The sequence below is a fragment of the Cellulosimicrobium cellulans genome (genome assembly GCF_006539945.1).
GTDB classification, from domain to species: Bacteria; Actinomycetota; Actinomycetes; order Actinomycetales; family Cellulomonadaceae; genus Cellulosimicrobium; species Cellulosimicrobium cellulans.
The window spans coordinates 1-104185 of sequence record NZ_BJNZ01000014.1; the positions used below are offsets into that span (position 1 = coordinate 1).

Sequence of the window (104185 nt, forward strand, 5' to 3'; positions counted from 1 at the left end):
CCTGGTCGCCCTCCAGCGCGGCTCGGGCTACCAGGCGCGCCTCGGCGTCCTCGGCGACGCGCTCGCCGCGGCCGGCGCCGACGGAGCGGTGTGCGCGACGGCGGTGGGCCCGGGCGCGGCGGTCGCCCTCGCGGACTCCACGGGCCAGGTCGCCCGCTACCGCGACCTCGCGGACGCGACGGCACCCGGCTCCGACGCGTTCGCGTGCCCCGTGACCGTCGTCGACGCGGGCGACGCGACCCCGCCGGTCGTCGACCCCGACCTCCCGGCGGACGAGCGCGCCACGCTGCGCAGCACCCTGCGCGCCGACCGCCTCACCGCGGTCGACGCGACCGTCGGCGCCGTGCTCGACGCGGCCCCGAGCGGCACGACCGTGCTCGTCGTGGACGTCGCCGGCACGCCCGGCACCCGACCCGCGCTCGGCACGACGCTCGTGCGCCCGTCGTCCGACGGCCCCGACCAGTCCCGCTACCTGACGAGCGCCGCCACCCGGACCGACGGCGTCGCGCGCGTGCTCGACGTCCCGGCGACGGTGCTCGATGCCGCGGGCGCCGCGACGCCGGCACGGATCCAGGACACACCGGTGGCATGGGGCTCGCCGCGCCCGGCCGACGCGACGTCGACCGCCGACGCCCTCGCCGACCTCACGACGCGCGACCACGTGCGCCGCGCCGTCTACACCGCGTTCGTCGACGTGCCGCTCTACGCGGGGCTCGTGATCGCCGGGCTGTGCCTCCTGCTCGCGCCGCGCGCCGCGCGCGCGACGGGCGACCGCGCGCGTGCCCGGTGGGCCCGGGCGGCGCACTGGGCCCGCGGGTCCGCGCTCGTCGTCGCCGCGGTGCCCACCGCCGCCTTCCTCGTGTCGCTCACGGGCTGGTGGCGGTTCGGGAACCAGACGCTCGCGATCGTCGTGTCCACGGTCCTCGCGACGGCAGCCGTCGCCGGCCTGGGCGCCCTCGCCCCACGCCGTCCGGTCTGGCTCGGCCCCGGCATCGTCGCAGGGCTCACGTTCGCCGTGCTCACGCTCGACGCGCTCGTCGGCACCCCGCTCAACCGGGCGAGCCCGCTCGGTTCGGCGCCCACGTTCGGCGCCCGGTTCTACGGGTTCGGGAACCCGACGTTCTCCGTGTACGCGGTCGCGGCGCTCGTCGTCGCCGCGGCGCTCGCGCAGTGGCTCGTCGCGCGCGGCCACCGGTACGCCGCCGCCGCGACGGTGGGCGTCATCGGTCTCGTGACGATGGTCGTGGACGTGTGGCCGACGCTCGGCGCCGACCTCGGCGGCGGTCTCGTCGTCGTGCCGGCGTTCGCCGTGCTGGGCCTCGCCGCCTCGGGCGCGCGCGTCACGTGGCGGCGCTTCCTGCTCGTCGCGGCGGCGGGCGTCGCGCTCGTCGCCGCCGTCGGCGTGCTCGACTGGCTGCGCCCGGCCGACGAGCGTTCGCACCTGGGCCGGTTCGTCGGGCAGGTGGTCGACGGGTCGGCGTGGGAGACGCTGCTCCGCAAGGCGGGCTACGCGGCGCGGTCCGTGCTGGGCGGGGTGCCGGTGTGGCTGACGATCGCCGTGCTCGTCGCGGCCGCGCTGCTGCTCTTCTGGCCCCGGCGCTTCACGCCGCAGTGGTTCGCGCGCACGGAGGCCGCGTGGCCGCTCGTGCGACCGACCCTGCTGGCGCTGTGGATCGTGGCCGTCGCGGGCTCGCTCGTCAACGACTTCGGCGTGCGGATCGCGCTCATCGCGCTCATCCCGGCCGTCCCGCTGCTCACCGTCGCCGCGCTCCACGCGGCCGACGACGGCGGCGGCACGGGCGAGAGCGCGGACGACGACCCGGACGACCGCTCCGGCGCGGAGGGCCCCGCGGCGCGGGTCGGGAGCACCACGTCCTGACGCAGGTCAGTCCCGCACGTCGGTCGCGACGTCGTGCAGGACGAAGGTCGCGAACCCCAGCTCGCGTCGGGCACCGTCCAGCCAGGCGTCACGATTCCCGCGCGCGGCGGCGAGCGCCTGGGCACGGTCCTCGGCCGTCGGGGCCTCCCGGACCGCCCAGTCGACGAGCGACCCCGCCCAGCTGAGCTGGTAGTCGTCCCACTCGGCCAGGGTGCTGACGTGCCCGAACGACGGCTCGAAGCCGTGCGCACGGACGGCCCGCACGAAGCCGGCGAGATCGGGATAGGCGTCGGCGGGGACGTCGAGCGCCGCGAGCGCCGAGTCCGACGGGGTGCCCTCCCAGATGCTGTCACCGACGAGCGCCTGGCCGCCGGGGCGCAGTCGCTGCCGGACGGCGCCCAGCGTGGCGTCCAGTCCCCCGAAGGCGTGGCTCGCGCCGACGCACAGCACGACGTCGAACGCCCCGTCGTCCCAGGTGGCGGCGTCCGCCTCGATCCACCGCACCCGGTCGCCCAGCCCTCGCTCGTCGGTGCGCCGTGCCGCCGAGGCCGGGAGCATGTGGTCGATCCCGACGCCGGTGGTCCCGGGGTGGGCGAGCAGCAGCTCCTGCAGCCACTCGCCCTCGCCGCACCCGAGATCGACGGCGCGGGCGCCGTCGGCCGGGCTCAGCCAGCCGACCAGCTCCCGCAGCCGCTCGGGCGCCACGGGCGCCCCGATCGGATGGCGCAGGTGGGCGATGTCGAAGATCTCGGACCGTTCCATCCCGCGACGCTACAGGCCGCCCACACCGCGCCGGTGCCGCCCTCCGGGCCGCACCACCGGGTGGCTCACGCGCGGAGCGCGCCCTCGGTGAGCACGAGCCCGCTGCCGCTCGCCGCGAGGTCGGCCATCGCGACGCTCCGGACCGCAGGGTCCTCGTACGTGTTCCAGTAGTAGGTCTGCGTGCGCGCGGAGAACAGGCCCGTGTAGACGGTCCTCTCGAACTCGCCGGACCCCATCGCCGCGCAGCCGTCCACCATCGCGACCTGCTGCAGCGTGTGGAAGGCGCGGCTCACGTTCTCCTCCTCGGTGCCCTTCGTCGGGTAGTGGGAGTTCACGTAGGCCGCGCGGACGAAGCGGGACGGCGAGTAGTAGTCGCCGGGGACGCCGCGCATGTGCGAGCCCGAGCCGAACGGGGCGAGGTGGGCCCGGCCCACGGGGGTGTCCTCGGGGAAGTCCGGCGAGACGTTGAGGTAGTTGCGCAGGTTCTCGTGGTGCCAGTCGAACCCCGGCTGGTTCGTGAGGACGTCGACGTCGTCGTCGAACACCTGCATGCCCGCGCTGGTGTACTCCACCACGATCGCGCGGCGCGCGTCGCCGATGATCCAGTGGAGCAGCGAGCTCGGGTACCTGTCGTTGATCGGACGGTCCACGATCGCGACGTCGCGCAGCGCGGCCTCGACCTCGTCGACCGTCGCGAACTGCGCGCACACCCACAGCGGGAGCTCGAACGCGGCCACGTTGACCGCGCCGTCGACCGGGCCGGAGGCGTACTCCGCGTACCCGGGGAAGTTGAGGCCCGCGACGGCGAGACCCGCGTCGTTGCCGCAGTCGAAGTACAGCGGGGTGTCGTCCTCGACGATCCCCATGCCGAGGACCGCGTGCTCGATCCCGCGCACCGCGCCGAACGGCGACCGGGGCGTGTAGCCCGTCGGGGTCAGCAGCACCTGCTGCCCGTAGCCCGTCGTCCAGTCGAGGTTGCGGGCGAGATAGAGGTTGCCGTCGTCGTCCGTGAACCTGATCCCTGTGCACATGGCGCTGCCCCCGTCGTCGTCGGTCCGGCTCGCGCGGCGAGCCGCCCGGGCACGCCGTCGTGCCCGCCCTCCCATGGTGCGTCCGTGCGGGCTCCGGGGCCACTGCCGGCCGGCCGGTCAGGGCTGGAGATACACCGAGACGTGGGCCTCGATCGCGCGCTCCGCACGGCCGGGGTCGCCCGAGCGGAGCGCGGCGAGCAGCTCACGGTGCTGCTCGACGACGGCGTGCGGGTCCTCGTGGTGCGGCGCGTCACGGACGAAGTACGCCCGGACGCGCGGCTGGATGAGCCGCCAGATCTGCAGCGACTGCGTGTGGCTCGCGGCGGCGATCACCGCCGCGTGGAACTCGAGGTCCAGGTCGGCGAGGCGACGGGCGTCGAGCGGGTCCGCCGCGCGCTCCATCGCCGCCACCGTGCGGTCGAGCGCGTCCAGGAGCGCGGGGTCCTGCGCGCGCGCCGCCGCGCGGAACGCGACCTTCTCGATGACGGTCCGCACCGGGACGAGGATCTCGGCGATCTCCTCCTGGGAGACGTCCACCACGACGGCGCCGCGGTAAGGGTGGGAGACGACGAGCCCTTCCTGCTCGAGCACCATGATCGCCTCCCGCACCGGGCCGCGGCTGATGCCGTAGGAGGCGGAGAGGTCACGCTCGACGAGGCGGTCCCCGGCGGCGAGGTCGCCGGAGGCGATGCGTTCGCGCAGGTGGCGCAGGACCCAGTCGCGCCGGGACTCGGGCGGCGATGCGGGCAGGACGGGCACGACGGCGACCCTCTCACTCGGAAGGGCTCCACCCTAATAGATGGCCGATGGTTGACCATCTACCATCGGCCCACCTAGAGTCACGGTCCACGGCACCGACGAGAGGACACCCATGAGGATCACCGCCATCACCGCCGCCGGCCTGCGCGGCGCCACCCCCGAGGGCGGCTGGCAGGAGGAGCTGCGCCAGGACGACGTCGTGCACACCCTCGTCGCCGTCCACACCGACGAGGGGCTCGTCGGCGTCGGCAGCGTGTTCACGACCGAGGACCTCGTGCGCGGCGCGCTCGACGTCCTGCGGCCCCTGCTCCTGGGCGCGAACGCGCTGGAGCCGGAGCGCACGAGCGAGCGGCTGCACCGCACGACGTTCTGGATGGGGCGCGGCGGGTCGATCACGCACGCGATCAGCGGCGTCGACACCGCGCTCTGGGACCTCCTCGGCCAGGCGACGGGACAGCCCGTCGGGCGCCTCCTCGGCGGGCGGTACCGCGAGCGGGTGCGCCCGTACGCCTCGCTGCTCATGGACCAGCCCGACGCGCTGCGCGACCACCTCACCGCGCTGCGCGCCGACGGGTGGACCGCCTTCAAGATCGGCTGGGGCCCCTTCGGCCGGGTCGACGAGCGGCTCGACGAGCGCATCGTCGCCGCGGCGCGCGACGCCGTCGGCCCCGACGCGATGCTCATGGTCGACGCCGGCGGCAGCGACAGCGCGTGGAGCCAGGGCTACAAGTGGGCCCTGCGCACCGCCCGCATGCTCGACGCGTACGGCGTCGCGTGGTTCGAGGAGCCGCTGCCGCCGGACGCGATCGAGGACTACACGCACCTGCGCCGGCGCTCGCCCGTGCCCATCTCGGGCGGTGAGGTGCTCACGCGCCGCCAGGCGTTCCAGCCGTGGATCGAGGGCGGCGCGCTCGACATCGTGCAGCCCGACGTCACGAAGGTCGGCGGGACGAGCGAGCTGCGGCGCATCGCGTGGTCCGCGCACGACCACGGCGTCAAGCTCGTGCCGCACGGGTGGAACACCGCCGTCGGGCTCGCCACCGACCTCCAGCTCGCCTCCGCCCTGCCGGACACGGACCTCGTCGAGTACGTCACCGGCTCGCCCTACATCGACGACCTGACGACCGACCGCTGGACGCTCGACGCGGACGGGATGCTCCCGATCCCGGACGGCCCCGGCCTCGGCATCACGCTCGACCGCGAGCGCCTCGCGCGCTACTGCGACGTCGACGCGCTGCTCGGGAGCGCGGCGTGAGCCCCCGGTCGCTCGTCGTGACGGGCGCGGCGTCGGGGATCGGTCGGGCGGTCGCCGTGGGCGCCGCCCGGGACGGCTGGTTCGTGCACGTGCTCGACCTCGACCCCGACGGCGCCGCGGGCACCGTGGACCTCGCCCGGGAGGCGGGCGGGGACGGGCGCGCGCACGTGCTCGACGTGACCGACGCTGCCGCGGTCGCGTCGGCGGTCGGGGCGGCCGCGGACGCCGGGCCGCCGCTGCGCGGGCTCTTCGCGGGCGCCGGTATCGACGTGGGCGGGGCGGCGCACGAGCTCGACCCGGCCACGTGGCGCCGCGTGCTCGACGTCAACGTGACGGGCACGTTCCTCGTCGTGCGCGAGGTGCTGCGCACGATGGTCGCCGACGGCGGCGGGAGCGTCGTGCTGTGCGGCTCGCCGGCCGCGACGGTCGGCTTCGCGGCCGGGGGCGCGACGGCGTACGGCGCCTCGAAGGGGGCGATCTCGTCCATGGTCCGCACGCTCGCGGTCGACTACGCGCGCCACGGCGTCCGGGTGAACGCGATCGTGCCCGGCCCGACGGAGACCCCGCTCATGTGGGCCAACGTGCCCGCCGACGAGGTGGACGCGACACGCGCGCAGATCGAGCGCGAGGTCCCGCTGGGCCGGCTCGCGCGGCCCGAGGAGATCGCCGAGCCCGTGCTCTGGCTGCTGTCGGACCGCTCGTCGTACACGACCGGGTCGCTCGTCGGGTGCGACGGCGGCGTCCTCGCCAAGTCGTCGATCAGCGTATGAGCGCGCCGGGCGCCCCGGCACGTCGCCCCCAGGTCGGGGCGACGTGCTGGGCGATCGGCGACGGCTGGATCCCGCCGTACGGCACGGGCGAGGACCCGACCCTCGCGAGCCACGAGAGCCTGTGCCTGCTCAACGCCGGTCCCGACGACGCGCGCGTCGAGATCCGGCTCTACTTCGCCGACCGCCCGCCGGCCGGCCCCTACGTCGTGGTGGTGCCCGCCGAGCGGGTGCGCCACGTGACGCTCAACGACCTCGACGACCCCGAGCCCGTGCCCCGCGGCACCGACTACTCGGCCGTCGTCGTCGCGTCGGCGCCCGTCGTCGTCCAGCACACGCGGCTCGACTCGCGGCAGGCCGCCAACGCCCTGTTCAGCACGATCGCCCATCCCGTCGACACCTTCCGAGAGGACCTCCGATGACGCAGACCTCCACCCCGACGACCTTCCGCCGGGGCACGCCGTGAACGCCGCGACGGGCCGCCTCGGCCACGGCGCCCTCACCCCGCTCGTCGTCGCGTCGACCGTCGGGGCGGCGCTGGGCGGGTTCATGTTCGGCTTCGACACGGCCGTGGTCAACGGCGCCGTCGACGCCCTCAAGGCCGAGCTCGGCGTCGGGAGCGCGCTCGTGGGCGTGATCGTCGCGAGCGCGCTCCTCGGCGCGGCGGTGGGCGCCTTCTCCGCGGGCACGATCGCGGACCGCTTCGGACGACGGCGCCTCATGATGGTCGCCGGGACCCTGTTCGTCACCACGTCGGTGCTGTGCGCCGTCGCGCACGACGGCCCGACCCTCGCGCTGTGGCGTTTCCTGGGGGGCGTGGGGGTGGGGATGGCGTCCGTCGTCGCGCCGCTCTACATCGCCGAGATCGCGCCCGCCCGGCTGCGCGGGCGGCTCGCGACGGCACAGCAGATGTCGATCGTCCTGGGCATCTTCGCCGCGCTCGTCTCGAACGCGTTACTCGTGCGCGCCGCGGGCGGGGCCGAGGCGGAGCTGGCCCTCGGCCTGCCCGCCTGGCGGTGGATGTTCCTGGTCGCGGTCGTGCCGTCGCTGGCGTACGTGGTCGCGGCGGTCCTGCTGCCCGAGTCGCCGCGGTACCTCGTGATGCGCGGCGACCGGGAGGGTGCCGCGCGCACGCTGCGCCGCCTCCACCGTGTTCCCGAGGGCGACGCGCTCCTGGGCGTCGCAACCATCGAGGGGACGCTCCACGAGGCGCGGCCGGCGTGGTCCCACCTGTTCTCCGGGCCGGGCCGCCTCAAGCCCATCGTCTGGCTGGGGATCGCGCTCGCCGCGCTCCAGGCGCTCGTGGGGATCGACGTCATCTTCTACTACTCGACGTCGCTCTGGGCGCAGGTGGGCTTCGGCGAGCAGCAGGCCTTCTGGCTCTCGGCCCTGACGTCGCTCGTCAACGTCGCGGCGACCGTCGTCGCGATCTTCCTCGTCGACCGCGTGGGGCGGCGTCGCCTGCTGCTCGTGGGGTCGGTGGGCATGACGGTCGCCCTGGCCGCCATGGCGACCGGGTTCGCCCAGGCGCGGCAGACCGCGGACGGCGTCGTGTTCGTCGACGCGTGGGGCGTCGTGACCCTGGTCGCGGCGAACGTCTTCGTCGTGGCCTTCGCCGTCTCGTGGGGTCCGGTGGTGTGGATCCTCGTCGGGGAGATGTTCCCCAACCTGATGCGCGCCCGCGCCGCCTCGCTCGCCGCCGCCGCGAACTGGGCGGCGGGCATCGCCGTCAACCTCACGTTCCCCTCGCTCCGGGACCTGTCGCTCCCCGGCAGCTACGCCCTCTACGCGGTGTTCGCGGCCGCGTCGTTCGTGCTCGTGCTCCGCGCGCTGCCCGAGACGGCGAACCGCCCGCTCGAGGAGATGCGGGAGGAGACGGCGTCGGGTGGACATCGATCACTTTAGGAGTGTTAAAGTGATTGCATGATCCAGAACTCCATCACCCCGGAGCAGGCCCGTCGTCAGCTCGGCCAGGCGGAGGAGGTCGCCGCCCAGGCCCACCGCGCGACCCGCTGGTACCCCTGGCTCAGCGTCGGGCACGCCGTCACCGCCCTCGCGTACACGATCGCGATCGACGTCCTCGACGCACCGTGGTGGCCTGCCACCACGGTGCTCGTGGTCGTCCTCGCCCTGCTGTGGTCCGCCGTCGCGCGGCACCACCGGACGGCGCCGCGGCACTGGGTGCGCGACATGGGCATCGCCCTGATCACCTGGGCGGTGCTGTACTTCGCGATGCTCGACCCGGCGCTCCAGCTCGTCGGCGCGGCGTCGCCGGCCTGGTGGGTCCTCGCCGGCGTCGTCGCCGCCTCCCCGTTCGCGGCGTGCGCGTTCGCGAGCGCACGCCGGTGAGCCACCCGCGCAAGGGCCTGGACGCGCTCATCCACTCGCCCGTGCGCTTCTCGATCCTCGCCGCCCTGGCGAACGTCGAGAGCGCGGACTTCCGCTTCCTGGCCGACCTGGTCGAGCTGAGCGACTCGTCCCTCTCCCAGGCCCTCACCGCCCTCTCCGACGCGGGTCTGGTGGAGATCCGCAAGGAGGCCGCCGGGCGCCGGACGCGCACGTGGGTCCGCATCAGCGACCGCGGGCTCGACGCGTTCCGGCAGCACGTGCGCACCCTCGAGCAGATCGCCCGCACCGGCGCGATCGAGCCGCGACCCGACCCGACCCCGAGAGACACCGCACCATGACGCCCACGTTCCGTCGAGCCACCGCCGCCGACGTCCCCGCCGCGGCCCGCACCCTCGCCGCCGCGTTCCACGACTACCCCTGGACCCGCTGGGCCGTCCCGGAGGACGGCTACCCGGCGCGCCTCGCCGCGCTCCAGGAGATCTACCTCGAGCACGCCCTCGCGCACGGGATCGTGGTCGTCCACGAGCCGGTGGACGCCGTCGTCGCGCTCATGCCGCCCGACGCCCCCGCACCCCCCGACGACGTCCAGGAACGGGTCGCCGCGCTGCACGGCCCGCGCCTGCAGGCCGTGGCAACTGCGGAGCTCCCGCCGCCCCGCCCGGACGCCTGGGTGCTCGCGACGGTGGGGGTCCTGCCGTCGCTCCAGGGCACCGGGCTCGGCACCGCGGTGTGCCGGGCGGCGCTGCGCGACCCCGCACTCGGGGACGCGCCCGTCGCGCTCGAGACCTCCGACGCGCGCAACGTCACCTTCTACGAGCGGCTGGGCTTCGTGCGCACCGCGACCACGCAGGTGCACGACGGCCCCGTCGTGCACGGCATGGTCCGCACGCGGACGCTCTGAGCCCCGCCGCCGAGCCGCCGCGCCGATCGGCCTGCCGTGCCGGGTCGCCCGGTGCGGCGGCCCCGCGTGGCTAGTGGTCGCCCGCGCGCACCCGGTCGACGGCGGAGCGCATCTTGCGCGCGTTCACGGCGAGCAGCACGTCCCGGTACTGGGCGGCGCGGTGGAGCTGGCCCTTGAGGTCGTTCGACGACGCGCGGTGGCGCAGGTCGCACGGCACCTCGACCGCGACGTACCCCTTGCGGAGCAGGTCGATCGTCATGCCGGTCTCCACGCCCCAGCCGCGCGCGAGCGGGGTCGCGGCCTCGAATGCCTCGCGCGTGAGGCAGCGCATGCCCGAGAGCGGCTGCGTCGGGGTCCACCCCGTGAGGGACTGGATCGCCCGGCGCGCGGCCCCGACCACGATCCCCCGGCCGCCCGCGCCCGGCTGCGGCGGGAGCAGGGCGATCGCGAGGTCGGCGAACCCGTCGAGCACCGGCGCGACGAGCGGCGCGGTGTTCACCGCGGTCTCCCCGAGGTCGCCGTCGATGAAGAGCAGGAGACGCGGGGGGCGGTCGGCGGCGTCGCGCATGGCGACGACGGCCGCGCCCGTCTCCATGGCTGCGGCCTTGCCGCGGTTGTGCGAGTGGCGCACGACGACGGCCCCCGCCTCGCGCGCGACGTGCTGGGTGTCGTCCTCGCTCCCGTCGTCCACGACGAGCACGAGGTCGACGTGCGGGATCGCCTTGGCCGCGCGGACCGTCGCGGCGATGCGCCGGGACTCGTCCTTCGCCGGGATGATCACGGCGACGCGCTGCCGCACCGCGCGGCCGGTGCGGCCGTCGCCGACCGTCGGCCGCGGCGTGCGTGCCCGCGTGCCGGACGCCGAGAGGTACGTCGGCGGCGGGGTGCTCGCCGAGCCCGCCGCGGCAGGTGCAGGTGCACCGCCCGTGTTGTTCCCCGACTCAGTCGACCGATGGTCCGCGTTCACGCCGTCCAGCCTAGTAGTGCAAAGAGTTGGCCGCAGAAGTGTCGTCGTTCCACCAGCAGATCCGCTCGGGATCTTCGCAGGACGACCGGGCTGCGTTCCCAGGTCCCCCGGATCCTACTCGACGCGACAGCCCGCCGACAGGGGCGTCGGCGGGCTGCTCGTCGAGCCGCAGGCCCACCGCGGGAGCGTCAGCGCAGGGTCACCTGGCGCGACACGATCCCCGCGCGCGCGCGGCGCTCGTTCGCGTCGAGCGGCTCCGTGACGGCGAGCGCCTCCGTGAGGAGCGCGTCGAGCTCCGCGACCGGGCCCTCGAGCTCGTCCGCCTCCGTCCCGCGCGCCAGCTCCCACACGGGGACGAGCACACCGCTCGACCGGAAGGCGCCGACGAACTTGCCGCCGGCGAGGCCCGACTCGCGCCGCGCGTGCAGGCGCGAGATCGCGTCGATGAGCGCGTCCTCGGGCTCCGGGCGGGCCCAGCGCAGGAACTCGCGCGACATGCGGCACCAGTACGCCGAGGGGACGGCGTCGAGCTTGACCGTGGGCACCATGGACTCGGCCGCCTGGTCGAGCGACGCGCGCAGGTCCGGCGTGATCTCCTCGGCCGGGTCGAGCCAGAACGCGAAGTCGTCGTGGACCGTGACGTCGAACGGGACCGAGAGGTCGAGGACGTCCTGGAGGCGCGGGCCGGCTTCGGGCAGCGCGCTCATCTCGATGGACGTGCCGGGCTCGGCGTCGATCGCCTCGAGCAGGGCGGCGGCGAGGTCGCGGCTCGTGTCGCCCGAGCCCGCGAGCGTCTGGACCGCGAGGAGGATCGCCCCGTCCTGACGGTGCAGCGCCGCCCAGCCGGCGGGCAGGACCGTGACGACGGTGACGTCGCGCGCGCCGTGCTCGGCGGTCGTGCGGGCGGTCGCGGTGGCCGAGGGCACGACCTCGCGCATCGCGACCCAGTCGGTCTCACCGGGAAGCCCCTCGAACGGGCGCAGCACGAAGTCGGGCGTGGAGTTCTTGGCCATGCGCGGCAGTCTACTGGCGCCCCGCCGGGCGGGTGCGGGGCCGCAGGCGGACGTCGGGCAGCGCGGGCGCGGGCAGGGGGCCGCCGTCGTACCCGACGACCACGCCGTAGCGCCCGTCGCGCGCACCGTCGGCGTACCGTGTGCCGCCGTGGTTCGGCCCCTCGCCGCCGGTGACCACGAGCTGCGCCTGCCAGTCCGCGCGGGCGCGGGCGACGTCGTCGTGCGACCGCCCGACGAAGTTCCACCACATGACGATGTCCTCGCCGAACGGCTCGCCGCCCACGAGCACGACCCGCGCGGGGCCGTCCGGCCCGGCCTCGACGGTGAGCGTCGCGCGGCCCGGCGCGACGTACCCGAGCGACGACGGCGGGACCTCGTCACCCTCCAGGCGCACCGCCCCGTCGTCCACGAGGAGGCCGTGCTCGAACGCCGGGTCGACGTCGAGCGTGACGCGCGCGCCGGCCTCCAGGTCCACCTGAGCCCCGACGAGCGGTGAGTACGTCGTCGCGGGCGAGCGCAGCTCCGCGCCGGCGACGCGCAGGCTCCCGAGGAAGACCTGGACCCGGGCGCCGGCGACCTCGGCGACCGGCAGGTCGGCGTGGTGCTCGAACGCGGGCGGGTCCGTCAACCGGTCACCCGGGAGCGCGACCCAGAGCTGGACCCCGTGCAGGACCGGCGGGCGGACGCCGCGCGGCGACTCCTCCGAGTGGGAGATGCCCCGGCCCGCGGTCATGAGGTTGAGCTCGCCCGGGCGGACCGTCTGGAGCGACCCCACCGCGTCCCGGTGCAGGATCTCGCCGGCGAAGAGCCACGTGACGGTCTGGAGGCCGGTGTGCGGGTGGGGCGGGACCTGCATGCCGTCGGTGCCGTCGCCGATCGCCGGCAGCGGGTCCGGACCGTAGTGGTCGAGGAAGCACCACGCGCCCACGAGCGAGCGCGCGCGCTGCGGGATCGTGCGCCGCACCCGCATGGCGCGCGTGCCCCCGAGCGGGACGTCGCGGTGCTCGAGGATCTCCACCGTCGGCGCCGCGTCGGCGCCCTCGCCCGGAGGGGTCCCCGCGGAGCAGACGCGCTCCTCGGGCCGGGTCTCGAGGTTGCTCATGGCACGAGCGTAGGCGTGGTGGGCGGACCCGGCCTACCGGCCCGCGGACGGGTCTTCGCGTCGCGGGACACCCGCGGGAGAATGGCAACGAGGCCCCTCGGAGCAGGATTCCGAGGGGCCTCGCCGTGTCCGCGCGACCCCGGGGCGGTCGGGCCGGTGGCCCGTCGGGGCGCCGCTCGCGACGTGGCGGCCCGGCGCCCCCGCGCCGGCCCGGATGCCCGGGCAGGCGTGCTGACGCCGATCGCGGTCGGCCTTCCGGGTCCGGTCGGAACCTGCGCCGTCGCGCGCAGCCCCGCAGCAGGGGGTCGCGGGTCGTCCACCGTTCTCCGGTCAGCCGTGCCCTGGCGTTCGCGCCGGGCCGTCGTGCGCTCCAGGCGGGGCCGCGAGACCCCTGCGTACTGCGTGCCGGAACACCGTCGTCCGTCTGCGCCCGTCCGGGCCGTTAGGCACGTTTGTAGTCCTCACCCGGGGGGCCTGCAAGAGTTCCCACGGGTGTCATTTGGCCGGTCGCGAAGGCCACAGGTTCGTCCACAGGCGGCTCCGCGCCATTCCCACGGAACCCACAACCCTGTGGATGAAATCTGTGGACAGTTCGCCCGGTGGACACGCCCGGTCCGGTCGGGGTGCGCGCCGGGTGCGCACGCGGCGGTCAGACCCAGAACTGCGTCGTCGGCGTCGCCGCCGGAGTGAGCCGCTCGTCGAGGTCGAGGTCCCGCACGACGAAGCCGCCGTCGTCCACGAGCGTCCCCGCGAGGCGCCCCTGGAGCATCGCCGCCAACCGCGCGACGAGCACCCGCGCCCGGGAGCGCGCGATGACGTGCAGCCCCGACGGCCGCTCGACCTCGAGCTCGTACGGGTCCTGCGGGACCCAGGTGACGCGGTAGGCGTGCGGGCCGTGCTCGCGCCAGTCGAGCGCGGCGAGGGCGAGCGGCACCTGCGGCACGCGCTGCGCCGCCAGCCGGACCGCGCCGTCGTAGGGCGTCTCGCCCGACAGCACGTACTCCGTGAGGCCGTCCGCGCGGGGGTGGACCGCGACGACGCGCGCGCTCGGGACCGTCGTGCGCAGAACGCCGAGCGCGTCGTCGGGCCCGAGGACCTGGGCGCTGTAGAGCGTGAGGTCGACCCCCGAGGCGGGGTCGGGCGTGAGCACCGTCCGGCCGTCCGCGACGACGGCGCCCCCGACGCGCCGCGCCGCCGCGACGGCCCAGCCCAGGACCTGGAGCTCGACGCCCTGGGGCAGCCCTGCCGCGAACACCCGCGCGAGACCGTCCCGGTCGTCGGAGAGCGGGGCCAGCGCGACGCGTGGGGCCGGGTCGTCGACGCGCAGCGCGAACGCCTCGGCGCTCCCGCCCGCGAGATCGAGCGCCTGCGTCTGCGGCGGCGTGAGCGGGAAGGGTCCGACGACGCGCGCGCCCTCGGCGAGCCGGAGCTCGCCCGGTGTCACCACGCCGTCGGGCACCACGCCCCGGAACCGCGCGCCGGCCATGGGCCGGGTCGCTCCTCCGCCGCCGGGCGGCGTCGTCCACGCCGCGTCGGCGAACCAGGCGCGCGCGAGGGTGTCCACGGGCGTACGAGCCGCACCGCGGGAACGAGGCACCGCGAGAAGGTGCGCTCCCGCGTGCGCGTCCGGCACGAGGCCGGCGACGGTGGCGTCCATGACCGGACCGTAGGGCGTCCGGAATGCCGGGATGTTACGCCCGTGTCACGGCCGTGCGTCTCCTGCCGCGCGCGTCCGGTCAGGCGCCGACGTCGTGCAGGTGGTGGACGACGTCGTGCACGAAGTACTGGCCGAGCGTGCGCACCGTGAACACGGACCCGTTCGAGCGCCGTCCGGGACGCTCCCACTGGTCCGGGACGAGCGCGTCGAAACGGCCCGCGACCCGGTCGCCCGCGATCGCGAGCTCGCGCGCGACGACCGCCGGGTCCTGGTGCGCGTAGTCCTCCTCGACGGCCGTCGCGTCCTGGTCCCAGTTCGCGAACTGCGGGTCGTCGCCCTCCACCATCGACTGGACGCGCACGTCGAACACGGAGAAGACGTCGCGCACGTGCGCGGCGTACTCGAGCACGGACCACGTCGTCGCGTCGGGACGGACGCGCACGTCCTCGCGGCCCAGCGCGGCGACGTAGCGCGGGACCGCGTCGCGCACCGCGGCCCCCACGCGGTCGGGCGTCACCTCGGCCGCCACGAACCCGCACTCCGGGCACGGGCGCTCCATGACCCACGTCCAGTCCTTGGTGTCCGCGGGGACGGGCGGGAAGTCCGGGTCCGGGGCGGTGGCGGGGACGCCGTCGGGCGACGCGGTGGTGTCCATGGCGGCAGTGTGCCAGACGGCGGAGCGCGCCCGGGAGGCCTCGGCGACGGGCCCGCGGCGGTCCGGAGGAGCCGATTAGCGTTCTGACACGACCTCCCTATGATGTCAGCATGCCCAAGATCATCGGAGGGTCCCTCCACGAGCACCGCGCCCAGACCCGGCAGAAGCTCTTCGCGGCGCTCTCGACCCTCATGATGGACCGCGGCTTCGACGCCATCTCCCTCGCCGACATCGCCGCCGCCGCGGGCGTCGGCCGGACGGCGGTGTACAACCACTTCCCCGACAAGGAGGCGCTGCTCCTCGGGTTCATCACCCATGAGACGGAGCAGTACGTGGGGACGCTCGAGCGCGCGCTGGAGGACGTGGACGACCCGGTCGAGCAGCTCCGCACCTACATCCGCCAGCAGGCCCAGCTCAAGCGCATCTTCCACCTGGCCCCGGGCCCGGACCTGCGCACCGTGCTGTCGCGCACGACGCGCCAGCGCCTGCGCGAGCATGCCGAGCTCGTCGAGACGATCCTGCGGCGCATCGTGGCGTCGGGCATCGAGGTCGGGGAGTTCCCCGAGCAGGACATCGACACCACCGTGCAGCTCGTCAACGCGTGCCTGTCCGGCCGGCTCGTCCCCGACGACCCGGCCGCGCGCGAGCAGGCGATCGAGGCGACCGAGGCGTTCGTGCTGCGCGCCGTCGGGGCCGACGCGTCGTCGCCCGCACTCGCGCGCTGACCCGGCCCGGTCGCGGGACCTTCTCCCGCGAGCAGAAGCGGCCCGGAGAGCACGAGGCCTGTGGCGACCGTCACCTAGCCTCGGGTGGTGCCGACCCTCCGCCGTCGCAGGCTCTCCGACGCCCCCGCCCGGGTGCGCGCCGGGCTCGGCGCGCCGTTCCGGAACGTCTTCACGGCGAACCTCAGCTCCAGCCTGGGCGACGGCATCGCGCGCGTCGCGTCGCCCCTGCTCGCCGCCCGGCTGACCGACGACCCGTTCCTCGTGTCCGGCATCGCCGCCGTCTCGCTCCTGCCCTGGCTGTTCTTCGCGATCCCCGCCGGGGTGCTGCTCGACCGCATCGACCGCCGGCACGCGCTCGCGCTCGCGAACGGCGCGCGCACGCTCCTCGCCCTCGGGCTCGTCGCCCTGGCCGCGACGGGCACGCTGACGATCTGGTGGCTGTACGCCGTCGTGTTCCTCTACGGCGCGCTGGAGACCGTGTACGACGGCGCGATCCGCGCGGTGCTGCCCTCGATCGTGCGACCCGCCGACCTCCCGCGCGCGAACTCGCGCATCGAGGCGGGCGAGATCACCGTCCAGAACTTCCTCTCCGCGCCCCTCACGTCGGCGCTTTTCGCGGTCGCCGTCGTCGTGCCGCTCGGCACCGGCGCCGCTGCCTACGCCGTCGCGGGGGCGCTCGCCCTGTTCCTGCCCGCCGTCGCCGCGGGCGAGCACCGGGCCACGTCCGCCGAGGGGGCCGAGCCCGCGCCACCCTGGTTCCGCCAGCTCGGCGACGGGTTCCGCTACCTGTGGGCGCACCCGACCCTGCGCCCGCTGTGGCTGCTCTCGATCGTCGTCGGGCTCTGCTTCTCCGCCGCGACCGCGACGATCGTGCTCTACGTCCTCGACGTGCTGGGCGTCCCCGAGGGCTGGTACGGGACGTTCCTGCTCGTCGGGGCGGCCGGTTCGCTCGTCGCGGCGGCGGTGGCGAACCCCGCCAAGGAGCGCTTCGGGACCGGCCCGACGATGGCCGTCGCGAACCTCGTCTCGACGGCCGTCCTCGTGCTCCTCGGGCTCGCCCCGCTCCTGCCCGGCTCCGGCACCGCGGTGGCCGCGGGCGCCGCCCTGTTCGCGGTGAGCTCCGGAGCCGTGACGGTGTGGAACGTGCTCGTCATGTCGCTGCGCCAGGCGATGATCCCCGGCCGCCTGCTCGGTCGCGTGCACGGCACCTGGCGGACGCTCCTGTGGGGGGTCATGCCGCTCGGGGCGTTCCTCGGCGGGCTCCTCGCCCGCGCGGACCTGCCGACGCCGCTCGTCGTCGGCGGCGGGCTGGGCAGCCTGGTCGCGCTGCTCGGCTTCCGGTTCCTCGCCGGGCTCCCGGACCCGGAGGACGTGGACCGGATCCCGGACAGAGGATAGGCAAGCCTCACCTGAGTGGGCTACAGTTCCTGACGCATCGTCATGACACTGCGTCAGGACGAGCGGACGACCCGACCCGACCCACCCGCAGGAGCCACCCGTGACTGCTCTCACCCACGACCTCGACCGCACCGACGAGACCGTGCCGCTGTCCCAGCGCCTGCGCGAGGGCACGCGCCCCGAGCACGAGCAGGCCGAGGGCTCCGGCTTCGTCGAGCGGCTCATGTCCGGGCAGCTCGACGTCGCCGCATACGCCGACCTCGCGGCGCAGCAGTGGGCCATCTACGGAGCGCTCGAGGACGCGAGCGCCGCGATGCGCGCCGACGCCCAGGGCTCGACGCTCGTCTTCGACGAGCTCACGCGCACCCCCGAGATCGAGAAGGACCTCACGTTCCTCGTCGGCGCCGACTGGGCCGAGCGCATCACCATCCACCCCGCGACCGAGCGCTACGTCGCGCGCCTGCGCGCGGTCGGCGCGTCGCTGCCCGCGTACGCCGCGCACGCGTACACGCGCTACCTCGGCGACCTCTCCGGCGGGCAGATCATCAAGCGCATGCTCGAGCGTCACTACGGGCTCTCCGGCGACGGCCTCGCGTTCTACACGTTCGTCGAGATCCCCAAGTCCAAGCCGTTCAAGGACGTCTACCGCGAGCGCCTCGACGGCCTCGTCCTCACCCCCGAGCAGCTCGACGAGACCGTCGCCGAGGCCAAGCACGCCTTCCGCCTCAACAGCGACCTCTTCGCCGACCTCGGCGCGGCCCACCGCTGACGCCGAGGTAGAGCCCTGGTCCGCCGAGGTAGAGGCAGGGTTCTTGTGGTCGACGGCGCACGGTCGGCCTGGACGGTCGGGCTCAGCCGGGCAGCTGCTCGCGGTAACGGCTCTGCTCGTCGCAAGGCATGAGGGGCGACCGGCGCGGTCGCGTGAGAGAGCGGTGACCACAGCTCTACCTCGGCCGACCAGGGCTCTACCTCGGCGGACCAGGGCTCTACCTCGGCCGACCAGGGCTCTACTTCGCGCGACCACGGCTCTCCCCCAGGGAGCCGGTTCTTCCTCGGGCGAGCGGGTTCGACTTGGGCTCTTCACGTGAGACGCGCAACTCGCGAGACGGTCGAGGCCGCCTTCAAGTCAGGTTAGGCTCGTCTTACTGGGGTGGACGACCCCGTCGGGTCATGCCCTTCCCCGCGCACCGCTCCCTGGAGGACTCCCTATGCCTCACGCCGCCCGTTCCGCGCTGCACCGCGGCTCGCCGACGAGCCGCTCGACGTCCCTCGCGGGTCCGTCGGGCACCACGCAGGGTCGGGCGCGGGGGACGGTGACGGCGCTGGTGGGGGTTGGCGCCGTCGTCGTGCTGGGGCTCGTCGCCGCGTGCGCGCCGCTCCCCTATGAGCCGCCCGCGACGCCGTCGGCGGAGGCGAGCCAGGACGCCGCACCCGTCGATGCGACGCCCGCGGAGACCGCCGACCAGACGAGGGGCGCGCCGGCGTGCACGACGCTCGAGGAGTCGCGGGTCGCCGGCGGCGGCTCCGACGTCGACCCGCCGTCGTTCCCCACCGGGCCGACGACGGCGACGTTCGCCGACGACGCGATCCACCCCATCGCGGACGCACCCGCCCCGCAGCTCCCGGTGACGGTCGAGTCGGTCGACGGGCGTCAGGTCGAGATCACCGACGTGAGCCGCATCATCCCCGTCGACCTGTACGGGACGCTGGGCGAGATCGTCTACAGCCTCGGCCTGGGCGACAACGTCGTGGGCCGCGACCTGCCGACCGGCTTCCCGGAGGCGGCGGACGTCCCCGTCGTCACGGGCGCGGGCCACGCGCTCGACGTCGAGGCGATCCTCGGGCTCGACCCGTCCGTGATCCTCACCGACGCGACGATCCTCACCGACGACGTGCGCGGCCAGCTCGAGAGCTCGGGCATCCCCGTCGTGTACCTCGACGAGGCGCGCACGCTCGACGGCGTCGACGACCGGATCCGCGCCGTCGCGACCGCGCTCGGCGTGCCCGAGCAGGGCGAGGCGCTCGTCGAGCGCACGGACCGGCAGATCTGCGCGGCGCTCGGGGCCGTCCCGCAGGACACCGGGACGCCGCGCGTCGCGTTCCTCTACCTGCGCGGGTCGAACATCAAGATGCTGTTCGGGCCCGGCTCGGGCGCCGACGACCTGATCCAGGAGATCGGCGGCGAGGACGCCGGGACCGCGATCGGCCTCACGCAGCAGTACGCGCCGGTCACGAGCGAGGCGATCATCAGCGCCGCGCCCGACGCCTACCTCGTCATGACCGACGGGCTCGAGTCGATGGGCGGCCTCGACGCGATGATGGCGATCCCGGGCCTCGCGCAGACGCCCGCGGGCGAGGCGCGCCGCGTCGTCGACATGGACGGCTCGCGCCTGCTCACGTTCGGCCCGCGCACCGGGTCCACGATCGCGTCGCTCGTCGAGGCCTTCTACGGCGTGCCCGCGCCGGAGCTCCCCGCATCGTGAGCGCGCCCGTCACCCGCCCCCTCGGCACGCCCGAGGACGCGCCGGTCCCCGCGGACGTGACCGCGCGCGACGACTCCCCCCGTTCGGGCGGCCGGCCCGCCCGGGTGGGTCCCGCCGTCCGGCAGCAACGTCGCCGGGCCGCGCGCTGGCTCATGGTCAACCTGGGCGTGGCGCTCGCGGTGCTCACGGTCGTGTCCGGCATGACGGGCCAGGTGCCCGTGTCGCCCGCGGAGGTGCTGGGCTCGCTCGCGCACCACGTCGGGCTCGACTGGGGGCCCATGCCGTCGCACCCGCAGGGCGAGAACGCGCTGTGGGTCGTGCGGTTCCCGCGCGTCGTCCTGGCGATCGTCGTGGGTGCCGCCCTCGCGTGCTCGGGCGCGCTCATGCAGGGCGTGTTCGGCAACCCGCTCGCCGAGCCGGGCGTCATCGGGGTGTCCTCCGGTGCAGCCGTGGGCGCGTGCGCGGTCATCGTCACCGCGGGAGCGCTCGTGCCGGGCACGTGGGTCGCCGGGGCGGCGTTCCTCGGCGGGCTGGTCACGACGTTCGTCGTCTACGCGCTCGCCCGCGCCGGGGGGCGCACCGAGGTCGTGACGCTCGTGCTCACCGGCATCGCGGTCAACGCGTTCGCGGGCGGGCTGCTCGCGTTCTTCACGTTCGTCGCCGACCCGGCCGCGCGCGAGCAGGTCGTGTTCTGGCAGCTCGGGTCGCTCGGCGGCGCCACGTGGGGCTCGGTCGCGATCGTCCTGCCGATCGCGGTCGTCGGCGTCACGGGCGCGATGCTCGTGCGCCGCAAGATGGACCTGCTCGCGCTCGGCGAGCGCGCCGCGCAGCATCTCGGCGTCGACGTCGAGCGGCTGCGCCAGCTCGTCATCGTGCTCGTCGCTCTGCTCGTCTCGGCGGGCGTCGCGTTCACGGGGATCATCGCGTTCGTCGGGCTCGTCGTGCCGCACCTCGTCCGCATGGTCTGCGGGCCGAGCCACCGGACGCTCATCCCCGCCTCCGTGCTGGGCGGCGCCGTCGTGCTGCTCGCCGCGGACCTCCTCGCGCGCAGCGCCGTCGCGAACGTCGAGCTGCCGCTCGGCATGATCACGTCGCTCGTCGGCGGGCCGTTCTTCTTCTACCTGCTGCGCCGCACGCGCTCGCGCCAGGGAGGCTGGGCATGAGCGACCTGCGCCACGAGGGCTCCTCGTTCCTCGGCTCGCTGCGCACCGCGGTCACCGGTGCCCGACGCCGGTCCCGCCTCCCCGGGCACGTCGCGCCCGGCGACGTGGTCACCGCCGCGCACGGCGTGTCCCTCACGCTCGGCGAGGCGCCGATCCTGCGCGACGTGTCCGTCGACGTCCGCGCGGGCGAGGTCCGCGCGCTGCTCGGCCCCAACGGGGCCGGGAAGTCGTCCCTGCTCGCCGTGCTCACGGGCGACCTGGTTCCCGAGGCCGGGGACGTCGTGGTCGACGGGCGACCGCTGCGCGCGTGGACGCCCACCGAGCTCGCGCTGCGCCGGTCCGTCATGCTCCAGCAGGTCTCGCTGAGCTTCCCGTTCACCGCCGTGGACGTCGTGCGCATGGGCCGCTCGCCGTGGCGGGGCACCCCGTTCGAGGACGAGGACGACGCCGCGGTCGCCGAGGCCCTGGCCGCGACCGACGTCGAGCACCTCGCCGACCGGCACTTCACCTCGCTCTCGGGCGGGGAGAAGGCGCGCGTCGCGCTGGCCCGGGTGCTCGCGCAACGCACCGCTCTCCTCATGCTCGACGAGCCGACCGCCGCGCTCGACCTCAAGCACCAGGAGCTCGTGCTCCAGCTCGCCCGGGCGCACGCCACCGCCGGTGGTGCCGTGGTCGTCGTCGTGCACGACCTCTCGCTCGCCGCTGCGTACGCCGACCAGGTCACCGTCCTCGCGGGCGGGCGCGTCGTCGCCGACGGGGGCCCTCGCGACGTCCTCACCGCCGAGCTGCTGAGCGGCGTCTACGACTACCCCGTCGAGGTCGTCGAGCACCCCGGCGGCGGTGCACCGATCGTCGTGCCGCGCCGCTGAGCGCGGACGGGAGCCGCACGACCGCCCACCGATGGGCTCACGGCCGACGCCTCCTCGTGCTCCATGTCCACATCGGGCGCATGGGTTCTCGCCGTGTCGTCCGCCGGCGAGGGCAGGCTTCTGCACGCCATGCGGGTCCGAGCGTGCGCCCGGCCTGCTGCCGCTCCACGCTCACGACACGAGCGTTCGCGGCGAGGACGTCTCGGATCGACCCGAGAGTCCCCGGATGGTCAGAGATTCTCGACAGATCGCGCCGCCTCATCGCCTGTCGTAGAAGCGACCGTTTTCCGTACACGGTGGCGACCGTCGCGACACGCCGACAGAACATGTCGCAGAACTAGTGTCGGGAAGCCCCGGTGTCGCCGAACGCGGCCCCGGGGTTGTCGCTACGGTCACCGCATGACGCACACCTACGGGTACGCCCGTGTCTCCACCACCGCACAGAACCTCGACGCCCAGGTCGACGCGCTCACGGGCGCCGGCGGCGTCGGCGAGCCCGACGTCATCGTGGAGAAGGCCTCCGGGCGCCGCGAGGACCGGCCCGAGCTCGACCGACTTCTCGCCGAACTGCGGGAGGGGGACACGCTCGTCGTCACCAAGCTCGACCGTGCTCAGCCGTTCGTGTGCTTGTTGATGGGTGCTGGGAACCAGCCTCCGGAAGTCACCGCCTGGTCGGAGACGTACATGCGCAGGTTGAGTGAGAACCCGGCACCCGGTGGTGTGGGTAGCCAGTTCGCCTGGGGCGCGCCGCCCGGAAGCTCGGGAGCGAGCCACAGGGAGAGTGAGCCGTCGTCGTTCGGCTCGAGCGGCATCCTGGAGGCGAGGCCGTAGCGGTTGAGGGCGTTGGGGACGACGCGGTAGTCCGGCACGGAGTAGAGGGTCAGGGACCAGAACCCGTCGACGACGTCGCCGGGTAGCGCGTGCGCAGGAAACCGGATCTCGTAGGCGGACGAACCGTCCAGCATGTTGCCGGCGGAGTCGGTCTGCCCGATGTAGTAGATGGCCTCTTCGGGCACGTTCGCCCACAGGCCCCCGTAGTCGATGACCGCACGGGCGAACACGTCGTCACCGAAACGCCCGACCGCGTAGGAGACGGACCAGCCGTCGCGGTGTGTGCCGAACTGCTGGGCGCCGGCGAAGAAGTGCGGGACGGCCTTGGTGCGAATCGTCTCGTCGACGCGTGCCCGACCACCCGGTTCGGAGGCGATGAGGTCCGCGATGCGCGCGACGGCGGCCTGGTGCCGCGGGGCGGACGGCATCGAGTCGGGATAGGTCGCGAGCACGCCGGCGGCCTCGGTGAAGATCTCCGCGCCCAACAGCTGGGCGTTGGTGAAGTCGGGCACCGGGTGCGCGGGCTCGACCCGGATCCCGTCCGGGGCGTGGATCCGAAACGCGCGCTGGAGGGCGACGGCCTGGTCCGGGGTGTCCTGGAGCTCGACCCGGGCCAGGACCTTGGCCTTGGCGGCGGGAAGCTCCACGCGCAGCGCACCGTCCGGGATCTCGGGGTCGGTGCCCTCAAGGACGAACGCCACCGTGCCGAACGGGTGCTCCGGGACGATGCGGTCGTTGATGTTCGCCACGACCTCGCCCCACCCGTCGAGCAGCTGGACGGTGAAGTACCGGCCTCGGGCATCGGGGACCTCCAGCAGGACGGCGTGCTCGCCGTCCACAGCGATCCAGGCCTCGAGGTAGGCGACATCCAGGTTCGGGTTCACGAACTCCGCCGACCCGACCGGGTTGTACTTGATGGTGTTGTACCCCAGGCCGTCCACCTCCACGTCCTGGTGCTCCTGGCGCAGCACCAGGAACCGGGCGAGCAGGTACTCGTAGGCGTCGACGAGCTCGTCGTCGGAGATCTCGGGCATGCCTGCACTGAACCACCGTCGCCACGAAGGCGCTTGGTGAACCGAGCCGAAGCACCGACCGGGTACGTCGTCTGGATGACGGGGAGAACCGGGCGCCAAGCCGCTGGGTATCCGGCCAACGGCGCGAGCGGGAGAGCGCGCGTACGAATGCCGACGGTGGCGAACAACGGACAGTGCCAGGTGCGCGTCCAGAAGTTTCGCTCGAGGAGCCAGCGCGCCCTGATCGACATAGGGGGCGTGGGGGTCAGTGCGGGCGAGGCTTCGCGCCGTCGGACGACCTCGGCGGTGTCAGGCAGGCCGAAGCTGCGGGACGGTCCACGAGCCGTCGAGCGCTTCGGCTCGAGGGCGGTAGAGGCGGACGAGGAAGTTCCACGGTTCGGGAACGGGGATGGTGTTCGGCTCGTCGCCAAGGTCGCCGGGCGGCGCGAACCGTACGGTGACCCCGCCGTCGGTGTCCGGGACGGCCGTGACGCTGTTGACGCTGTAGTGGCCCTGGGGGTTCGGCTCGAAGTAGCCCTTGGCGTTGTACACCGAGACGGACCAGAAGGCGTCGACCGGGACGTCTCTCAGTGTCAGCTCGTATCTTCCGGGCGGTACCTGCGGGTTGACGCCGACGTACGACGCCTCTGTCGTGGGTAGCCCGCCCCAGCCCGCCGCGGTCCCGATGAGGTGCTGCACGGGGTCGATCTCCTCCCGCGTGCCGAACATGCGGTCGTATCGGCGCAGGCCCGCGGCGAGCACGAGCAGCGCGTCACGGGTGGTGTCCAGGCTCGCTGCGTCGTACTCGGGGGAGACAAACGGATCCGCCGAACCGGCGGTGAGGCGCACGCCGTCCTGGATGGCGGCTACCGCGGCGAGGTCTGCGGGGTCGACCGGGTCGACGAGTGTTCGCACGGCCAGGGCGGCGTAGCGGGTTCCCACGGTCTCGGCGTCGAGCGGGTGCTCACCGGCCGTGTGCAGAACGTCCGCGACGAGGTGGTCGTTGTCGAGCACCATCGCGGACAGGTAGCGGCCCCCTGCGTCTGGAAGGGTGAGCGTGGCGCCTCCCGCGAGGTCTACGACGGCGAAGCTGTAGAGCGTGTCGCGGTTCATGCGCACGACCGTCTGCCGGTCGACTGACGCGGGCTCGCGGTTGTGCTGGAACCGGTTGACCCCACCCGCGTCTCGCTGCAGGTCCGTGAACATTCGATCGGTCTCGGCGCGAACGAACGTGCCGGCGTCGACGTGCTCAGCCATGAGTGACCTCCTCGGACGCTGGCCACCACGCAGACAAACGTCGCGTACCAGGTACGAGAAGCGAACCACCTTCCACCCAGGGCAGCGACCGGAGCCGGGCTCTCAGGTTTCTCCGCCGAAGCAAACGCCGCCGCGTCACCGCTGAGGCAGGTCTAGCGGCCCTCAAGGTCGTCGGGGTCGGGAGGTCCGCCAGCGGCGGGCTGCTTCACGACCGGCGTTCCCCGCGGCACGTGGCGCCGCCCCTCACGATGGGCGTTGTACGGGCGGCTCGCCATGTGGGCGGTGACCGGCGTCCTCAGGTACGCCAGGTCGGGTCGAAGTCGGGGTGCGCGGCGTAAGCGGTCGCGAGTGCTCGCAGGATGCGGTCACCGACGAATGCGACACCGCTCTCGGCGCGTTCGTTGGTGTCACGCTCGAGGTCAGCGGTCATGTCGTACCCGGTGGCCTCATAAGCAAGTGCGATGATGCGCCGTTTCACTGCGCAGTCGGTCAGCAACCTCGATCGTGACCACGGCGTCCACGGTCCGGAGTCGTCTTCCAGAGTCACGCACGCTGCTTCGTCCTCGTCGATCCGGGCGAGCAGGAACTCGGTCAGCGCCATCTCCCCATTCTCCACCCGCTGCTGCTCGACGGTCCCTCGTGGACGCTGCGAGCAACTCCTCGAGGAGTAGTGTCGAGGTGTGGTTGATCGCCGGATCGGCCCACGCGACGCCGATCGAGATGGCCCTCGCAAGCGGGGCGAGACCATTGCCCCGAACGAGGACACCTCAGGCGCGCGATGGGCCGACGACGGGGGTCATGAACCCGACCTGGAGGACGAACCGATCTCCTTGAGTGGGGCGCCTGGCGCCTCACCGACTGCCGCGACGGCAGCGGACGCGAGTCGGCCCCCCGGCTCCGAGCATCGGACGACGCCATGAGCACCACCACCCCCACCCCCACCTCCTTCGGGCGCGTCCAGGACAGCGCGCTGCAGCTGAGGGGGGTCCTGGACACCGCACTGCCGCGCGAGCTGGGTACGGAGTCCGAGCCCCAGCTGTACACCGTGACCGCTGTGTTCTCCCGCCGGGTGTCCGGTCCGGAGCAAGCGTTGCTCGAGCTCCCCGCCGTCACCGCGCTGCTCGCCGACCACGGATATCCGGGGATCGTGCTGCGGGTGGAGGACCGGCGCCTGCTCATCGAGAACACGAACCTCGCCATGCTCTCGGGTGGGCTGGCCCACGAGATCGCGACGGTTCTGCGCGACGTCGAAGAGACGATCACGAACGAGCGGACGCGCAAGGCCGACGAGCTGGCCGAGTGGCGTGCGGCCGAGGTGCTGCGCACGGCGAGCGTGAAGTCCGAGGCCGACCGTGTCCGCTTCGAGTGAGGCGCAACAGCCCCTGACGGTGACTGGCCGCGTACGACCTGCCACCCGTGCGACGGCTCGGGACTACTCGGTACTGGCGAAGATCGTGCGCGAGTCCGGCCTGCTGCGTCGGCGGTACGGCTACTACTGGACCCGGCTCGTCCTGACGGTCGCCGCGCTCGGCGCCGTCTGGGCGGGGATCGTCCTCGTGGGCGAATCCTGGTGGCAGCTCCTGCTGGCCGTGGTGCTCGCGCTCGTGCTCGCCCAGCTCGCGTTCCTGGGGCACGACAGCTCCCACCGGCAGGTGTTCCGGTCCCGGGCGTGGAACGACTGGATCGCGCGCCTCGTCGCGAACGCGCTCGTCGGGCTCAGTCACGCCTGGTGGACGACGAAGCACGACGCCCACCACGCCGCCCCGAACCAGGAGGGCCAGGACCCCGACATCTCGCCCGGAGTGATCGCGTTCACGCCCGCCGTCGTGGCGAGCCGCCACGGCTGGCGGGGGTGGCTGGGCCGCCGGCAGGGCTGGTACTTCTTCCCCCTGCTCGCCCTGGAGGGCCTCAACCTGCACGTCGCGAGCGTGCGCCGGGTGCTCGGCCGCCGGCCCGTGCCGCACCGTGGCGTGGAGGCCCCCGTCCTGCTCCTACGGCTCGCGCTCTACCTGGTGGCGCTGGTCCTCGTGCTCCCCCCGACCATCGCGGCGGCATTCCTGGCCGTGCAGCTCGCGGTCTTCGGCATCCTGCTCGGGGGCGCGTTCGCCCCGAACCACAAGGGCATGCCGATCGTCCCGGCGAGCGCGGACGTCGACTTCCTGCGCCGCCAGGTCCTCATGTCCCGCAACATCCGCGGCGGCCCGGTCGTCGACTTCTTCATGGGCGGCCTCAACCGCCAGGTCGAGCACCACCTGTTCCCGAGCATGCCGCGCCCGAACCTCAAGCGCGTCCAGCCGCTCGTGCGCGAGTACTGCTCCCAGCTCGGCGTGACCTACACCGAGGTCGGGTTCTTCACCTCCTACCGGATCGTCATCCAGTACCTCAACGACGTCCCCGGCCGCGCCCGCGAACCCTTCCCCTGCCCCGTGGCCGCAAGCCTCGGCCGCCCGTGACCTCGAGTCCACACACACAGGCGCACCCAGGTTCGCTCCCAGGTTGAAGGCGTACGATCGGGACATCCGCGGCGAACGTGCCCCGTCTGAGGTGCGCGGGCCCGGAACCGCAAGGAGGCCGTCATGGCCACCACCCCGCTCAGCGCCGCGACGAACGGACAGCCCACCGCCGCCCCCTCGGGCAGCCGCCCAGACTCGCGCGTGTCCCGCACGTCAGGCAACCCGACACGAACTCCCCGGACCCGCGCCGGAGCCACCTGGGTCGGCCTGTGCGTCGCCGCCCTCGTCCTGCTCGCCCTCATCGTGTTCATGCTCCAGAACACCCAGCTCGTCCTCGTCTCCTTCCTCGGCTGGCAAGGCTCGGTCCCGCTCGCCCTCGCCCTGCTCATCGCGGGGATCGGCGTCGGGATCGTCGCCCTCGTCGTCGGCACCCTCCGCATCCACCAGCTCCGCCGACGCCTCGCGCACCGTCAGTGACTCGACGGCGGACCTCGTGACCGACGACCGAGAAACCTCGCCACAACGCCCCGTCGACCTGGTCGGCGAGATCGACGCCTCCCAGCGCGCGATGGAAGACGCCGTCTCGGTCGTCGACCACGGTGCACCCGTCGACCTCGCCCGTTACGTTGCCGCGCGCGCCCGCCTCGACACGGCTGTCGCGGCGTGGAACCGCCGCGCCGCAACCACTCCGACATCACGTCCATGACCTCGAGCACGATGCACCGCCACCGGTGCGAGTCGCGCCGCGACTCGATGAGGTGAACACCCCTACCGACTCGTCCCGAGGCCGCCGGGCAGGACCTCGTAGCGGTCGGGGACGGCCGTGAACGACCCGCGACCGCCGGTGAGGGAGCGCAGGTCGAGGACGTAGCGGGTGAGCTCGGCCTCGGGGACGAGCGCGTCGACGCGGACGCGGCCGTCGGGCAGGGAGTCGGTCGCGGTGATGTGGCCGCGGCGTGCGGAGAGGTCTCCCATGACGTCGCCCTGCGCGTCGGACGGGACGGTCACGGACACCGCGGAGACGGGTTCGAGCACGACCGTCCCCGCCGCGGCGAGCGCCTCGCGCACGCCGACGCCCCCCGCGGTACGGAACGCCATGTCGGACGAGTCGACGGAGTGCGCCTTGCCGTCGAGGACCTCGACGCGCAGGTCGACGACCGGGTAGCCGTGGGGTCCGCCGCCCTCCATGGCCTCGCGCGCACCGCGCTCCACGGCCGGGAGGTACTGGCGCGGCACCGACCCGCCGACGACGGAGCTGACGAACTCGAACCCGTCCCCGCGCGGGAGCGGGGACACGCGGAGCTGCACGACGGCGAACTGCCCGTGCCCGCCCGACTGCTTCTTCACCTTGCCCTCGACCTCGACGGCGCGCGTGATGGTCTCGCGGTACGCGACCTGGACGGGCTCGGTCGTGACGCGCACGCCGAACGAGCGCTCGAGCCGCTCGACCGCGACCGCGAGGTGCGTGTCGCCGAGGCCGCCGAGCACGGCCTGCGAGCCGGTGAGGTCGACGTGCAGCGTCGGGTCCTCGGCGCGCAGGCGGGTCAGCGCGGAGGAGAGCTTGTCGTCGTCGGACTGCGACACGGGCCGCAGCGCGACGGCATACACCGGGGGCCGTTCGGGGAGGTCGCGCGCGGACACGGGCGTGCGCCGGGTCGCCAGCAGCGTCCCGGTCGAGGCGGCGGAGAGCTTCGCGACGGCGGCGACGTCACCCGCGACGACCCGGTCGACCGCGACGTGCTCGCGACCGCGCAGGCGGAACAGACCGTGCACGCGGTCCTCCGCGCCGGTCGCGGTGCTCACGAGGCGGTCGCCCGTCGCGACGGACCCCGAGAGCACCTTGAACACCGACACCTGGCCTACAAAGGGGTCGACCACCGTCCGGAAGACGTGCACGAGCGCGTCCCCGGCCGGGTCGGCCGCGACCTCCGTCGTCGCGCGCGCCGACGGGGAACCGTCGGCGCGGCCCGACCCCGCGCCGTCGGGCAGCGCGACGACGGCCGCCCGGTCCGCGGGCGACGGCCCGAGCTCGCACACGAGGTCGAGCACCCGGTCGACGCCGACGCCCGTCACCGCGGACGCGAGCAGCACCGGCACGGCCTCACCCGTGAGCACCTCGTGCGCGAGCGTGCGCTCGAGGTCCGGGGCTCCGGGCTCGTCGCCCGCGAGGTACGCCTCGAGCTGGTCGTCGTCGTGCGTGACGATCTCCTCCACGACCTCGTCGTGCAGCGCGTGCTCCTCGTCGCGCACGTCGGCGGGGACGTCCTCCTCATGGGTGCGCCCGTCGCCGTCGTACTCCCGCGCGCGCTCGGTGAGGACGTCGGCCACGCCGTGCAGCGACTGCTCCTCGCCGAGCGGGAGCTCGAGCGGCACGAACGGCGCGTCGAGCGCGCCGCGCAGCGCGGCGAGCACGGTGCGAAAGCTCGCCCGCGCGCGGTCCTCCTGGGAGACGACGACGAGGCGGGGGATCCCCGCCTCGTCGCAGCGTCGCCAGACCTCCTCCGTCCCGGACTGCACCCCGTCGACGGCGCTCACCACCACCACCGCGAGGTCGGCGACGGCGAGCGCCGCGTCCACGGAACCGGCGAAGTCCGGGGCGCCGGGGGTGTCGAGGAGGGTGACCTGGTACGTCGTGCCGTCGGGCGCCCGCCAGTCCAGGTGCGCGACGCCGAGGCTCACCGAGATGCCCCGGGCTACCTCCTCGGGCTCGTGGTCGCAGACGGTCGTGCCCTCGGCGACGGAGCCGGCCCGCGGGATCGCGCCTGCACGATGGAGGAACGCCTCCGCGAGCGTGGTCTTGCCCGAGCCGCTGTGGCCCACGAGGGCGACGTTGCGGGTCGTGGCCGGGCCGGTGGACGTCGACGTCGTGGCCATGGCTGCCTCCTGGCGGGTGGCGGGGCGCCGTGTCCCGCCAGGGTTCCAGGCTAGTGACGTCGCCGTGATCCCGCCCGGGCCGATGGTCCCGGGCGGGATCACGCGCGAGCGCGCGTCCCCTAGAGGTTGCGCTCGACGTAGACGCGCAGCGCGTCACGGACGAAGGTCGCGCCCTCGACGCCGCCGTAGTTGAGCGCGAACCGCGGGTCCTCGACGTACATCTCGCCGAGGCCGAGCAGGTAGCCCCGCAGCGGCCCGGGCTCGTGCGCGGGGTTGGCCGGCACGGTCTGCAACCACTCGACGTGGCGCTGCGCGAGCGCCTGCGCCTCGTCCGACGCCGGGTCGACGCCGGCCTGCGCCGCCGCCGTCCAGTCGCCGTTGAGGCGCTCGACGCGCTCCTTGAAGGCCGTCTTCTCCGCGTCGCTGAGGCCGCTCCACCAGGAGTGCCCGCGCGCGTACGCGTCCTTGCCCCAGCGGTCCTCGACCTCGTCCTTGTACTGCGTGTGGTCGAACCCGTCGAACATGTCGTCCGCCATGAGCTCGCCACCTCCTTCCATCGTGGTGATCGTCCGTTCGACCGACGCGATCTGCCGCGCCAGCCGCTGCCGCTCCGCCTGCAACCACTCGAGGTGGCCACGCAGGGCCCGCACCTGTGCCTCGCGCTCCGCGGTGCCCGACGGCGACCGGTCACCCCGGGTCCCGTCGAGCGCCTCCTGGATCGCGGGGAGCCCGAGACCGAGGTCACGCAGGAGCAGGATCCGCTGGAGCCGCACGAGCGCGTCCGCGTCGTAGTGGCGGTAGCCGTTGGACGCGACCCGGCTCGGGCGCAGCAGCCCCACCGCGTCGTAGTGGCGCAGGGTGCGGCTCGTGGTGCCGGCGAGTCGCGCGACCTCCTGGATGGACCAGTCGGCCGTGCGCTCGTTCGTCGTTCCTGCGGGGTGCATCTCCTGTTCCTCCCGTGCTCGCGATCTCTCGGTGGTCGCCTCGTGCGGCAACGAGAACCACGCTAGAAGTTGACGCTACGTCAAGGTCAACACGTGTGGCCCGGACGCGGCGTCCGGGCACGGCAGGGCGGGACCGACGGGCGTACCGTCGAGGGAGAGCGCCCGCGGAGGGGCGCGCGACGAGCACGGAGGCCGCCATGGCCACGACGGAGCAGGTTCGGCAGCACTACGCCGGGAAGGACCTCGCGGCCCGCCTCCTCGCCGCGGCGGGAGCCGGCGACGGACCGGTGACGGTCGACGCGCTCGCCCCGTACGACGAGCTCCACGCCGGGGGCGCGACGTCGACCGCCGCGCTCCTCGACCTCCTCGGCCTCGCGCCGGGCACCACCCTGCTCGACGTCGGCAGCGGGCTCGGCGGACCGGCGCGGCTCGCCGCGCACCGGCACGGCTGCCACGTCACCGGCGTGGACCTCAGCCCGGACTTCGTCGAGGCCGCGCGCGAGCTCACGGCGCGGACGGGGCTCGCCGACCTCGTCACGTTCGCGCTGGGCGACGGCGACCGGCTGCCCTGCGAGGACGCGTCGCACGACCGTGCGATGCTCGTCCACGTGGGCATGAACGTGCCCGACAAGGCGGCGCTCTTCACCGAGGTCCACCGCGTGCTGCGCCCCGGGAGCCCGTTCGGGCTCTTCGAGCAGATGCGGGTCGGGGCAGGGGACCTGCCCTTCCCGATGCCGTGGGCGGTCGACGCCGGGTCGTCGTTCGTCGAGACCCCGGACGACTACGGCCGCGTGCTGACGGCGGCCGGGTTCGACGTCCTGCGCGTCGAGGACCGGCGCGCGGCGCTCGCCGCCGGAGGAGGCCCTGGGCAGGACGGGCTCGTCGTCGTGTTCGGCCAGGAGTTCGTCACGCGGATCAGCAACAACGTCGCGGCGACGCGCGCCGGGCTCCTCGCGCCCGTCGTCGTGCTCGCGCGCGCCTGAGCACCGCCCCCCGCGGTCGCCGTGCTCTCGCGCGCCGGAGCGCCGGCCCCGCCGTCCGGGCCGGCGCTGGCCCGTCAGGCCGCGAGCGGCGCCCGGCGGAGCAGGACGGTCGCGAGCTCGGCCGGCGTCCCGACGACCGCTGTCGCCCCCGCCGCGGCCAGCTCGCCCGGGCGCGCGTAGCCCCACGCGACCCCGACGCACGGGACCCCGTGGGCCGCGGCGCCGAGGACGTCGTGCTCACGGTCGCCGACCATGACCACGCGCCGGGCCGCGTCGAGCGACGCGAGCGCGTGCGCGACGACGTCTCCCTTGGTGCTGCGCGAGCCGTCGAGCGTCGCGCCGAAGACGTCGTCGAGACCACGGTCGAGGTGCGCGCCGAGCCCGAAGTGCTCAACGATCCGCCGCGCCATCGGCTCCGGCTTCGACGTCGCGACGGCGAGACGCAGCCCGGCGCCGCGCAACGCCGTCAGGCACTCGGGGATGCCGGGGTAGACCGCGTTGTCGAGGAGGTTCCCCGCCACGTACACGTCGCGGTAGGCGGCGACGGCGTCGGCCACGAGGTCGACCGGCACGCCGTGCGCCGCGAACGACTCCCCGAGCGGAGGCCCGACGAAGCCGCGGAGCACCGGGTCGGCGGGGATCGGAAGCCGCAGGACGCCGTACGCGTGCCGCACCGACGCGAGGATGCCGGGGGCCGAGTCGGTGAGCGTGCCGTCGAGGTCGAGCAGGACGAGGTCGTCGCGCGCGCTCATCCGGCCGACGCCTCGTCACCGGCGGGGCCCGGCGCGCCGGGATCCTCAGGACCGCGACCGGCGGCTCCGGAGCCTCCGGGCGCCGTCGGCACGGTGCCGCGCCCGACGAGGAACCCGACCGCGCCGCCGACCAGCAGGGCGCCCGAGCCCGCGAGGAACGCCGAGCGCCCGGTCCCGAAGACGCCGGGCGGGACGAACACCGTGCCGGAGACGGGGGCGTACGCGAACCACCCGAACGACGCGGGGCGGCTCGCCACCCAGGACGCGGCGACGAGGAGCCCGACGCCGACCACGAGGAGCGCCGCGAGCACGACGGTCGAGACGCGCGGGCGGCGTGGAGGCGGGACGGGCGAGGGCTGCTCGGGGGCGGTCACGCCCGCCATCGTCCCGGCCCGCGGTGCCGAGGGCAACCGTCGACCCGACGATCCGTCGAGTACGTGAAAGAGCGGCGTCCGGGACCGCCGACCGCGACTCTCTCTCATGCACTGAGCGCCGTGGTGGCGGGGCGCTACTCGCCGACGGTCCCGTCGATCGCCTCGCGGAGCAGATCGGCGTGCCCGTTGTGCCGCGCGTACTCCTCGATCATGTGGACGAGGATCCAGCGCAGGTTCCAGTGCTCGCCCGTGTGCCGGTCGGGCCGTGCGCTGAGCCGGTCCAGGCCGCCGTCGGCGAGCGCGTCGTCGAGGATCGCGTCCGAGGCCGCGACGGCGCGGTCGAAGAGCATGCGCAGCGCCGCCGGGGAGTCGCCCGCGGCGGACGTCCAGTCCCAGTCGCGGTCGTCGGCCCAGTCGGCGGTGTCGAAGGGCGCCATGAGCGGCTCGTCGAGGAGCACCTGCGAGAACCACTGGGACTCGACGAACGCGAGGTGCTTGAGCAGCCCGCCGAGCGTCATGGACGACGGCCGGACACGGTGCGCGAGCTCGGCCGCGTCGAGGCCCGACGTCTTCCAGCGCAGCGTCTCGCGGTGGAAGTCGAGGAAGCCGCGCAACGTGTCGACCTCGTCGGCGCTGACGGGCGGGTCGGTGCGGTGGTCGGTCACGGCGTCACCCTAGCGGCGGCACGCCGGGAGCGCCCCGGTCGTCACCGCGCCGCTCGGCCGCCCACCTCCGCCTCCCAGACGAGCCACTTGCGCCGCACGGCCGCCTCGACGTCGACGCCCTGCGAGCGCGCGAGCAGCAGCAGGTGCGCCAGGACGTCGGCGACCTCGTCCGCGAGGGGCGAGGCTCCGCCGTCTGGCACCGCGGCCCCGTCAGGGGAACCCCCCGACGAGGCCGCGTCCCCGCGCGGGCGGGTGCGCCCCGTCGCGACGAGGAACGCCTGGGTGAGCTCCCCGACCTCCTCGGCGAGCTTGAGCATGAACCAGTCCGGGTCGCGCTCGACGGCGAACTTGCTCGCGTAGAGGGCGGAGACCGCCTCGACGCGCTCCGTGAGGTCATCGAGCGTGAGGGGCGCGTCGTCGTCCATCGCGCCAGTGAACCACCGCGCCCTCGGGGCTACCGCACCACGAGCGCGACGGCGAGCAGCAGCACCGTCGCGACGATCTCCCCGATCCCGACGGCCTTCGGGCTCAGCGGTCGTCCCGGCAGGACTGCGGCGCGCACCGTCGCCGCGGCGAGGAACGCCGTCGCCCACCACCACGAGGGGTCGTGCGCCACGGCGAGCGCCCCCGCCGCCACGGTGACCCCCGCGTGGTACGCGACCGAGGCGACGACGTACGAGCGCACGCCGCGCTCGCGGATCATCGTCTTGACGTAGAGCACCGTGCCGAACAGGTAGGCGAGCAGGAGCGCGGCGACGAGCCAGACCTCCGCGGGGACCACCAGCGCGGGGGTGCCAGGCTCCCTGCACGCGGCGTACGCGACGACCGTCATGAGCGACGCCGCGACGGTCATCGCGCCGCCCGCGGCGACGGACCGTTCCGTGCGCTGCGCCGACGCCCACAGGCCGAGCGCGAGGAACGGGAGGAACACGGGCGCCCAGAGCGCGAGCGCCGGGTCGAGCACGAGCACGAGCAGCCCGAGCGCCGCGGCGACCACGCCGTACGTGACCATCGGGCGCCGGTAGCGCGGTCGGCGACGCGACTTCAGCCAGAGCCCGGCCGCGAAGTAGGCGAGGTAGCCGACGAGCCACAGCGCACCGAGCGCGACGGTCACCGGCCGGAACCCGGCGTCCTGGATCCCCCGGACCGTCCCGACGACGAACGGCAGGAGCAGCATCGGCCACGCGCCGTGCTGGTTCGGCACCCAGCCGGGAGGACGTCGGGACACGCCCCGAGGCTAGCGGCGCGACGCACGGCCCCGACCGCGAGAAATCCCTGCCTCACCGGGTCGCAGGACCCGGCCCGACGGGACGAACGTCCCGACCTGTCCCGCGGTCGCCGCCACGCCGGGGATCGGCGTCGCACCCGACCGGCGGACTAGATATGGTGGCGCAGCCGTGATCCAGGCCCCACATGTTGGGGTGCGGTCCGTCTCGCAACCCCTGCGGGACGGAGACGAGAAATCGGTGGGCAGAGGGGACGAGCGATGACCACCATCGAGCTCGACCAGGCAGCACCGCGCAGCACGACCGCCACGCTGGAGGTCCTCAAGCGCGACGGCCGTCGGCGGCCGTTCGACGACGGCCGCATCCGCGCCGCCGTGACCAAGGCCTTCGCGGAGGTGCACGGCGACCTCACCGCGGCGCACCGGAGCCGCGTCGACGAGGTCGTGGGCCGTGTCGACGAGGAGATCGCCGCGCGGTTCGTCGGGGCGGTGAAGATCTACGAGATCCAGGGCGTCGTCGAGCACGTGCTGCTCGAGTCGCACGAGTACGACGTCGCGCGCGCCTACATCGACTACCGCGTGCAGCGCGACTTCGCGCGCAGCCGGGCGACGGACCTCAACCACTCGATCGTGCGGCTGCTGGACAAGGACTCCACGGTCGTCAACGAGAACGCGAACAAGGACAGCGAGGTCTTCAACACCCAGCGCGACCTCACGGCCGGGACCGTGGGCAAGGCGATCGGGCTGCGGATGCTCCCGCCGCACGTCGCCAACGCCCACCAGAAGGGCGACCTGCACTACCACGACCTCGACTACCACCCCTACGCACCCATGACGAACTGCTGCCTCATCGACTTCCGGTCGATGCTGGAGCACGGGTTCCGGATCGGGAACGCGCAGGTCGAGCCGCCCCGCTCGATCCAGACCGCGACGGCGCAGATCAGCCAGATCATCGCCAACGTGTCGTCCAGCCAGTACGGCGGGTGCTCGGTGAACCGCATCGACGAGCTCCTCGCTCCCTACGCCGAGCGCAACCTGGAGAAGCACCTCGCGGACGCGCGCCGTTGGATCGCCGACGAGTCCGCGCACGAGGAGTACGCGCGCGAGAAGACGCGCAAGGACATCTATGACGCGATGCAGTCGCTGGAGTACGAGATCAACACCCTGTTCACGTCGAACGGGCAGACGCCGTTCACGTCGGTCGGGTTCGGGCTCGGCACGGGCTGGCTGGAGCGTGAGATCCAGCGCGCGATCCTCCAGATCCGCATCCGCGGGCTCGGCAGCGAGGGCCGCACCGCGATCTTCCCCAAGCTCATCTTCACGCTGCGCCGCGGGTTGAACCTCGACCCCGGCGACCCCAACCACGACCTCAAGCAGCTCGCCGTCGAGTGCGCGACGAAGCGCATGTACCCCGACGTGCTGTCGTACGACAAGATCGTCGAGCTCACGGGCTCGTTCAAGGTGCCGATGGGCTGCCGGTCGTTCCTCCAGGGCTGGCAGGACGAGCACGGCCAGGACGTCTCCGAGGGCCGCATGAACCTGGGCGTCGTGACGCTCAACCTCCCGCGCATCGCGCTCGAGGCGGACGGCGACCTCGACACGTTCTGGCGCCTGCTCGACGAGCGCCTGGAGACCGTCCACGACGCGCTCGTGTTCCGGATCGAGCGCTGCAAGGAGGCGACGCCGGGCAACGCGCCGATCCTCTACGTGCACGGGGCGTTCGGGCAGCGGCTGGCCCCGGGCGACGACGTCGACCGCCTCTTCCGCGACGGCCGCGCCACGGTGTCGCTGGGGTACATCGGGCTCTACGAGGTGGCCGCCGCGTTCTACGGCGGCGCCTGGGAGCACGACCCGCAGGCCAAGGAGCTCACGCTCGACGTGCTGCGGTCCCTGCACGCGCACGCCGCCGGCTGGACGGCGCGCGCCGGGTACCGGATCAGCGTCTACGCCACGCCGAGCGAGAGCCTCACCGACAGGTTCTGCCGCCTCGACCGCGAGCGGTTCGGCGCGGTGCCGGACATCACCGACAAGGACTACTACACGAACAGCTTCCACTACGACGTCCGCAAGAACCCGACGCCGTTCGAGAAGCTCGACTTCGAGCAGGAGTACGCGCGGTACACGTCGGGCGGGTTCATCCACTACTGCGAGTACCCCGTGCTCCAGCAGAACCCGAGGGCGCTGGAGGCCGTGTGGGACTACGCGTACGACCGCGTGGGCTACCTCGGCACGAACACGCCCATCGACCGCTGCTACGCGTGCGGGTTCACGGGCGACTTCGACCCGACCGCGCGCGGCTTCGCGTGCCCGTCGTGCGGCAACGCCGACCCGCGCACGTGCGACGTCGTGAAGCGCACGTGCGGGTACCTCGGCAACCCGCAGCAGCGCCCCATGGTGCACGGCCGCCACGCGGAGATCTCCGCGCGCGTCAAGCACCTGGCGGACCCGGCGTCGGCGTGACCGTGGCGCGCACCCCCGGCCCCGGCTGGCGCTCGGACCGCCTCAGCCAGGGGTACGTCGCGGACTACAAGCCGTTCGTCATGGTCGACGGCGAGGGCGTGCGCTGCTCGCTGTACGTGAGCGGGTGCCTCTTCGCGTGCGAGGGCTGCTTCAACGAGGCCGCGTGGAGCTTCCGCTACGGGCGCCCGTACGACGACGCCCTGGAGGACCGCGTCCTCGCCGACCTCGCGCACCCCGCCGTGCAGGGCCTGTCCCTGCTCGGCGGGGAGCCGTTCCTCAACACGGGCGTGTGCCTGCGCCTCGTGCGCCGCCTGCGCGCGGAGCACGGCGACCGCAAGGACGTGTGGTGCTGGACGGGCTACACGCTGGAGGAGCTGCGGGACGGCACCGCGGACCAGCGCGCGCTGCTCGCCGAGGTCGACGTGCTCGTCGACGGCCGGTTCGAGCTCGCGCGCCGCGACCTGACCCTCGCGTTCCGCGGCAGCACGAACCAGCGCGTGCTCGACGCGCGCGCGTCGCTCGCGTCGGGCCGCGCCGTCCCCTGGACCCGGCCCCCCGTCCCGCTGTGGGCGTGAGATGGGCCCGGTTCTGCCGCGAGAACCAGGCCCATCTCACGCCCACAACAGGGCGGCGTCACCTCGCGATGCGTACCGGGACGGTGCGGAAGCCCGCGACGGGTGCGGTCTCGCGCTCGGCCGGGCGGGCGCCGTCGTGCACGACCGTCCCCGCGCGCAGGAGACGGCGGACGAGGACGCGCAGCTCGAGCGTCGCGAGCGGGCGGCCGGGGCACACGTGGGGGCCGGTCCCGTAGACGAGGTTGCGGTCGGCGTGGCCCTCCGGGTCGTACGCGGCGGGGTCGCCGAACGCGTCCGGGTCGCGGTTCGCCTCGCGCCAGTCGAGCACCACCTGCTCGCCCGCCGCGACGGGGCACCCGGCGACGACGGTGTCGCGCGTCGCGACGCGCCGGTTCGAGACGAACGGGTCGTCGAGGCGCAGGATCTCGTCGACCGCCGCGTCGAGCGCGGGGTCCGGGGCGTCGCGCAGGTGGTGCTGGTGCTCGGGGTGCTCGGCCAGCCAGTGCACGACGACGCCCGCGCACAGGGCGAGCGAGGACAGGTCGCCCCCGGTCCAGTTGCGCAGGATCGAGACGAGCTCCTCGTCGGTCCACGCCGGGCGGTCGTCGTCGCGCTGGGCGAGCAGGCGGGCGGTGACGTCCGAGCCCACGGTGCCGGGCGCGGGGTCGTGCCCCGGTCCGGTCGACGCCGGGCCGGACGTCGCGCCGGCGCGGCGCGCGTCGAGCAGGCCACGGACGATGCGGTCGAAGCGGGCCGCGACGCGGCCCGTCCACGCGCGGTCGCCGGAGCGCGTGGCGGCGCGGTTCTCCGCGACCCAGTCGAGCAGCTCTGGCTCCAGGTCCGCGGGCCATCCGAGCCACGCCGACTGCGCCCGCACGGCGTAGCGCGCGCCCAGCTCGACGGCGTCGAACGCGCCGCCCGCGACGTCGTCGACCAGGCCGGCGGCGAGGTCGTCGAGCACCGGTGCGAGCCAGGCGAGCTCGTCCGGGGCGAAGAACGGGTCGAGCAGACGGCGCGCCCGCGCGTGCGCCGCGCCGTCGAGGCCGTTGGGCACCTGGAGGTGGGCGGACGCCGCGCTGGAGAACAGCCCGGGGTCCTGCGCCGCCGCGACCACCTCGGCGTGCCGCCGCACGACGACCCTCCCCGCGCGGTCCCTCGTCCCCTGCACCGTCTCGGTGTCGCTCACCCTCGACCCTCCCGTCGCGTCGCCAGCCCCGGCTCGGGCCTCTGCGAGCGTACGACCGCCCGGGTCGCGCCTCGGGACGAACGCCTGCAGGACGGGCACGACGTCCGCCCGACCCGGGACGAACGTCCCTCCCGTGCTGTGGGCATGAAGGGGGCCCGGCTCTGCGGCGAGAACCGGGCCCACTTCATGCCCGCTGCGAGGCCGGGTGTCCTGTCAGACGGTCTTGCGCGTGCGGCGGATGCCGACCCACAGGCCGACGACGCACGTCACCGCCGCGGCGACGAAGCCCCACAGCACGTCCGTGCTCGCGAACGTCCCGGCGAGCAGCGCGCGCTCCGCGTCCACGATGTAGGTCAGCGGGTTGAACAGCGCCGCCGTGCGCATCCACGCCGGCCCGGCCTCGAGCGGCAGCATCATCCCGGACAGGATGAGGAGCGGGAAGAGCAACGACTGCTGCACGCCCCAGAACAGCCACTCGCGGTTCTTCGCGGCGAGCGCGAGCGCGATGGACAGCGCGCCGACGCCGATGCCGAACAGCCCGAGCAGCAGCAGCCCGACGAGCAGGTGCAGCGGGTAGAGCGTGAACCCGAACGGGACGCAGACCAGCGCGATGAGCAGGCCCTGCACGACGAGCGGCGCGAACTCCTTGAGCGAGCGGCCGACGAGGATCGCGGACCGGTCGAGCGGGGTCGCGAGCACGCGCTCGTAGGAGCCGGTCATCATCTCGTAGAGCAGGTTGGACCCGCTCATGGACGTGCCGAACAGCGAGATCATGACGATCACTCCGGGCACGAACCACTGGAGCGTCTCCGCCGTCGACCCGCCGCCGCCGGGCGCCCCGCCCCCGAACCCGCCGACCGCACCCGTGAGCAGCGGGCCGAACAGGCCGAGGAAGATCAGCGGCTGGAGCAGCGAGAAGATCAGCGTGAACGGGTCGCGCAGGACGAGCAGGATCTCGCGCGTGAAGACGGCCCAGGTGTCGGCGAGGAGCTTCGCGACCCCGGTCCGCAGGAACGCGTCGGTGCCGGGCGTCGTCCGGCTCGCCGGCGAGGAGAGGTCGGTGCGCGTGCTCATGCGGCCTCCTCTCGCAGGCTGCGCCCGGTGAGGTTGAGGAACACGTCGTCGAGGCTCGCCTGCTTGAGCTCGGCCGAGCGCACCGCGAGGCCGCCGACGCGCAGCGACTCGATCGCCTCGGGCAGCCGGTCCGCGCCGTGGGTCGTGGAGATCCGGACGGACACGACGCCGTCGGCGCCGCTCGTGGTCTCGACCTGGCCCACGTCCTCGGCGAGGGACGCGCGGACGCGGCCGACGACGTCGGGCACCACGCCCGACCGCTCGCCGGGGACGCCGCTCCCGCCCGCCGCGGGGGCCACCGCGAGCGTGATGACGTCGTCGGCGTGGCTGTGCTTGAGCGCGTCCGGAGTGGCGTCGGCGATGATCTCGCCGTGGTCGATGACGACGACGCGTTCTGCCATGGAGTCGGCCTCGTCGAGGTAGTGCGTGGTGAGCACGATCGTCATGCCGTACCGCTCGCGCATCGCGGCGATGTGCTCCCACAGGTTGGCGCGCGCGTGGGGGTCGAGGCCCGTCGTCGGCTCGTCGAGGAACAGCAGCGGCGGGTGGTTCATGAGCCCGAGCGCCACGTCGAGCCGGCGCCGCTGGCCGCCCGAGAGCGACTGCACGGTGCGCTTCTCGAGCCCGCCGAGGTCGAGGGCTGCGAGCAGGTCGGCGGCCCGCCGCGTGTACTCGCCGGGCGGGAGGCCGTAGAAGCGGCCCTGGTTGTGCAGCTCGTCGAGCACGCGGTAGGAGTACCCGCCGCCGTTGCCCTGCCCGATGAAGCCGATGCGGGATCGGACCCGGGCCGGGTCGCGCGCGACGTCGTAGCCGGCGACCTCCGCGGTCCCGGCGGTCGGTTCGAGGAGGCTCGTCAGCATCCTCAGGGTCGTGGACTTGCCGGCCCCGTTGGGGCCGAGGAAGGCGACGAGCTCGCCCTCACGGACGTCGACGTCGATGCCCTTGACGGCCTCGACGGTCTCTTTCTTGCGGTGGAAGGTCTTGGTCAGGCCACGGGCTCGGATCACCGGAGCCACCCTTTCGTACGCCGTACCGAAATTGAGGATCCACGTTAGCATACGGTGTACGGGAAGAGGCAAGCCTCTGCCCCGCCGAGGCTGTCGGGCGGGACGCGACCGAAGTCGGGGAGGATACGCACGTGACGACCGACCGCACCGACGAGCGCGACGGCGGCCTCGCGCCGTCGGGCACCCCGCAGACCTCGCCCGCGACCCCGGAGCCGGAGGAGCCGGGACGGCCGCGCGGCGTCGTCGCGGCCGCGGACGCCGGGGTCGCCTCCGCCGTGCAGGCCGCGGAGCACGCACGGGCCCAGTTCACCGAGGTCGTCCGCACCCCCGAGATCACGCGCCGCCTCGCGCTCCTGTGGGACCCGCCGGCCCCCGCGACCCGTGGCCGCAAGCCGCGGCTCACGCTCGACGACGTCGTGCGGGCGGGGATCGCCGTCGCGCAGGAGGGCGGCCTCGACGCGCTCTCGATGCGCCGCGTCGCGACCGAGCTCGGCGTCGGAGCGATGTCGCTGTACACGTACGTGCCGGGCCGCACCGAGCTCGTGGACCTCATGATCGACCGCGCGTACGCCGAGCTCGACCTGCCCGCCGCGGGAGCCCCGTGGCGGCCCGCGCTCGCGCAGTACGCGCACGAGCTGTGGAACCTCTACCTGCGCCACCCGTGGATCCTCCAGACCAACATGTGGCGCGCCCCGCTCGCGCCCCACGTGCTCGACGCCCAGGAGGCCGGGCTGCGGACCATCGTCGACACCGGTCTCTCCGAGCTCCAGGTCGTCGACACCCTCGGCCTCGTCGACAACTACGTCCAGGGCCTCGCGCGCGCCACGATCGCCGAGCGGACCGAGCGCGACGCGACCGGCGTCGGCAACGACGAGTACTGGACGACGCTCGGCAGCTTCTGGGAGGACTGGTTCGACGTCGAGCGCTACCCCGTCATGACGCGCGTCTACGTCGCGGGCGGGTTCGACGCCCCGCAGGGCCCGTTCGACGCGAGCCTCGACCGCCTGCTCGACGCCGTCGAGATGGCGATCGACCGCGCGAGCACCGGACCTGCCGAGTAGAACCTGACCGGACGGCGGTCCCGGCTGACGCGCGGACGTCACCCCTGGCAGGATCGACCCATGGATCCCCGCGCCGGCACGCCCGCCCAGCCCAGCGACCTGATCGACGTCGACGCCGTGGTCGGCGCCTACTACGACCTCGCCCCCGACGTGGACGACCCCGCGCAGAAGGTCGTGTTCGGCACGTCGGGCCACCGCGGGTCGAGCCTCGACCACGCGTTCAACGAGGCGCACATCATCGCGATCACGGCCGCGATCGTCGAGTACCGGCGCTCGCAGGGCACGGACGGCCCGCTGTTCATCGGCCGCGACACGCACGCGCTGTCGCTCCCGGCGTGGCAGACCGCGCTCGAGGTCCTCGTCGCCGCGGGCGTCCAGACGTACGTCGACGCGCGCGACTCGTTCACCCCGACCCCCGCCGTCTCGCAGTCGATCCTCCTGCACAACGAGGCGACGACGATCGACGGCGTCCGCACCACGGGACCGGGCCTCGCGGACGGGATCGTGGTCACGCCGTCGCACAACCCGCCGCGCGACGGCGGCTTCAAGTACAACCCGCCGCACGGCGGCCCCGCCGGGTCCGAGGCGACCGGCTGGATCGCGGACCGCGCGAACGAGATCCTGCGCACCGGCGTCGGCAGCGTGCCGCGCGTGCCGCTGACCCAGGCGCTCACGTCCGAGCACGTGCACAAGCACGACTTCCTCACCACGTACGTCGACGACCTGGCGAACGTCCTCGACCTCGACGTCATCCGGGACTCCGGCGTGCGCATCGGCGCCGACCCGCTGGGCGGCGCGTCGGTCGAGTACTGGGGCGAGATCGGCGAGCGGTACGGGCTCGACCTCACGGTCGTGAACCCGCAGGTCGACCCGCGCTGGGCGTTCATGACGCTCGACTGGGACGGCAAGATCCGTATGGACTGCTCGTCGCCGTACGCCATGGCGTCGCTCGTCGCAGGGATGACCGGCGACTCCGGCGACGCCGAGGGCGGCGCGCCGTTCGACGTCGCCACCGGGAACGACGCCGACTCCGACCGCCACGGGATCGTCACGCCCGACGCCGGGCTCATGAACCCCAACCACTACCTCGCCGTCGCGATCCAGTACCTCTACGGCGGCGCGCGCGAGGGCTGGCGCGACGACGCGGCGATCGGCAAGACGCTCGTGTCGTCCGCCCTCATCGACCGGGTCGCGGGCGGGCTGGGGCGCCGGCTCGTCGAGGTCCCCGTCGGGTTCAAGTGGTTCGTGCCCGGCCTGCTCGACGGCTCCGTCGGGTTCGGCGGCGAGGAGTCCGCCGGGGCGTCGTTCCTCCGCAAGGACGGCCGCGTCTGGTCGACGGACAAGGACGGCCTGCTCCTCGCGCTGCTCGCGTCGGAGATCATCGCGGCCACGGGCCGGACGCCGTCCGAGCACCACCGCGACCTCGTCGAGCGCTACGGCGAGTCCTGGTACGCGCGCGTCGACGCGCCCGCGACGCTCGAGGAGAAGGCCACGCTCGGCAAGCTCTCGCCCGAGCAGGTCACCGCGACCGAGCTCGCCGGCGAGCCGATCACCGCCAGGCTCACCCGTGCGCCCGGCAACGACGCACCGATCGGCGGGCTCAAGGTCACGACCGAGAACGCGTGGTTCGCGGCCCGGCCGTCGGGCACGGAGAACGTCTACAAGATCTACGCCGAGTCGTTCGTCTCGGCCGAGCACCTGACCCAGGTCCAGGCCGAGGCGAAGGACGTCGTCTCCGCCGCCCTCGGCGGCTGACCTCCCTGCCGAGGCAGAACCCTGGCGCTGACCAGGGTTCTGCCTCGGCGACCCGCGGTTCTCTCTCGGCGGACCAGGGTTCTCTCTCGGCGCGGTGGGCCCGCCGGCCCACCGCCTCACGCCACCGCCCTGACTCCCGCCGCGGCGCGGCGCGCGACGACCGTCCCGACGAGGGAGACGCCCGCGAACGTGAGCATGAGCAGCTGGGCGGACCGGACGAGGTCGGGTGCCCCGAGGTTCACGAGGACGCCGGCGAGGGTGGCGCTGAGCGCCGTCGCGATGAGGAAGACGGTGTTGACCGCGGCCGCGGCCTTGGCACCCTCCTCCTCGCCGACAGTGCTCCCCAGCGCGGCGACCGTCAGGTGCGGGAACCCGAGCCCGATCCCGGCTCCCGCGAGGAAGAGCGTCACGAACCAGAGGGCGATCACCATGCCCGACGGCCCGTCGTGGTGGAGCAGCCCGTACGCGGCGAGACCGAGCGCGACCACCAGCGGGCCCACCGTGATGAGGCCCCGCCGCGCCCGGACCGTCGTGGCGTTCGCGGTGACCATCTGGGTCACCGACCAGCCCAGCGAGAGGGCCGCCCCGAGCAGTCCCGCGACGAGCGGACCGAGTCCTCCGATCTCCTGCCCGAAGAGCGGGATGAACGCCTCGGTGCCGATGCCGAACGCGAGGACTGCGACGGTGAGGTAGACCCAGCGGAGCGAGGACCCGCGCGCGAACGTGACCTGGGGCAGGATCCCGCTGCGCCCGCTCCGCTCGTGACGGACGAACCACACGCCGAGCACGACCCCGACGACGAGCGCCGCCGCGGTCGCGACACCGGCGGGCACGACGCTCGCGACGCCCACCGCTGCGACGGCGCTCGCGAGCAGCACGAGCGACGCCCACGGCACCGACTCGCCGGAGCGGCTCCGGGCGGTGCGCGGCATCGAGCGGACCACGAGCACGCAGACGAGCGCCGCGACGACCGCGAGACTGACGAACGCGGCGCGCCAGGCGCCGACCTGCCCGAACCCGCCTCCCACGACCGGCCCGACGATGTTCCCGACGCCCCACATCGCCGAGACGAGAGCCGCAGCCCGGGCCCAGAGCCGCTCGGGCAGCGCCCGCTGGATCAGGGCGTACCCGAGTCCGGCGAGCAGTCCTCCGCCAAGCCCTTGGACGGTGCGGCCGAGCAGCAGGACGAGCATCGACGGGCTGGCCGCGCACAGCAGCGACCCGAGGGCGAACAGCCCGAGCGCGAGCAGGTACGCCCGGACCGCGCCCTGTTGCGTCAGCACCCTGCTGACGAGCATGGAGGTGACGACGGAGGCCAGCAGGAACGTCGTCATCGTCCAGGCGTAGAACTCGGCGCCGCCGATCTCGGCCACGATCGTCGGCAGGAGACTCGTCGTGAGGTAGACGTTGCTCGCCTCCAGCAGGACGCCGCCCGCGAGCACCGCCGCGACGGGGGCGTACCGCCCGCCCAGCAGCTCGCGCCACGTGCCTGCCGTCCCCGTGTCCTGCCGTTCCTGCTCGGTCTGGGTCATCTCGGGCCGTCCTCTCGCCACGTCCGGTCGGGGCGTACGCCCCCCTGCGGGCGCCCCGGTGGACGACCCGCCGCGACGCTAATACCTCGAGTAAACTTGAGGTCAAGGGAGGTATCCGTGTCGCTCGAACCCGACGATCTCCTCGCTGTCGGCGAGGTCGCGCACCGCACGGGCGTCGCCGTGTCAGCGCTGCACTACTACGAGCAGCTCGGCCTCATCGCCTCGACGCGCACGTCCGGCAACCAGCGCCGCTACCCCCGGCACATGCTCCGGCGCATCTCGCTCATCGTCGTCGCGAAACGGCTCGGCATCCCCCTCGCGGACGTCCAGGAGGTCTTCACCAGCCTCCCCCTGGACCACCCGCCGTCACAGCGCGACTGGAGGCGCGTGGCCAAGCTCTGGAACGACGAGCTCGAGCTGCGGCGCACCCAGATCGACCACCTGCAGCGCGAGCTGACCGGCTGCATCGGCTGCGGCTGCCTCTCGCTCAAGGCGTGCCGGCTGCTCAACCCCGAGGACGCCCTCGGGTCGGACGGCCCCGGCCCCCGGCGCATCTGAGCGGCGGGAACGCACCGTCCGGCGGCCGCCTCCTCACCCGCGCCGGCTGCGGGCGTCCCACGTCTCGGTCGCGACGCGCTGGGCGTCGCGGAGCGCGCGGGCCGGGTCGACGCCCTTGGGGCAGACCTGGGTGCACGCCCCGACCTGGATGCACGGCCAGGCGCCGAGCTCGGTGTCGAGGACGTCGGCGCGGTCGAGCTCGCCGGCGTCGCGCGAGTCCTCGTCCCACCGGCGTGCCGTCGCGACGACGGCCGGGCCGAGGAAGCCCGGCGCGACGTCGAGCTGCGGGCACGCCGCGTAGCAGAGCATGCAGTCGATGCACTCGGCGAAGCTCTTGAACGCGGCGAGCTCGCCCGGCGTCTGCCGGTGGCCCGACGCCGGCCCGTGCGCCCGCAGCGCGTCGTCACCGTCCGCCGTCGGCGGGTCGGCGACGACGTCGCCCACCTCGACCCCGGCCGCCGCCTCGGCCGCACGCGGCGGCGCGTCGACGAGCGGGAGCCGCGTCGCGCCGTCGGGCACGAGCCACGGCTGCACGGCGGCGAGCTTGCCGAGGAACGTGTCGGTGTCGACGACGAGGTCGCGGAGCACCTCGGCGTGCGCAAGCGGCTCGACGACGAGGCCGGACGTGCGGTAGCCGCGCACGAACGTCTCGCACCCGAGCACGGGGCGGCCGTTGACCATCACGCCGCAGCTGCCACAGACGGCCATCTTGCACGACCACCGGAACGTGAGCGTGGGGTCCGCGTGGTCCTTGACCCACTGGAGCGCGTCGAGCACCGAGGTGCGGTCGTCGTAGGGCACGTCGAACACGTCCCGCCGCCCGGTGTCCGCGCCGTCGGGCGAGGTCCGCGCGACCTCCAGCCGCACCGTCCGTGCCTCCACCGGCCGCTCCGCCTCGCTCACGAACCCGCTCCCTCGTCCGCCGAGAACGACATGAGGGTCGTTCTCGGGCTCTTTCCGGCCCTCATGTCGTGTTCGGCGCCCACGGGGACGTGCGCCACCTCGAGCGCGCCGGCAGTACCGAGCCGGACCTCCGAGTGTTGCGCCACCGGCTCGCGCTCCGGGAAGTCGAGGCGCTGGTGCGCTCCGCGCGACTCCTCGCGCGCGAGCGCGGCTGCCACCGCCGCGTGCGCGACGAGGAGGGTCGCGCCGAGCTCCACCGTGGTCGCCCAGTCGGTGTTGAGCACCGGGCTCGTGTCCGCGACGCGCACGTCGGCGTAGCGGGCGCGCAGGTCCTCGACCGTCGCGAGCGCCCGCCGCAGCCCGTCGGCGTCGCGGTAGATCCCGGCGTCCGCGTCGAGCACGCGGCCGAGCTCGGCGCGGATCGCCGCGGGCGGCTCCGTCCCGCGCCCGCGCATCGCGAGGTAGCCGTCCGCGATCTCGGCGGCGCGGTCGACGACCTCGCCGTCCACCGACGCGGGGCCGACGCCGGCCCCCGCACCCGCCGCGCCGCCGTCGACCCCAGGGTGTCCGGCCGCGCGCGACCACGCGAGCGCGGCCTCCCCCGCCGCGCGCCCGACGACGAGCGTCTCGACGAGCGAGTTGGACCCGAGCCGGTTGGCGCCGTGCAGGCCGGTGGAAGCGCACTCCCCCGCGGCGAACAGGCCGGCGATCGAGGTGGCTCCACGGGCGTCGGTGCGGATGCCGCCCATCGTGTAGTGCGCCGTCGGGCGGACGGGCACGGGCTCGGCCGCGGGGTCGACGTCCGCGAACTGCTTCGCGAGGCTCGTCACGAGCGGCAGCCGCTCGGCGAGCCGCTCCTTGCCGAGGTGCCGCAGGTCGAGCAGGACGACGCCGCCGTCGGGCGTGGGGATCGTGCGGCCGTCGCGGTCGGCGTGCCAGAACGCCTGCGACAGCCGGTCGCGCGGCCCGAGCTCCATGGTGCGCGGCACGGGCGCCCCGACCGGCGTCTCGGGCCCCAGCCCGTAGTCGGCGAGGTAGCGACGACCGTCGGCGTCGAGCAGCACGCCGCCCTCGCCGCGCGCCGCCTCGGTGAGCAGGATGCCGCTCCCGGGCAGGCCGGTCGGGTGGAACTGGAGGAACTCCAGGTCGCGCAGCGGCACGCCCGCACGCAGCGCCATCGCGGTGCCGTCGCCCGTGCAGATGCCGGCGTTGGTGCTCGTCCCCCACGCGCGCGCGGACCCGCCCGTCGCGAGGACCACCGCGGGCGCCTCGAGCAGCAACGGCTCGCCGCGGTGCTGGTCGTGCACGACGACGCCGCGCACCCGCGCGTCCGGCCCGCCCGCGTCGTCGACCACCAGGTCGAGCACGTGGTGCTCGTCGTACCGGCGGACCGGGCCGTCGGCGGCCGAGTGCCGCAGCGACGTCTGGAACAGGGTGTGGAGCAGGTGGAAGCCCGTCTTGTCTGCGGCGAACCACGTGCGCGCCCGGCTCATGCCGCCGAACCGGCGCACGGCCACCTCGCCCTCGTCGGTCCGCGACCACGGCAGCCCCCAGCGTTCGAGCCGGTACAGCTCGCCCGCCGCACGCTCGACCACGAACCGGACAGCGTCCTCCTCGCAGAGCCCGGCGCCGCCCGCGAGGGTGTCGGCGACGTGCTGCTCGAGCGAGTCGTCGTCGCCCACCACGCCCGCGGCCCCACCCTCCGCGGCGACGGTGTGCGACCGCATCGGGTACACCTTCGAGACGAGGGCGACGACGGGCGCGCGGCGGTCCTCCCGCGCCGCGGCCTCCGCGACCGCGAGCGCGGCACTGAGACCGGCCGCGCCACCGCCCACGACGACGACGTCGGCGCGCTCGACCCGCAGGGCGGTCACGCGCGACCCCACCGCGCGGCGTTCGCGGGACGAACGCGCAGGTCCGCGCGTGCGGGAGACATCGAGGAGAGGCGGTGCCGAGGCATAGGGGAAGGGTCCTCGCGCTCCGGCGGCAGCGCAACAGGCGAAGGTCCCGGACGTCCCCGCCGTCTCATGGGCACCGCTCCCCATCGATCCGCGGACTCGACTCTGGGTAAGGTCCGTGCGGCACCCCTCCCCGAAACACCGGAGCTCCTCATGCGTCCCGTCCGTTCCGCCGCCCGCCTGACCGTCGCCGCCGCGCTCGCGCTCGGCCTCACCGCGTGCACCATCAACGTCGGCGGTGACACGCCCGAGACGCCGACGCCGGACGAGACGTCCGCCGAGGAGACCGCGCCGGTCGAGGACGCCGAGGAGGTCGACGACGCCGCGGCCGAGGAGACCGGCGCGAGCGGCGAGCTGCCCGACTGGGCGAACCCCGTCACGAACCCGGGCGAGCAGATCTCGACCTTCAACGTCGGCGACGTCCGCATCGACGTCTACCAGGTGGGCGTCACGCAGGCGACCAAGGACGGCCTGTTCGTCGACCCGGAGAACAACCAGCCGATCATCGCCGAGGGCGACGACATCGTCTTCGTCAACTACGTCATCACGAACGAGGGCGCGCCGATCGACCTCGGCTCGAGCCTCGTGAGCATCGACGAGCGCTACGACGACTGGCCCTACATGCAGGGCATGGACACGATCGTCGACGACGCGCTGTACGAGGCGCAGGGCGTGCACGACGACGGCATGGCGCCCGGCGCGTACCGCGAGCCGACGGTCTACACGTTCGGCACCGGCCAGTCGTACTCGTACGCCACGAACTTCCGCTACCAGTCGGCTTCGCCCATCACGTTCGACGGCACGATCGTCCCGGTCGACGCCGAGGGCGAGCTGCTGCACGACGAGCGCATGGAGGGCGAGGGCACGGGCACCATCTCCTGACCCCTCGCGTCCCCTCACGGGTTCGCCGCCGTACGCGAGCGCCCTGGCCCCTCGGGACCGGGGCGCTCCGCCGTCTCACCGTGTCACCGGCCGACCTCGTGCGCCGCCGGCTGCCGGCTCACCGCCGCGTGAGGTCCTCGTAGTCCGGGTGGCGCTCGATGTAGGCGCGGATGAACGGGCACAGCGGCACGACGCGCTCTCCCGACGCGCGGACCTGGTCGAGCGCGCCCGCGGCGAGCGCCGAGCCGACGCCGTGGCCCTCGAACGCCGGGTCGACCTCGGTGTGCGTGAAGATCACCTTCCCGGGCTCGCGGACGTACGCGGCGAACCCGGCGACGACACCGTCGTCGGTGCGGGCCTCGAAGCGGTCGCCCTCGTCGGTGACGGTGACGGTCGTGGTGCGGGGTGCGGGGCTGTCGGTCATGGCGCCCATCGTCGCCGCCGCACGGCCGCCGGACAACCGGCGCGCCCGCGCCGGGCGCCGAGGCGAGACGGTCGTCACGTCCCGCCCAGAGCCGCGAATTCGCTACCGGGCGGACGACTTCCGGGTGCGACACTGAGACGGTGGTCCAGGATTTCCCGTCGCGCGCTGACGACCCCGAGAACCCCGAGCACCGGCGGGACGACCTGACGACCGACGGGACGACGTCGGGCACCCCCGCGGAGGCCGGGGCGACGCCCCGGAACCCCTACCGCGCCGTGCTCACGCTGCCCGGCGCCTGGCGGTTCTCCGCCGCGGCGCTCGTGGCGCGCCTGCCGATGTCGATGGTCGGCATCGGCACGATCCTCATGGTCCAGGGCATCTACGGCGAGTACGCGCTCGCGGGACGCGTCGCGGCCGCGCTCGTCGTGGCCCAGGCGGTCGTGTCGCCCCAGATCGCGCGCCTCGTGGACCGCACCGGGCAGCGCGTCGTCATGCTGCCGCTGCTCGCCGCCGCGACGCTCGGGCTCGGCGGGCTCATCCTCTGCGCCGTGCTCCGCGCGCCCGAGTGGACGCTCTACGTGTTCGCCGCGATCTCCGGCGCGACCCAGGGGTCGTACGGCTCGATGGTCCGCGCGCGCTGGACGCACATCGTGCCCGACGCGCGGCGCCTGCACACCGCCTACTCGCTCGAGTCCGCGCTCGACGAGCTCGTGTTCGTCGTGGGGCCGGTGCTCGCGACGGTGCTCGCCACGAGCGTGTCCCCCTCGGCCGGGCTGGTCGTTCCGCTCGTCGCGGCGGTCGTCGGCGGGCTGTGGTTCCTGTCGCAGCGCACGACCGAGCCACCGGTCGTCGTGCCCGAGGCCGGCGTGAAGCAGCGCTCCGCCATGCGGTCGACGGGCATGATCGTGCTCGCCGTGATCTTCGTGGCGATGGGCATCGTGTTCGGCGCGACCGACGTGTCGACCATCGCGTTCGCCGAGGAGCAGGGGCAGAAGGGCGCGGCCGGGCTGATCCTCGCCGTCTTCGCGACGGGCTCGCTCATCTCCGGGCTCGTCTACGGCGCGCGGCACTGGGTGTCGCCGCTGTGGCGCCGGTTCGTCATCGGGATCGTCGCGCTCGCCGCCGGCGTCTCGCTGTTCTTCTTCGTGACGTCGATCCCCGTCCTCGCCGCGGTGATGTTCGTGACCGGGTTCGCCATCGCGCCCACGCTCATCAACGGCAACAACCTCGTCCAGAACCTCGTCGCGCCGAACCAGCTCACCGAGGGGCTCGCGTGGGTCGGCACGTCGCTCGGCGTCGGGGTGTCGATCGGGTCGTCCGTCGCGGGGTCGCGCATCGACGCGGGCGGCGCGCACGCCGGGTTCGAGGTCGTCGTCGCGGCGGCGGCGCTCGCCGTCGTGCTCGTGCTCGTCGCTCTCCGGTCGCTGCGCCGCAGCGCCGACCGCGAGGACGTCACGGACGGCACGCCCGCCCACTGACGCGGGGTACCGCGAGACGGTCGACGTCGAGGCCCCCGAGGACGACGGACGGGACGGCTCGGCCTCAGATGATGCCGAGGTAGCTCTGCACGGCCCGCTCGAGCGCGTCCAGGTCGTCTCGAAGAAGGAAGTCGACCGGCTCCCCGACGACGTAGTCGGTGTCGATCGCACGGAGCTGGTCGACGAGGAGCACGGTCTCCTGGCCGGCGATCTCGAGGACGGGCCGGAAGATCGCACGCTGCGCGCTCGTCGAGGTCGGCACGATCGTCGCGACGGACCACGGCATGTTCGTCGGGGACAGGACCACCCCGTACCGCCGACCGCCCTGCTCGTGGCCCCGGGGGTCACCGAGGTCGACGCGGTAGACGGCGCCGCGGATCACCAGGCGTCCGGCTCGTCGTCGAGGTTCTCGTGGGCGAGATTCTCCGCATCGACGCGGGCCTGGTCGACCCACTTCTCGTGCGCGACCAGGTGCAGGCCACGGCGGACGGCGTCGCTGGCGGTGACGCCTTCGTCGCGGAGGCGGTCGAGGATCCGGCGCTCCTCGGGGGTGGGTCGGAACGTGACGGAGTCGCGCTTCGCCGAGGCGCCCTCGCCCTTCCCGGCCCGCGGGGTCCCCCCGGCAGGCACGTTCTTCCCGCCCCGCGAGGTCGAGCCTCGGGGGGTCGTTCTCTCGTGCGCGGTGCTGCGGGTTCTTGTCGCCATGATCACGACACTACGCCTTCTGTCCCACATTTGTCAGACACGGCCCGACTCGATTGACGCCCGCACGTCCGCTCAGCGTCGCCCCCTCGGGCCGACGAGCACTCCTCGAGATCGGCGGGGTCCACGACGCCGCTGGTCGCCACCCGTCAGGACGGGTCGGTGTCCGACAGGTGGGCGCGCTCACCCTCCTGGTCGAAGATGGTGAGGATCTCGACCGGGCCGTCGTGCGCGCCGAACGAGTGCGGCACCATCGTCGAGAACTCGGCCGCCTGGCCCTCGTGCACGAGGATCCGGCGGTCCGCGAGGTAGACGACGGCCGTCCCCGACAGGACGGTGAACCACTCGTGCCCCGGGTGGACGCGCTGGTGCTCGGGCCCCACGGCGCGCTCGGGCGTCAGACGCATCTTCGCGACCATCGTCCCCGGCCGGTCGCGGGAGAGCAGCCACGTGGTCTCCCCCGGCCGGCGCTGCGGCTCGGGCCGGATGACGACGTCCTCGTCGTCGACCGGCTCGACGAGCTGGTCGAGCGTCGTGCCCAGCGCACGGGCGATGGGCACGAGCTGGTCGAGCGCGATGCGCCGGTGCCCGGTCTCGAGGCGGCTGAGCGTCGACGGGCTGAGGAAGCACCGCGCCGCGAGCGCGTCCAGGGTCCAGCCGCGGGCGAGGCGCAGCCCGCGGATCCGCTGGCGGACGACGGCGTCGAGGTCGACTTCTTGCGTCATGAGCAAGATCCTATGCCTCATACGCAGAAGCGTCCTACGGTGGATGCATGAGCTCCCCCGGGCACGACAACCCTCACGACGGCAGCCGCGGCCACGACCACGGCGACGCGCACGGCCACGCGCACGGCCATGCGCACGGCCACGCGCACGGGCACGGGCACAGCCACGCGGCGCACGCCCACGACGCGGGCGGTATGGCCGAGCTGCTCGAGCTCGACGCGTCCGTGTTCGGCGGGCTCGTCGACGAGGCCGTCGCGGTCGCCGTCGCCCACGCGCCGCAGCCGACTCGGACCGTCGTCGACCTCGGCGCCGGGACCGGCACGGGGACCCGGGCCCTCGCCCGCGCGTTCCCCGACGCGGAGGTCGTCTCCGTGGACGCGGACCCCGCGATGCTCGGACGGTTGCGCGACGGGCTCGCCGGGTCCGGGCTCGAGGCACGCGTGCGCACCGTCGAGGCCGACCTCGATGCCCGGTGGCCCGACGTCGGCACCGCGGACGTCGTGTGGGCGTCCGCGTCGCTGCACCACGTCGCCGACCCGGCCCGCGTCCTGCGCGACGCCCACGACGCGCTCGCGCCCGGCGGCCTGCTGGTCGTCGTCGAGATGACCGCGACGTCGCCCGTCCTGCCCGACGACGCGGCTCACGCGGACCTCGCCGCGCACCTCGAGAACGCGATGGCGCACGCCGGCTGGAACCGCTACCCGGACTGGGCGCCCTACCTGGCCGACGCCGGGCTGGATCTCGTCGACCGGCGCGAGCGCACCGCCGTCGTACCGCCGGGCCCGGACGCGTCCCGCTGGGCTCGCGCCACCGCCGCGCGCCAGCGCGAGCACCTCGCCGACCACCTGGACCCCGCCGACCTCGCCGCGCTCGACGCGGTGCTCGACGCGACGGCACCGGCCGACGCCACCGACCCGGTATCAGCGCACACCGTCGGCGCACGCGGCGGCCGCATCGTCTGGGCCGCCCGCCGCCCCCGCTGAGTGCATGAGACAGTCGCCGTCCGCGCCGATTCCCGCGACTGTCTCACGCACTCAGCAATGGACCCCCCTTCCCTGCTGAGGAGAGCAATGGACACCACCACCCAGAGCACCGTCCACGACGTCGCGATCGTCGGCGGCGGACCCGCCGGGCTGAGCGCCGCGGTGACGCTCGCGCGGTCGCTGCGCTCCGTCGTCGTGCTCGACGCCGACGAGCCGCGCAACGCGCCTGCGGAGGGCGCGCACAACCTGCTGGGGCGCGAGGGCGTCCCGCCGCGCGAGCTGCTCGCCGCGGGTCGCGCCGAGGCCGCTGGCTACGGCGCCGAGGTCCGCGACGCACGCGTGGCCCGAGCGGCCGGCGACGCCGAGTCCGGCTTCACGCTCACGCTCGACGACGGCGCGACCGTGCGCGCGCGTCGCGTCCTGCTCGCGACGGGCCTCGTCGACGAGCTCCCCGAGGTCCCCGGGGTCCGCGAGGGCTGGGGGTCGAGCGTGCTGCACTGCCCGTTCTGCCACGGCTGGGAGGTGCGCGGGCAGCGGATCGCGGTGCTCGCGACGGGTCCCGCCGCGGCGCACCAGGTGCTGCTGTTCCGCCAGCTCAGCCCGCACGTCACGCTCTTCCAGCACACCGCCCCGGAGCTCGACGACGCCACGTGGGAGCAGCTCTCGGCGCTCGGCGTGCACGTGGTCGAGGGCGAGGTCGAGCGCCTCGACGTCGAGGGCCGTTCGGTGCGGTCGGTCGTCCTCGCGGACGGGACGTCGTTCGCGGTGGACGCGGTCGTCGTCGGGCCGCGGTTCGTCGCGCGCGGCGAGCTGTTCGAGCAGCTCGGCGGGACGCTCGAGGAGCACCCGGCGGGCCGGTTCGTGCCCGCGGACCCACGCGGTGCGACCGCGCTCCCCGGCGTGTGGGCGGCCGGGAACTCGAGCGACCTCATGGCCCAGGTGGGCGCGTCCGCCGCGGCGGGGGTCATGGCCGGCGCGGGGATCCACGGCGAGCTCGCCCAGACCGACGCGGCGGCGGCCGTCGCGCGCCGCCGCACCCCGTCCGTGGCGGCCCGCCCCTGACACCGAGCCCGGGCTTTCACGTCACCTCACCATGCCGAACCTGGGGTTGCGCGTCACCTGGCGCCGCCGGTGACGCGCAATCCCGGGCTCGGCACCCTGGGGTGCGGCAACCCCGGGTTCGGCACACCGTGACGCACGAGACGCCGCCTCGCGCTGCGGCCCGCACGGGCCCGGCGCACGATGGGAGACGACCCCAGCCCACCCGTGGAGGTACGTCATGCCGTTCGGAATCGGTCGCTCCCCCGTCGACAAGCGCAACCGGACTGTCGCGGACCTGCTGGTCGCGCAGCTCATCGAGGCGGGGGTGCGCCGGATCTACGGCATCGTCGGCGACAGCCTCAACCCCGTGGTGGACGCGGTGCACCGGTCCAACACGGGCGAGAACGCGGGCCAGGGCATCGAGTGGATCCACGTGCGCCACGAGGAGGCGGCCGCGTTCGCGGCGGCCGCGGAGGCCGAGGTCACGGGCAGCCTCGCGGTGTGCGCGGGGTCGTGCGGGCCGGGCAACCTCCACCTCATCAACGGCCTGTACGACGCCAACCGGTCGCGCGTCCCGGTGCTCGCCATCGCGAGCCACATCCCGAGCAAGCAGATCGGCACCGGGTTCTTCCAGGAGACCCACCCCGACCGCCTCTTCACGGAGTGCTCGGTGTACTCCGAGATGATCTCGAGCGCCGACCAGGCGCCGCGCGTCATCAACTCCGCGATCCACCACGCGTACGGCGCCCGCGGCGTCTCCGTCCTCACGCTCCCGGGCGACGTCGCCGACCTCGACGCCCCCGCCGCCGTGCCCGACGTCGCGTGCCGGCCCGCTCCCCCGCGCGTCGTCCCGGACGCGACCGCCGTCCAGCAGCTCGCGGACGCGATCGACGCCGCGAAGAAGGTCACGATCTTCGCCGGGGCGGGCGTGCGCGGCGCGCACGACGACGTCCTCGCGCTCGCCGACAAGATCGCCGCGCCCGTGGGCCACTCGCTGCGCGGCAAGGAGTTCATCCAGTACGACAACCCGTTCGACGTCGGCATGTCCGGCCTGCTCGGCTACGGCGCGGCGTTCGACGCCATGCACGACTGCGACCTCCTCGTGCTGCTCGGCACCGACTTCCCGTACGACCAGTTCCTCCCCGAGTCGGTCCGCACGGCGCAGGTGGACGTCGACCCGACGCACCTGGGCCGCCGCACGCGCCTGGACCTCGCGGTCGTGGGCGACGTCGGCGAGACCGTGCGCGCGCTCCTGCCGCTCGTGAAGAAGGCGCGGTCGCGCAAGTTCCTCGACTCGATGGTCGCCAAGCACGAGAAGGCGATGACGGGCGTCGTCGGGGCGTACACCAAGAAGGTCGAGCGCACGACGCCCATCCACCCCGAGTTCGTCGCCGACACGCTCGACCAGGTCGCCGCCGACGACGCGGTGTTCACCGTCGACACCGGCATGTGCAACGTCTGGGCCGCGCGGTACATCACGCCCAACGGGAAGCGTCGCGTCATCGGGTCGTTCATCCACGGCTCGATGGCCAACGCGCTCCCCCACGCCATCGGGGTCGCCGCCGCGCAGCCTGGCCGGCAGGTCGTCGCGATGTCCGGCGACGGCGGGCTCTCGATGCTGCTCGGCGAGCTCGTGACGCTCAAGCACTACGACCTGCCGGTCAAGGTCGTCCTCTTCGACAACGCGAGCCTCGGCATGGTGCGCCTCGAGATGCTCGTCGACGGGCTGCCGATGTTCGGCACCGAGTCGCCGCACGTCGACTACGCCGCGGTCGCGAACGCGATCGGCATCCCGGCCGTGCGGGTCGAGAAGCCGAAGGACCTGCGCCGCGCCCTCCAGGAGGCGCTGAACCGGCCCGGCCCGGCGCTCGTCGACGTCGTCACCGACCCCCGCGCGCTCTCGATCCCGCCGAACATCACGGCGGGCCAGGTCCGCGGGTTCGCGGTCGCGATGAGCAAGGAGGTCCTCGGCGGCGGCATGGGCGAGGTCGTCTCGATGGCGCGCGCCAACCTGCGCAACGTGCCTCGCCCGTGACGGGCGAGCCCACCCTCGCCGACGTCCGCGACACCGCCCGGGAGGTCTTCGGCTACCGCGACCTGCGCCCCGGCCAGCGCGAGGCGATCACCGCGCTCCTCGACGGGCGCGACGTCCTGCTCGTCCTGCCCACCGGGGCGGGCAAGTCCGCGGTCTACCAGCTCCCCGGCATCGAGCTGCCCGGGCCGACGCTCGTCGTCTCGCCGCTCATCGCGCTCCAGCAGGACCAGGTGCGCTCCCTGCTCGAGCTCGGCGACGACGACGCGCGGGCCGCCGCGGTGAGCTCGGCCGTCCCCGCCGCCGAGCGCCGCGCCGCGCTCGAGGCCGCGGCGGCGGGCGAGCTCGAGTTCCTCTTCCTGTCCCCCGAGCAGCTCGCCAACGACGAGGTCCTCGACGCCGTCCGTGCGGCCCGGCCCAGTCTCGTGGCGGTCGACGAGGCACACTGCGTCTCGACCTGGGGGCACGACTTCCGGCCCGAGTACCTCCGCGTGGGCGAACGCCTCGACACCCTGGACCCGCGACCCCCGGTCCTCGCGCTCACCGCGACGGCGTCGCCTCCCGTGCGCGAGGACGTCGCCGAGCGCCTGCACCTGCGCGACGCCGCGGTGATCGTCCGCGGGTTCGCGCGCCCCGGGATCGCGCTCGAGGTCGTGCGGGCCGTCGAGGCGGCGGACAAGGACCGCGCGGTCGTCGAGCGCGTGCGCACCGAGGCGGAGCACGGCGTCGGGATCGTCTACGTCGGCACGCGGCGCCGCACCACCGAGGTCGCGGACGCGCTCGCGCAGGCGGGGCTGCGCACCGCGGCCTACCACGGAGGGCTGCGGCGGGCCGAGCGCGACGAGGCCCAGCGGCGGTTCACGGAGGACGAGGTGGACGTCGTGGTCGCGACGTCCGCGTTCGGCATGGGCATCGACAAGCCCGACGTGCGGTTCGTCGTGCACGCCGACGTCCCCGGTTCGCCAGACTCCTACTACCAGGAGGTCGGCCGCGCGGGCCGCGACGGCGAGCCCGCCGTCGCGGTGCTGTTCTACCGCCCGGAGGACCTGGGGCTCCAGCGCTACTTCGCCGTGAGCGTGCCCGACCGCGACGACCTGCGCGAGGTCGCGCGCGCCCTGGACCGGGGCGGTCCGGACGACCGGGCGTCCTCGGCGCCCGGCGGGCGGGCGCGGCTGCCCCGGCGCCTGGCGCGGCTGCGCGCGCTCGTGGAGGACGCGCAGGCGCTCGCCGGCGAGGACGCGCGCCCGGCCGCGGTGGCCGACGTCGCGCACGAGCTCGCCGAGGCCCGCCGCCGGGTCGACGACTCGCGCCTGCAGATGATGCGCGCGTACGCCGAGACGACGCAGTGCCGCCGCCAGTTCCTGCTCGCCTACCTCGGGGAGGACCTGCCCGAGCCGTGCGGCCGCTGCGACACGTGCTGGGCCGGGTCGGCCGCCGAGCGGTCGACCGACGACCGCGCCGCCCCCTGGTCGACCGGCACGACGGTGCAGCACCCGGAGTTCGGCGCGGGAACGGTCATGGGGTACGAGGGCGACGACCGGGTGACCGTCCTGTTCGAGACCCACGGGTACCGGACGCTGAGCCTCGACGCCGTGGCCGAGCAGGACCTCCTCACGCCGTCCTGACCGGGCCCGGGAGGGGCGCGCGCGGACCGGTAGCATCGCCGCGTGCTCACCAAGGCGTCGGTCACGCAGGACCAGGTCGCGGCCGTCGTGGCGCCGCTCGGCGAGGCCGTCCGCGTCGAGCCGCTGAGCGGCGGGACGTTCGCGAGCGTCTTCGCCGTGGACCTCGCCGCACGGCCCGCGCGCGTGCTGCCCGACGGCGTCCCCGCGCGCGTCGTCGTCAAGGTCACCGGCGCGGACACGTCGCGCCTGCTGCGCTACGAGCACGGCATCCTCACCACGGAGGACGCCGCCTACCGAGCGGCGCACGCGGCCGGGCTCCCCGTCCCGCGCGTGCTGCACGCCGACCTGACGCGCGCGCACGTGGACGGCGACGCGCTCGTCGTCACGTTCCTCGACGGCGCCTCGTGGAGCGGGCGCGAGCTCGACGCCGCGGCGACCGCGGTGGTGCGCCACGGGCTCGGGTCGTTCATGGCCCGGCTGCACCGGATCACGGGCGACCGGTTCGGGTACCCGGCCCCGGCGTCGGACCTGGCCGCCGCGACGTGGCCCGACGCGTTCGCGCGCATGGTCGAGGCCGTGCTCGACGACGCGCGCCGCTGGGGCGTCGAGCTCCCCGAGGCCCGGGTGCACGACGCCGTCGCGCGCCACCGCGACCTGCTCGCCCGCGTGAGGGTCCCCCGGCTCGTGCACGCGGACCTGTGGCCGGGGAACGTCCTGCTCGGCCACCCGGCGGCCGTCCCGGGGCACCCGGGCGACGCGAGAGGTCTCACGATCGTCGGCGTGCTCGACGCGGAGCGGTCGCTGTGGGGAGACCCGCTGTTCGAGCTCGCCGGTGCCGACCAGCTCGGCGCCGGAGCGGTCGACCCCGACCTCCTCGCGGGGTACGCCGCCGAGGGCGGCGACCTCGGCCTGGGCGACGGCACGCCCGGGTCGGGCGACCCCGACGCGTGGACGCGGCTGAGCCTGTACCGGGCGTACCTCGCGTGCGTCCTCACCGTCGAGGTCGTGCCGCGCGCCTACGAGGGCGACTGGGTCGAGGGGTACGCCGGCACAGCGCGCGCGAACCTCCTGCGGATGCTGGACGAGCTCGGTTCCTGACCGCGCACGACCCTGGGGAGTCCTCCCCATGCCCGAACGCCCGGGGCGGGCTCTCGGCACGGTCGGGTCACGATAGGGTGTGGGTACGTTCACGACAACTCCACACGCCACGTCGACACGACGGTCGGCACGACCGTCCGCACGGCACCGACACACGCACGGCCGCCCGCCGCAGCAAGGGGACCTCGCATGATCGCGTTCATCGTCATCGGCATCGCCGGACTCGCCCTCCTGCTCCTCTCGCTGCTCGTCGGCGAGATCGTCGACCTGGGTGACGGCGCGGTGTCCGGGACGTCGCTCGGCGTGGGTGGTGTGGTCTTCGGCGCCGTCGGCGTGATCGTGGTGTCCAACGACCTGCCGACGTGGCTCGCGTACGTGGGGTCGCTCGTCGTGGCACTGGTCGTGATGGTGCTCGTCCAGGCCCTGGTCAAGCACCTGCGAGAGTCGGAGGACGGCGTCCCGACGTCGCTCGTCGGCGTGCAGGGCACCGCGACGACCGCGATCGGCCCCGCGCGCGGCGAGGTCTCGCTCGACGCCGCGCACGAGCTCGAGCGCCGTCTCGCGTGGGCGGACGAGCCGATCCCGGAGGGCGCGCGCGTCGTCGTCCTCGAGCAGTCCGGGAGCCGGGTACGCGTCCAGCGCCACTACCCCAACGACTGAGGTCCTGACGGACCGACCGCGACGCCCCGCGCGTCGACCCGTGGGTGCCGCGCACCCGCACGCACCACCGGCCGGGCGGCCGGGCACCACCCGGCCCGTCCACCGAGCACGGCCGCACGCCCTGACCTGCACGCACCCACGGAAGGAGACGCGCCCCGGCGCGGACCATGTTCGACGACACGAACCTCATCACGACCCTGGCGATCGTCGCCCTGGTCATCGCGTTCTTCGCGGTGGTCATCTTCATCAGCAAGCGCATCCGCCGCGTCCCGCCGAACGAGGCCCTGGTCATCGTCGGCCGCGGCGCCGGGCGCAAGGAGGCCGCGGGCAGCGGGCAGAAGGTCGTCGTCGGCGGCCGCACGTTCGTCTGGCCGATCCTCCAGCAGGGCTTCTCCATCTCGCTCGAGCAGCGCCAGATCGGCATCACGGTCGAGGGCGTGGACAAGAACCGCATCAAGATCGCCATCAAGGCGTCCATCAACTTCAAGGTCCGGGGTGACGAGGAGGGCGTGCGCCGCGCGGCCCAGCGCTTCCTGTCCCAGCAGGGCACGCTCACGGAGATCATCAAGGAGTCCCTCGAGGGCTCGCTGCGCTCCATCGTCGGCGACATGACGATCGAGCAGATCATCTCCGACCGCAAGGGCCTGTCCGACCGCGTCGTCGAGTCCACCAAGGCCGACCTCTCGGAGCAGGGCCTCCAGGTGGACCTGCTCAACATCTCCGACATCTCGACGCCGGGCTCGGACTACCTCGCGAACCTCGGTCGCGCCGAGTCGGCTCGTGCCCGCCAGGTCGCCGAGGTCTCCGAGGCCGAGGCGCAGCGCGCCTCGGAGTTCGCCGTCATCGACGCGGCCGAGCAGATCGCCGAGCGCCAGAAGGCGCTCGACCTCAAGCGCGCCGTGATCAAGGCCGACACCGACCGTGCGAACGCCGAGGCCGAGGCCGCGGGCCAGCTCGCCCGCGCCGAGCAGGACCGCCTCGTCGCGCAGCAGGAGCGCGAGGCGCTCGCCGAGCAGGCCCGGGTGACGCAGGAGCGCCTCGACATCGAGATCCGCAAGCCCGCCGAGGCCAAGGCGTACGCCGAGGTCCAGGAGGCGAACGCGCGCCGTGACGCCGCGAACGCCGCGACCGAGGCCGACGCGTACAAGCGCACCGTCATCGCCGAGGCGAACAAGACGGCCGCGATCCAGGACGCCGAGGCGTCCGCGCAGGCCGTGCGCCGCGCCGGTGAGGCCGAGCGTGACCGCCAGGTCGCCCTCGCCGCCGGTATCAAGGCCGAGGGTGAGGCCCGCGCGGCGGCGATCGAGGCTGAGGGCCGCGCCGAGGCCGTGGCGACCGACGCCAAGGCTGACGCGCTCCAGAAGTACGGAGAGGCGGCCCTGGTGCAGGAGCTCATCGAGCGTCTGCCGGAGATCGTGCGCGCCGCGGCCGAGCCGATCGGCAACATCCAGGGCATGACCGTCGTCTCGACCGACGGCGCGTCCGCGGTCACGAAGAACGTCGCGTCGGTCCTCGGCGAGGGCCAGGGCGTCATCAAGCAGCTCACCGGAGTCGACATCAACCAGCTCATCGCCAACCTCGCGGGCACGCAGCTCGCGGGCTCGAGCGAGAAGTCGTCGAACGGCACCTCGCACTGACCCCCTGACCGGCGCACGCCGGTGGCACGACGACGGCCCGCCCGGGACCTCCGGGCGGGCCGTCGTCGTGCGGGGCGTGCGGCCTGCTCAGGCCCAGCCGAGGCGGCCGAACGCGTTGAGCGCGAGCAGGACGCCGAGGATCCCCAGCACCCAGCCGGTCATGTCGGTCGCGTTCCTCGTCAGCCACGCGTCGAGCCGGCGCAGCAGCGGGTCGATCGCGCGCGCCGCGACGAGGCGCCCGAGCAGCAGGAGGAGCGCGGGCGCGATCATCACGACGCAGTAGCCCGCGAGGATGCCACCGGTCGCGGGCCAACCGACGTCCGACGTCGTGAGCAGCCCGATCGCGGCGAGGTACGGCAGCATCGTCCCGACCTCGATCGCGACGGCTCCGAGCGCGAGCCCCATGAGCGGCAGCACCGAGGGCCGCGTGCGGGCGGCGCCGGCACCGGCGGCGTCCGCCTCGATCCCCAGCGCGCGCTCGCGCCAGCGGGACAGCCGTCCCGGGCGCGGGGCCGACGCCGTCCCCGTCGTCATGCCGGGAGCGTCGCCCGTGGCCTCTCCCGGGACGGACGGCCGTGCGCCGACCGTCGCCGGCGCTGCGGCGGCCGCGCGCGCGTCCCGTCGGGCCGCGCGCTTGCTGTCGAACCGGAAGCTCAGCGCGAACAGACCGATCCCGAGGAGCAGCTGCACGATCGCGGCGGCACGGGTGTCCAGGGCGTCGCCGAACCGGTCGAGGAAGGCCCCCGCACCCAGCAGGACGACGATCCCGACGGCCAGGTAGAACACGGCGACGGTGCCGAGGTAGACGAGCACCCGCCCGGCACGCAGGCGGCCCGGGGCGAGGAGCAGCCAGACGGGGATCAGCAGCGTGCCGAAGCTCGTGGAGTCGACGAGGGCCAGCACGACGAGCACGCCTGCCATCGCGGCGAGCCCGAGGCCCGGTCCGCCGACGGCGTCGAGGTCGAGAGGGATGTCCATGCCGACGAGCCTCGCCTCCGGGGCGCCGTCCCGTCGTCGGGCGAACGACCGACCCCGGGCCCTCGGCGGGCCACCCGCGTGGACGGTGACGCCGCCGTCATACACCGTTCGACCGATCCGGGGAACGGCTCGCTGTGCTGGGATGGGTCCGTGAGCACGGAGGACGGCGGCACGGACGAGGTGCGCCCCGTCGCGCCCGGACGCTCCGGCACCTGGCGGTCGGCTGTCGGGTCGCTCCCCGAGGTCTGGCGCATCGAGGACCGCCGGAACGACGGCTTCTCCGCCGTCACCACGTTCGTCCTCGGGTGGGTCCTCCTCGAGGTGGGCCTCGTGGGGATCGTTCGCGCACCGTTCGTGGTCGAGCCGGCGGAGCCGTGGTGGCGCGTCGTCCTGCTCGGGGTCGGCTGCCTCCTCATCCTCGTCAAGCGCGCCCACCCGATCCTGGCGCTCCTCGGGGGTGTGGCCGTCACCGCCGTCGACATCCGGTGGGGCGGGAGCCTCGCGATCACGCTCGTCCTGTGGGACCTGCTCTACGCCGCCGCGCTGTGGTCGGGGCCACGGGCGCGCGCGTGGCTCTGGGGGGTGGCCGTGACCGTCGCCGTGCTGGGCTCCGTCGCGGCGGGCGAGGCCGCGCGCGACGTGCGCCAGTTCGTGTACATGGGCCTCCAGCTCGGGGCGGTCCTCCTCGTGCCGATGTGGTGGGCGACCAACGTGCGGACCAAGAGCGAGCTCGCCGAGCTCGCGGGCGAGCGCGCCGACCTCGCGGCGCGCGAGGCCGAGGCCGCAGCGCGCACGGCCGACCTGGAGCGGCAGCGCGCGAGCGACCTCGAGCGCATCGCCGAGCTCGACCGGCACGAGGCCGTCCGGGCCGAGCGCGCCGCGATGGCGCGCGACCTGCACGACGTCATCGCGTCGCACCTGTCGACCATCGCGATCCACTCCGGCGCCGCGCTCGCGCTCCCGCCCGACGCGGCGAAGGACCGGGCAGCGCTCCGGCAGGTGCGCGCGAGCGCCGTCGCGTCGCTGGACGAGATGCGGTCGATGATCCTGCTGCTGCGCACGGAGGGTCGGCGCGACGACGCCCCCGACGCCGTCGCCGCGCCGGGTCGGCTCGCGGGCCTCGACGCGCTGCTCGACGCCGCGCGCGCGGCCACCGCGGTCACGCTCGACGACCCTGACGACGTCGCCGCGTCGGCCCTGCCCGCCGCGGCGGACCAGGCCCTGTTCCGGATCGCGCAGGAGGCCGTGACCAACGCGCTCAAGCACGCGCCAGGGTCGCCCGTCACCGTACGGCTGGTCCGCGACGGGTCGGCCGTCGTGCTCGAGGTGCACGACGACGGCGCGCCGGGCTCGGCGTCGCCGGTCGAGTCCCCGCTGAGCGCCGGTACCGGGCTGCTGACCATGCACGAGCGGGCGGACGGCCTCGGCGGGACGTTCGACGCCGGGCCGACGGCGGCCGGTGGGTGGGTCGTGCGGGCGTGCGTCCCGGTCGCCGAGCGTCCGATCGAGAAGGAGAGCGCGTGACGCCACGACCGGTCCGGGTGCTGCTGGCCGACGACCACGCCGCGATCCGCGCGGGCCTGCGCCTCCTGCTCGACGCCGCCGACGACGTCGAGGTCGTCGGCGAGGCGTCCGACGGCACCGCGGCGATCACCAACGCCCGCGCGCTGCGTCCGGACGTCGTGCTCATGGACCTGCGCATGCCCGGCGTGGACGGCATCGAGGCCACGCGCGTCATCACGGGCGAAGACCTCGCCGACGTGCTCGTGCTCACGACGTTCGACCTCGACGAGTACGTCGACGGCGCGCTCCGCGCGGGCGCCGCGGGCTTCCTCCTCAAGTCCGCGGAGCCCGCCGCGCTGCTCGACGCCGTCCGCCGCGTCGCCGACGGCGACGGCGTGCTCGCGCCCGAGGTCACCCGACGCCTCCTCGCCGCGTTCGCCCGCGGCCCGGCCCCCGACGGCGCCCCTCGCCCCGCCTCGACCACCCGCCCGGGCGGGACGGCCGACCCGGCCGCCGTACCGCCGTCGGGCGTGGTCGACGGCACCCCGGCACCCGCCACGGGGCTCGCCGGGCAGGGCTCCTGGCCGAGCCGCGAGGCGAGCGGTCCGGGCCGGGACCCACGGCTCGCCGACCTCACGCCCCGCGAGGTGGACGTGCTCGCGGCGCTCGGCCGCGGCCTGTCCAACCAGGGCATCGCGACGGACCTCTACATCACCGAGGCGACGGCCAAGACCCACGTCTCGCGCGTGCTCGCCAAGCTCGGCGTCGCGACCCGCATGCAGGCGGCCATCGTCGCCCGCGACACCGGCCTCGCCTGACCCGCCCGAGAACCCGGTACCGCACGGAGGACCCCGTTCTACCTCGCGCAACCACGGCTCTACCTCGGCCAACCACGGCTCTACCTCGCGCGACCGCGGTCCTGGTCCTCCCTCGGCGAGAAGGTCAGCGCGGGAGGTGGCGGGTCGTGCGCTCGAGGTAGGCGTCGGGGTCGAAGTCGTCCATGAGCGCGCTCTGGACGATGAAGCCCTGGCACGCGGCGACGAACAGCGGCGCCTGCTCGGCGCCGAGCTCGGCCGCGCGTGCGGGGTCGAGGCCGTGGGCGTGCTCGTGCCACGCGGCGACGTAGGCCGCGAACACCGAGCGCAGGCGGGCGAGGACGGTCGAGGCGAGCTCGAGGATGCGGGGGTCGGTCACGGCCTCGCCCCAGACCTGGAGCAGGATCGCGGTGCTGCCGATCTCGCGCACCACCCCGTGCATGAGGACCGCGACCAGGTCGGACGGCGGTGGGAGCGGGTCGCGCTCGGCGAGCCGTTCGACGTCGGCGATGCGCCCGCCGACGATCCTGCCCGCGACGTCGTGGACGATCGCCATCTTGGAGTCGTAGTACCCGTAGATCGCCCCGGCGGACAGCCCGGACTCGGCGATGATCTCCGCCATCGAGGTGGCGGCGAAGCCCTTGCGGCGGAACACGCGCAGGGCTGCGGCGGCGATGTCGTCGCGCCGCTGCGCTCGGTACTCGTCACTCACGCGGGGCATCCGCCCACCCTAAACCGAACGATCGTTCTTGACAGGAGGCGACGGGCAGGTCGACCCTATAGAGAACGAACATTCGTTTTACGAGAGGTCTCCCCATGAGCTCCGCCGCCGCTCCGCACACGCACTGGCCGCGCGTCGTGACGACCGCCGTCGGGCTCGTCGCCCTCGTCGCGGTCGTCGTCCTCGCGTTCCTCTGGCCCTCCGTCACCGCCGAGCCGAGGGACCTCCCGGTCGCGGCCGCGGGCGACCCCGCCGTCGTCGCCCAGGTGCAGGCGGCGCTGGACCAGAACGCCGAGGGCGCGATCGAGCTCGTCACCGTCGCCGACCGTGACGCGGCCGTCGACCTCGTCGAGTCACGCGACGCGTACGGCGCGCTCGTCCTCGGGCAGCAGCCCGAGGTCCTCACCGCCTCGGCGGCGAGCCCCGCCGTCGCGCAGCTCCTCGCCGGTCTCCAGCCCGCGCTCCAGGCCCAGGTCTCCGCCGCCGCGACCGCGCAGGGCGTGCCCGCCGAGGCGGTCCCGACCGTGGCGGTGACCGACGTCGTCCCGCTCTCCGCCGACGACCCGCGCGGCTCCACGCTCGCCGCGGCGTCGTTCCCGCTCGTGCTCGGCGGCATGGTCGGCGGCATCGCGATCTCGCTCGCCGTCGTCGGGGTGTGGCGGCGCGTCGCGGCGCTCGGGGTCTACTCGGTGATCGGCGGGCTCGCGATCGCGGGGATCCTGCACGGCATCGGCGGGCTGCACGGCGCGTACCTCGCCGACTCGCTCGCCGTCGCGCTCACGCTGCTCGGCATCGGCAGCACGATCGTCGGCGCCGTCGCGGTGCTCGGCCGCCCCGGCATCGCCGTGGGCCCGGTCCTGTTCCTGCTCGTCGCGAACCCGCTCTCGGCGTCCGCGATGCCGGTCGAGTTCCTGCTCAGCCCGTGGGGCGCCGTCGGGCAGTGGTTCCCGCCGGGCGCGTCCGCGACCCTCCTGCGCGACCTGTCCTACTTCCCCGCCGCGGACACGACCTTCCCCTGGCTCGTGCTCACCGGGTGGGCCGTGCTCGGGCTCCTGCTCTCGCTCGTCGGTCACTTCCGCGACCGCGGCGCGGCGACCGCCGCCGCACTGCGCGAGGCGGACGGCGTCGCACCCGCGGCCGAGCCCGTCGGCTCCGCGCGCTGACCGAGCGCGGCGCGCCGACTCCGGCCCGAGCCGTCAGGCCGGGACGAGGTCCGGGCTCTGCACGACGAGCGCGGCGTGCCGGGCGCCCGCCGTCATCGCCTCCTCGACGCCCGCGCCCCGCAGGTGCGCGTCGAGGAAGCCCGCGAAGAAGCCGTCGCCCGCACCGTTCGTGTCGACGACCTGCGGCACGTGATCCGCGGGCACCTCGACGAAACCTCCCTCGGGCGTGAGCGCGACGGCGCCGTGCGACCCGTGCGTGCACACCACGAGCCGCGCGCCCGCGTCGACCCGCGCGGACATGAAGCCGCGCCAGTCCTCGAGGCGGTCCCCGCTGAGGAACACGTGCGTCCCCGCGTCGACCCACGGCCGGTGGAACGCGGACTCGCCGTCGTAGTCGTGCAGGTCGACCCAGACCTCGCGCCCCCGGGACACGGCGAGGTCCAGCACGGGCAGCGCGGGGACCGCGAGGTCGACGACGACGGCCCGCGCCGCGTCGAGCGCCGCGACGGCGGCGTCCCACGACGGGCCCTGGGCCGGGACCTCGCCGGGGGCGCGCAGGTAGACCGAGACGCGCCCGCCGTCGTCGTCCATGAGGTTGAGGTGGCTCTCGGTGCACCCGTCGGGCGAGGGCTCCGCGAGCACCTGGACGCCCGCGCCCTCGAGCACGGACCGGACGCGCGCGCCGTCGTCGTCCGCCCCGAGGACGGTGCGCAGCAGCACCGCCCGGCCGAGCCGCGCGAGGTTGAGCGCCTTGCCCGCCGACGTCCCACCCACCGTGGCGCGGTGCGACCGGGCGAAGACGGTGTGCGGCGTGGGCGCGGGCAGCTCGTCGAGCTGGACGAGGAGGTTCCACGACGCCGGTCCGGCGACGAGGACCTCGGTCCCGGCGGGGTCGGGCAGCGCGGTGGACGGGTGCGTGGCGTCGGTCACGTCGCGCACCCTATCCCCGGTCAGTCGGTGACCGTGATGCCGAGGCTGTGCGCGAACGTCGCGGCGAGGCGCGCGAGCTGGGTCGAGTCGATCGTCGAGCCCCGCAGCGACTCGATGCCGCTCAGCTCGTCGATCTCGGCGCCCCGCAGGTCGACGTGCGCCAGCGTGGAGGCCTGGACGTCGAGCCTGCGGACGCGCGTGCCCTCGAACGCCACGCGCAGCGCGTCCGCCGCGACGAGGTCCAGCTCGTCGATCGTGCAGTCGGTGAACATCACGTCGCGCAGGGTCGCGCCCCGCAGGTTGACGAACCCGAGCTTGCAGCCGACGAACCGGACCCCCGCCCACGACGACTCGTAGAGCTCGGCGGACCCGAGGCGTGCGCCGCGCACCTCGACCTCGCGCCACCGGCCGCGCGTCCCGCGCAGCACGGGCACGTCCAGACGGTCGAGCACGACCTCCGTGAGCGTGACGGCGCCGAGGTCGGCCGCGTCGGCGCGCACCTGGTCGAGCCGCGTCGAGAACACGCTCGCGCCGTGCAGGTCGAGCCGGTCGAGGCGGAGGTCGACGAGCTCGAACCCCTCGAGGTCGGCCTCCGCCTCGAGGTCGTACGCGTCGCCGCGCTGGAGGTCGTCCAGCACGACGGGGTCGATCACGGGCGGCTCGGTCGTCGGCTTCTGGGGAGGCACGCCCCCGAGCCTAGGCCCCGCCATCGACGCCGAACGATGCGTTCCCGTTCGAGTGATGCGCTCCGGGACGCATCACTCGGACGGGAACGCATCACTGGACGGGCGCTGTCTCGGGGACGGCGGCCCTCAGGGCTCGGGGTGGAGGGCGTCGTAGCGCCAGAACTTCCGTTGCGACCGCAGGACGAGCCACAGCACGACGACGCACGCCACGCCCCCGGCGACGGCGGCCCACGCCTCGCCGACCCACGTCGCCTGGGCGCCGAGCACGAGCTCGCCGAGGCGCGGGCCGCCCGCGACGACGACGATGAACACGCCCTGGAGGCGGCCGCGCATGTCGTCGGGCGTCGCGGTCTGGAGGATGGTCTGGCGGAACACGGCGCTCACCGCGTCGGACGCGCCCGCGAGCGCCAGCGCGACGCTCGCCGCGACCACGCCGCCCACGAGGACCGTCGTCGGCGTCGTCGCCCCGACCCCGACCAGCACGAGCCCGAACAGCACGATCGACAGCCCGTACGCGGTGACCGCCCAGACGATGACGCGGCCCTGCCAGCGCACGCGCGACAGCCCGCCGGAGAACACCCCGGCCAGCACGGCGCCGACCGCGAACGCCGCGGTGAGGACGCCCGTGGTCGCCTCGCCGCCGCCGAGGAACACGACGCCCGCGGCGGGCAGCAGCACGCGCGGCGACGCGAGCACCATCGCGGCGAGGTCGACGAGGAAGGTCGTGCGGACGTTGGGCTGGGTCGCGAGGTACCGCAGGCCGTCGACGACGGAGCGCCAGCCCACGATCCGGCGTCGCCGCCCCGCGGGCGCGGCCTGCGGGGTGTCGTCGCCGGTGAGGGGCGGGATGTCGGGCAGCCGCCACACCGCCCACAGGGCGGCCGTGAAGAGCACGGCGTCGATCGTGTACGCGAGCTGGTAGCCCCACAGCGCGACGAGGAACGCGCCGCCCAGCGGGCCGACGGTGAGCGCGACGTTCCACGCGATCGTCTGGAGCGCGTTGGCCGCGGGCAGGAGACGGGGCTCGACGAGGCGCGGGATGATCGCCGACCGCGCCGGGTTGTTGATGGCGAACGCCGCGGACTGCGCGGCGACGAGCGCGTAGAGCACGCCCACCGAGTTCAGGTGCAGCCACGCCTGGACCGCGATGAGCGCGGTGACGACCCACAGGGCGGTCGATGCCGCGAGCGCGACCTTGCGCCGGTCGTACGCGTCGACGAGGGCGCCGCCGTAGAGCCCGAGCACGACGAGGGGCACGAGGGCGCAGAGCCCGAGCACGCCGACCGCGAGCGACGATCCCGTGAGCGCGTAGACCTGGAGGCCGACGGCGACGACGGTGAGCTGCGAGCCGAGGTTCGAGATCCCCAGGCCCCACCACAGCCGACGGAACGGCGGGGAGGTGCGCAGCGGCGTCGTGTCGGCGAGGAGACCGTTGACGCGAGCCACGATCGCCGAGCCTACGTCAGCACGAGGGTCAGTCCGCCCCGGCGGTCTCGGCGGCGCTCCGGTCCACCGCGCCGTCCCGCGCGTCCTCCTCGCCCCAGGCGTCGGCGTGGCGGTGCGGGTGCCCGGGCGGCGGCTCGTAGCCCGGGTGCGGCCCGGGCGTGAGGTAGGTGCGCGCGAAGAACAGGGAGGCCGCGAGGTCCTCGCGGCGCTCGGCCGCGGTCCGGGCGCGGCGCGTCGAGATCTCGACGACCACGTCGCCGGACCAGTCGCGCTGCACGAGCTCGGTGAGCACCTTGTCGCACGGCTGGTCGCCCCGGCCCGGGACGAGGTGCTCGTCCGTGATCGACGACGACCCGTCGGCGAGGTGCACGTGCGCGAGGCGCCCGTCGAACACGTCGAGCAGCGCGAGCGCGTCCTGCTGCGCGACGGCGGCGTGCGACAGGTCGAGCGTCACGTGCTCGTAGCCGTGCTCCGACGGGTCCCAGCCCGGCAGGTAGGCCTGCATCTCGCGCTTGCGGCTGCGCCAGGGGTACATGTTCTCGACCGCGATGGTCACGCCCTCGGTCTCGTCGAGCTCGCCGACGAGGTCCTCGAACTCGCGCGCGTACCGGTACTGCCACCGGAACGGCGGGTGCACGACGACGGTGCCCGCCCCGACGTCCTGCGCGAGCTCGACCGTGCGCCGGAGCTTGGGCCCGGGCGCGCGCCCCCACACGCGCTGGCTCACGAGGAGCGTGGGCGCGTGGATGCTGCGGACGGGGACGTCGTGCGCGGCGGAGAGCCGCCGGAGCGCCGCGGCGTCCTGGGTCGTCTCGTCGGACCACACCATGACCTCGACGCCGTCGTACCCGAGGTCGGCCGCCGCCTCGAAGGCGTACGGGGCCTTGCGCGGGTAGACGCTGGCCGTCGAGAGCGTGACGTGGATGCGCTGCGCCTCCCCGGGGGCTGGGGACGCCTCGGGGGACGCCGCGCTCGGCGTCGGTGCGTCGGACATGCCGGTCACCCTAGACCCGTCGGCTGTGTCCCACACCCAGCGGGCGCTCGGCTGGGGAGAACCGGTGGGGCGCCCTAGCCTGGGGTCATGGCGGCGACGGCGCGCGTCATCGACATCCACGTGGTCGCGGACTCGACGGGAGACACCGGGACCCGCGTCGCGCGCGCCACGCAGGCGCAGTTCCCCGGGCAGCAGGTCCGGGTCGTGCGGCACCCGCGGCTGCACAGCCCGCAGGGCGTGGACGACGTCGTCGCGCAGCTCCGCGCCGACCCCGCCGCGGCCGTGGTGTTCTGCACCGTCGTCGACGACGCGCTGCGGACGCGCGTGCTCGACGCGTGCGCAGCGCTCGACGTCCCGTGCGCCGACCTGCTGGCCCCCGCGCTCGACGCGTTCACCGCGCGCACGGGGGCGCAGCCGGCGCGCGTCGTGCAGCCGGTCGGGCTCGCCGCGGACTACTTCGACCGCATCCACGCGATGGAGTTCGCGGTCGCGAACGACGACGGCCACCTCACCGACGGTCTCGACGAGGCGCAGGTCGTGCTCGTCGGGGCGTCGCGGACGGGCAAGACCCCGCTGTCGATGTACCTCGGCTACCTCGGCTACCCCACCGCGAACATCCCGCTCGTCCCGGGCGTCGCACCGCCGCGGGAGCTGTTCGAGGCGGAGCGCTGGAAGGTCGTGGGCCTGACCATCGACCCCGAGCGGCTGCTCGAGATCCGGCAGCGCCGCGTGCACGCGATGGGTGCCGCCGGCCTCGGGAGCCGGCGGGGCACGGCGCTCGGCGGGTACGCCGACCTCGCGCGCATCCACGACGAGCTCGACGAGGTCGCGCGCCTCCAGCGGCGCCTCGGCTGCCCCGTCCTCGACACCACGACGCTCGCGCTGGAGGAGGCCGCGGGGCGGGTCGTCGAGCTGGTGACCGCGCGTCGTCGTTCCCTCGCACCCGACGGCGCGGACCGACCCCCGGGCGACGACCTCGCCCGGGCGACCCCGCAGACCCGACCGGCGGACCGCCGTCGGGCAGGACCCCGCGCGGCCACCGCCGCCGACCACGAGGAGCAGCCATGAGCGACCGGTACGTCTACGACCTCGCGGAGGGCCGCGCGGACATGCGCGCCCTGCTGGGCGGCAAGGGCGCGGGGGTCGCGGAGATGCGCCGCATCGGCGTGCCCGTGCCGGACGGCTTCACCGTGACGACGGCGGCGTGCGTCGCGGCCATGGAGCGCGACGGGGCGTGGCCGGACGGACTGTGGGACGAGGTCGTCGCGCACCTCGACGCGCTCGAGGAGCGCACGGGACGCCGGCTCGGCGCGCGCGAGCGCCCGCTGCTCGTGTCGGTGCGCTCGGGCGCCGTGTTCTCCATGCCCGGGATGATGGACACGATCCTCAACCTCGGGATCTCGGACGACTCGGTCGAGGGGCTCGCGGCCGAGTCCGGCAACGCGCGCTTCGCGTGGGACTCCTACCGGCGGTTCGTGCAGATGTACGGCGAGGTGGTCGAGGGCGTGCCCGGGCACGCGTTCGCCGACGAGCTCGACGCGCTCAAGGCGCGCCGCGGCGTCGCGCAGGACACCGATCTCGACGCGGACGACCTGCGCGGGCTCGTCGCGACGTTCCGCGGGGTGGCCCGGCAGCACACGGGCGAGGATCTGCCGTCGGACCCGCGCGAGCAGCTCCGGCGGTCGGTCGACGCGGTGTTCGCGTCGTGGGGCAACCCCCGCGCGGCCGTCTACCGGAGGGCGAACGGCATCCCCGACGACCTCGGCACGGCCGTGAACGTCATGCGGATGGTGTTCGGCAACAAGGGCGCGACGTCCGCGACCGGGGTGTGCTTCACGCGCAACCCCGCGACGGGCGCGAAGGAGCTCTACGGGGAGTTCCTCGTGGACGCGCAGGGCGAGGACGTCGTCGCCGGCATCCGCACGCCGCGCCCCCTCGCGGAGATGGAGACCGTGCTGCCCGACGCGTTCCGCGAGCTGCGCGCGACCATGGACCGGCTCGAGCAGCACTACGGCGACCTGCAGGACATCGAGTTCACGGTGGACGACGGCACGCTCTACCTCCTCCAGACCCGCACCGGGAAGCGCACCGCGCAGGCCGCGCTGCGCGTCGCCCGCGAGCTCGTCGACGAGGGCGTCATCGACCGGGACACCGCCCTGCGGCGCCTGGACCCGGCGCAGCTCGACCAGCTCCTGCACCCGGCGCTCGACCCCAGTCACGGCGCGACCCCGCTCACGCGCGGCCTCAACGCGTCGCCGGGGGCCGCCGTCGGGCGCGTGGTGCTCGACGCCGAGACCGCGGCCGAGCGCGGCAAGGCCGGCGAGGCGGTCGTGCTCGTGCGCTGGGAGACGAACCCGGACGACATCGCGGGCGTCATCGCCGCGCAGGGCGTGCTCACCGCGCACGGCGGCATGACGTCGCACGCGGCCGTCGTGGCGCGCGGCATGGGCAAGCCGTGCGTCGCGGGCGCGGGCGAGCTGCGGATCGACGTCGAGGGGCGCCGCGTCCTCGTCGGGGACCACGTGCTCACCGAGGGTGACACGATCACGCTCGACGGCACGACCGGCGACGTCTACGCAGGCGCGCTGCCGCTGGTGCCGCCCCAGGTCACGGACGACTTCCGCGCCGTGCTCGGCTGGGCCGACGACGTGCGGCGCCTCGGGGTGCGGGCCAACGCCGACACGGGCGAGGACGCGGCGAAGGCACGCGAGCTCGGCGCCGAGGGCATCGGCCTGTGCCGCACCGAGCACATGTTCATGGCGCCCGACCGGCTCCCCGTCGTGCGCGAGATGATCCTCGCCGAGACCGACGCCGCGCGCGGCGCCGCGCTCGACCGCCTGCTGCCCATGCAGCAGGCCGACTTCGAGGAGATCTTCGCCGCGATGTCCGGGCTGCCCGTGACGATCCGGCTGCTCGACCCGCCGCTGCACGAGTTCCTGCCCGACCTCGTCGAGCAGTCGCTCCTCGTGCAACGGCTCGAGGACGAGGTCGGCGACGCCGGCGCACCGCTGCACGGGACGGACGCCGTCTTCGAGGGCTGGGCCGCCGCGGCCGGTGGCGGGGAGACGACGGCGCGGCTCGCCCGGGCGCGCCGCCTCCTCGCGCAGGTGCGCCGGCTGAGCGAGATGAACCCCATGCTCGGCACGCGCGGCGTGCGGCTCGCGCTGCTGCACCCCCAGATCGCCGCGATGCAGGTGCGGGCGATCGCGCGCGCCGCGCTCGCCGCGCGCGCGGCCGGGCACGACCCGCGCGTGGAGATCATGGTGCCGCTCGTCGGGTTCTCGGAGGAGCTGCGCCGCATGCGCGAGGTCGTCGACGCGACGATGGCCGAGGAGCTCGCGGGCGCGGAGGTTCCGCTGCCGTACGCCGTCGGGACGATGATCGAGCTGCCGCGCGCGGCGCTCGTCGCGGACCGCATCGCCGAGCACGCGGAGTTCTTCTCGTTCGGCACGAACGACCTCACGCAGACGACGCTCGGCATCTCGCGCGACGACGCGGAGGGGTCGTTCCTCACCGCGTACCTCGAGGCGGGGGTCGTGGGCACGAACCCGTTCGCGACGATCGACCGTGACGGGGTCGGCGAGCTCGTGCACGTCGGCCTCGAGCGCGGGCGTCGCGTCCGACCGGGGCTGCACGCCGGGGTGTGCGGCGAGCACGGCGGCGACCCGGCGTCCGTCGCGCTGTTCGACGAGATCGGCCTGGACTACGTGTCGTGCTCGCCGTACCGCGTCCCGATCGCGCGGCTCGCGGCGGCACGCTCGACGCTCGACCGGCGCGACGGCGTGCGCACGACGCGCGACGCCTGACGCCTGCGGCGGCGGGAGCTGGTCGACGGCGCGCGGACCGGAGGCCCTCGGACCCTCGCCTTGTGGGCGCCGATCCCCTAGGATGCACTGGTCCAGACCACCTGTCTGCCGGAGGAACAACCATGGACCGTGCCGTCGTCGTCGCGATCACCGAAGGCCTTCACGCCCGCCCCGCCGCCCTGTTCGTCAAGGCGGCCGCCGCCCAGCCCACGCCCGTCCGCATCGCCAAGCCGGGCGGAGACCCCGTGGAAGCGGCGAGCATCCTCAGCGTCATGACGCTGGGCGTGGCCGCCGGGGACGAGGTCGTGCTCTCGACCGACGCCGACGGCGACGACGCGAGCGCGGCGATCGCCGCGCTCGCGACCTTCCTGGAGCAGACCGAGGTCGCCTGAGCACGGCGGGCCCGTCACTCAGTGCCAGTCGCTGATCTGCACGTCGCGCGGCGCGGGCGCGCCGGCGCCCGTCTCCGTGAGCGCCTTGAGGCTCAGGAGGTACGACGCCCACTTGGTGCTGCAGTGGTGCATGAACTCCACCGGCTCGGCCCAGCCGCGGTGACCGAACAGCACGATCGTCCAGTCGCCGTCCTGGCGCAGGTCCCACTCGACGGTGGTGCCGATCCACTCCTGAGGCCCGTCGACGACGCGCCACACGACCCGTTCCGACGGCCGCAGCTCGACGACCTCCATGTCGAACCCGCCGATCGGCGGGAACCGGAACGCGAGGACATCCCCGACCTCCTCGCCCCCCGTCGTGTCCTCGGTCCACCAGCCGGCAAGGCCGTCGACCGTCGTCAGCGCCCGGTACACCGCCTCCGGCGTCGACCCCTCGACGCCCGCCCTGTGCAAGATGTCCACCATCGCCGCTCTGCCGTCCGTCTTTTTGGTGCAATCAATTGGTTGCACATCATGCTAGACCGGCGAACGGATATGCGCAACCCTCAGGTTGCATATGGTGCCCGCGCGTTCGGGAGCGAGGTCGAGCGCGGGTCAGAGGCCCAGCTCCGCCAGGATCGGGAGTCGGGCCCGCACGGCCGCGCGAGCGGCGTCGGGCGTGGGCTGCTGGAGCGCGAGGAACGCGAGCTCCTCGCACTGCTCCGACGTCGTCGCGGCCAGCACCGCCGCGACGTCGGCGAGCGCGCGCGGCGTCATGGACAGCGACGTCACGCCGAGTCCCACGAGCACCGGCGCGAGCACCGGGTCGGCCGCGGCCTCGCCGCACACGCCGAGCGGGCGCCCGTTGAGCGCCGCGCCCGAGCCCGTCGCCCCGACGAGCGCGAGGACCGTCGGCTGCCACGCCGTCGAGAGCCGCGCGAGGTCGGAGACCTCGCGGTCGGCCGCCATCGTGTACTGCGTGAGGTCGTTCGTGCCGATGCTCGCGAACGACGCCTTGGCGAGCACCCAGCGCGCCCCGAGGGCCGCTGCGGGCACCTCGATCATGACGCCCGCGGTGCCGAGCCCGTGGTCGGCGCACAGCGCGACGAACGACTCCGCCTCGTCCGGCGTCGCGATCATCGGCGCCATGACCCACACGTCGGCCGACTCCGCCGCCGCCGCGCGCGCGATCGCCGTGAGCTGGCGGTCGAGCACCTCGGGGTGGCGCCGCGCGGTGCGCAGCCCGCGCACGCCGAGAGCCGGGTTGGGCTCGGCCTCGGGCGTGACGAACGGGAGCGGCTTGTCCGCGCCCGCGTCGAGCGTGCGGACCACGACCTTGCGGCCGGGGAACGCCGCGAGCACCTCGCGGTAGGCCGCGACCTGCTCGTCGATCGTCGGCTCGACCGTGCGGCCCAGGAAGCACACCTCGGTGCGGAAGAGCCCCACGCCCTCCGCCCCCGCGTCCGCGGCGGCCCGCGCGTCCTCCCCGTTCGCGACGTTGGCGAGGAGCTCGACGCGACGGCCGTCCGCCGTCCGCCCCTCCCCGTCGAGGCGGCGGCGCTCGCCCCGGGCGCCCCGCGCGGCGACGACGGCGGCCACGTCGTCCGCGGACGGGCCCCGCTCGACCGTGCCGAGCCCGCCGTCCACGAGCACCGTCTCGCCGTCGTGCAGCGTCAGCGCGTCCTCGACCGCCACGACGGCCGGGATGCCGAGGGCGCGCGCGAGGATCGCGGTGTGCGACGTCGGCCCGCCGCCCCGCGTCACGACCGCGAGGACGCGCTCGGGGTCGAGCTGCGCGGTGTCCGCGGGGGCGAGGTCGTCGGCGACGAGCACGAACGCGTGCCCGGGGTCGGGCACGCCCGGTGCGGGCAGGCCGAGCAGCGTCGCGACGATCCGGTCGCGCACGTCGCGCACGTCGCGCGCCCGCTCGGCCATGAGCCCGCCCAGCGCCTCGAGCTGCCCGACGACGACGCCCGCCGCATCCCACACGGCACGTGCCGGGGTGGAGCGCTGCTCGCGTACGCGCCCGACCGCGTCGCGCGCCAGGGCGGGGTCCGCCGCCATCGCGGCGGTCACGCCCAGCACCTCCGCCGCGGTGCCCTCGGCCCGCGCGGCGCGCGCCGTGAGGTCCTCCTGGACGGTCGTCACCGCCGCGAGGACCTGCGTCACCGCGAGGTCCACGTCGGCGTCCGTGCTGTCCGCGGCGAGCGGGGCGGGGTCGGGCTCGGGGACCGGGTCGGGCATCCGCACGACCGTCCCCGCCCCCCGCCCGGGGCTGACCGGCACGCCGGTCAGCCCCGGGTCGGAGACCCGCGCCGGTGCGCGCGTCACGTCGTCGGCGACGGTCACGCCGTGCCTCCGCCGCCCGAGCCGGTGCGGCTCGGGACGTCGGCCTCGGTCCCGGCGGCGGCGCTTTCGCCGCGCCCGGTCGCCGGGACGTCGGACGCCGGCGGGTCGACGACCACCGGGGCGTCGGCCGCACCCGCGGCTCCCGCCGCCTCGACAGCACCGTCCGTGTCGTCCTCACGGCCGGGGGTCCGCAGGTTCCAGCGCGTGATGACGAAGCGGAAGAGGAAGTAGTAGATCGCCGCGTACCCGAGCCCGATCGGGATGAGCAGGAGCGGCATCTCCGCGATCCGGAAGTTCAGCAGATAGTCGATCGCGCCCGCCGAGAACCCGAAGCCGTCGCGGATGCCGAGAGCGTTGACCAGGGCGAGCGACGTCCCCGTGAGGACCGCGTGGATGACGTACAGCGGGTAGGCCACGAACACGAACGCGAACTCGAGCGGCTCGGTGACGCCCGTGACGAACGAGACGAGCGCGGCGGAGCCCATGATGCCCGCGACGACCTTGCGCTGGGCCGGCTTGGCGGTGTGGACGATCGCGAGCGCCGCCGCCGGGAGGGCGAACATCATGATGGGGAAGAAGCCGGTGAGGAACGTTCCGGCGGTGGGGTCGCCCGCCAGGAAGCGGAAGATGTCTCCCTGCGCGACCGTGCCGTCGGGCGAGGTGTACTCACCGAACTGGAACCACGGCAGCGAGTTGAGCAGGTGGTGCAGCCCGATCGGCACGAGCAGGCGGTTGAGAGTGCCGAAGATGAACGCGCCCAAGATGGTCGAGCCCGTGACGAACCCGCCGATCTGGTCGTTGATCAGCCAGTCGAAGGCCGGGTAGATCAGGGCGCCGACCACGGCGATGAGGACCGACACACCCGCGGTGATGATGGGGACGAAGCGTCGCCCGCCGAAGAACGCGAGGTACGGGGGCAGCTTGATCCGGTAGTACTTCTGGTAGAGCAGCGCGGCCGTCAGACCGATGACGATGCCACCGAGCACGCCGTAGTTGATGAGCTCCTGCGCGTCCCCCTCGGCGGGCTTGCCGAGCACGTAGGGCGAGAGCGAGTCGCTGACGCCCTTGAAGACGAGGTAGCCGATGAGGGCCGCGAGGCCCGTCGTCCCGTCGGACTTCTTCGCGTACCCGACCGCGACGCCGAGGGCGAAGATGATCGGCAGGTTGGCGAACAGCGCGTTGCCGGCCGCCCCGAGCACGTCAGCGACGGGCTGCATCCAGGCGAAGGTGCCGGCCACGCCGTCGGCGCCGAGCATGTCGGGCTGGCCCAGGCGCAGCAGCAGCGCGGCGGCGGGGAGGGACGCGATGGGCAGCATGAGGGAGCGCCCGACGCGCTGGAGCTGCGCGAAGCCGGGCACCCCCTTCTTCGTCCTCGTCGGTTCGGCGACGGTGGTCATGTGTCGTTCTCCTCCTGGGTGGGCCTGGGGCGCAGGCCGGGATGCGTCGAGCGGCGGCTGTGGCGCGACGTCGTGCAGGGCGTCGTTGCCGGTCCCGGGGCACGACGAGAAGACCTGGGGTCGTCGTCCCCGAACACCCGGTCCAGGTTGTCTGGACCACTTGCAGGAAGAGTGGTCTAGACCTCATGATGTGTCAACCCCCGGAGGTGACCCGGGACACACGGACAGGTCCACGACCCGCGTCGCCGCAGGTCGGAAGGCGGACAATGCACCCGTGGAGATCGAGGCACCGACGCAGGGCCGTCCGCCCGGACAGGGCGCGGACGCGGACGAAGGACCAGGACGAGGACGAGGACGCGGCACGACGATGAGCAGGTCACGATCGCAGGCGAGCGAGCACAAGTACCTCACGGTGCGCGCCTACCTCGCCGACCTCGTGGCGAGCGAGCTCTCGGTCGGCGACGCGGTGCCGTCCGAGCGCAGCCTCACCGAGAAGTTCGGCGTCTCGCGCATGACCGTGCGCCAGGCGATCGACGCGCTCGTGACCGAGGGCGTCCTCGAGCGTGCGCAGGGCCGCGGGACGTTCGTCGCCCCGCCGCGCGCGGACTTCGAGATGCGCCTCACGACGTTCGGCGAGGAGGCGCGGCGCCGCGGCATGGAGCCGGGCACCGACGTGCTCGAGATCGGCACGGCGCCCGCCCCGGCGTCGGTCGCCGAGTCGCTCGGGCGCGCGACGGGCGACCCTATGCACCACGTGGTGCGCCTGCGCTCCGCCGACGGGTCGCCCATGAGCGTCGAGGAGGCGTGGATCCCCGTCGACCTCGCGCCCGACCTGCTCGACGACGGCGTCCCCGAGAGCCTCTACGGCGCCCTGCGCGAGCGCGGCCTGGCCCCCACGTGGGGCGAGGACACCATCACGGCGTCCGACGCGACCGTCCAGGAGCAGAAGCTCCTCGGGCTGCGCGCGTCGCGGGCGGTCATGCGCACCGTGCGCCGCACGTTCGCCGGCGACGCGCCGCTCATGTACTCCCGGTCGAGCTACCGCGGCGACCGGTACAGCGTGTTCGTCCCGCTGCGCGAAGCGCGCCCGACGCTCGTGCCGCGCACCACCGCGACCGACGCGGCGAGCACCCCCGACCCGACGCCCACCGACCACCTCGACCCCGTGCCAGTGCCGGCCCGGGCGACCGAAGGGAACGACCGATGACACAGTCCGACGCAGAGCGCGCCGCGACGATCCTCGCCGGGCTCGGCGGGGTGGCGAACATCGACGAGATCGACCCGTGCACCACACGGCTGAGATCGCTCGTCAAGGACCCCGCGCTCGTCGACGCCGCGCTCCTGCGGCGCGCCGGAGCGTTCGGCGTCATGGTCAACGGCCGGGTCGTCCAGGTCGTCGTCGGCCCGCAGGTCGACACGATCGCGTCCGACCTCGCCGACCTCATGTGAGGACTCGCCACGACCGCAGCACCACCGTCGTCGCACCACCCCTGGCGACGGCGTCCCGACCCCGCGCGCCCCGCGCACCCCGACCGGCACGGCAGCCGGCCGGGACACCTGACCCGGCCCCGGCCGGACCCGGAACCACGAGGAGCACCCGTGAGCAAGGCAGAGCAGATTCTCCGAGGCCTCGGCGGCGACGCGAACGTCGTCGACCTGGAGGCGTGCATCACGCGCCTGCGCGTCGAGGTCGAGGACCCGGCGCTCGTCGACGACGCGACCCTGACCGCCGCCGGGGCGATCGCCGTGGTGCGGTCGGGCGCCGCGATCCAGGTCATCGTCGGCCCCGAGGCCGACAACATCGCCTCCGACATCGAGGACCTGCGCTGATGGCCGCGCCGCTCACGGTGCTCGTGCCCGTCACGGGCACGGTGATCGACGTCTCCGACGTCGACGACCCCGTCTTCTCGGCGGGCCTCGTCGGGCCGGGTCTCGCCGTCGAGCCCGACGACGCGCAGGGCGGCGAGGCCGTCGCGCCCATCACGGGCACGGTCGTCAAGCTGCACCCGCACGCGTTCGTCGTCCAGCACGACGACGGCCGCGCCGTCCTCGTCCACCTCGGCATCAACACCGTCCAGCTCGGCGGCGAGGGCTTCACGACGCACGTCGCACAGGGCGACCACGTCCAGCGCGGCACGGTGCTCGTCACCTGGGACCCGAAGGCCGTGCGCGCCGGCGGCCGGTCGGCGGTGTGCCCGGTCGTCGCGCTCGAGGCGGCGCCCGACGACGTGACCTCGCTCGCCGAGGTCGGTGCGTGGGCCGCCCACGGCGAGGAGCTGCTCACCTGGGGCTGACGCCCGGTGCCGAACCCGGGGTTGTCGGCCAGCCCGGGGCCGAACCCACCGATATCCCCGGGTTCGGCCGGATCCGGAGCGCCGAGCCCGGGCTCGGCGCACCTCGGTCGGCGGTCAGCCTCGGAGCGGGAGCGTGAGGGACGGGACGTCGCACGGCTCGCCACGGTCCACCACGCGGACCGGCACGCCCCAGTCCTGCTGCGCCAGATGGCACGCCGGGAAGACGTCGGGGTCGGGCTCGCCGTCGGGGCCGAGCGGGACGACGTCGCACGACGCCGCCCGCGCGGTCACGTGCAGCACGCCCTCGCGGACCTCGGGGTTGATGACGAGGTCGCGTCCGAGCTCGACGCCCGTCCCGTCCCCGGACAGCAGCAGCTCGGGCGGCGTCGCGCTCACCCGCAGCTCCGTCGACGGGCCGAACCGGTCGTCGAGCTTCTGCCCCGGCGCCGGGACGAACGGGACGTCGAGCCACAGCGGCCCGGCCTCGATGTCGGTGATGGGGCGCTGCGTGCGGTGCGCGCCGCCGTCGAGCACCTCGCCCGCGAGCGAGGCAGGCAGCGCGACGCGCGTGAGCCGGTGCGCCGCGGACTCGACCACCAGGAGGTGGACCTGCGGCTCACCGTCCGGCCCCTCGCCCACCTGCACGACGACGCCGCTCGGCTCCGCGAGACCGGTCGCCAGGGTCGTGACCTCGCCGGCGAGGCGGGTCCCGGAGGTGTCGTCGCCGACGCTCCCGGCATCACCGGCCGCGGGCGCGAACCGGCGCAGCGCGCCGTCGTAGGTGTCGGCGACCACGACGCTCCCGTCCGGCAGCGTCGCGACGCCGAGCGGGTGCTGCATCAGCGCCTGCTCGGCCGGGCCGTCGCGGTGGCCGAAGTCGAACAGTCCCTGGCCCACGGCGGTCCGGACCTCGACGCCCCCGCCGGGCACCGTGGTCACGCGACGCAGCGCCGACGTCTCCGAGTCCGCGACCCAGATCGCCCGGTCCGCACCGACGGCCAGCCCGGACGGCTGCGCGAACCACGCGGAGACGCCCGGCCCGTCCTCCAGGCCCTCGTTCATCGTCCCGGCGAGGTGAATCATCGAGCCCTGCTCGCCGTCGAACGCCCACAGCGTGTGGTTGCCCGCCATCGCGACGACGAACGCCGCGAGGTCCTGCGACCAGGCCACGTCCCAGGGTGACGAGAGGCGCACGTCGAGCGGCGCGTACTGCCCGCCCGCCTCGGCCGGACCGTGGCCTGTGACGTCGGCGCCCCGTCGGCCCTCCCGCAGCACGACGTTCTCGACCCCGCCGACCATGAACTGCTCACCCGTGCCCGCGATGGTCGTCACGTGCCCGTCGGCGAGGCGCACGCCGCGCAGGACGTGGTTGGCCGTGTCCGCGACGACGACGTCGTACTCGAGCCACGACCGCAGCTCGACCGGGACGAGGCACAGCCCGTTGGGCTCGGCGAACCGCGCGTCGTCGGGGCCGCCGTCGGCGAGGCCGCGCTCGCCGGACCCGATGCGCCGGACGAGCGTCTCGCCGTCGGGCAGCAGCTCGGCGAGCGAGTGGTGCCCCGCGTCCGCGACGAGGAGGTTGCCGCCGGGCAGCTCGATCGCCTTCGCGGGGAAGCGCAGCGTGCCCGACGACGGCGCGGGCGGCACGTACGGGCCGTCGCCCCGGTGCAGCGTGCCCTTCGCGTCGTGCTCCGCGACGAGCTCCTCGACGAGGGCGGCGATCGCGGACGCGTGGCCCTCCCCCGCCATCTGCGCGACGACGTAGCCCTCGGGGTCGATGACGACGAGCGTCGGCCAGGCGCGCGCGGCGTACGCGGACCACGTGACGAGCTCGGGGTCGTCCACGACGGGGTGGTGCACCTCGTAGCGCTCGACCGCGGCCGCGAGCGCCGCCGGGTCCGCCTCGTGCTCGAACTTGGGCGAGTGCACGCCCACGATGACCAGCACGTCGCGGTGCGCCTCCTCGAGCTCGCGCAGCTCGTCGAGGACGTGCAGGCAGTTGACGCAGCAGAAGGTCCAGAAGTCGAGCACCACGACCTTTCCGCGCAGGTCGGCGAGGGTCACGTCCCGGCCGCCGGTGTTGAGCCAGCCGCGGCCGACCAGCTCGGACGCGCGGACGCGGGGAAGTCGATCGGTGGTCACGCTCCCCATTGTCGCGCGACCTCCGACCCTTGACCCTCATACCCCTGGTGGGTATATTCGCCATCGTTCGATACCCCGCCGGGGTATCCGGGACGAGGAGGAGCGCGATGAGCATCGTCGAGATCGAGTACCAGGTGACCGGCATGACGTGCGGGCACTGCGAGACGTCGGTGCGCGAGGAGGTCGAGCAGGTGCCCGGCGTCACCGCGATCGACGTCAGCGCCACCACCGGTCGGCTCGTCGTCACGGCCGACCAGCCCCTCGACGACTCCGCGGTCGTGGCCGCGGTCGACGAGGCCGGGTACCAGGCGGTGCGGGTCCCATGAGAGCCCCCGCCCGCATCGGGCTGTACGCCGCAGGGCTCGGCGTCGTGTTCGTCGCCTCCGCCGCGATCGCCGGGGCCGTCGTCCCGGAGGACGCCGTGCCGGACCCTGCCGCCTCGCACGCCCCGGAGCATGCCGCCGAGGAGCAGCGCACACCGGCCGGTGACCCCGAGCCGGAGAGCACGAGAGGAGCGGCCACGACGCGCGGACTGTCCCTGGAGCAGGACGGCTACACGCTCGGCGAGATCGAGGCACCGGGGGCGGTGGGCGAGGCCGGAGAGCTGGCGTTCACCGTCACCGGCCCCTCCGGGGAACCCGTCACGGAGTTCGACGTCGCGCACGAGCAGCGCCTGCACCTCATCGTCGTGCGCTCCGACGGCGCGCACTTCCGGCACGTCCACCCCGCGATGGACGCGGACGGGCGCTGGTCGCTGCCCTGGGCCTGGGACGCCGCCGGGACCTACCGCGTCTACGCGGACGCCGCGCCCAGCGCGGGCGACGCCGTCACCCTGACCCGCACGGTCGACGTCGCGGGCGGGCTCGACCCGGTCCGCGACGCCGAGGTCTCCACCACGGCGTCGGTCGACGGGTACGACGTCGCGCTCGACGGGCAGCTCGTGGCCGGGACGGCCTCCCGGCTGACCGTCGAGATCACGCGCGACGGCCGGCCCGTCACGACGCTCGAGCCCTACCTCGGCGCCTACGGGCACCTCGTCGCGCTGCGCGACGGCGACCTCGCCTACCTGCACGCACACCCTGAGGGCGACGAGCCGGAGGCGGGCCAGGTCTCCGGCCCGACCGTGTCGTTCGGCGTCGAGGCGCCCACGCCGGGCCGCTACCTGCTGTACCTCGACTTCCAGGTGGAGGGCCAGGTGCGCACCGCGGCGTTCGTCGTCGAGGCGACGGCCGACGGCGCTCCTGCCCCCGCGTCGGACGACGCCCCCGCCGCCGGTCACGACCCGGCGACGCACGACCACTGACCACGCCCGCACCCCCGGCAGCGCGCTGCCGGGCCGGAAGGAGGACCTCATGACGGCACCGGCCGCCCCGTCACCGGGGACGTTCGTCGAGCTCGAGATCGGCGGGATGACGTGCGCCTCGTGCGCCATGCGGATCGAGAAGAAGCTCAACAGGCTCGAGGGCGTCACCGCGACCGTGAACTACGCGACGGAGAGGGCGAAGGTCACCGTCCCGGACGGCGTCGACGCCGCCACGCTCATCGCCGAGGTCGAGAAGACCGGGTACACCGCCCAGCTCCCGCGCGTCGAGGACCCCGACGTCCCGGCAGCGGACGAGGCGGACGACGCCGAGCCCGAGCTCACGGCGCTGCGGCAGCGCCTCGTCGGGGCCGTGGTGCTCTCCGTGCCGGTCGTCGCGATGGCGATGGTCCCCGCGCTCCAGTTCACGTACTGGCAGTGGGCCAGCCTCGCGCTCGCCGCGCCCGTCGTGGTGTGGGCGGCCTGGCCCTTCCACCGCGCCGCGTGGACCAACCTGCGCCACGGCGCGGCGACGATGGACACCCTCATCTCCGTGGGGACCGGCGCCGCGTTCCTGTGGTCCCTCTACGCGCTGTTCCTCGGCACCGCGGGCGAGCCGGGCATGACGCACCCGTTCACACTGTCCGTCGCGCCCACCGACGGCGCCGGGAACATCTACCTGGAGGTCGCGGCCGGGGTCACGACCTTCATCCTCGCCGGCCGCTACTTCGAGAAGCGGTCCAAGCGGCAGGCCGGCGCCGCGCTGCGGGCTCTGCTCGAGCTCGGCGCCAAGGACGTGGCGGTGCTGCGCGACGGCGCCGAGACCCGCATCCCGATCTCGGAGCTCGCGGTGGGCGACGAGTTCGTCGTGCGCCCCGGCGAGAAGATCGCCACGGACGGCACGGTCGTCGCGGGCACCTCCGCCGTCGACGCCTCGATGCTCACGGGCGAGTCCGTGCCCGTCGAGGTGGGCGAGGGCGACGCCGTGACGGGCGCGACCGTCAACGCGGGCGGGCGGCTCGTCGTGCGCGCCACGCGCGTCGGCGGCGACACGCAGCTCGCACAGATGGCCCGGCTCGTCGAGGACGCCCAGTCCGGCAAGGCCCAGGTCCAGCGGCTCGCCGACCGCGTCTCCGCGGTCTTCGTCCCGATCGCCATCGCGATCGCCGTCGGCACCCTGGGCGCCTGGCTCGGAGCGGGTGCGCCCGCCTCCGCGGCCTTCACCGCCGCCGTCGCGGTGCTCATCATCGCGTGCCCGTGCGCCCTCGGCCTCGCCACCCCGACGGCGCTGCTCGTCGGGACGGGGCGCGGTGCGCAGATGGGCGTCCTCATCAAGGGACCCGAGGTGCTGGAGTCCACCCGGACCGTGGACACCGTCGTGCTCGACAAGACCGGGACCGTGACGACGGGCGTCATGACGCTGACCGACGTCGTCACCGGCACCGGGGTCGACCGCGCCGAGCTCCTGCGTCTCGCCGGGGCGCTCGAGGACGCGTCCGAGCACCCGGTCGCCCGGGCGATCGCCCGGGGCGCCACGCAGGAGGTGGGCCCGCTCCCGGTGCCCGCGGAGTTCAGCAACGTCGAGGGCAAGGGCGTGCAGGGTGTCGTGGACGGGCACGCCGTCCTCGTCGGCCGCGAGTCGCTCCTCGCCGAGTGGGCGCAGCACCTCCCGCGCGAGCTCGCCGACGCCAAGGCGCGCGCCGAGGAGCAGGGCGGCACGGCCGTCGTCGTCGGCTGGGACGGGCGCGCCCGCGGGATCCTCGTGGTGGCCGACGCGGTCAAGCCCACGAGCGCCGAGGCGATCCGCCGGCTCCGCGCGCTCGGCCTCACCCCGGTGCTCCTCACCGGGGACAACGCGACCGTCGCGCGCCGGATCGCGGCCGAGGTCGGCATCGACGAGGTGATCGCCGAGGTCATGCCCCGGGACAAGGTCGACGTCGTGTCCCGGCTCCAGGCCGAGGGCAAGGTCGTCGCGATGGTCGGCGACGGCGTGAACGACGCCGCGGCCCTCGCCCAGGCGGACCTGGGGCTGGCCATGGGGACGGGCACGGACGTCGCGATCGAGGCCGCCGACATCACGCTCGTGCGGGGCGACCTGCGCTCCGCGGCCGACGCGATCCGCCTCGCGCGGCGGACGCTCGGCACCATCAGGGTGAACCTGTTCTGGGCCTTCGCCTACAACGTCGCCGCGATCCCGCTCGCCGCGCTCGGCCTGCTCAACCCCATGCTCGCGGGCGCCGCGATGGCGTTCTCCAGCGTCTTCGTCGTGGGCAACAGCCTGCGGCTGCGGTCGTTCTCCAGCCGGGCCACGAGCCCGGACCCGACGACCACCATCTCGACGACGCCGACCGTGGAGCTCGCCGGCGTCTGACCGCAGCCGGTCCGGACCTCCCGTGCCCGGTGCTGCACCTGCTGGTGCGGTGCCGGGCACGCCCCGTGCGTGCGGCTCACGCGCGCGAGGCGCTCACCTGGCCGACGACGCGCACCTCGACCTCGACGCCGTCGACGGTCTCGGGGACGTCGACCTCGTCAGAGGTGACGTTGACGCGCAGCAGCCAGTCGTCGACGGCCTCCTGCGCCCGCAGACCGCGCACGGGCGCGCCCGACACGTCGGCGCGCGCGATCCCGACGCCGGTCACGCCGTCGAGGCCCGCCAGCTCGTCGCGGAGCGCAGCCTTGGCCTCGCGGGCTCGTTCGAGGGTCGCCACGGCGAACCACCTCCCGACCTCATTGTGCGCCCGTCGGGGCGTTCGCGGCAGGGCCAGGAGTCCTTGCCGGGCGCCGTCAGCCGAGCAGCGTCGCGCCGAGCCGCTCCAGCACGGTCCCGATCGGGTTGCAGTACGTGAGCCCGGTGCCGTTCGCACCGCCCGTCTCCGACCCCGCGAACAGCAGCCCGAGCGCGACGCCGTCCTCCCGGTACACGAGCGACCCCGAGTCGCCGCCGCGGGAGAACGGCCCGTCGCCCGTCGACTCGACCTCGATCTGGTCGTCGAACCGCAGCGCGCCGAGGCCGTCGCCGTACCCCACCACGACGTCGTCGAGCTCGATGGCCGTGACGCGGCCCGCCGTGACCCCGGTGGTCCTGCCGGACTTGCCGACCGCCTCGCCACCCAGCGCGACGGCCGTCTCCGTGATGCGACCGACGGGGTACTCCGGGTCCACGGTCGGGTCGTCGAGGAGCGCGACGGCGGCGTCGACGGTCTGCGTGACGCCGGCCTCCAGCGGGACGAGCGCGGCGAGGGCCCCGACACGGTCGTCGGGCGCGCTGCCACCGTCGGCGGGACCGGGCTGCACGACGACGTCCCCGACCCGGGCGGAGGGCGAACCCGCGAGCACGTGCCAGTTCGAGAGCGCGTAGACCGACGTGGCATCCGCGCCCGCCACGGGCGGCTCGGCGATGCGCACGAACGCGCCGAGCGTCCCGGCGGTGACGTCCACGTTCGCGATCGAGACGCCCGGGCGCAGCGGTCGCACCCGGCCGGTCTCGCCGGTCGCGTAGGCCGTGACGACCGGAGGCCGCAGGCCTGGCCCGCTCACGCCACCACCATCCCGACCTGCGCCGACGAGCGGGCGGATCCGGCCCGTGCGTCGCACGTCGACCGTGTCCCCCGCCTCCGAGGCGACCTTCCGCGCGATGCTGCGCGCGGTCGGCACGCCCAGACGGTACCGGACCGCGATGGCGTACCCGCCGTCGTCGTGCGGGGCGAGGCCGATCGCGAGGGTGGGCGCGCGCACGACCTCCGCGGCGTCGGGCACGTCACGCGCCTCGATCGCCGAGTCCGATCGGCCCGACAGACCCGACCGCTCCGCGAGCTCGCGCGCGTAGTCCGCGAGCTGCGACTTGATCTCCCGTGCCTTCTGCTGGTCCATCGGTGCACCGTCCCCTCGCCCGACGGACGGCTCCCGCCGTCCGCGTCCTGCCGAGCGAGTCTGACGGCAGCCGCCCACACCCGCACCGCGCCACGCCGAAAGGTGCGTATCCGCCCCAAGATGGCAAGCACCCGGGGCGGATACGCACTTCTCGGCGCACAGCGGGCGGTCAGGCCCGGAGCAGCTGCTCCACCCGGACCGACCGGCGGCGGGCGACGACGAGGGTCGTCACCGCCACCGACGCGAGGCCCCACAGCACGAGCGCGACGGCGTCGCCCGCCCCTCCGGCCGCCCCCGGGTCGATGATCGACGTGAGCACGCGGAGCGCCGAGCCCACGGGCAGGACGTCGCGCAGGCCCGTGAGCGCGGCCGGGACGGTCGCGACGATTCCCGTCGCGACGAGCAGCACCGCGACGAGCAGGCTGATGGCCCGCCCCACGTTCCCGAGGAGCGCGGCGAGCGCCTGGTTGAGCGCGACGAAGACCACCGACGCGAGCGCCCCGACCGCGAGCAGACCGATCCAGCCGCCCATGCTCGCCCCCTCGACCGCGGCGAGGACGCCGCCGACCACGAGGCCGGTCGCGGCGGCGATCCCCGCCGGCAGCGCCAGCGCGGCCAGTGCGAGCCGCCCCGCGGTCCGCGTGGACCCGATGAGCTTCGCGGGTACGGGCGGGAACGCGACGAAGATCGCGAGCGCACCGAGCCACAGGGCGAGGACGGCGAACAGCGGGCCGGTCGACCCGGTGCCGAGGTCGTCGACACCCGGAGCGGCCACCGGGTCCGCGACGACCGCGGAGAGGTTCTCGCGCTCGGCGTCCGTGTAGGTGGGAATCTGCTCCGTCGCGTCGCCGAGTCCCTGGGCCAGCTCGGTCGTCCCGTCCGCGAGCTGCCCGACGCCGCCCGCGAGGTCGCCCGCGCCCGTCGCCAGGTCCTGGGTCCCGGTCGCGAGCTGGTCGGCCCCCGTCCCGAGCGCCCCGACCCCCGTGGCGAGCCCGTCCGCCCCCGTCGAGAGGTCGCCCGCCCCACCCGCGAGCTGCGCGGCGCCGTCGGCCACCTGGTCGGCGCCGGTCGCCAGCCGCCCGAGCCCCGTCGAGAGGTCGCGCGCTCCCCCGGCGACGCCCGTCGCGCCCGTGGCGGTCTGCGCCGCACCGCTCGCGAGCCGGTCCGCGCCCTGCGCGGCCTGGTCGACCCCGGCCGCGAGGGCGTAGAGCCCGGTGGGCCCGTCCGCGCCCGACGGCGCCCCGGCCAGGGCGGCGTTGCCCGCCGCGACCTCGGCCGCGCCGACCGCGAGCGGCCGCAGTGCGGCGAGCTGCTGGTCGAGCGCCACGCAGGCGGGCGACGTCGGGTCGGCCGCGCACCCCGCCTGGACCTTCTGCTGCTCGATCCCGGCGACGACCTGCGCGAGGCCGCCGGCGACGTCTCGTGACCCCGTCGCGAGCCGGGTCCCGAGCGCCGGGAGCGACGTGGACCCTCCGCCGGGGAGGGGGACGGCCGAGATCGAGGCGTCGAGCGTGCCGAGCCCGCTCGCCAGGTCGGACGCGCCACCCGAGACGCCCGCGACGCCGTCGGCCAGACCCTGGGCGCCGGACGCGAGCGAGCCCGCGCCGGACGCGGACTGCGCGACGCCGTCCGCGACCTGCCGCGACCCGGTGGCGACGCCCTGCGCCCCGGTCGCGAGGTCGCCCGCGCCGGACGCGAGCTGGTCCGCACCCGAGCCGAGCTCGCCGACCCCGGACGCGAGCGCCCCGGCCCCGGTCGCGAGCTCGCCCGCGCCGGACGCGAGCTGCGTCGCCCCGTCGCTCGCCTGGGACGCGCCGTCGGCGAGCTGGTCGGCGCCGTCCGCGGCCTCGCCGAGCTGCTCGTTCAGGGTCGTGAAGCCGACGAGCACGCCGTCCACGTAGTTCTCGGTGAGCGTCGTGCCGAGCACGGAGGTCGCCGTGGTCGTGACGATGCGCGCGAGCGCCTCGTCCACGACCCGCCCGCCGGGCGCCGTCTCGACGGTCAGCGTGGCCTGGGTCGCGTCGGACGCGTCGCCGCTGAACGACGTGGCCGCCGCGGAGAAGTCCTCCGGGATCGTCACGACGGCCGAGTAGGTGCCGTCGGCGAGCCCGGACGCGGCGTCGTCGGCGTCGGTGATGACCCAGTCGTAGTTCGTCGTGCCGGGGTCGGGCTGCACGGCGACCGGTCCGGTGTCCGTCGAGGCGGCACCCCCGCTCACGAGCCCGGCCGTGAGCTGACGTCCCAGCGGGACGGTCTGGCCGTCGACCTCGACGGGCTCGTCGAGGTTGACGATCGCCGCCTGCACCGTGTCGAGCCGTTCTTGCGGGTTCCACAGCGCCCACAGCAGCAGGCCCAGCACCGCGAGGGGCAGCACGACGGCGGCGACGACGGTCCAGAGGCGTCGCGCGTCGAGCCGGGTCCTGGCGCCGGCGGGCGACGGTGCGTCCGGAGTGGTCGGGTCGGCCTGTGCCGTGTCGGGCGGGAAGACGCTCATGCGGGCACCTCCTCGGTGCGCGGGCCGACGACGGACGCCAGGTCGGTCGGGGCCGGCACCGTGCGGGCGGGGTCGGGGGCGTGCAGGTCGAGCACGTGCGTCCCCGGTGGGGCGAGATCGGTCGGCGCGGGTCCGACAGCGCCGAGGACGACCGCCGTGCCGCGCGCGGCCGCCCGGGCGAGCACCGCGGACAGCGCGGCGCGCTCGGCGGGGGACGTGACGGCGTCCGTCCCGACCACGGCGAGCAGCCGCGGGTCCTCGCGCAGCAGCGCCGCGACGCTCGCCGCCGCCGGCACGCGGTGCGCGGCGGGCGCGGGCGCGTCGCCCGGCAGCGCCGCGACGTCGGCCGCGAGGTCGACGAGCGCGACCCGGCGGCGCACGCTCAGCGCGCGCTCCGGCAGGACGAGGCCCGTCACCTTGAGCGCGCCGGCGGCCGGCCTGAGCCGTCCCGCGAGCGCCAGCACGACCCCTGACACCGCCGCGGGCGACGTCCCGTGCACGACGAGCGACCCGCCGTCGGGCACACGCACCGTGACCGGTTCCGCGAGGGGGCCTTCCGCCCCGGCGACCACGAGGTCGTGCGCCACGACGGCGTCCGTGCTGCCGGGCTCCGGCCAGTCCGCGAGCGCGAGCTCCTTGGACAGCCCTTCGCCCTCGACGTCGAACGACGGCAGCACCCGGTCGAGCCAGCGCGGCATCCACCACGCCTTGTCGCCGAGCATCGCGAGCACCGCCGGCACGAGGGTCATGCGCACGACGAACGCGTCGACGAGGACGCCGACCGCGAGCCCGAGCGCGATCGGTTTGAGGCTCATGTCGCCCTCGGGCACGAACGCCACGAACACGGCGAACATGATGATCGCCGCCGCGGTCACGACCTTGGCCGATGCCTGGAACCCCGTGAAGATCGACCGTCGCGCCTGGCCCGAGTGGACGTAGTCCTCGCGGATGCGCGCCACGAGGAACACCTCGTAGTCCATCGCGAGGCCGAACAGCACGCCCATCAGCACGATCGGCATGAACGAGATGACCGGGCCGAGCCGCGTGACGTGGAGCGCGTCGGCGAGGAACCCGTGCTCGAACACGAGCGTCACGACGCCGAACGCCGCGCCCACCGAGAACAGGTAGCCGAGCGTCGCCTTGATCGGCACCGCGATCGACCGGAACACCATCGTCAGCAGCACGAGCGACAGGCCCACGACGACGAACGCGAACGGCAGCAGCGCCGCACCCAGCTTCGCGGACACGTCGATCCCGACCGCCGTGAACCCCGTGACCGCGAGGTCCACGCCGTACTCGTCGAGGAAGTGGTCGTGCTGCGCGCGGATCTCCGTGACGAGGTCCTTGGTCTCCTCCGAGTCCGGCGCGCCCGTCGGGACGACCTGCACGATGCCCGTGTCCGCCGTGAGGTTGGGTGTCGCGAGCGGGACGTCCGCCACGCCCGGCAGGTCCGCGATCTCGTCGCCCAGGTCGTTCATGAGCCCGACCGGGTCCGTCGACGTGACGATCGTCCCGGTGACGATGAGCGGCCCGTTGAAGCCGGGCCCGAAGTGCTCCGACACCAGGTCGTACGTGACGCGCGCCTGGTTGTCCTCGGGCAGCGTCCCCGCGTCGGGCAGCGCGAGCTGCAGGTCCCGCGCCGGCAGCGTCAGCAGCACGATCGCCGCGACGACCAGCCCGATCGTCAGCAGCGGGATCCGCGTGACGGTCCGCACCCACCCGGCGAAGAACCGGTTGCGGTGCTCGACGGTGCCCGTGGCCGGGTTCGTGGTCGCGGCCGGGTCCGCGGCGGCTGACTCCTCCCCCGCCGTCGCCGACCCGGGAGCCGGGACCGCGGCACGCCGACGACCGCGCCCCCGGTGGCGACGCGGAGCCTTGGGGCGCAACCGTTCGCCCGCGAACCCCAGCATGGCGGGCAGCAGCGTGATCGAGACGAGGACCGCGAGGCCGACGCCGACGGCGGCGGCGACGCCCATGACGGTGAGGAACGGGATGCCGGCGACGCCGAGGCCCACGAGCGCGATCATCACGGTGAGGCCGGCGAAGATGACGGCGGAGCCCGCCGTCGCGACGGAGCGGGCGGCGGCTTCCTCGACGCTCAGACCGCCGGCGAGCTCGTCGCGGTGCCGGGACACGATGAACAGCGCGTAGTCGATGCCGACGGCGAGGCCGAGCATGACGGCGAGCATCGGGGTCGTGGAGTTGATCTGCGCGACGGCGGTCGCGGCGAACAGCAGGCCCATGCTCACGCCGACACCGACCACGGCGTTGAGGAGCGGCAACCCGGCGGCGACGAACGAGCCGAAGGTGAGGACGAGCACGACGAGCGCGACGAGGAGGCCGAGGGCCTCGGTGACGGTGAGCGTGGGGAACTCGGTGCTGAAGAGCTGCCCGCCGAGCGCGGCCTGCGCGCCGTCGGGCAGGGCCGCGGCGAGGTCGTCGACGACGTCGCCGAGCGCGTCCTTCGTGGCGTCCGTGACCTCGCTCTGGCCCTCGTCGAGCTGGATGGTCATGAGCGTCGCGACGTCGTCGTCGCTGATCGACGCGGTCATGGTGTCGTCGTAGGGCGAGGTGACGGCGGCGACGCCGTCGACCGCGCCGAGGGCGGTGACCGCGTCCTCGACGGGCCCGCGGACGGCGTCGTCCTCGATGGTCGAGCCGTCGGGCGCGACCACGACGACCTGGGCGGACGCTCCGCTGACCTGCGGGAATGTCGCAGCGAGGCGGTCGAGCGCCGCCTGGGACTCGGTGCCGGGGATGGTCACCTCGTCGTCGAGACCCTGGCCGACGAGTCCGGCGAGCGCGCCCGCGAGGACGAGGATCCCGATCCACGCGGCGAGGACGAGCCGGCGCGCCCCGACCGCCCAGCGGCCGAGCGAGTACAGCGCTGAGGACACGAGCGGCCTCCCGGGGAGAGTGCAGACGGATTTCAGGATACGCCGCTGTATCCGATGCGCGACCGTATCGGATACACTCGTGTATCGCAAGGCCGCCCGTGCGGGTGGTGCCGTCCGACAGTGGGAGCATGTGCGGCGTGACCACCGACCTCGACCCGACCCGAGTCGACCGCGGCACCGAGAGCGAGACCCCGCTGTCCCCCCGCCGCGAGCGCACCCGCGAGCGCCTGCTCGACGCCGCCTACGGGCTGTTCGCCGAGCACGGCATCAACGGCACGTCGATCGAGGCGGTGTGCGAGGCCGCGGGCTTCACGCGCGGGGCCTTCTACTCGAACTTCGAGACCAAGGAGTCGCTGTTCCTCGCCCTCAGCGAGCGCGAGATCCGGATGAGGATGCGGAGCCTCGAGGCGGCCGTCGAGCACCTGCCCGAGGACCCGGTGCGCGACGGCGTCATCGCGCCCGAGGCGATCGCCACGATCGTCGCGGCCGTCATGGACGACCCGCGGGACGAGCGCCGCTGGTGCCTGATGAACGCCGAGCTCGAGCTGCTGGCGCTTCGCGACCCGCAGGTCGCCGCGCGGTTCGCGGACCAGGAGGAGTCCTTCCGGGCGGAGCTCGCGGACATCCTCACGCGCGTGCTCACGAGCGTCGGGATGCGCTTCGCGATCGATGCCGCGGGAGCCACGCGCGTGCTCATCAGCGCCTACACGTGCGCGGCAAGGGATGCGTTCCTCGGCCCCGCCGGCGACGACGCGGTGCGGCGCGCGCAGGCCGCGGACTGGCTGCCTGCGCTCGTCGGGCGGCTCGTCGAGCCGGACCCCGACGCGGCCTGACGCGGCGCCTCGCGACGAGACACGTCGCGACGCGACCCTGTGGGTGGCGCACGTCACACTGGCCGCATGACACTCACCTTCAGCGGCGCCGTCGTCGACTGCGCCGACCCCGCCGTCGTGGCGGACTTCTGGCAGGCCGCGCTCGGCTGGACGGGGCGCGAGACCGGACCGCACGGCGAGGCCGTGCTCTACCCGCGCGACGGCGAGACGGTGCTCGGCCCGCCGAGCCTCGTCTTCCAGCGGGTCCCCGAGGGCAAGGCGGTCAAGAACCGCGTGCACCTGGACTTCTCCTCGTCCGCCCAGGCGGCCGACGTCGCGCGGCTCGAGGGGCTCGGCGCGCGCCGAGTCGACGTCGGGCAGGGCGAGGCGGACACGTTCGTCGTCATGGCCGACGTCGAGGGCAACGAGTTCTGCGTGCTGCGCGGGGACTGACCCCGGCGGCGGTGTCACGCCCACCGTCCCTCCTCGGTCGAACGGTTATCAGGACGCCCCGTGGCGGCTCGCCCGGTGCGTCCGCCGACCGACGGAGGAGAGAGAGCCATGCCCGAGAACCCGCTCGTCGTGCTGCTGCACGGCGCGTTCGCCGAGTCCGCGAGCTGGTCGGGCGTGATCGCCCGGCTCCGCGCGCACGACGTCGACACGCTCGCGCTCGCGAACCCCCTGCGCAGCGTCGTGACCGACGCGCAGTACCTGCGCGACGCCGTCGGCGACCTCGGGCGCCCGCTCGTGCTCGTCGGCCACTCCTACGGCGGCATGGTCGTCACGGAGGCCGCGGCCGAGGGACTGGGGGACGTCGTCGGCCTCGTCTACGTGGCCGCGTTCGCCCCCGACACGGGCGAGAGCGCGGTCGACCTCGCGGGCCGGTTCCCCGGCAGCACGCTCGCCGGCGCGCTGGAGAGCACGTCGCTCGTCGACGACGTCGACGACCTGTGGATCCGTCCCGACGCGTACCACGCGCAGTTCGCCGCGGACCTCCCGGAGGAGGACGCCTACGTCGCCGCCCGGACGCAGCGCCCCGTCACGGACGTCGCGCTGAACCAGATGCTGCTCGCCGGCACACCTGCATGGAAGGCCGTGCCGTCCTGGTTCGTGTTCGGCTCCGAGGACCGCAACATCCCGGTCGCCGCGCACCGCTGGATGGCGGAGCGCGCCGCGGCGCGCGGCGTGGACGAGGTGGAGGGTGCGTCGCACGCCGTCGCGGTCTCCGCGCCGGACCGGGTCGCCCGCACGGTGCTCGCCGCCGTCGCCGCGCCTCGCACCGCTGCCGCCTGACGGCGACCCGGAGAGCGAGGAGACGACCATGATCACCACCACCGCGCTCGGACCGGTCTCGACGGTCGACGCCGGTCCGCTCACCGTCGGGTACGTGGAGGCGGGCGACCCCGCCGGACCGCCCGCGGTGCTCCTGCACGGCTACCCGTACGACGTGCACAGCTACGTCGACGTGGTCCCGCTGCTCGCCGCCGAGGGGCTACGCGTGATCGTCCCGTACCTGCGAGGGCACGGCCCGACGACGTTCCGCGACCCGGGCGCGATGCGCTCCGGCCAGCAGGGCGCCCTGGGCTCCGACCTGCTCGCGCTCCTCGACGCGCTCGACCTCCGCTCCCCCGTGCTCGCCGGGTACGACTGGGGCGGGCGCGCCGCGTGCGTCGTCGCGGCGCTCTGGCCGGAGCGCGTCCGCGGCCTGGTCTCGGTCAACGGCTACCTCGTCCAGGACGTCGCCGCCGCGCAGACGCCGATCCGGCCCGACCTCGAGGCCGGGTTCTGGTACTTCTGGTACTTCTCGACCGAGCGCGGCCGGCGAGGGCTCGCGCAGCACCGGGCCGAGATCGCGCGCGTCATCTGGACCCGGAACTCACCCGAGCGGTCGTTCACCGACGCCGAGCTCGCGCGCGCCGCCGAGGCCTTCGACAACCCCGCCTACGTCGACGTCGTCATCCACTCCTACCGCCACCGGCTCGGTCTCGCGCCGGGTGACCCCGCCTACGAGGACGTCGAGCGACGCCTCGCGGCGCTGCCCCGGATCGACGTCCCGACGATCACCCTCGACGGGCTCGCCGACGGCAACTTCCCCGCGACGGACGGGTCGGCGACGGCGCGGTTCTTCGCCGGACCGCGCGAGCACCGCCAGGTGCCGCACGCGGGTCACGACCTGCCCGCCGAGGCCCCCGAGGCGTTCGCGCGGGCCGTCCTCGACCTGGTGCGGCGCCCGGCCGACGGCTGACGCGCGTCAAGCCGTGTCGGGGTCGTACACCGCCGTCGCGCCCACGGGCGGCTCCCCGACGTCCGCGACCGGACGGGGCGCGTACGTCTCTGCGGTGAGGTCGGCGCGCTCGACGCGCTCGAGCCGGAACCAGCGGATCGCCTCGCGCGACCGGCACCACGCGACGAGGTACCAGCGCCCGTCGGTGTGGGCGAGCAGCACGGGCTCGACCCGGCGCGACGACGTCGCGCCCCGGCCGTCCCGGTAGCGGATCGCGAGCACGCGCGACCCGGCGAGCGCCTGCTCGACGGCGCGCAGCACCCCGAGGTGCGACCGGGCACGCCCGACGACGTCCCCACCCGTTGCGGCGGGGGCGTCCGGCGACGCGTCCGGGGCGTCGTGGCGGACCCACACCCGCGCGGCCAGCGCCTCGGCCCACTCGCGGTCGCCGGCCGCGAGCGCGTCCCAGACCTTCCCGCGCGCTGCGAGCGCGTCGACCGCGAACGGGCTGCCGGGCGGGAGCGTCGCGAGCGCGACCGCGACGGCGACCGCCTGACCGGGCGTGAAGTTGACCGGCGGCAGCGACGCGCTCGGGTCGAGCACGTAGCCACCACCGGGACCGGCCTGGGCCCAGATCGTCAGACCGGCCTGCTGCAGCGCGGCCACGTCGCGCTTGATCGTCCGTTCGCTCACCTCGAGCGCCGCCGCGAGGCGGGGACCCGTCGTCCCGGTCCGCCCCGCCCGCCGCAGCTCCTCCGCGATCGCGTAGAGACGTTCCGTCCTGTTCACCGGACGATGGTGACAGACAGGTGTCACCGATGCCTTGCGAAGGTGGGTGCATGAGCACCCACGACACGACCGAGCAGCCCCTCCACGTCGTCCTCGTCCCCGGCTTCTGGCTGGGCGCCTGGGCGTGGGACGACGTCGTCCCCCACCTCGAGGCCGCCGGCCTCGTCCCGCACGCCGTGACCCTCCCCGGCCTGGACGCCGGTGCGACCGCGCAGGACCGCGCCCAGGTCACGCGCGAGGACCACGTGGACGCGGTCGCGCGGCTCGTCGACGGGCTCGACGGACGGGTCGCGCTCGTCGGCCACAGCGGTGGCGGGCCGGTCGTGCAGCAGGTCGCCGACCGTGACCCGGCCCGGATCGAGCGGATCGTCTACGTCGACACCGGCCCCCTCGTCGACGGCGCCGCGCTCTCGCCCGACCTCCCGGCCGATGCCGCCGAGGTCCCGCTGCCCGACTGGGAGACGCTGGCCGAGGACGGGTCGAGCCTCGACGGCCTGGACGACGCGGCGCTCGCGCGGTTCCGCGAGCGTGCGGTGCCGACGCCCGGCCCGGTCGCACGCGGCACGGTGCACCTGACGAACCCGGCTCGCCTGGACGTCCCCGCGACCGTGATCTGCTCGTCGATCCCGTCGTCCGTGCTCGCCGAGCTCGCGCACCCCGGCCCTCCCCTGCACACCGAGCTGGGCGAGCTCACGGACCTCACGTACGTCGACCTGCCCACCGGGCACTGGCCGATGCTCTCGCGCCCGCGCGACCTCGCGGCCGCGCTGGTCGACGCGGTCTCCTGACGCACGGCTCCTCGGTGCACGTGGTGCCGGTCGCGCGAGGACGGCGCGTGCGACCGGCATCACACGTTCTCCGGAAAAAAGTCACCGAACTCGCGTCACGGACGACGACTTGTGCCGTCTTGTCCGGTGGAAGCGGTCATCAGGCCGCCGGAAGATCGACCGACGACGAGACGGACCATGCACGACACCCTGCCCTCCGCCCCCTCGCGCACCGAGGTGCGCACGGCCCTGCTCTGGGCCCTCGAGCACGACCGCGACGCCCTGCTGGAGCACCGCGAGACGACCCAGCACTGCGCGTGGGCCGCGGCCCGGGGTGCGGCCGACCGGCGCCTCGTGCGCCGCTGGCGCGCGGCGTTCGCCCCGCTCCCGTCCACCGTCGCCTGACGCGAGACCCCCGGACCTGGATCCCCGGGCCGCATCCGTACGCGGGCCTGCGGGCGAACCCCGGACGAGAGGGCACGTCCGCCCCCTCGGGAGGAGGTCGCCATGTTCGCGTCGCTCGCTGCCGGATCCGGCGGGACGATCGGCGTCACGGGGATCGGGAACGGCATGTCGCAGTGGTTCCTGATCTTCGGTGCGCTCATCATCACCGCGATCCTCGTCGGCTCGATCTACGAGCTCGGCAAGGCCGTGCACGACCGGCACGTCCACCAGCGCCGCCCGGTGCACCGCTGACGCCCGCCTGACCACGGCCGCCCACGGCCCGGCCCCGGAGCGCGCGACCTCGCGTCCCACGACGCGGCGTCCGACACTGGGAGAAGGACGACGAGGGCCGGTGACGCGATGGTCGGGACCGTGGCACGTGTCCCCCGCGCCGAGCAGGGCGCGAGGCGGGACGAGCGCGCGCCCGGCGGTCCGGACGGCACAGGTGACGGCGGCGCCGTGCTCGACCTTCCCGCCGCGTACTCCCGCTGGGCCCCGCTCGTCCGCGCCGTCGTCGCGCGGCGCCTGGGCGACCCGGCCGACGCCGACGACGCGACGCAGCTCGTCTTCCTCGCCGCGTGGCGCTCGCGCGACCGGTTCGACCCCGCGCGCGGCGACCTGCCCGTCTGGCTGCTGGGCATCGCGCGCCACGTGGCCACCGACCTCCTGCGGGCGCGGGCGCGCGACGCCCGGCGACGCGAGGCAGCGTCGCGACCACGGCTCGCGACGACCGTCCCCGACCCGGCCGACGACGTCGCCGCCCGGGTCGACCTCGAGGACGCGCTGCGCCGTCTGGCCCCCGAGCGACGCCGGGTGGTGCGGCTCGTGTACGCCCAGGGGCGCACCCACGCCCAGGTCGCGGCCGAGACCGGCCTTCCGCTCGGCACGGTGAAGAGCCACGCGCGCCGCGGCCTGGCCCAGCTCCGCGCCCACCCGTGACCCGCCGACCGCGGGGGAACCCCGTGCTCAGCCGAGCGTCGTCGGCAGCGCCGCGTCGCCCTCGCCCGGCGTGGCCCCGAGGACGTGCTCCGCGAGGAACGCGAGCACCACCTGGTACCAGACCTTCGCGTGCTGCGGCTGGAGGATCCAGTGGTTCTCGTCCGGGTAGAACAGGAACCGGTGCGCCGTCTCCCCGTCGGCCCCGGCGGGCAGGCCCGACGACCGGAGCAGCTCGTACCAGAGCCGCAGCCCCTCGCCGATCGGTACCCGGTAGTCCTTGTCGCCGTGGATGACGAGCATCGGCGTGACGATGTCGCCCACGAACCGGTGCGGGCTGTTCTCGAGCGCCATCTCCGGCGTCATCTCGCGCGCCCAGTAGTACGCGTGGTCCGTCGTCGGTCCGAACTGGTCGAGCGCCCACAGGCTCGCGTGCGTGACGATCGCGCGGAAGCGGTCGGTGTGCCCCGCGACCCAGTTCGCCATGTACCCGCCGAACGACCCGCCCATCGCGGCCGTGCGGGTCGCGTCGACCTCGGGGCGCGCCTCCACCGCGTCGGTGATCGCGAGCAGGTCGGTGTACGGGGCCTTGCCCCACGAGCCCCAGCCGCGCTGCACGAAGTCCTGGCCGTACCCCGTCGACAGCGCCGGGTCCGGCAGCAGCACCGCGTACCCGCGCGCGACCATCAGCCACGGGTTCCAGCGCCAGCTCCACGCGTTCCACGACCCGAGCGGGCCGCCGTGGATCCACAGGAGCAGCGGCGCGGGGTTCTCCGCGGACGCGCCGTGCGGCAGCGCGAGCCAGCCGCGCACGCGCACGTCGTCCGACGCGGCGGTCTCGACGTCGACGAGCATGCCCGGAAGGTCGGGCGTCGCGACCGGGCCGCGCAGCGGCGTCGCGGGCACGGGCGTGCGGCTGCCCGCCGCTCCGGAGCCGAGGAACGCCCCGAGGTCGATGCGGACCGGGTGCGACGGCTCCAGGTAGCTCGTGCGCAGCGCGTAGGCCGTCCGGCCGTCGGGCGCGACCTGCACGTCCGTGAACACCGCGTCGTCGCTCGTCACGCGCTCGGCCGTGCCGTTCTCCGTCGCGCCGTCCGGCGAGAAGGCGACGAGGAAGACCGGCCTCCGGCCGTCGTCGTCGGCCGTGACGAGCAGCCCCGAGCCGTCGGGGAGCCAGCGCAGCGACGTCGGCCAACGGTCCCAGTGCGGCACGAGCGTGCGCGGGGTCGCGTGGTTCTCGGCGCGCGTCGTCGCCGAGTCGTCGTGCACCACGGGGAAGCCCGGGGCGGGCACACCCGCCGGCCCGTCCGGCGCGTGCAGCGGCACGACGGCGAGGCTCTCCTCCGGCGCCTGGTGCGGCGTCGAGATGGTCTCCCGCACGAACGCGACCCAGGCGCCGTCGGGCGAGATGCGGGGCCAGTGCGCCTCCGCGCTCGGCTCGTCGACGAGCGTGCGGCGCGCGCCCGTCGCCGTGTCGATCGCGACGAGCGTGCTGCGCACCTGCGGCCCGGGACCGGCCACCTGCCACGTGGTGACGAGGGTCGTGCCGTCGCCGGATAGGTCGGCGGAGTGGTCGTGCAGCGCGCGGCCCGGCGCGGCCCCGTGCGCGGCGTCGCGGGTCACGTCACGCAGGTCGAGGAGCCGGGGGTCCTGGGCCGGGTCGGCGCTGTCGCCGGGCTCGGTGCCGGACGTCCCGGCCGGGTCCGGGAGCGGGTGCGCCAGCTCGTCGACGAGGGTCGTGAGGTCGCCGACGAACCGGTGCGCCTCGTCCGGGCCGCGGTCGTGGTCCCACTGGCGCACGGGGTACGCACTGTGGAGGATCGCCGCGACCTTGGCGTCCTTGCGCGCAGACCGGAGCTCGGCGTCGTGCACGAGGTCGCGGGCGCTCGGGAGCACCGACGCCGCGACCGACACGACGGGCGCGTCCGTCGCCGCGAGCGGGCCGCTGACGCCCGCGGGCGCCGTCGCGACGACGCGCGCCTCGCCGCCCGTCGCCGGGAGCAGCCACAGCGCGGCCTTCGGGTCGTCGTCGGACCCGCCGTCCGGGTCGGGCCGGGCCGAGGTGAACAGGACGTCTCCCGCCCCGGTGAACGTCGCGCTCGACTCCCCCGTGGTGCTGCGCGTGAGCCGACGTGCCGGGGCCTCCCCCGCCGGGTCGACCTCCCACAGCGCGGTCCGGTATCCCGTGCGCTTCGGGTCGAGCGTCTGCACGGTCGTGACCAGCCGCACCCCGTCGGGCGAGAGCGCGAGCCCACCGACCCGCGGGATCGCGAAATAGTGATCGAGGTTGTGGAACGGGGTCTCGGAGGGTTCGGAGGTACCGGGAGCGCCAGCGTCGTTACTCACCCCTACGTCCTATCACGGCGAAGACCCACGCTCGCCCCCGACCCCGACCCCGCACCGTGGCCGAACACGACATGAGGGTCGTTATGCAGTCCATAGCGACCCTCGTGTCGTGTTCGACGGCGGGTGATGTCGTGCTCGGGTGAGGTGTCGGCGCACGTCGGTGACCAGACGGCCCGGGCGCGGCGACCCTGGGGACGTGACGTCTCGTCCGGTGAACCGCAGCAGGTCCACGGCCCCGCACGCGACGAGGTCGTTCTGGCGGGCCCGGTCCCGCAGGAGCGCAGCCGGCTCGCTGTGGACGTCGACGCCGTCCAGCTCGGCGATCAGCCACCGACCGCCGGGCAGCCGCCAGCCGAGGTCGCCGCGCCCCAGGAACCGACCGTCGTCGACCACCTCTACCTGAAGGTCGTCGGGCGCGATGCCGGAATCCGTGCAGTCGAGCCGTGCGAACGTCTCGAGCGGAGACTCGGCGCGGCCGTCGGACTGCCCCCACCAGGTGTGCGTCCGCGCGACGCCGCGCCGACCGCGCGCGAGGTCGTGCGCGTGCGCGAGCCCCTCGGCGCTCAGGAGCCCGCGGTGCCGTGCGCTGTCCATCGCGGCGACGGCGCGCATCCTGCCCATCTCCGGCACGGCCTGCGCAAGCGCCCAGTCCGGCGTCGCGACCCACCTGCCCTCGACCTGCGTGACGGTCATGCCGTCGTCGAACTGCCGCAGCACGATGCCGTCACGGGCCCGCCCGGCGCACGCCCCGGGGAGCGTCACCTCGGGCCTCACGTCCGTGCGTACACCCTCCACCCCGAGGAGCACCAGCGCACACGGCCCGACCGCGATCGCGTCCGGACCGTAGGCGAGCAGCCCGAGCCAGGCGGCCCGGCGCCGCAGGTGATCGTGGCGGCGCGGGCCGTCCCGACCACCGAGCGGCGTGGGGATCGTGTCGAGGACCGCGTGGGTGACCCGGCACCAGCGGCCCTGACCCACGAGGCGGGAACGGCGGTGCGAGCCGACGCCGTGCGCGTCGCACTGCTGCGCGGAGAGCAGACCCTCCTGTGCGCCGGCGAGGGCGAGGAGCTCGGGCGGGACGGCGGTCACGGTGCGCATGCACCGATCAGAGCAGGTCGGGCGGGCCGGCCGCAGCGACCACCGTGGCACCTGTGGACGGGACAGCACAAACCGCGGCCTGTGCACGGCCAGCATGCGGGCAAGCCCGCCCCCCCCCCCCCCCCCCCCCCCCCCCCCCCCCCCCCCCCCC

Annotated in this window: 98 protein-coding genes and 2 pseudogenes; 55 read left to right on the forward strand and 45 right to left on the reverse strand. The window is 74.5% G+C overall.

All coding sequences use genetic code 11. The features are described from left to right. Nucleotides 1–1879 (forward strand): annotated as a pseudogene (locus CCE02nite_RS20485) (hypothetical protein); the annotation flags it as partial. A 6-nt stretch (nt 1880–1885) separates the two neighbouring features. Here the strand turns inward: CCE02nite_RS20485 and CCE02nite_RS11660 are convergent. From CCE02nite_RS11660 to CCE02nite_RS11670, 3 genes are all read right to left on the reverse strand, one after another. After that, complete coding sequence (locus CCE02nite_RS11660) at nt 1886–2641, reverse strand: SAM-dependent methyltransferase (RefSeq protein ID WP_141389810.1); 756 nt, start codon at nt 2639–2641, stop codon at nt 1886–1888. 65 nt (nt 2642–2706) lie between these two features. Beyond that, entirely contained in the window at nt 2707–3672 is a 966-nt protein-coding gene (bsh, locus tag CCE02nite_RS11665; protein WP_141389811.1) for a choloylglycine hydrolase, read from the reverse strand. A gap of 117 nt (nt 3673–3789) precedes the next feature. Next, nucleotides 3790–4431, reverse strand: coding sequence for a GntR family transcriptional regulator (locus tag CCE02nite_RS11670; RefSeq protein ID WP_141389812.1), 642 nt, complete (start codon nt 4429–4431; stop codon nt 3790–3792). 112 nt (nt 4432–4543) lie between these two features. Between CCE02nite_RS11670 and CCE02nite_RS11675 the strand changes: the two genes are divergently transcribed. The 7 genes from CCE02nite_RS11675 to CCE02nite_RS11705 are packed head-to-tail and all read left to right on the forward strand — an operon-like array spanning nt 4544 to nt 9703. Further along, nucleotides 4544–5686 (forward strand): mandelate racemase/muconate lactonizing enzyme family protein, encoded by a 1143-nt coding sequence (locus tag CCE02nite_RS11675; RefSeq protein WP_141389813.1) that lies wholly within the window; start codon nt 4544–4546, stop codon nt 5684–5686. Further along, complete coding sequence (locus tag CCE02nite_RS11680; protein WP_141389814.1) at nt 5683–6456, forward strand: SDR family NAD(P)-dependent oxidoreductase; 774 nt, start codon at nt 5683–5685, stop codon at nt 6454–6456. Before CCE02nite_RS11675 ends, CCE02nite_RS11680 begins: the two co-directional genes overlap by 4 nt. Then, the gene (locus CCE02nite_RS11685; protein WP_024839185.1) at nt 6453–6875 is read left to right on the forward strand and encodes a sensory rhodopsin transducer; all 423 of its coding nucleotides are present in this window, start codon (nt 6453–6455) and stop codon (nt 6873–6875) included. The genes CCE02nite_RS11680 and CCE02nite_RS11685 overlap by 4 nt, the downstream gene beginning before the upstream one ends. A gap of 40 nt (nt 6876–6915) precedes the next feature. Beyond that, nucleotides 6916–8358 (forward strand): sugar porter family MFS transporter, encoded by a 1443-nt coding sequence (locus CCE02nite_RS11690; protein ID WP_141389815.1) that lies wholly within the window; start codon nt 6916–6918, stop codon nt 8356–8358. An 18-nt stretch (nt 8359–8376) separates the two neighbouring features. Beyond that, entirely contained in the window at nt 8377–8802 is a 426-nt protein-coding gene (locus tag CCE02nite_RS11695) for a hypothetical protein (RefSeq protein WP_024839187.1), read from the forward strand. Then, the gene (locus tag CCE02nite_RS11700) at nt 8799–9140 is read left to right on the forward strand and encodes a transcriptional regulator (RefSeq protein WP_024839188.1); all 342 of its coding nucleotides are present in this window, start codon (nt 8799–8801) and stop codon (nt 9138–9140) included. Before CCE02nite_RS11695 ends, CCE02nite_RS11700 begins: the two co-directional genes overlap by 4 nt. Then, nucleotides 9137–9703: a GNAT family N-acetyltransferase gene (locus CCE02nite_RS11705; RefSeq protein WP_141389816.1), complete on the forward strand. Its 567-nt coding sequence runs from the start codon at nt 9137–9139 to the stop codon at nt 9701–9703. The genes CCE02nite_RS11700 and CCE02nite_RS11705 overlap by 4 nt, the downstream gene beginning before the upstream one ends. Nucleotides 9704–9773: 70 nt before the next feature. On the opposite strand, the gene CCE02nite_RS11710 is transcribed toward CCE02nite_RS11705, so the two are convergent. The 5 genes from CCE02nite_RS11710 to CCE02nite_RS11730 form a co-directional block, all read right to left on the reverse strand. After that, nucleotides 9774–10670, reverse strand: a complete 897-nt coding sequence (locus CCE02nite_RS11710) for a glycosyltransferase family 2 protein (protein WP_371861922.1) — start codon at nt 10668–10670, stop codon at nt 9774–9776. Nucleotides 10671–10858: 188 nt separating this feature from the next. After that, nucleotides 10859–11683: a DUF5926 family protein gene (locus CCE02nite_RS11715; protein ID WP_141389817.1), complete on the reverse strand. Its 825-nt coding sequence runs from the start codon at nt 11681–11683 to the stop codon at nt 10859–10861. A gap of 10 nt (nt 11684–11693) precedes the next feature. Beyond that, nucleotides 11694–12785 (reverse strand): pirin family protein, encoded by a 1092-nt coding sequence (locus CCE02nite_RS11720; RefSeq protein WP_141389818.1) that lies wholly within the window; start codon nt 12783–12785, stop codon nt 11694–11696. A 649-nt stretch (nt 12786–13434) separates the two neighbouring features. Continuing rightward, nucleotides 13435–14442 (reverse strand): hypothetical protein, encoded by a 1008-nt coding sequence (locus CCE02nite_RS20490; RefSeq protein ID WP_170227298.1) that lies wholly within the window; start codon nt 14440–14442, stop codon nt 13435–13437. Nucleotides 14443–14521: 79 nt separating this feature from the next. Beyond that, a complete protein-coding gene (locus CCE02nite_RS11730) occupies nt 14522–15097 on the reverse strand; it encodes a DinB family protein (protein WP_141389819.1) in 576 nt (191 codons plus the stop codon). Nucleotides 15098–15207: 110 nt separating this feature from the next. Between CCE02nite_RS11730 and CCE02nite_RS11735 the strand changes: the two genes are divergently transcribed. The 7 genes and pseudogenes from CCE02nite_RS11735 to CCE02nite_RS11765 all read left to right on the forward strand — a co-directional run. Then, nucleotides 15208–15822, forward strand: coding sequence for a TetR/AcrR family transcriptional regulator (locus CCE02nite_RS11735; RefSeq protein ID WP_141389820.1), 615 nt, complete (start codon nt 15208–15210; stop codon nt 15820–15822). Between the two features lie 87 nt (nt 15823–15909). Then, nucleotides 15910–17220, forward strand: coding sequence for an MFS transporter (locus tag CCE02nite_RS11740; protein ID WP_170227299.1), 1311 nt, complete (start codon nt 15910–15912; stop codon nt 17218–17220). A 100-nt stretch (nt 17221–17320) separates the two neighbouring features. Next, nucleotides 17321–17989, forward strand: coding sequence for a biliverdin-producing heme oxygenase (locus CCE02nite_RS11745; RefSeq protein WP_141389822.1), 669 nt, complete (start codon nt 17321–17323; stop codon nt 17987–17989). A 439-nt stretch (nt 17990–18428) separates the two neighbouring features. Then, the gene (locus CCE02nite_RS11750) at nt 18429–19703 is read left to right on the forward strand and encodes a heme/hemin ABC transporter substrate-binding protein (protein ID WP_141389823.1); all 1275 of its coding nucleotides are present in this window, start codon (nt 18429–18431) and stop codon (nt 19701–19703) included. A 152-nt stretch (nt 19704–19855) separates the two neighbouring features. After that, entirely contained in the window at nt 19856–20866 is a 1011-nt protein-coding gene (locus tag CCE02nite_RS11755) for a FecCD family ABC transporter permease (protein WP_141389894.1), read from the forward strand. Continuing rightward, nucleotides 20863–21735: a heme ABC transporter ATP-binding protein gene (locus tag CCE02nite_RS11760; RefSeq protein ID WP_141389824.1), complete on the forward strand. Its 873-nt coding sequence runs from the start codon at nt 20863–20865 to the stop codon at nt 21733–21735. The genes CCE02nite_RS11755 and CCE02nite_RS11760 overlap by 4 nt, the downstream gene beginning before the upstream one ends. A gap of 399 nt (nt 21736–22134) precedes the next feature. Continuing rightward, a pseudogene (locus CCE02nite_RS11765) lies at nt 22135–22335 on the forward strand (recombinase family protein); the annotation flags it as partial. Nucleotides 22336–22346: 11 nt separating this feature from the next. On the opposite strand, the gene CCE02nite_RS11770 reads toward CCE02nite_RS11765, so the two are convergent. From CCE02nite_RS11770 to CCE02nite_RS11780, 3 genes are all read right to left on the reverse strand, one after another. Then, nucleotides 22347–23600 (reverse strand): DUF1214 domain-containing protein, encoded by a 1254-nt coding sequence (locus tag CCE02nite_RS11770; RefSeq protein ID WP_141389825.1) that lies wholly within the window; start codon nt 23598–23600, stop codon nt 22347–22349. A gap of 288 nt (nt 23601–23888) precedes the next feature. Then, complete coding sequence (locus tag CCE02nite_RS11775; protein WP_141389826.1) at nt 23889–24836, reverse strand: DUF1254 domain-containing protein; 948 nt, start codon at nt 24834–24836, stop codon at nt 23889–23891. Nucleotides 24837–25131: 295 nt separating this feature from the next. Further along, the gene (locus CCE02nite_RS11780) at nt 25132–25437 is read right to left on the reverse strand and encodes a DUF6221 family protein (RefSeq protein ID WP_141389827.1); all 306 of its coding nucleotides are present in this window, start codon (nt 25435–25437) and stop codon (nt 25132–25134) included. A gap of 315 nt (nt 25438–25752) precedes the next feature. On the opposite strand from CCE02nite_RS11780, the gene CCE02nite_RS11785 reads away from it, so the two are divergent. The 4 genes from CCE02nite_RS11785 (at nt 25753) to CCE02nite_RS11800 (ending at nt 27995) form a co-directional block, all read left to right on the forward strand. Then, complete coding sequence (locus CCE02nite_RS11785; protein WP_141389828.1) at nt 25753–26205, forward strand: hypothetical protein; 453 nt, start codon at nt 25753–25755, stop codon at nt 26203–26205. Nucleotides 26206–26224: 19 nt separating this feature from the next. After that, nucleotides 26225–27289, forward strand: a complete 1065-nt coding sequence (locus CCE02nite_RS11790; protein WP_255318823.1) for a fatty acid desaturase family protein — start codon at nt 26225–26227, stop codon at nt 27287–27289. 123 nt (nt 27290–27412) lie between these two features. After that, nucleotides 27413–27766 (forward strand): LapA family protein, encoded by a 354-nt coding sequence (locus tag CCE02nite_RS11795; protein ID WP_141389829.1) that lies wholly within the window; start codon nt 27413–27415, stop codon nt 27764–27766. A 16-nt stretch (nt 27767–27782) separates the two neighbouring features. Further along, nucleotides 27783–27995, forward strand: a complete 213-nt coding sequence (locus tag CCE02nite_RS11800; protein WP_141389830.1) for a hypothetical protein — start codon at nt 27783–27785, stop codon at nt 27993–27995. A gap of 62 nt (nt 27996–28057) precedes the next feature. Here the strand turns inward: CCE02nite_RS11800 and CCE02nite_RS11805 are convergent, their stop codons facing one another. Further along, complete coding sequence (locus tag CCE02nite_RS11805; protein ID WP_141389831.1) at nt 28058–30163, reverse strand: elongation factor G; 2106 nt, start codon at nt 30161–30163, stop codon at nt 28058–28060. Nucleotides 30164–30282: 119 nt separating this feature from the next. Further along, nucleotides 30283–31107 (reverse strand): MerR family transcriptional regulator, encoded by an 825-nt coding sequence (locus CCE02nite_RS11810; protein WP_141389832.1) that lies wholly within the window; start codon nt 31105–31107, stop codon nt 30283–30285. A gap of 197 nt (nt 31108–31304) precedes the next feature. On the opposite strand from CCE02nite_RS11810, the gene CCE02nite_RS11815 reads away from it, so the two are divergent. Next, nucleotides 31305–32090 (forward strand): SAM-dependent methyltransferase, encoded by a 786-nt coding sequence (locus tag CCE02nite_RS11815; protein ID WP_141389833.1) that lies wholly within the window; start codon nt 31305–31307, stop codon nt 32088–32090. Nucleotides 32091–32164: 74 nt separating this feature from the next. Here the strand turns inward: CCE02nite_RS11815 and CCE02nite_RS11820 are convergent, their stop codons facing one another. The 5 genes from CCE02nite_RS11820 to CCE02nite_RS11840 form a co-directional block, all read right to left on the reverse strand. Further along, nucleotides 32165–32842, reverse strand: coding sequence for an HAD family hydrolase (locus tag CCE02nite_RS11820; RefSeq protein ID WP_141389834.1), 678 nt, complete (start codon nt 32840–32842; stop codon nt 32165–32167). Further along, nucleotides 32839–33216 carry a hypothetical protein gene (locus CCE02nite_RS11825; protein ID WP_141389835.1) on the reverse strand — a complete coding sequence of 126 codons (378 nt, stop codon included), beginning with the start codon at nt 33214–33216 and terminating at the stop codon, nt 32839–32841. The genes CCE02nite_RS11820 and CCE02nite_RS11825 overlap by 4 nt, the downstream gene beginning before the upstream one ends. 134 nt (nt 33217–33350) lie before the next feature. Then, nucleotides 33351–33881 (reverse strand): DinB family protein, encoded by a 531-nt coding sequence (locus CCE02nite_RS11830; protein ID WP_141389836.1) that lies wholly within the window; start codon nt 33879–33881, stop codon nt 33351–33353. Between the two features lie 41 nt (nt 33882–33922). Continuing rightward, nucleotides 33923–34306, reverse strand: a complete 384-nt coding sequence (locus CCE02nite_RS11835; RefSeq protein WP_141389837.1) for a nucleoside triphosphate pyrophosphohydrolase family protein — start codon at nt 34304–34306, stop codon at nt 33923–33925. Nucleotides 34307–34335: 29 nt separating this feature from the next. Continuing rightward, nucleotides 34336–35109 carry a YwiC-like family protein gene (locus tag CCE02nite_RS11840; RefSeq protein ID WP_141389838.1) on the reverse strand — a complete coding sequence of 258 codons (774 nt, stop codon included), beginning with the start codon at nt 35107–35109 and terminating at the stop codon, nt 34336–34338. Nucleotides 35110–35367: 258 nt separating this feature from the next. Here CCE02nite_RS11840 and nrdD point away from each other — a divergent pair, with 258 nt between their 5' ends. After that, the gene (nrdD, locus tag CCE02nite_RS11845; RefSeq protein ID WP_141389839.1) at nt 35368–37566 is read left to right on the forward strand and encodes an anaerobic ribonucleoside-triphosphate reductase; all 2199 of its coding nucleotides are present in this window, start codon (nt 35368–35370) and stop codon (nt 37564–37566) included. Next, on the forward strand, nt 37563–38141 hold the full coding sequence (gene nrdG, locus CCE02nite_RS11850; protein ID WP_255318824.1) for an anaerobic ribonucleoside-triphosphate reductase activating protein: 579 nt from the start codon (nt 37563–37565) through the stop codon (nt 38139–38141). The genes nrdD and nrdG overlap by 4 nt, the downstream gene beginning before the upstream one ends. Before the next feature lie 58 nt (nt 38142–38199). Here nrdG and CCE02nite_RS11855 read toward each other — a convergent pair whose 3' ends face one another. The 3 genes from CCE02nite_RS11855 to CCE02nite_RS11865 form a co-directional block, all read right to left on the reverse strand. Beyond that, on the reverse strand, nt 38200–39327 hold the full coding sequence (locus CCE02nite_RS11855) for a cytochrome P450 (RefSeq protein WP_255318825.1): 1128 nt from the start codon (nt 39325–39327) through the stop codon (nt 38200–38202). Between the two features lie 213 nt (nt 39328–39540). Next, nucleotides 39541–40401 (reverse strand): ABC transporter permease, encoded by an 861-nt coding sequence (locus CCE02nite_RS11860; RefSeq protein WP_141389842.1) that lies wholly within the window; start codon nt 40399–40401, stop codon nt 39541–39543. After that, the gene (locus tag CCE02nite_RS11865) at nt 40398–41408 is read right to left on the reverse strand and encodes an ABC transporter ATP-binding protein (protein ID WP_255318826.1); all 1011 of its coding nucleotides are present in this window, start codon (nt 41406–41408) and stop codon (nt 40398–40400) included. Before CCE02nite_RS11865 ends, CCE02nite_RS11860 begins: the two co-directional genes overlap by 4 nt. Nucleotides 41409–41539: 131 nt before the next feature. Between CCE02nite_RS11865 and CCE02nite_RS11870 the strand changes: the two genes are divergently transcribed. Both CCE02nite_RS11870 and pgm read left to right on the forward strand, forming a co-directional pair. Continuing rightward, nucleotides 41540–42469, forward strand: a complete 930-nt coding sequence (locus CCE02nite_RS11870) for a TetR/AcrR family transcriptional regulator (RefSeq protein ID WP_141389844.1) — start codon at nt 41540–41542, stop codon at nt 42467–42469. A gap of 60 nt (nt 42470–42529) precedes the next feature. Next, nucleotides 42530–44224 (forward strand): phosphoglucomutase (alpha-D-glucose-1,6-bisphosphate-dependent), encoded by a 1695-nt coding sequence (gene pgm / locus CCE02nite_RS11875; RefSeq protein ID WP_141389845.1) that lies wholly within the window; start codon nt 42530–42532, stop codon nt 44222–44224. Nucleotides 44225–44340: 116 nt separating this feature from the next. Here pgm and CCE02nite_RS11880 read toward each other — a convergent pair whose 3' ends face one another. Further along, nucleotides 44341–45756, reverse strand: a complete 1416-nt coding sequence (locus CCE02nite_RS11880) for an MFS transporter (RefSeq protein ID WP_141389846.1) — start codon at nt 45754–45756, stop codon at nt 44341–44343. A gap of 117 nt (nt 45757–45873) precedes the next feature. Between CCE02nite_RS11880 and soxR the strand changes: the two genes are divergently transcribed. Beyond that, on the forward strand, nt 45874–46314 hold the full coding sequence (gene soxR / locus CCE02nite_RS11885; protein WP_141389847.1) for a redox-sensitive transcriptional activator SoxR: 441 nt from the start codon (nt 45874–45876) through the stop codon (nt 46312–46314). A 33-nt stretch (nt 46315–46347) separates the two neighbouring features. On the opposite strand, the gene CCE02nite_RS11890 is transcribed toward soxR, so the two are convergent. Beyond that, complete coding sequence (locus tag CCE02nite_RS11890) at nt 46348–47217, reverse strand: 2Fe-2S iron-sulfur cluster-binding protein (protein WP_141389848.1); 870 nt, start codon at nt 47215–47217, stop codon at nt 46348–46350. Beyond that, nucleotides 47214–49091: an FAD-binding protein gene (locus CCE02nite_RS11895; protein WP_218027097.1), complete on the reverse strand. Its 1878-nt coding sequence runs from the start codon at nt 49089–49091 to the stop codon at nt 47214–47216. Before CCE02nite_RS11895 ends, CCE02nite_RS11890 begins: the two co-directional genes overlap by 4 nt. Nucleotides 49092–49328: 237 nt before the next feature. On the opposite strand from CCE02nite_RS11895, the gene CCE02nite_RS11900 reads away from it, so the two are divergent. Further along, nucleotides 49329–50057 (forward strand): hypothetical protein, encoded by a 729-nt coding sequence (locus CCE02nite_RS11900; protein ID WP_141389850.1) that lies wholly within the window; start codon nt 49329–49331, stop codon nt 50055–50057. Nucleotides 50058–50175: 118 nt separating this feature from the next. On the opposite strand, the gene CCE02nite_RS11905 is transcribed toward CCE02nite_RS11900, so the two are convergent. After that, nucleotides 50176–50481: a GNAT family N-acetyltransferase gene (locus tag CCE02nite_RS11905; protein WP_141389851.1), complete on the reverse strand. Its 306-nt coding sequence runs from the start codon at nt 50479–50481 to the stop codon at nt 50176–50178. A gap of 140 nt (nt 50482–50621) precedes the next feature. Here CCE02nite_RS11905 and CCE02nite_RS11910 point away from each other — a divergent pair, with 140 nt between their 5' ends. Further along, nucleotides 50622–51959 carry an MFS transporter gene (locus tag CCE02nite_RS11910; RefSeq protein WP_308463696.1) on the forward strand — a complete coding sequence of 446 codons (1338 nt, stop codon included), beginning with the start codon at nt 50622–50624 and terminating at the stop codon, nt 51957–51959. 64 nt (nt 51960–52023) lie between these two features. On the opposite strand, the gene CCE02nite_RS11915 is transcribed toward CCE02nite_RS11910, so the two are convergent. The 3 genes from CCE02nite_RS11915 to CCE02nite_RS11925 form a co-directional block, all read right to left on the reverse strand. Beyond that, on the reverse strand, nt 52024–52341 hold the full coding sequence (locus CCE02nite_RS11915) for a type II toxin-antitoxin system PemK/MazF family toxin (RefSeq protein WP_141389852.1): 318 nt from the start codon (nt 52339–52341) through the stop codon (nt 52024–52026). Further along, on the reverse strand, nt 52338–52664 hold the full coding sequence (locus tag CCE02nite_RS11920; RefSeq protein WP_255318827.1) for a hypothetical protein: 327 nt from the start codon (nt 52662–52664) through the stop codon (nt 52338–52340). Before CCE02nite_RS11920 ends, CCE02nite_RS11915 begins: the two co-directional genes overlap by 4 nt. A 146-nt stretch (nt 52665–52810) precedes the next feature. Further along, nucleotides 52811–53386 (reverse strand): helix-turn-helix domain-containing protein, encoded by a 576-nt coding sequence (locus tag CCE02nite_RS11925; protein ID WP_141389853.1) that lies wholly within the window; start codon nt 53384–53386, stop codon nt 52811–52813. 47 nt (nt 53387–53433) lie between these two features. Here CCE02nite_RS11925 and CCE02nite_RS11930 point away from each other — a divergent pair, with 47 nt between their 5' ends. The 7 genes from CCE02nite_RS11930 (at nt 53434) to CCE02nite_RS11960 (ending at nt 62462) form a co-directional block, all read left to right on the forward strand. Further along, complete coding sequence (locus CCE02nite_RS11930) at nt 53434–54369, forward strand: class I SAM-dependent methyltransferase (RefSeq protein WP_141389854.1); 936 nt, start codon at nt 53434–53436, stop codon at nt 54367–54369. Between the two features lie 87 nt (nt 54370–54456). Next, complete coding sequence (locus CCE02nite_RS11935; protein ID WP_141389855.1) at nt 54457–55431, forward strand: NAD(P)/FAD-dependent oxidoreductase; 975 nt, start codon at nt 54457–54459, stop codon at nt 55429–55431. 217 nt (nt 55432–55648) lie between these two features. Beyond that, nucleotides 55649–57445, forward strand: coding sequence for a pyruvate dehydrogenase (locus CCE02nite_RS11940; protein ID WP_141389856.1), 1797 nt, complete (start codon nt 55649–55651; stop codon nt 57443–57445). Further along, nucleotides 57442–59067: a RecQ family ATP-dependent DNA helicase gene (locus CCE02nite_RS11945; RefSeq protein ID WP_141389857.1), complete on the forward strand. Its 1626-nt coding sequence runs from the start codon at nt 57442–57444 to the stop codon at nt 59065–59067. The genes CCE02nite_RS11940 and CCE02nite_RS11945 overlap by 4 nt, the downstream gene beginning before the upstream one ends. 42 nt (nt 59068–59109) lie before the next feature. After that, complete coding sequence (locus tag CCE02nite_RS11950; protein ID WP_141389858.1) at nt 59110–60165, forward strand: phosphotransferase family protein; 1056 nt, start codon at nt 59110–59112, stop codon at nt 60163–60165. Nucleotides 60166–60354: 189 nt separating this feature from the next. After that, nucleotides 60355–60825 (forward strand): NfeD family protein, encoded by a 471-nt coding sequence (locus tag CCE02nite_RS11955; protein ID WP_141389859.1) that lies wholly within the window; start codon nt 60355–60357, stop codon nt 60823–60825. A gap of 167 nt (nt 60826–60992) precedes the next feature. After that, on the forward strand, nt 60993–62462 hold the full coding sequence (locus tag CCE02nite_RS11960; protein WP_141389860.1) for a flotillin family protein: 1470 nt from the start codon (nt 60993–60995) through the stop codon (nt 62460–62462). Nucleotides 62463–62549: 87 nt separating this feature from the next. On the opposite strand, the gene CCE02nite_RS11965 is transcribed toward CCE02nite_RS11960, so the two are convergent. After that, a complete protein-coding gene (locus tag CCE02nite_RS11965) occupies nt 62550–63440 on the reverse strand; it encodes a GAP family protein (RefSeq protein WP_141389861.1) in 891 nt (296 codons plus the stop codon). A gap of 150 nt (nt 63441–63590) precedes the next feature. Here CCE02nite_RS11965 and CCE02nite_RS11970 point away from each other — a divergent pair, with 150 nt between their 5' ends. Both CCE02nite_RS11970 and CCE02nite_RS11975 read left to right on the forward strand, forming a co-directional pair. Continuing rightward, a complete protein-coding gene (locus CCE02nite_RS11970; protein WP_141389862.1) occupies nt 63591–64964 on the forward strand; it encodes a sensor histidine kinase in 1374 nt (457 codons plus the stop codon). Then, complete coding sequence (locus tag CCE02nite_RS11975) at nt 64961–65761, forward strand: response regulator (protein ID WP_141389863.1); 801 nt, start codon at nt 64961–64963, stop codon at nt 65759–65761. The genes CCE02nite_RS11970 and CCE02nite_RS11975 overlap by 4 nt, the downstream gene beginning before the upstream one ends. A gap of 124 nt (nt 65762–65885) precedes the next feature. Here the strand turns inward: CCE02nite_RS11975 and CCE02nite_RS11980 are convergent, their stop codons facing one another. Beyond that, complete coding sequence (locus CCE02nite_RS11980; protein ID WP_141389864.1) at nt 65886–66479, reverse strand: TetR/AcrR family transcriptional regulator; 594 nt, start codon at nt 66477–66479, stop codon at nt 65886–65888. A 95-nt stretch (nt 66480–66574) separates the two neighbouring features. Here CCE02nite_RS11980 and CCE02nite_RS11985 point away from each other — a divergent pair, with 95 nt between their 5' ends. Continuing rightward, nucleotides 66575–67642 carry an ABC transporter permease gene (locus CCE02nite_RS11985; protein ID WP_141389865.1) on the forward strand — a complete coding sequence of 356 codons (1068 nt, stop codon included), beginning with the start codon at nt 66575–66577 and terminating at the stop codon, nt 67640–67642. A 33-nt stretch (nt 67643–67675) separates the two neighbouring features. Here CCE02nite_RS11985 and CCE02nite_RS11990 read toward each other — a convergent pair whose 3' ends face one another. From CCE02nite_RS11990 to CCE02nite_RS12005, 4 genes are all read right to left on the reverse strand, one after another. Beyond that, on the reverse strand, nt 67676–68572 hold the full coding sequence (locus CCE02nite_RS11990) for a carbohydrate kinase family protein (protein ID WP_255318828.1): 897 nt from the start codon (nt 68570–68572) through the stop codon (nt 67676–67678). 20 nt (nt 68573–68592) lie between these two features. Then, nucleotides 68593–69258 (reverse strand): pentapeptide repeat-containing protein, encoded by a 666-nt coding sequence (locus CCE02nite_RS11995; RefSeq protein ID WP_170227300.1) that lies wholly within the window; start codon nt 69256–69258, stop codon nt 68593–68595. Nucleotides 69259–69384: 126 nt separating this feature from the next. Continuing rightward, nucleotides 69385–70704: an MFS transporter gene (locus CCE02nite_RS12000; RefSeq protein ID WP_141389867.1), complete on the reverse strand. Its 1320-nt coding sequence runs from the start codon at nt 70702–70704 to the stop codon at nt 69385–69387. A 28-nt stretch (nt 70705–70732) separates the two neighbouring features. Next, complete coding sequence (locus CCE02nite_RS12005; RefSeq protein WP_141389868.1) at nt 70733–71698, reverse strand: sugar phosphate isomerase/epimerase family protein; 966 nt, start codon at nt 71696–71698, stop codon at nt 70733–70735. 87 nt (nt 71699–71785) lie between these two features. Here CCE02nite_RS12005 and CCE02nite_RS12010 point away from each other — a divergent pair, with 87 nt between their 5' ends. From CCE02nite_RS12010 to CCE02nite_RS12020, 3 genes are all read left to right on the forward strand, one after another. Then, a complete protein-coding gene (locus CCE02nite_RS12010) occupies nt 71786–72766 on the forward strand; it encodes a pyruvate, water dikinase regulatory protein (protein WP_141389869.1) in 981 nt (326 codons plus the stop codon). Beyond that, nucleotides 72763–75504 carry a pyruvate, phosphate dikinase gene (gene ppdK, locus CCE02nite_RS12015; RefSeq protein WP_141389870.1) on the forward strand — a complete coding sequence of 914 codons (2742 nt, stop codon included), beginning with the start codon at nt 72763–72765 and terminating at the stop codon, nt 75502–75504. The genes CCE02nite_RS12010 and ppdK overlap by 4 nt, the downstream gene beginning before the upstream one ends. A 122-nt stretch (nt 75505–75626) precedes the next feature. Further along, nucleotides 75627–75896, forward strand: coding sequence for an HPr family phosphocarrier protein (locus CCE02nite_RS12020; RefSeq protein ID WP_141389871.1), 270 nt, complete (start codon nt 75627–75629; stop codon nt 75894–75896). Between the two features lie 18 nt (nt 75897–75914). On the opposite strand, the gene CCE02nite_RS12025 is transcribed toward CCE02nite_RS12020, so the two are convergent. The 3 genes from CCE02nite_RS12025 to CCE02nite_RS12035 form a co-directional block, all read right to left on the reverse strand. Further along, on the reverse strand, nt 75915–76361 hold the full coding sequence (locus tag CCE02nite_RS12025; protein WP_141389872.1) for an SRPBCC family protein: 447 nt from the start codon (nt 76359–76361) through the stop codon (nt 75915–75917). Between the two features lie 129 nt (nt 76362–76490). Further along, nucleotides 76491–78224: a phosphoenolpyruvate--protein phosphotransferase gene (ptsP, locus tag CCE02nite_RS12030; protein ID WP_255318829.1), complete on the reverse strand. Its 1734-nt coding sequence runs from the start codon at nt 78222–78224 to the stop codon at nt 76491–76493. Continuing rightward, nucleotides 78221–79621: a PTS transporter subunit EIIC gene (locus tag CCE02nite_RS12035; RefSeq protein ID WP_141389873.1), complete on the reverse strand. Its 1401-nt coding sequence runs from the start codon at nt 79619–79621 to the stop codon at nt 78221–78223. Before CCE02nite_RS12035 ends, ptsP begins: the two co-directional genes overlap by 4 nt. A gap of 367 nt (nt 79622–79988) precedes the next feature. Here CCE02nite_RS12035 and CCE02nite_RS12040 point away from each other — a divergent pair, with 367 nt between their 5' ends. The 4 genes from CCE02nite_RS12040 (at nt 79989) to CCE02nite_RS12055 (ending at nt 81915) form a co-directional block, all read left to right on the forward strand. Further along, entirely contained in the window at nt 79989–80828 is an 840-nt protein-coding gene (locus CCE02nite_RS12040; RefSeq protein ID WP_141389874.1) for a GntR family transcriptional regulator, read from the forward strand. Beyond that, nucleotides 80825–81070, forward strand: coding sequence for a PTS sugar transporter subunit IIB (locus CCE02nite_RS12045; protein WP_024839826.1), 246 nt, complete (start codon nt 80825–80827; stop codon nt 81068–81070). The genes CCE02nite_RS12040 and CCE02nite_RS12045 overlap by 4 nt, the downstream gene beginning before the upstream one ends. Before the next feature lie 150 nt (nt 81071–81220). Continuing rightward, nucleotides 81221–81451 carry a PTS sugar transporter subunit IIB gene (locus CCE02nite_RS12050; RefSeq protein WP_053369276.1) on the forward strand — a complete coding sequence of 77 codons (231 nt, stop codon included), beginning with the start codon at nt 81221–81223 and terminating at the stop codon, nt 81449–81451. Continuing rightward, nucleotides 81451–81915 carry a PTS sugar transporter subunit IIA gene (locus CCE02nite_RS12055; RefSeq protein ID WP_141389875.1) on the forward strand — a complete coding sequence of 155 codons (465 nt, stop codon included), beginning with the start codon at nt 81451–81453 and terminating at the stop codon, nt 81913–81915. Before CCE02nite_RS12050 ends, CCE02nite_RS12055 begins: the two co-directional genes overlap by 1 nt. A 114-nt stretch (nt 81916–82029) precedes the next feature. On the opposite strand, the gene CCE02nite_RS12060 is transcribed toward CCE02nite_RS12055, so the two are convergent. Continuing rightward, nucleotides 82030–84066, reverse strand: coding sequence for an NHL domain-containing thioredoxin family protein (locus CCE02nite_RS12060; protein WP_141389876.1), 2037 nt, complete (start codon nt 84064–84066; stop codon nt 82030–82032). Between the two features lie 98 nt (nt 84067–84164). Between CCE02nite_RS12060 and CCE02nite_RS12065 the strand changes: the two genes are divergently transcribed. From CCE02nite_RS12065 to CCE02nite_RS12075, 3 genes are read left to right on the forward strand one after another with little or no spacing between them, the layout of a single operon-like run. Further along, a complete protein-coding gene (locus tag CCE02nite_RS12065) occupies nt 84165–84383 on the forward strand; it encodes a heavy-metal-associated domain-containing protein (RefSeq protein WP_141389877.1) in 219 nt (72 codons plus the stop codon). After that, on the forward strand, nt 84380–85360 hold the full coding sequence (locus CCE02nite_RS12070) for a DUF8832 domain-containing protein (RefSeq protein ID WP_141389878.1): 981 nt from the start codon (nt 84380–84382) through the stop codon (nt 85358–85360). Before CCE02nite_RS12065 ends, CCE02nite_RS12070 begins: the two co-directional genes overlap by 4 nt. Before the next feature lie 49 nt (nt 85361–85409). Further along, the gene (locus CCE02nite_RS12075; protein ID WP_141389879.1) at nt 85410–87728 is read left to right on the forward strand and encodes a heavy metal translocating P-type ATPase; all 2319 of its coding nucleotides are present in this window, start codon (nt 85410–85412) and stop codon (nt 87726–87728) included. A 76-nt stretch (nt 87729–87804) separates the two neighbouring features. Here CCE02nite_RS12075 and CCE02nite_RS12080 read toward each other — a convergent pair whose 3' ends face one another. The 4 genes from CCE02nite_RS12080 to CCE02nite_RS12095 all read right to left on the reverse strand — a co-directional run bounded on the left by CCE02nite_RS12080 (nt 87805) and on the right by CCE02nite_RS12095 (nt 94618). Further along, nucleotides 87805–88065: a hypothetical protein gene (locus tag CCE02nite_RS12080; RefSeq protein WP_141389880.1), complete on the reverse strand. Its 261-nt coding sequence runs from the start codon at nt 88063–88065 to the stop codon at nt 87805–87807. 76 nt (nt 88066–88141) lie between these two features. Beyond that, the gene (locus tag CCE02nite_RS12085; protein ID WP_141389881.1) at nt 88142–89227 is read right to left on the reverse strand and encodes a chymotrypsin family serine protease; all 1086 of its coding nucleotides are present in this window, start codon (nt 89225–89227) and stop codon (nt 88142–88144) included. Nucleotides 89228–89396: 169 nt separating this feature from the next. Further along, on the reverse strand, nt 89397–91721 hold the full coding sequence (locus CCE02nite_RS12090) for a YhgE/Pip domain-containing protein (RefSeq protein ID WP_141389882.1): 2325 nt from the start codon (nt 91719–91721) through the stop codon (nt 89397–89399). Next, nucleotides 91718–94618: an MMPL family transporter gene (locus CCE02nite_RS12095; protein ID WP_141389883.1), complete on the reverse strand. Its 2901-nt coding sequence runs from the start codon at nt 94616–94618 to the stop codon at nt 91718–91720. The genes CCE02nite_RS12090 and CCE02nite_RS12095 overlap by 4 nt, the downstream gene beginning before the upstream one ends. Nucleotides 94619–94755: 137 nt before the next feature. On the opposite strand from CCE02nite_RS12095, the gene CCE02nite_RS12100 reads away from it, so the two are divergent. The 4 genes from CCE02nite_RS12100 to CCE02nite_RS12115 all read left to right on the forward strand — a co-directional run bounded on the left by CCE02nite_RS12100 (nt 94756) and on the right by CCE02nite_RS12115 (nt 97675). Continuing rightward, nucleotides 94756–95451: a TetR/AcrR family transcriptional regulator gene (locus CCE02nite_RS12100; protein ID WP_255318831.1), complete on the forward strand. Its 696-nt coding sequence runs from the start codon at nt 94756–94758 to the stop codon at nt 95449–95451. Nucleotides 95452–95517: 66 nt separating this feature from the next. Then, nucleotides 95518–95883 carry a VOC family protein gene (locus CCE02nite_RS12105; RefSeq protein WP_141389885.1) on the forward strand — a complete coding sequence of 122 codons (366 nt, stop codon included), beginning with the start codon at nt 95518–95520 and terminating at the stop codon, nt 95881–95883. Nucleotides 95884–95991: 108 nt separating this feature from the next. Beyond that, nucleotides 95992–96723: an alpha/beta fold hydrolase gene (locus CCE02nite_RS12110; RefSeq protein WP_141389886.1), complete on the forward strand. Its 732-nt coding sequence runs from the start codon at nt 95992–95994 to the stop codon at nt 96721–96723. A gap of 28 nt (nt 96724–96751) precedes the next feature. Then, entirely contained in the window at nt 96752–97675 is a 924-nt protein-coding gene (locus tag CCE02nite_RS12115; protein WP_141389887.1) for an alpha/beta fold hydrolase, read from the forward strand. A 6-nt stretch (nt 97676–97681) separates the two neighbouring features. Here the strand turns inward: CCE02nite_RS12115 and CCE02nite_RS12120 are convergent, their stop codons facing one another. Further along, nucleotides 97682–98443 carry a helix-turn-helix transcriptional regulator gene (locus CCE02nite_RS12120; protein ID WP_141389888.1) on the reverse strand — a complete coding sequence of 254 codons (762 nt, stop codon included), beginning with the start codon at nt 98441–98443 and terminating at the stop codon, nt 97682–97684. A gap of 50 nt (nt 98444–98493) precedes the next feature. On the opposite strand from CCE02nite_RS12120, the gene CCE02nite_RS12125 reads away from it, so the two are divergent. The 4 genes from CCE02nite_RS12125 to CCE02nite_RS12140 all read left to right on the forward strand — a co-directional run bounded on the left by CCE02nite_RS12125 (nt 98494) and on the right by CCE02nite_RS12140 (nt 100593). Further along, nucleotides 98494–99231: an alpha/beta fold hydrolase gene (locus CCE02nite_RS12125; protein WP_141389889.1), complete on the forward strand. Its 738-nt coding sequence runs from the start codon at nt 98494–98496 to the stop codon at nt 99229–99231. Between the two features lie 177 nt (nt 99232–99408). After that, entirely contained in the window at nt 99409–99615 is a 207-nt protein-coding gene (locus tag CCE02nite_RS12130) for a hypothetical protein (protein ID WP_047231861.1), read from the forward strand. Between the two features lie 102 nt (nt 99616–99717). Next, on the forward strand, nt 99718–99906 hold the full coding sequence (locus CCE02nite_RS12135; protein WP_141389890.1) for a hypothetical protein: 189 nt from the start codon (nt 99718–99720) through the stop codon (nt 99904–99906). A gap of 120 nt (nt 99907–100026) precedes the next feature. Beyond that, nucleotides 100027–100593 carry an RNA polymerase sigma factor gene (locus tag CCE02nite_RS12140; RefSeq protein WP_170227301.1) on the forward strand — a complete coding sequence of 189 codons (567 nt, stop codon included), beginning with the start codon at nt 100027–100029 and terminating at the stop codon, nt 100591–100593. A gap of 27 nt (nt 100594–100620) precedes the next feature. Here the strand turns inward: CCE02nite_RS12140 and CCE02nite_RS12145 are convergent, their stop codons facing one another. Both CCE02nite_RS12145 and CCE02nite_RS12150 read right to left on the reverse strand, forming a co-directional pair. Beyond that, entirely contained in the window at nt 100621–102936 is a 2316-nt protein-coding gene (locus tag CCE02nite_RS12145; protein ID WP_141389892.1) for a S9 family peptidase, read from the reverse strand. Nucleotides 102937–103017: 81 nt separating this feature from the next. After that, on the reverse strand, nt 103018–104034 hold the full coding sequence (locus CCE02nite_RS12150; protein ID WP_141389893.1) for a putative endonuclease domain-containing protein: 1017 nt from the start codon (nt 104032–104034) through the stop codon (nt 103018–103020). Nucleotides 104035–104185 lie beyond the last annotated feature (151 nt).

Bases quoted from the DNA above. Each gene is read 5' to 3' on its own strand.
- CCE02nite_RS11660 (WP_141389810.1), bottom strand. From the start codon at position 2,641: ATGGAACGGTCCGAGATCTTCGACATCGCCCACCTGCGCCATCCGATC.
- bsh (WP_141389811.1), bottom strand. From the start codon at position 3,672: ATGTGCACAGGGATCAGGTTCACGGACGACGACGGCAACCTCTATCTC.
- CCE02nite_RS11675 (WP_141389813.1), top strand. From the start codon at position 4,544: ATGAGGATCACCGCCATCACCGCCGCCGGCCTGCGCGGCGCCACCCCC.
- CCE02nite_RS11685 (WP_024839185.1), top strand. From the start codon at position 6,453: ATGAGCGCGCCGGGCGCCCCGGCACGTCGCCCCCAGGTCGGGGCGACG.
- CCE02nite_RS11695 (WP_024839187.1), top strand. From the start codon at position 8,377: ATGATCCAGAACTCCATCACCCCGGAGCAGGCCCGTCGTCAGCTCGGC.
- CCE02nite_RS11705 (WP_141389816.1), top strand. From the start codon at position 9,137: ATGACGCCCACGTTCCGTCGAGCCACCGCCGCCGACGTCCCCGCCGCG.
- CCE02nite_RS11715 (WP_141389817.1), bottom strand. From the start codon at position 11,683: ATGGCCAAGAACTCCACGCCCGACTTCGTGCTGCGCCCGTTCGAGGGG.
- CCE02nite_RS11720 (WP_141389818.1), bottom strand. From the start codon at position 12,785: ATGAGCAACCTCGAGACCCGGCCCGAGGAGCGCGTCTGCTCCGCGGGG.
- CCE02nite_RS20490 (WP_170227298.1), bottom strand. From the start codon at position 14,442: ATGGACGCCACCGTCGCCGGCCTCGTGCCGGACGCGCACGCGGGAGCG.
- CCE02nite_RS11730 (WP_141389819.1), bottom strand. From the start codon at position 15,097: ATGGACACCACCGCGTCGCCCGACGGCGTCCCCGCCACCGCCCCGGAC.
- CCE02nite_RS11735 (WP_141389820.1), top strand. From the start codon at position 15,208: ATGCCCAAGATCATCGGAGGGTCCCTCCACGAGCACCGCGCCCAGACC.
- CCE02nite_RS11750 (WP_141389823.1), top strand. From the start codon at position 18,429: ATGCCTCACGCCGCCCGTTCCGCGCTGCACCGCGGCTCGCCGACGAGC.
- CCE02nite_RS11755 (WP_141389894.1), top strand. From the start codon at position 19,856: ATGGTCAACCTGGGCGTGGCGCTCGCGGTGCTCACGGTCGTGTCCGGC.
- CCE02nite_RS11760 (WP_141389824.1), top strand. From the start codon at position 20,863: ATGAGCGACCTGCGCCACGAGGGCTCCTCGTTCCTCGGCTCGCTGCGC.
- CCE02nite_RS11770 (WP_141389825.1), bottom strand. From the start codon at position 23,600: ATGCCCGAGATCTCCGACGACGAGCTCGTCGACGCCTACGAGTACCTG.
- CCE02nite_RS11775 (WP_141389826.1), bottom strand. From the start codon at position 24,836: ATGGCTGAGCACGTCGACGCCGGCACGTTCGTTCGCGCCGAGACCGAT.
- CCE02nite_RS11780 (WP_141389827.1), bottom strand. From the start codon at position 25,437: ATGGCGCTGACCGAGTTCCTGCTCGCCCGGATCGACGAGGACGAAGCA.
- CCE02nite_RS11785 (WP_141389828.1), top strand. From the start codon at position 25,753: ATGAGCACCACCACCCCCACCCCCACCTCCTTCGGGCGCGTCCAGGAC.
- CCE02nite_RS11795 (WP_141389829.1), top strand. From the start codon at position 27,413: ATGGCCACCACCCCGCTCAGCGCCGCGACGAACGGACAGCCCACCGCC.
- CCE02nite_RS11805 (WP_141389831.1), bottom strand. From the start codon at position 30,163: ATGGCCACGACGTCGACGTCCACCGGCCCGGCCACGACCCGCAACGTC.
- CCE02nite_RS11810 (WP_141389832.1), bottom strand. From the start codon at position 31,107: ATGCACCCCGCAGGAACGACGAACGAGCGCACGGCCGACTGGTCCATC.
- CCE02nite_RS11815 (WP_141389833.1), top strand. From the start codon at position 31,305: ATGGCCACGACGGAGCAGGTTCGGCAGCACTACGCCGGGAAGGACCTC.
- CCE02nite_RS11820 (WP_141389834.1), bottom strand. From the start codon at position 32,842: ATGAGCGCGCGCGACGACCTCGTCCTGCTCGACCTCGACGGCACGCTC.
- CCE02nite_RS11835 (WP_141389837.1), bottom strand. From the start codon at position 34,306: ATGGACGACGACGCGCCCCTCACGCTCGATGACCTCACGGAGCGCGTC.
- nrdD (WP_141389839.1), top strand. From the start codon at position 35,368: ATGACCACCATCGAGCTCGACCAGGCAGCACCGCGCAGCACGACCGCC.
- CCE02nite_RS11860 (WP_141389842.1), bottom strand. From the start codon at position 40,401: ATGAGCACGCGCACCGACCTCTCCTCGCCGGCGAGCCGGACGACGCCC.
- pgm (WP_141389845.1), top strand. From the start codon at position 42,530: ATGGATCCCCGCGCCGGCACGCCCGCCCAGCCCAGCGACCTGATCGAC.
- CCE02nite_RS11880 (WP_141389846.1), bottom strand. From the start codon at position 45,756: ATGACCCAGACCGAGCAGGAACGGCAGGACACGGGGACGGCAGGCACG.
- CCE02nite_RS11900 (WP_141389850.1), top strand. From the start codon at position 49,329: ATGCGTCCCGTCCGTTCCGCCGCCCGCCTGACCGTCGCCGCCGCGCTC.
- CCE02nite_RS11905 (WP_141389851.1), bottom strand. From the start codon at position 50,481: ATGACCGACAGCCCCGCACCCCGCACCACGACCGTCACCGTCACCGAC.
- CCE02nite_RS11920 (WP_255318827.1), bottom strand. From the start codon at position 52,664: ATGGCGACAAGAACCCGCAGCACCGCGCACGAGAGAACGACCCCCCGA.
- CCE02nite_RS11925 (WP_141389853.1), bottom strand. From the start codon at position 53,386: ATGACGCAAGAAGTCGACCTCGACGCCGTCGTCCGCCAGCGGATCCGC.
- CCE02nite_RS11930 (WP_141389854.1), top strand. From the start codon at position 53,434: ATGAGCTCCCCCGGGCACGACAACCCTCACGACGGCAGCCGCGGCCAC.
- CCE02nite_RS11935 (WP_141389855.1), top strand. From the start codon at position 54,457: ATGGACACCACCACCCAGAGCACCGTCCACGACGTCGCGATCGTCGGC.
- CCE02nite_RS11940 (WP_141389856.1), top strand. From the start codon at position 55,649: ATGCCGTTCGGAATCGGTCGCTCCCCCGTCGACAAGCGCAACCGGACT.
- CCE02nite_RS11955 (WP_141389859.1), top strand. From the start codon at position 60,355: ATGATCGCGTTCATCGTCATCGGCATCGCCGGACTCGCCCTCCTGCTC.
- CCE02nite_RS11960 (WP_141389860.1), top strand. From the start codon at position 60,993: ATGTTCGACGACACGAACCTCATCACGACCCTGGCGATCGTCGCCCTG.
- CCE02nite_RS11965 (WP_141389861.1), bottom strand. From the start codon at position 63,440: ATGGACATCCCTCTCGACCTCGACGCCGTCGGCGGACCGGGCCTCGGG.
- CCE02nite_RS11980 (WP_141389864.1), bottom strand. From the start codon at position 66,479: ATGCCCCGCGTGAGTGACGAGTACCGAGCGCAGCGGCGCGACGACATC.
- CCE02nite_RS11985 (WP_141389865.1), top strand. From the start codon at position 66,575: ATGAGCTCCGCCGCCGCTCCGCACACGCACTGGCCGCGCGTCGTGACG.
- CCE02nite_RS12005 (WP_141389868.1), bottom strand. From the start codon at position 71,698: ATGTCCGACGCACCGACGCCGAGCGCGGCGTCCCCCGAGGCGTCCCCA.
- CCE02nite_RS12010 (WP_141389869.1), top strand. From the start codon at position 71,786: ATGGCGGCGACGGCGCGCGTCATCGACATCCACGTGGTCGCGGACTCG.
- ppdK (WP_141389870.1), top strand. From the start codon at position 72,763: ATGAGCGACCGGTACGTCTACGACCTCGCGGAGGGCCGCGCGGACATG.
- CCE02nite_RS12020 (WP_141389871.1), top strand. From the start codon at position 75,627: ATGGACCGTGCCGTCGTCGTCGCGATCACCGAAGGCCTTCACGCCCGC.
- CCE02nite_RS12025 (WP_141389872.1), bottom strand. From the start codon at position 76,361: ATGGTGGACATCTTGCACAGGGCGGGCGTCGAGGGGTCGACGCCGGAG.
- CCE02nite_RS12035 (WP_141389873.1), bottom strand. From the start codon at position 79,621: ATGACCACCGTCGCCGAACCGACGAGGACGAAGAAGGGGGTGCCCGGC.
- CCE02nite_RS12040 (WP_141389874.1), top strand. From the start codon at position 79,989: ATGAGCAGGTCACGATCGCAGGCGAGCGAGCACAAGTACCTCACGGTG.
- CCE02nite_RS12045 (WP_024839826.1), top strand. From the start codon at position 80,825: ATGACACAGTCCGACGCAGAGCGCGCCGCGACGATCCTCGCCGGGCTC.
- CCE02nite_RS12055 (WP_141389875.1), top strand. From the start codon at position 81,451: ATGGCCGCGCCGCTCACGGTGCTCGTGCCCGTCACGGGCACGGTGATC.
- CCE02nite_RS12060 (WP_141389876.1), bottom strand. From the start codon at position 84,066: ATGGGGAGCGTGACCACCGATCGACTTCCCCGCGTCCGCGCGTCCGAG.
- CCE02nite_RS12065 (WP_141389877.1), top strand. From the start codon at position 84,165: ATGAGCATCGTCGAGATCGAGTACCAGGTGACCGGCATGACGTGCGGG.
- CCE02nite_RS12070 (WP_141389878.1), top strand. From the start codon at position 84,380: ATGAGAGCCCCCGCCCGCATCGGGCTGTACGCCGCAGGGCTCGGCGTC.
- CCE02nite_RS12075 (WP_141389879.1), top strand. From the start codon at position 85,410: ATGACGGCACCGGCCGCCCCGTCACCGGGGACGTTCGTCGAGCTCGAG.
- CCE02nite_RS12085 (WP_141389881.1), bottom strand. From the start codon at position 89,227: ATGGACCAGCAGAAGGCACGGGAGATCAAGTCGCAGCTCGCGGACTAC.
- CCE02nite_RS12090 (WP_141389882.1), bottom strand. From the start codon at position 91,721: ATGAGCGTCTTCCCGCCCGACACGGCACAGGCCGACCCGACCACTCCG.
- CCE02nite_RS12105 (WP_141389885.1), top strand. From the start codon at position 95,518: ATGACACTCACCTTCAGCGGCGCCGTCGTCGACTGCGCCGACCCCGCC.
- CCE02nite_RS12110 (WP_141389886.1), top strand. From the start codon at position 95,992: ATGCCCGAGAACCCGCTCGTCGTGCTGCTGCACGGCGCGTTCGCCGAG.
- CCE02nite_RS12115 (WP_141389887.1), top strand. From the start codon at position 96,752: ATGATCACCACCACCGCGCTCGGACCGGTCTCGACGGTCGACGCCGGT.
- CCE02nite_RS12125 (WP_141389889.1), top strand. From the start codon at position 98,494: ATGAGCACCCACGACACGACCGAGCAGCCCCTCCACGTCGTCCTCGTC.
- CCE02nite_RS12130 (WP_047231861.1), top strand. From the start codon at position 99,409: ATGCACGACACCCTGCCCTCCGCCCCCTCGCGCACCGAGGTGCGCACG.
- CCE02nite_RS12135 (WP_141389890.1), top strand. From the start codon at position 99,718: ATGTTCGCGTCGCTCGCTGCCGGATCCGGCGGGACGATCGGCGTCACG.
- CCE02nite_RS12150 (WP_141389893.1), bottom strand. From the start codon at position 104,034: ATGCGCACCGTGACCGCCGTCCCGCCCGAGCTCCTCGCCCTCGCCGGC.